98 protein-coding genes and 1 tRNA gene (2 of these 99 running past the window's edge) are annotated in these 115,343 nt (G+C 73.6%); 68 read left to right on the forward strand and 31 right to left on the reverse strand.

Features of this window, described 5'->3' with window-relative positions:
• Positions 1-1,725: the 5' portion of a transglycosylase domain-containing protein gene (locus tag CBOVI_RS01200; RefSeq protein WP_232625775.1), read on the reverse strand. The gene continues 483 nt to the left of window position 1, outside the view; only the first 1,725 of its 2,208 coding nucleotides appear in the window; its start codon is at positions 1,723-1,725; its stop codon lies off the left edge, out of view.
• Positions 1,726-2,171: 446 nt separating this feature from the next.
• On the opposite strand from CBOVI_RS01200, the gene CBOVI_RS01205 reads away from it, so the two are divergent.
• The 4 genes from CBOVI_RS01205 (at position 2,172) to CBOVI_RS01220 (ending at position 4,545) form a co-directional block, all read left to right on the forward strand.
• Complete coding sequence (locus CBOVI_RS01205) at positions 2,172-2,531, forward strand: WhiB family transcriptional regulator (RefSeq protein WP_125173745.1); 360 nt, start codon at positions 2,172-2,174, stop codon at positions 2,529-2,531.
• A gap of 141 nt (positions 2,532-2,672) precedes the next feature.
• The gene (gene sp36 / locus CBOVI_RS01210; protein WP_010268657.1) at positions 2,673-2,825 is read left to right on the forward strand and encodes a Sp36 family protein; all 153 of its coding nucleotides are present in this window, start codon (positions 2,673-2,675) and stop codon (positions 2,823-2,825) included.
• Between the two features lie 10 nt (positions 2,826-2,835).
• Positions 2,836-3,426: a RidA family protein gene (locus tag CBOVI_RS01215; protein WP_010268654.1), complete on the forward strand. Its 591-nt coding sequence runs from the start codon at positions 2,836-2,838 to the stop codon at positions 3,424-3,426.
• A 273-nt stretch (positions 3,427-3,699) separates the two neighbouring features.
• Positions 3,700-4,545 carry an MBL fold metallo-hydrolase gene (locus CBOVI_RS01220; protein ID WP_029158058.1) on the forward strand — a complete coding sequence of 282 codons (846 nt, stop codon included), beginning with the start codon at positions 3,700-3,702 and terminating at the stop codon, positions 4,543-4,545.
• A gap of 152 nt (positions 4,546-4,697) precedes the next feature.
• On the opposite strand, the gene glxR is transcribed toward CBOVI_RS01220, so the two are convergent.
• Positions 4,698-5,381, reverse strand: coding sequence for a CRP-like cAMP-activated global transcriptional regulator GlxR (gene glxR, locus CBOVI_RS01225; protein ID WP_010273880.1), 684 nt, complete (start codon positions 5,379-5,381; stop codon positions 4,698-4,700).
• A 257-nt stretch (positions 5,382-5,638) separates the two neighbouring features.
• Here glxR and nth point away from each other — a divergent pair, with 257 nt between their 5' ends.
• The 4 genes from nth (at position 5,639) to CBOVI_RS01245 (ending at position 9,359) form a co-directional block, all read left to right on the forward strand.
• Entirely contained in the window at positions 5,639-6,451 is an 813-nt protein-coding gene (nth, locus tag CBOVI_RS01230; protein ID WP_125186465.1) for an endonuclease III, read from the forward strand.
• The gene (locus CBOVI_RS01235) at positions 6,448-7,263 is read left to right on the forward strand and encodes a TlpA family protein disulfide reductase (protein WP_125187328.1); all 816 of its coding nucleotides are present in this window, start codon (positions 6,448-6,450) and stop codon (positions 7,261-7,263) included. Before nth ends, CBOVI_RS01235 begins: the two co-directional genes overlap by 4 nt.
• 80 nt (positions 7,264-7,343) lie before the next feature.
• Positions 7,344-8,162, forward strand: coding sequence for an NUDIX hydrolase (locus tag CBOVI_RS01240; protein ID WP_010266386.1), 819 nt, complete (start codon positions 7,344-7,346; stop codon positions 8,160-8,162).
• Between the two features lie 3 nt (positions 8,163-8,165).
• Complete coding sequence (locus CBOVI_RS01245) at positions 8,166-9,359, forward strand: MarP family serine protease (RefSeq protein ID WP_010266383.1); 1,194 nt, start codon at positions 8,166-8,168, stop codon at positions 9,357-9,359.
• 100 nt (positions 9,360-9,459) lie between these two features.
• On the opposite strand, the gene CBOVI_RS01250 is transcribed toward CBOVI_RS01245, so the two are convergent.
• Positions 9,460-10,443: an alpha/beta fold hydrolase gene (locus CBOVI_RS01250; protein WP_010266380.1), complete on the reverse strand. Its 984-nt coding sequence runs from the start codon at positions 10,441-10,443 to the stop codon at positions 9,460-9,462.
• Positions 10,444-10,470: 27 nt separating this feature from the next.
• Complete coding sequence (locus tag CBOVI_RS01255) at positions 10,471-10,980, reverse strand: phage holin family protein (RefSeq protein ID WP_010266377.1); 510 nt, start codon at positions 10,978-10,980, stop codon at positions 10,471-10,473.
• A 142-nt stretch (positions 10,981-11,122) separates the two neighbouring features.
• On the opposite strand from CBOVI_RS01255, the gene CBOVI_RS01260 reads away from it, so the two are divergent.
• Positions 11,123-12,055, forward strand: a complete 933-nt coding sequence (locus CBOVI_RS01260; RefSeq protein ID WP_232625777.1) for a Fic family protein — start codon at positions 11,123-11,125, stop codon at positions 12,053-12,055.
• A 73-nt stretch (positions 12,056-12,128) separates the two neighbouring features.
• Here CBOVI_RS01260 and CBOVI_RS01265 read toward each other — a convergent pair whose 3' ends face one another.
• Positions 12,129-13,064 carry an HAD family hydrolase gene (locus tag CBOVI_RS01265; RefSeq protein ID WP_010266371.1) on the reverse strand — a complete coding sequence of 312 codons (936 nt, stop codon included), beginning with the start codon at positions 13,062-13,064 and terminating at the stop codon, positions 12,129-12,131.
• A 249-nt stretch (positions 13,065-13,313) separates the two neighbouring features.
• Between CBOVI_RS01265 and CBOVI_RS01270 the strand changes: the two genes are divergently transcribed.
• The 7 genes from CBOVI_RS01270 to CBOVI_RS01300 all read left to right on the forward strand — a co-directional run bounded on the left by CBOVI_RS01270 (position 13,314) and on the right by CBOVI_RS01300 (position 20,025).
• Positions 13,314-14,567 (forward strand): CpaE-like family protein, encoded by a 1,254-nt coding sequence (locus CBOVI_RS01270; protein ID WP_125196879.1) that lies wholly within the window; start codon positions 13,314-13,316, stop codon positions 14,565-14,567.
• A complete protein-coding gene (locus CBOVI_RS01275) occupies positions 14,564-15,916 on the forward strand; it encodes a TadA family conjugal transfer-associated ATPase (RefSeq protein ID WP_232625779.1) in 1,353 nt (450 codons plus the stop codon). Before CBOVI_RS01270 ends, CBOVI_RS01275 begins: the two co-directional genes overlap by 4 nt.
• A complete protein-coding gene (locus CBOVI_RS01280; protein ID WP_232625788.1) occupies positions 15,913-17,133 on the forward strand; it encodes a type II secretion system F family protein in 1,221 nt (406 codons plus the stop codon). The genes CBOVI_RS01275 and CBOVI_RS01280 overlap by 4 nt, the downstream gene beginning before the upstream one ends.
• Before the next feature lie 252 nt (positions 17,134-17,385).
• Entirely contained in the window at positions 17,386-17,808 is a 423-nt protein-coding gene (locus CBOVI_RS01285) for a DUF4244 domain-containing protein (RefSeq protein ID WP_010272882.1), read from the forward strand.
• Positions 17,783-18,220 carry a hypothetical protein gene (locus tag CBOVI_RS01290; protein ID WP_125186191.1) on the forward strand — a complete coding sequence of 146 codons (438 nt, stop codon included), beginning with the start codon at positions 17,783-17,785 and terminating at the stop codon, positions 18,218-18,220. The genes CBOVI_RS01285 and CBOVI_RS01290 overlap by 26 nt, the downstream gene beginning before the upstream one ends.
• Complete coding sequence (locus CBOVI_RS01295) at positions 18,217-18,717, forward strand: Rv3654c family TadE-like protein (RefSeq protein ID WP_125186192.1); 501 nt, start codon at positions 18,217-18,219, stop codon at positions 18,715-18,717. The genes CBOVI_RS01290 and CBOVI_RS01295 overlap by 4 nt, the downstream gene beginning before the upstream one ends.
• A 171-nt stretch (positions 18,718-18,888) precedes the next feature.
• Positions 18,889-20,025: an MFS transporter gene (locus CBOVI_RS01300; RefSeq protein ID WP_010264656.1), complete on the forward strand. Its 1,137-nt coding sequence runs from the start codon at positions 18,889-18,891 to the stop codon at positions 20,023-20,025.
• Positions 20,026-20,156: 131 nt separating this feature from the next.
• Here the strand turns inward: CBOVI_RS01300 and CBOVI_RS01305 are convergent, their stop codons facing one another.
• Positions 20,157-22,622, reverse strand: a complete 2,466-nt coding sequence (locus CBOVI_RS01305) for a DEAD/DEAH box helicase (protein WP_125186193.1) — start codon at positions 22,620-22,622, stop codon at positions 20,157-20,159.
• A 339-nt stretch (positions 22,623-22,961) separates the two neighbouring features.
• Between CBOVI_RS01305 and cspE the strand changes: the two genes are divergently transcribed.
• The 3 genes from cspE (at position 22,962) to CBOVI_RS01320 (ending at position 27,725) form a co-directional block, all read left to right on the forward strand.
• Positions 22,962-23,165: a transcription antiterminator/RNA stability regulator CspE gene (cspE, locus tag CBOVI_RS01310; protein ID WP_010266781.1), complete on the forward strand. Its 204-nt coding sequence runs from the start codon at positions 22,962-22,964 to the stop codon at positions 23,163-23,165.
• A gap of 345 nt (positions 23,166-23,510) precedes the next feature.
• Complete coding sequence (topA, locus tag CBOVI_RS01315; RefSeq protein ID WP_010266778.1) at positions 23,511-26,570, forward strand: type I DNA topoisomerase; 3,060 nt, start codon at positions 23,511-23,513, stop codon at positions 26,568-26,570.
• 132 nt (positions 26,571-26,702) lie between these two features.
• Positions 26,703-27,725, forward strand: coding sequence for an ornithine cyclodeaminase family protein (locus CBOVI_RS01320; RefSeq protein ID WP_010266774.1), 1,023 nt, complete (start codon positions 26,703-26,705; stop codon positions 27,723-27,725).
• A 116-nt stretch (positions 27,726-27,841) separates the two neighbouring features.
• Here the strand turns inward: CBOVI_RS01320 and CBOVI_RS01325 are convergent, their stop codons facing one another.
• Positions 27,842-29,548, reverse strand: coding sequence for an adenylate/guanylate cyclase domain-containing protein (locus tag CBOVI_RS01325; RefSeq protein WP_125186194.1), 1,707 nt, complete (start codon positions 29,546-29,548; stop codon positions 27,842-27,844).
• 184 nt (positions 29,549-29,732) lie between these two features.
• Between CBOVI_RS01325 and CBOVI_RS01330 the strand changes: the two genes are divergently transcribed.
• From CBOVI_RS01330 to CBOVI_RS01340, 3 genes are all read left to right on the forward strand, one after another.
• Positions 29,733-31,100, forward strand: coding sequence for a DNA polymerase III subunit delta' (locus CBOVI_RS01330; RefSeq protein WP_125187326.1), 1,368 nt, complete (start codon positions 29,733-29,735; stop codon positions 31,098-31,100).
• Between the two features lie 249 nt (positions 31,101-31,349).
• A tRNA-Thr gene (locus CBOVI_RS01335) sits at positions 31,350-31,425 on the forward strand.
• A gap of 475 nt (positions 31,426-31,900) precedes the next feature.
• Positions 31,901-32,146: a hypothetical protein gene (locus tag CBOVI_RS01340; RefSeq protein WP_010270031.1), complete on the forward strand. Its 246-nt coding sequence runs from the start codon at positions 31,901-31,903 to the stop codon at positions 32,144-32,146.
• 218 nt (positions 32,147-32,364) lie between these two features.
• Here the strand turns inward: CBOVI_RS01340 and CBOVI_RS01345 are convergent, their stop codons facing one another.
• Entirely contained in the window at positions 32,365-32,565 is a 201-nt protein-coding gene (locus CBOVI_RS01345) for a PspC domain-containing protein (RefSeq protein ID WP_010270027.1), read from the reverse strand.
• A 170-nt stretch (positions 32,566-32,735) separates the two neighbouring features.
• Positions 32,736-34,868: an acyl-CoA dehydrogenase family protein gene (locus tag CBOVI_RS01350; RefSeq protein WP_010266442.1), complete on the reverse strand. Its 2,133-nt coding sequence runs from the start codon at positions 34,866-34,868 to the stop codon at positions 32,736-32,738.
• 109 nt (positions 34,869-34,977) lie between these two features.
• Between CBOVI_RS01350 and CBOVI_RS01355 the strand changes: the two genes are divergently transcribed.
• Complete coding sequence (locus CBOVI_RS01355) at positions 34,978-36,366, forward strand: MFS transporter (protein WP_010266443.1); 1,389 nt, start codon at positions 34,978-34,980, stop codon at positions 36,364-36,366.
• A gap of 147 nt (positions 36,367-36,513) precedes the next feature.
• On the opposite strand, the gene CBOVI_RS01360 is transcribed toward CBOVI_RS01355, so the two are convergent.
• The 7 genes from CBOVI_RS01360 to CBOVI_RS01390 form a co-directional block, all read right to left on the reverse strand.
• Positions 36,514-37,431, reverse strand: a complete 918-nt coding sequence (locus CBOVI_RS01360; protein ID WP_010266447.1) for an NAD-dependent epimerase/dehydratase family protein — start codon at positions 37,429-37,431, stop codon at positions 36,514-36,516.
• A 77-nt stretch (positions 37,432-37,508) separates the two neighbouring features.
• Positions 37,509-37,898 (reverse strand): DUF2304 domain-containing protein, encoded by a 390-nt coding sequence (locus CBOVI_RS01365; protein WP_125186147.1) that lies wholly within the window; start codon positions 37,896-37,898, stop codon positions 37,509-37,511.
• Positions 37,895-38,626, reverse strand: coding sequence for a polyprenyl-phospho-N-acetylgalactosaminyl synthase PpgS (gene ppgS, locus CBOVI_RS01370; protein ID WP_010272305.1), 732 nt, complete (start codon positions 38,624-38,626; stop codon positions 37,895-37,897). The genes CBOVI_RS01365 and ppgS overlap by 4 nt, the downstream gene beginning before the upstream one ends.
• A gap of 65 nt (positions 38,627-38,691) precedes the next feature.
• Complete coding sequence (locus tag CBOVI_RS01375; RefSeq protein WP_010272302.1) at positions 38,692-39,684, reverse strand: glycosyltransferase; 993 nt, start codon at positions 39,682-39,684, stop codon at positions 38,692-38,694.
• A 43-nt stretch (positions 39,685-39,727) separates the two neighbouring features.
• Positions 39,728-41,362: a polysaccharide biosynthesis protein gene (locus CBOVI_RS01380; protein ID WP_290214911.1), complete on the reverse strand. Its 1,635-nt coding sequence runs from the start codon at positions 41,360-41,362 to the stop codon at positions 39,728-39,730.
• 10 nt (positions 41,363-41,372) lie between these two features.
• Positions 41,373-42,929: a M1 family metallopeptidase gene (locus tag CBOVI_RS01385; protein WP_125186425.1), complete on the reverse strand. Its 1,557-nt coding sequence runs from the start codon at positions 42,927-42,929 to the stop codon at positions 41,373-41,375.
• Between the two features lie 208 nt (positions 42,930-43,137).
• Positions 43,138-44,247, reverse strand: coding sequence for an alpha/beta hydrolase (locus CBOVI_RS01390; RefSeq protein ID WP_010275071.1), 1,110 nt, complete (start codon positions 44,245-44,247; stop codon positions 43,138-43,140).
• A 691-nt stretch (positions 44,248-44,938) separates the two neighbouring features.
• On the opposite strand from CBOVI_RS01390, the gene lpdA reads away from it, so the two are divergent.
• Positions 44,939-46,363: a dihydrolipoyl dehydrogenase gene (gene lpdA / locus CBOVI_RS01395; RefSeq protein WP_010275064.1), complete on the forward strand. Its 1,425-nt coding sequence runs from the start codon at positions 44,939-44,941 to the stop codon at positions 46,361-46,363.
• Positions 46,364-46,600: 237 nt separating this feature from the next.
• Here the strand turns inward: lpdA and aceA are convergent, their stop codons facing one another.
• On the reverse strand, positions 46,601-47,896 hold the full coding sequence (gene aceA / locus CBOVI_RS01400; RefSeq protein WP_010275060.1) for an isocitrate lyase: 1,296 nt from the start codon (positions 47,894-47,896) through the stop codon (positions 46,601-46,603).
• A 690-nt stretch (positions 47,897-48,586) separates the two neighbouring features.
• Between aceA and CBOVI_RS01405 the strand changes: the two genes are divergently transcribed.
• The 10 genes from CBOVI_RS01405 (at position 48,587) to deoC (ending at position 61,883) form a co-directional block, all read left to right on the forward strand.
• Entirely contained in the window at positions 48,587-50,791 is a 2,205-nt protein-coding gene (locus tag CBOVI_RS01405; RefSeq protein WP_010275057.1) for a malate synthase G, read from the forward strand.
• Positions 50,792-51,029: 238 nt separating this feature from the next.
• A complete protein-coding gene (locus tag CBOVI_RS01410) occupies positions 51,030-51,824 on the forward strand; it encodes an HAD family hydrolase (protein ID WP_010275053.1) in 795 nt (264 codons plus the stop codon).
• A gap of 107 nt (positions 51,825-51,931) precedes the next feature.
• Positions 51,932-54,628 (forward strand): glycoside hydrolase family 65 protein, encoded by a 2,697-nt coding sequence (locus tag CBOVI_RS01415; protein ID WP_010275051.1) that lies wholly within the window; start codon positions 51,932-51,934, stop codon positions 54,626-54,628.
• Between the two features lie 448 nt (positions 54,629-55,076).
• Positions 55,077-55,820, forward strand: a complete 744-nt coding sequence (locus tag CBOVI_RS01420) for a succinate dehydrogenase cytochrome b subunit (RefSeq protein WP_029157804.1) — start codon at positions 55,077-55,079, stop codon at positions 55,818-55,820.
• Between the two features lie 29 nt (positions 55,821-55,849).
• Positions 55,850-57,886, forward strand: coding sequence for a fumarate reductase/succinate dehydrogenase flavoprotein subunit (locus CBOVI_RS01425; protein ID WP_010267270.1), 2,037 nt, complete (start codon positions 55,850-55,852; stop codon positions 57,884-57,886).
• Complete coding sequence (locus CBOVI_RS01430; protein WP_010267267.1) at positions 57,886-58,635, forward strand: succinate dehydrogenase/fumarate reductase iron-sulfur subunit; 750 nt, start codon at positions 57,886-57,888, stop codon at positions 58,633-58,635. Before CBOVI_RS01425 ends, CBOVI_RS01430 begins: the two co-directional genes overlap by 1 nt.
• 215 nt (positions 58,636-58,850) lie before the next feature.
• On the forward strand, positions 58,851-59,201 hold the full coding sequence (locus CBOVI_RS01435; protein ID WP_010267264.1) for a hypothetical protein: 351 nt from the start codon (positions 58,851-58,853) through the stop codon (positions 59,199-59,201).
• 96 nt (positions 59,202-59,297) lie between these two features.
• Positions 59,298-60,617: a DUF445 domain-containing protein gene (locus CBOVI_RS01440; RefSeq protein ID WP_010267262.1), complete on the forward strand. Its 1,320-nt coding sequence runs from the start codon at positions 59,298-59,300 to the stop codon at positions 60,615-60,617.
• A gap of 112 nt (positions 60,618-60,729) precedes the next feature.
• The gene (locus CBOVI_RS01445; protein ID WP_125173053.1) at positions 60,730-61,023 is read left to right on the forward strand and encodes a DUF2516 family protein; all 294 of its coding nucleotides are present in this window, start codon (positions 60,730-60,732) and stop codon (positions 61,021-61,023) included.
• A 110-nt stretch (positions 61,024-61,133) separates the two neighbouring features.
• The gene (gene deoC / locus CBOVI_RS01450; RefSeq protein WP_010267254.1) at positions 61,134-61,883 is read left to right on the forward strand and encodes a deoxyribose-phosphate aldolase; all 750 of its coding nucleotides are present in this window, start codon (positions 61,134-61,136) and stop codon (positions 61,881-61,883) included.
• 119 nt (positions 61,884-62,002) lie between these two features.
• Here deoC and CBOVI_RS01455 read toward each other — a convergent pair whose 3' ends face one another.
• Together CBOVI_RS01455 and CBOVI_RS01460 are read right to left on the reverse strand one after the other, a co-directional pair.
• Positions 62,003-62,830: an LmeA family phospholipid-binding protein gene (locus tag CBOVI_RS01455; protein ID WP_125185833.1), complete on the reverse strand. Its 828-nt coding sequence runs from the start codon at positions 62,828-62,830 to the stop codon at positions 62,003-62,005.
• Between the two features lie 58 nt (positions 62,831-62,888).
• Positions 62,889-63,389 (reverse strand): DUF2505 domain-containing protein, encoded by a 501-nt coding sequence (locus CBOVI_RS01460; RefSeq protein WP_010267248.1) that lies wholly within the window; start codon positions 63,387-63,389, stop codon positions 62,889-62,891.
• Positions 63,390-63,463: 74 nt separating this feature from the next.
• Here CBOVI_RS01460 and CBOVI_RS01465 point away from each other — a divergent pair, with 74 nt between their 5' ends.
• Positions 63,464-64,762: a UDP-N-acetylmuramate dehydrogenase gene (locus CBOVI_RS01465; RefSeq protein ID WP_183273737.1), complete on the forward strand. Its 1,299-nt coding sequence runs from the start codon at positions 63,464-63,466 to the stop codon at positions 64,760-64,762.
• A gap of 89 nt (positions 64,763-64,851) precedes the next feature.
• On the opposite strand, the gene CBOVI_RS01470 is transcribed toward CBOVI_RS01465, so the two are convergent.
• Entirely contained in the window at positions 64,852-66,588 is a 1,737-nt protein-coding gene (locus CBOVI_RS01470; protein WP_010267242.1) for a long-chain-fatty-acid--CoA ligase, read from the reverse strand.
• A gap of 158 nt (positions 66,589-66,746) precedes the next feature.
• Between CBOVI_RS01470 and mshA the strand changes: the two genes are divergently transcribed.
• The 5 genes from mshA to CBOVI_RS01495 all read left to right on the forward strand — a co-directional run bounded on the left by mshA (position 66,747) and on the right by CBOVI_RS01495 (position 71,895).
• Positions 66,747-68,075: a D-inositol-3-phosphate glycosyltransferase gene (gene mshA, locus CBOVI_RS01475; RefSeq protein WP_125187323.1), complete on the forward strand. Its 1,329-nt coding sequence runs from the start codon at positions 66,747-66,749 to the stop codon at positions 68,073-68,075.
• A 106-nt stretch (positions 68,076-68,181) separates the two neighbouring features.
• Complete coding sequence (locus tag CBOVI_RS10850; RefSeq protein WP_221190593.1) at positions 68,182-68,922, forward strand: type III secretion system chaperone family protein; 741 nt, start codon at positions 68,182-68,184, stop codon at positions 68,920-68,922.
• Positions 68,852-69,625: a phosphoglyceromutase gene (locus CBOVI_RS01485; protein WP_010268109.1), complete on the forward strand. Its 774-nt coding sequence runs from the start codon at positions 68,852-68,854 to the stop codon at positions 69,623-69,625. The genes CBOVI_RS10850 and CBOVI_RS01485 overlap by 71 nt, the downstream gene beginning before the upstream one ends.
• Before the next feature lie 13 nt (positions 69,626-69,638).
• On the forward strand, positions 69,639-70,868 hold the full coding sequence (locus tag CBOVI_RS01490) for a sensor histidine kinase (RefSeq protein WP_010268106.1): 1,230 nt from the start codon (positions 69,639-69,641) through the stop codon (positions 70,866-70,868).
• Positions 70,869-71,202: 334 nt separating this feature from the next.
• On the forward strand, positions 71,203-71,895 hold the full coding sequence (locus tag CBOVI_RS01495; protein ID WP_010268104.1) for a response regulator: 693 nt from the start codon (positions 71,203-71,205) through the stop codon (positions 71,893-71,895).
• A 102-nt stretch (positions 71,896-71,997) separates the two neighbouring features.
• Here the strand turns inward: CBOVI_RS01495 and CBOVI_RS01500 are convergent, their stop codons facing one another.
• Complete coding sequence (locus CBOVI_RS01500) at positions 71,998-73,062, reverse strand: DUF3109 family protein (RefSeq protein ID WP_010268100.1); 1,065 nt, start codon at positions 73,060-73,062, stop codon at positions 71,998-72,000.
• Positions 73,063-73,224: 162 nt separating this feature from the next.
• Between CBOVI_RS01500 and CBOVI_RS01505 the strand changes: the two genes are divergently transcribed.
• From CBOVI_RS01505 to CBOVI_RS01525, 5 genes are all read left to right on the forward strand, one after another.
• Positions 73,225-74,199 carry a Ppx/GppA family phosphatase gene (locus CBOVI_RS01505; RefSeq protein ID WP_050798227.1) on the forward strand — a complete coding sequence of 325 codons (975 nt, stop codon included), beginning with the start codon at positions 73,225-73,227 and terminating at the stop codon, positions 74,197-74,199.
• A gap of 207 nt (positions 74,200-74,406) precedes the next feature.
• Complete coding sequence (locus tag CBOVI_RS01510) at positions 74,407-75,549, forward strand: Rv0497 family membrane protein (RefSeq protein WP_183273725.1); 1,143 nt, start codon at positions 74,407-74,409, stop codon at positions 75,547-75,549.
• A gap of 174 nt (positions 75,550-75,723) precedes the next feature.
• Positions 75,724-76,566, forward strand: a complete 843-nt coding sequence (proC, locus tag CBOVI_RS01515; protein WP_029157947.1) for a pyrroline-5-carboxylate reductase — start codon at positions 75,724-75,726, stop codon at positions 76,564-76,566.
• 339 nt (positions 76,567-76,905) lie between these two features.
• Positions 76,906-77,106 carry a helix-turn-helix domain-containing protein gene (locus CBOVI_RS01520; protein ID WP_010271248.1) on the forward strand — a complete coding sequence of 67 codons (201 nt, stop codon included), beginning with the start codon at positions 76,906-76,908 and terminating at the stop codon, positions 77,104-77,106.
• 241 nt (positions 77,107-77,347) lie between these two features.
• Positions 77,348-77,449 (forward strand): 30S ribosomal protein bS22, encoded by a 102-nt coding sequence (locus CBOVI_RS01525; protein WP_003855542.1) that lies wholly within the window; start codon positions 77,348-77,350, stop codon positions 77,447-77,449.
• 251 nt (positions 77,450-77,700) lie between these two features.
• Here CBOVI_RS01525 and CBOVI_RS01530 read toward each other — a convergent pair whose 3' ends face one another.
• A complete protein-coding gene (locus CBOVI_RS01530) occupies positions 77,701-79,095 on the reverse strand; it encodes an HAD family hydrolase (RefSeq protein ID WP_010271246.1) in 1,395 nt (464 codons plus the stop codon).
• A 144-nt stretch (positions 79,096-79,239) separates the two neighbouring features.
• Between CBOVI_RS01530 and CBOVI_RS01535 the strand changes: the two genes are divergently transcribed.
• From CBOVI_RS01535 to rfbB, 19 genes are all read left to right on the forward strand, one after another.
• The gene (locus CBOVI_RS01535; protein WP_010271244.1) at positions 79,240-79,500 is read left to right on the forward strand and encodes a glutaredoxin family protein; all 261 of its coding nucleotides are present in this window, start codon (positions 79,240-79,242) and stop codon (positions 79,498-79,500) included.
• 265 nt (positions 79,501-79,765) lie between these two features.
• Positions 79,766-81,310: a glutamyl-tRNA reductase gene (locus CBOVI_RS01540; protein ID WP_050798248.1), complete on the forward strand. Its 1,545-nt coding sequence runs from the start codon at positions 79,766-79,768 to the stop codon at positions 81,308-81,310.
• Complete coding sequence (hemC, locus tag CBOVI_RS01545; RefSeq protein ID WP_010271238.1) at positions 81,307-82,371, forward strand: hydroxymethylbilane synthase; 1,065 nt, start codon at positions 81,307-81,309, stop codon at positions 82,369-82,371. Before CBOVI_RS01540 ends, hemC begins: the two co-directional genes overlap by 4 nt.
• 335 nt (positions 82,372-82,706) lie before the next feature.
• Positions 82,707-84,644 (forward strand): uroporphyrinogen-III synthase, encoded by a 1,938-nt coding sequence (locus tag CBOVI_RS01550; RefSeq protein ID WP_125206623.1) that lies wholly within the window; start codon positions 82,707-82,709, stop codon positions 84,642-84,644.
• Between the two features lie 102 nt (positions 84,645-84,746).
• Positions 84,747-85,775 (forward strand): porphobilinogen synthase, encoded by a 1,029-nt coding sequence (gene hemB / locus CBOVI_RS01555; RefSeq protein WP_010265287.1) that lies wholly within the window; start codon positions 84,747-84,749, stop codon positions 85,773-85,775.
• Positions 85,776-85,833: 58 nt separating this feature from the next.
• Positions 85,834-86,478 carry a hypothetical protein gene (locus tag CBOVI_RS01560; RefSeq protein ID WP_010265284.1) on the forward strand — a complete coding sequence of 215 codons (645 nt, stop codon included), beginning with the start codon at positions 85,834-85,836 and terminating at the stop codon, positions 86,476-86,478.
• Positions 86,479-86,551: 73 nt separating this feature from the next.
• Positions 86,552-87,691, forward strand: a complete 1,140-nt coding sequence (locus CBOVI_RS01565; protein ID WP_183273726.1) for a DUF308 domain-containing protein — start codon at positions 86,552-86,554, stop codon at positions 87,689-87,691.
• Positions 87,692-87,693: 2 nt separating this feature from the next.
• Entirely contained in the window at positions 87,694-88,263 is a 570-nt protein-coding gene (locus tag CBOVI_RS01570) for a hypothetical protein (RefSeq protein ID WP_050798195.1), read from the forward strand.
• A gap of 13 nt (positions 88,264-88,276) precedes the next feature.
• Positions 88,277-90,967: a heavy metal translocating P-type ATPase gene (locus CBOVI_RS01575; protein ID WP_083825991.1), complete on the forward strand. Its 2,691-nt coding sequence runs from the start codon at positions 88,277-88,279 to the stop codon at positions 90,965-90,967.
• A 110-nt stretch (positions 90,968-91,077) separates the two neighbouring features.
• Positions 91,078-92,403 (forward strand): glutamate-1-semialdehyde 2,1-aminomutase, encoded by a 1,326-nt coding sequence (gene hemL / locus CBOVI_RS01580; RefSeq protein WP_260431527.1) that lies wholly within the window; start codon positions 91,078-91,080, stop codon positions 92,401-92,403.
• A 212-nt stretch (positions 92,404-92,615) separates the two neighbouring features.
• Complete coding sequence (locus tag CBOVI_RS01585; RefSeq protein WP_010272867.1) at positions 92,616-93,221, forward strand: histidine phosphatase family protein; 606 nt, start codon at positions 92,616-92,618, stop codon at positions 93,219-93,221.
• 344 nt (positions 93,222-93,565) lie between these two features.
• The gene (locus tag CBOVI_RS01590; RefSeq protein WP_029158024.1) at positions 93,566-94,168 is read left to right on the forward strand and encodes a TlpA disulfide reductase family protein; all 603 of its coding nucleotides are present in this window, start codon (positions 93,566-93,568) and stop codon (positions 94,166-94,168) included.
• Between the two features lie 13 nt (positions 94,169-94,181).
• Positions 94,182-94,970, forward strand: a complete 789-nt coding sequence (locus CBOVI_RS01595) for a cytochrome c biogenesis CcdA family protein (RefSeq protein ID WP_010272863.1) — start codon at positions 94,182-94,184, stop codon at positions 94,968-94,970.
• 136 nt (positions 94,971-95,106) lie between these two features.
• The gene (locus CBOVI_RS01600; protein WP_010272861.1) at positions 95,107-96,840 is read left to right on the forward strand and encodes a cytochrome c biogenesis protein ResB; all 1,734 of its coding nucleotides are present in this window, start codon (positions 95,107-95,109) and stop codon (positions 96,838-96,840) included.
• Between the two features lie 160 nt (positions 96,841-97,000).
• Complete coding sequence (gene ccsB / locus CBOVI_RS01605; protein WP_029158023.1) at positions 97,001-98,179, forward strand: c-type cytochrome biogenesis protein CcsB; 1,179 nt, start codon at positions 97,001-97,003, stop codon at positions 98,177-98,179.
• A gap of 270 nt (positions 98,180-98,449) precedes the next feature.
• The gene (locus CBOVI_RS01610; RefSeq protein WP_010266423.1) at positions 98,450-99,370 is read left to right on the forward strand and encodes an ATP-binding cassette domain-containing protein; all 921 of its coding nucleotides are present in this window, start codon (positions 98,450-98,452) and stop codon (positions 99,368-99,370) included.
• Positions 99,370-101,499 carry a YhgE/Pip domain-containing protein gene (locus CBOVI_RS01615; RefSeq protein WP_010266420.1) on the forward strand — a complete coding sequence of 710 codons (2,130 nt, stop codon included), beginning with the start codon at positions 99,370-99,372 and terminating at the stop codon, positions 101,497-101,499. Before CBOVI_RS01610 ends, CBOVI_RS01615 begins: the two co-directional genes overlap by 1 nt.
• A gap of 6 nt (positions 101,500-101,505) precedes the next feature.
• Positions 101,506-102,255 (forward strand): TetR/AcrR family transcriptional regulator, encoded by a 750-nt coding sequence (locus tag CBOVI_RS01620; protein WP_010266416.1) that lies wholly within the window; start codon positions 101,506-101,508, stop codon positions 102,253-102,255.
• A 9-nt stretch (positions 102,256-102,264) separates the two neighbouring features.
• Positions 102,265-103,341, forward strand: coding sequence for a dTDP-glucose 4,6-dehydratase (gene rfbB, locus CBOVI_RS01625; protein WP_010266413.1), 1,077 nt, complete (start codon positions 102,265-102,267; stop codon positions 103,339-103,341).
• 143 nt (positions 103,342-103,484) lie between these two features.
• Here rfbB and CBOVI_RS01630 read toward each other — a convergent pair whose 3' ends face one another.
• Positions 103,485-104,870, reverse strand: a complete 1,386-nt coding sequence (locus CBOVI_RS01630; protein WP_010266410.1) for an MFS transporter — start codon at positions 104,868-104,870, stop codon at positions 103,485-103,487.
• A gap of 122 nt (positions 104,871-104,992) precedes the next feature.
• Here CBOVI_RS01630 and CBOVI_RS01635 point away from each other — a divergent pair, with 122 nt between their 5' ends.
• Together CBOVI_RS01635 and rfbA are read left to right on the forward strand one after the other, a co-directional pair.
• A complete protein-coding gene (locus tag CBOVI_RS01635) occupies positions 104,993-105,727 on the forward strand; it encodes a dTDP-4-dehydrorhamnose 3,5-epimerase family protein (protein WP_010266406.1) in 735 nt (244 codons plus the stop codon).
• Positions 105,728-106,603, forward strand: coding sequence for a glucose-1-phosphate thymidylyltransferase RfbA (rfbA, locus tag CBOVI_RS01640; protein WP_010266402.1), 876 nt, complete (start codon positions 105,728-105,730; stop codon positions 106,601-106,603). It begins immediately after the preceding gene.
• Here rfbA and CBOVI_RS01645 read toward each other — a convergent pair.
• Positions 106,600-107,205 carry a hypothetical protein gene (locus tag CBOVI_RS01645; RefSeq protein WP_183273738.1) on the reverse strand — a complete coding sequence of 202 codons (606 nt, stop codon included), beginning with the start codon at positions 107,203-107,205 and terminating at the stop codon, positions 106,600-106,602. The genes rfbA and CBOVI_RS01645 overlap by 4 nt on opposite strands.
• A gap of 135 nt (positions 107,206-107,340) precedes the next feature.
• Here CBOVI_RS01645 and CBOVI_RS01650 point away from each other — a divergent pair, with 135 nt between their 5' ends.
• Entirely contained in the window at positions 107,341-107,784 is a 444-nt protein-coding gene (locus CBOVI_RS01650) for a DUF4229 domain-containing protein (RefSeq protein WP_244925679.1), read from the forward strand.
• 180 nt (positions 107,785-107,964) lie between these two features.
• Here the strand turns inward: CBOVI_RS01650 and CBOVI_RS01655 are convergent, their stop codons facing one another.
• The 7 genes from CBOVI_RS01655 to CBOVI_RS01685 all read right to left on the reverse strand — a co-directional run bounded on the left by CBOVI_RS01655 (position 107,965) and on the right by CBOVI_RS01685 (position 114,708).
• Positions 107,965-108,843, reverse strand: a complete 879-nt coding sequence (locus CBOVI_RS01655; protein ID WP_010271904.1) for a 1,4-dihydroxy-2-naphthoate polyprenyltransferase — start codon at positions 108,841-108,843, stop codon at positions 107,965-107,967.
• A 232-nt stretch (positions 108,844-109,075) separates the two neighbouring features.
• Entirely contained in the window at positions 109,076-110,431 is a 1,356-nt protein-coding gene (locus CBOVI_RS01660) for an AMP-binding protein (RefSeq protein WP_125187317.1), read from the reverse strand.
• A 145-nt stretch (positions 110,432-110,576) separates the two neighbouring features.
• Complete coding sequence (locus CBOVI_RS01665) at positions 110,577-110,996, reverse strand: hypothetical protein (protein WP_010273265.1); 420 nt, start codon at positions 110,994-110,996, stop codon at positions 110,577-110,579.
• 200 nt (positions 110,997-111,196) lie between these two features.
• Entirely contained in the window at positions 111,197-111,466 is a 270-nt protein-coding gene (locus CBOVI_RS01670) for a hypothetical protein (RefSeq protein WP_010273266.1), read from the reverse strand.
• Between the two features lie 2 nt (positions 111,467-111,468).
• Positions 111,469-112,794, reverse strand: coding sequence for an inorganic phosphate transporter (locus CBOVI_RS01675; RefSeq protein WP_010273268.1), 1,326 nt, complete (start codon positions 112,792-112,794; stop codon positions 111,469-111,471).
• Positions 112,795-112,963: 169 nt separating this feature from the next.
• Positions 112,964-113,596, reverse strand: coding sequence for a DoxX family protein (locus CBOVI_RS01680; RefSeq protein ID WP_125187315.1), 633 nt, complete (start codon positions 113,594-113,596; stop codon positions 112,964-112,966).
• 173 nt (positions 113,597-113,769) lie between these two features.
• Positions 113,770-114,708 (reverse strand): 1,4-dihydroxy-2-naphthoyl-CoA synthase, encoded by a 939-nt coding sequence (locus tag CBOVI_RS01685; protein WP_010270827.1) that lies wholly within the window; start codon positions 114,706-114,708, stop codon positions 113,770-113,772.
• 103 nt (positions 114,709-114,811) lie between these two features.
• Between CBOVI_RS01685 and CBOVI_RS01690 the strand changes: the two genes are divergently transcribed.
• On the forward strand, positions 114,812-115,343 hold the beginning of the coding sequence (locus CBOVI_RS01690; protein WP_125186339.1) for an o-succinylbenzoate synthase. It continues 629 nt past the right edge of the window; only the first 532 of its 1,161 coding nucleotides appear in the window; its start codon is at positions 114,812-114,814; the stop codon falls past the right edge of the window.

The raw sequence follows: 115,343 nt of genomic DNA on the forward strand, positions 1-115,343 counted from the left end.
CACGCTGATGACCGGCGTGGGCTCGCACCACCGGCCGTCGTCGGAGAGCGTCGCGGCGACGTTGGACAGTTCGAGCGGGTTCACCGGCGTCGGCCCGAGGACGAAGGACCCGGAGTTCTCCGCGGTCACCCGGTCCGCGATCGACCCGCCGGCCGGGTCCGACCCCGGCTCCGCGTAGGACCGCAGCCCGAGCTTCACGGCGAGGTCGACCGCGCGCGGCACGCCGATCTTCTGGAGCATCGTGATGAACGGCGTGTTCGAACTCTGCGCGAGGGCCTCCCGCAGCGGCATCCGCGCCGGGTAGGCCGTCGACGCGTTCTCCACGCAGTACGTCGCCGGCGGGCAGCCCTCCGCGCCGCCGCTGCCGAGGCCGGTGACCTCCACGCGGCGGGGCACGTCGACCATCGTGTCGAGCCCCATGCCGTCCTCCAGCGCGGCGGCGGCGACGAACACCTTGAACACGGACCCCGCGCCGTGGCCCTGGAGCGAGTGCGTGACGGGGAGCACCGTCTGGTGCCGGTCGGTGTCCAGGCCGTACTCCCGGGAGGAGGCCATGGCGACGACGTCGTGCGTCGTCTCCCCGGGGTGGATGAACGTCGTGGCCTCGGCGACGCCCGTGGCCTGCGGGTCGGCGTTGCGGCGGGTCGCCCGGACGGCCGCCTCCTGGGCGGCGGGGTCGAGCGTCGTCCGCACGGTGTACCCGCCGCGCCGGAGGGTGTCGGGGGACAGGCCGTGGTCGTTGAGCCAGGACAGGGTGTAGTCGCAGAAGAAGCCGGCGTCGTCGGCCCCGATGCAGCCCGAGGGGGCGCCGCCGGGGGTCTCCCGGACGCCGAGCGGGGCCTGTTTCGCCGCGGCGACGTCGGCCGGGGCGGCGACGCCGGTGTCCGCCATCGCGTCGAGGACGACGTTGCGCCGGGCGAGGCTCGCCTCGGGGTACGTGAACGGGTCGAGCGCGCTCGTCGACTGGACCATGCCCGCGAGCGTCGCGGCCTGCGGCAGCGAGAGGTCCGCCGCGGAGACCCCGAAGTACGTCCGCGCGGCGTCCTCGACGCCGAAGGAGCCGTGGCCGAAGGAGACGAGGTTGAGGTAGCGGGTGAGGATCTCGTCCTTCGACAGCTGCCGGTCGAGGTCGGCGGCCATCTTCATCTCCCGCAGCTTGCGGGCGGCGGACTGTTCGGTCGCCGCGGCCCGTTCGGAGTCCGTGTCGGCGTCGATGAGGAGGAGGTAGTTCTTCACGTACTGCTGGTCGAGCGTCGAGGCCCCCTGTTCGACGCCGCCGCTGGAGAGGTTCGCCGCGACGGCCCGGAGCGTGCCGCGGACGTCGACCCCGGCGTGGTCGTAGAACCGCCGGTCCTCCACGGCGACGATGGCGTCCTTCATCGCCCGGGAGATGCGGTCGCCGGGGACCGGTTCGCGGCGCTGGTCGTAGAGCCGGGCGATGGGTTTCCCGTCGCGGTCGGTGACGGTCGTGGTCTGCGGGACGGACGCGGCCGAGGCCATGTCCCGCACGTTGGAGTTCATCATCTCCGAGCCGGAGTTCACGGCCCAGCCCACGGCGGCCGCGGCGGGGAGGACGGCGACGGCGGCGAGGATCCCGGCCCCGACGACGGCGGTGAGCAACGTCATCCAGGCCGGGAGGTGCCGCCGCGGTGCCGCCGTCGCCCCGGAGGTGCCGGGTGCGGTCGACGGCCCGGTCGCGCCGTCGGCGGGTGTCGCGGTGTTCACCGGCTCAGGGTAACCCACGCGGTGGACGGTGCGGGGGTGACGACGGGGCCCGCCCGGGGGAGGGGAGGGAAGGGGGTGACGACGCCGTGCGCGCGTGCCCCCGACGGCGGGCCGCTCCGCCCCGCCCGCGCGGGCCCGCACCACCCCGACCGTGAATGACCAGCGTTGTTGCGTCGTGAAAACTACTCTCCGTATAACCGAATGCTGTGACGGGTCCGCGGCGCGCGGGACCACCCCCTCCCCGGGAGGGGAAACGCCCAGCGTGCGGGCGGTGCCGTGGGTGGTACCCCCGCAGTGTGACGTGTTCGACACCCCGGAAAACGTGTGAATAGACTTACATCCGGTTACCGGTTCACTGTTCCAGCGGTGGACCACCGCGACGACCCGGCGTCGACCCCACGGAGGACGGCGTCGACCGTGACGGACCGAGAGGACACGAGGGCACCATGACCGCATCACTTGCACGCACCGACGGATCCGGCGTCATCCGGCGCAAGGTCGACCAGGTGACGGACCGGGGGTCCTTCGCGAACCGGGGGGAATGGGTCACCCAGGCCCACTGCCGGACCGTCGACCCGGACGAGCTCTTCGTCCGGGGGGCGGCGCAGCGCAAGGCCGTCGCCATCTGCCGGCACTGCCCGGTCGTCCTCCAGTGCCGGGCCGACGCGCTCGACAACCGCGTGGAGTTCGGCGTGTGGGGCGGGATGACCGAGCGCCAGCGGCGCGCCCTCCTCCGCCGCCACCCCGAGATCACGAGCTGGGCGGACTTCTTCGCCGGGCAGCTCGAGGCGCACCGCGGGGAGTGACCCCCGGCGGCGGCGCCGCGCGTGACCGGCGGCCGGGCCACCGCCGCCCGTGACCGGCGCCGGGGGCGACGCCGCGCCGCCCGCGCGGGGCCGATGTGACGGGGACGACACCGCGGCCCGCCGCACCCCTATACTGTGCCCATGACTTCCTGGGAATACGTCACCGTTCCGCTGCTCACCCACGCGACGAAGCAGATCCTCGACACCTGGGGGGAGGACGGCTGGGAGCTCGTCTCCGTCCTGCCCGGCCCGACCGGTGAACAGCACGTCGCCTACCTCAAGCGCGAGAAGTAGGGACCCCGCCGTGTCCACCGGTTCCCCGGCCCCGCAGCCGTCGCAGTCCCCGTCCCCGCAGCTCCCGAGCGCCCGCCTCGCCGAGCTGGGCCTCACCCTCCCGCCCGTCGCGGCGCCCGTCGCGGCCTACGTCCCCGCCGTCCGCGTGGGGGACCTCGTCCACACCTCCGGCCAGCTGCCGTTCGTCGACGGGGCCCTGCCCGCCGTCGGGCACGTCGGTGACACCGCCGGTGACGGTGCCGGATCCGCCGGTGACGGTGCCGCCGCCGGTGCGGCCGACGTCACCGCCCGCACCGCCACCGTGTCCCCGGAGCAGGCCCGTGACCTCGCCCGGACCGCCGCGCTCAACGCCCTCGCGGCCGTCGACGCGCTCGTCGGTCTCGACGCCGTCGTGCAGGTCGTGAAGATCGTCGGCTTCGTCGCGTCCGCGCCCGGCTTCGGCGGGCAGCCCGGCGTCGTCGACGGTGCGTCGACGCTCATCGGCGAGGTCTTCGGCGACGCCGGCCGGCACGCCCGCAGCGCCGTCGGGGTGGCGGAACTGCCGCTGAACAGCCCCGTCGAGATCGAGGTCACCGTCCGGGTCGCCGACGCCCCCGCCTGACCCGGTCCGCGCCACCGCACCACGGCAGCACCGCACCCGCGGCACCGCACCGCCGCGCCCGCGCGCGCACGGTGCAGGCCCGACGGCCGCACGCCAGCACGCCCGCAGGCCCGACGGCCGCACGCCCGCAGGCCCGACGCCCCGACCTCCCGGCCGGGGGCTGTCGCCGGGGGGTGGGGCGGCCGGCGGGGGGTCACGGGTGGGGGCCACCGGCGGGGCGGGGACGTGCCGGTCGGCTCCCGTCACGGGGGCGCACGTCGTAGAGTAGGCGGCATGGAGCATCCCGCCTACAGCCAATTGCGTCCTGTCACCCCGTCAGTCGGGGTGGTGCTGTGCCCCAACCCGAGCTACGCGGCTCTCGAGGGCACGAACTCCTGGATCATCCGTGCACCGGGGGACACGGCCTCCGTCGTCGTCGACCCCGGCCCCGAGGACGAGGGGCACCTCAACGTCCTCCGGGCGGCGGCGACCGAGGGCGGGGCGCACATCGCCCTCATCCTCCTCACCCACCGCCACACCGACCACGCCGACGGGGCGGAGCGCTTCCGCCAGCTCTCCGGCGCGCCCGTCCGGGCCGTCGACCTGCGCAACTGCCTCGGCGGCGAGGTGCTCGAGGACGGTGAGCGGATCACCGTCGAGGGGCTGACCCCCACCATCGAGGTCGTCCGCACCCCGGGGCACACCGGGGACAGCACCAGCTTCTTCATCCACACCCGGGGCGGGGAGGACGACGCCGACGTCGAGGGGATCATGACCGGTGACACGATCGCCGGCCGGCACACGACGATGATCTCCGAGACCGACGGCGACCTCGGGGAGTACCTCCGCTCCCTCGCGACGCTGCGCGACCGCGGCCGGGGCGTGCCGCTGCTGCCCGGCCACGGGCCGGACCAGCCGGACACCTCCGAGCTCGCCCAGAAGTACATCGACCGGCGTGAGCTGCGCCTCTCCCAGGTGCGGGACGCCGTCGCCGAGCTCGGCCCGGAGGCGTCCGTCGGCGAGATCGTCGACCGGATCTACACCGACGTCGACCCCGTCCTCCGGGACGCGGCGAAGCAGTCCACCCGCGTGACCCTCCGGTACCTGGAGAACACGGGGAACGCGGCGACGACCGCGTAGGGCCGCGCCCCGTCCCCGGGTGCCGGGGCGTGGGTGGCGCGGTGGCGGCGTCGTCCCCCCCTGGAACCCCCGGCCGCGGCCGTGCCGGCCTTCACCTCCCCCGCGGTGGCGGCGTCGTCCCCCTCCCCCGGGGCGGCGCAGGTCGGCCCGGGTCAGCGGGCGCGCTTGGCGAGGCGCTCGGTGTCCGAGATGAGCACCGACTTGCCCTCGAGGCGGATCCACCCGCGGTGGGCGAACTCCGCGAGCGCCTTGTTCACCGTCTCCCGCGACGCGCCGACGAGCTGCGCGATCTCCTCCTGGGTGAGGTCGTGGTGCACGCGCAGCGCCCCGCCCTCCTGCGTGCCGAAACGGTTGGCCAGCTGCAGCAGGGCCTTCGCCACGCGGCCCGGGACGTCGGTGAAGATGAGGTCCGCGAGCGAGTTGTTCGTCCGGCGGAGGCGCCGGGCGAGCACGCGGAGCAGTTGCTCGGAGATCTCCGGGTGGTCCGTGATCCAGTTGTGGAGCGTCGTCGAGTCCATCGTCGCCGCCGTGACGTCCGTGACACACACGGCGGAGCTCGTCCGCGGACCCGGGTCGAAGATGGACAGCTCGCCGAACATGTCGGACGGGCCCATGACCGTGAGCAGGTTCTCCCGGCCGTCGATCGCGTGCCGGGCGAGCTTCACCTTGCCGGTGATGATGATGTACAGGCGGTCGCCCGGTTCACCCTCGTCGAAGATGGTCGTCCCACGGGGGAACTCCACGGTGTCGAGCTGACCGATCAGCGCCTGGACCGCGGCGGGGTCCACGCCCTGAAGGATGCCGGCTCGAGACAGGATCTCGGGTACTTCTTCCATGTTCCTTCGCTCTTCCGGTCGTCGACGGCGCGCCGGTCATGGGGGCGGTTGCCGCAGCTGGCGGCCCCGCGGGTGGCGTGACTGTCGGTGTACGTCTGCCGGTGGGCAGGTCGATTACGTGGTCAAGGTTACATCCCCGGTCGCCGGGGGCTGGACGGTCGGGGGCACTCGCCGGGTCCGGGTTCGTCACGACGCCCGCCGCCGTGCCCGGACCGGGGGCAGGGGAGGGGGCCGGTGCGGGGACTATGGTGGTCCCCATGTCCACGACGACGAGCACCGTTTCCCGCCGTCCCGGAGCCGGCTCCGGCCCGCCCGGCGGACGGTCGCAGTCCCGGCTCGCGCGGGTGCGCCGGGCCCGGGCGATCAACCGCGACCTCGCGCGCGCCTACCCGGACGCGACGTGCGAACTGACGTTCAGCACGCCCCTCGAACTGCTCGTCGCGACCGTCCTGTCCGCCCAGTGCACCGACGCCCGGGTCAACGCCGTCACGCCGGCGCTCTTCGCCCGGTACCCGGACGCGGCGGCGTACGCCGGGGCCGACCGGGCGGAGCTCGAGGACCTCATCCGGCCGACCGGCTTCTTCCGCGCGAAGGCGGACCACCTCATCGGCATCGGGGCGGCGGTGCTCGACCGGTTCGGCGGGGAGGTGCCGTCGACACTGGACGAGCTCGTCTCCCTCCCCGGGGTCGGCCGCAAGACCGCGAACGTCGTGCTCGGTGACGCCTTCGGCGTGCCCGGCATCACCGTCGACACCCACCTCGGCCGGCTCGCCCGGCGGTGGGGGCTCACCGGGGAGACGGACCCCGTCGCCGTCGAGCGCGACCTGTGCGACCTCATCGAACAGCCGGAGTGGACGCACTTCAGCCACCGGGCGATCCTCCACGGCCGCAGGGTGTGCCACTCCCGGCGGGCGGCGTGCGGGGTGTGCCTCCTCGCGTCGCGCTGCCCGTCCGCCGGGGAGGCCGGCCCGGCCGACCCGCGGGAGGCGGAGCGGCTGCTGCGCGGCGACGACGAGGAACGCGGGCGGCTGCTCGCCCTCGCCGGGGTCGGGGTCGGGGGTGCGGAATGAGCGGTCGTGACGGCGGGCGCGGGCCGGCCGACGACGGGGTGACCGACGCCGACGGCGCGTCCCCGGTCACCGACGCCGGGGCGTCGCGCGCGGACCGGCTCCGCCTGCCGCTCCTCGTTGCGGTCGTCGTCGTGGGGCTGCTCATCGCCGCGGTGCCCGTCGTCGTCTCCCTCACCGCCGACCCCTCCGCGCCCCCGGCCCCCGCCCTCACGACGACCCCCGGCGACCCCGCGGCCGCCGGTGTCGCCGGGCCCGGCGCCGGGGGGCCCGACGGTGCCCCCGCGGACCCGGAGGGGACGACGTACCGCGTCCCCGCCGCACGCCGCGCTGCGTGCCCCGTCCCCGCCGGCGGGACGTCCGGGACCGGCACGGGCGGCGGGGCGGCCCCGGACGCCGTCCTCGCCGGCGTGCGGCTGCCGTGCCTCACGACCGGCGGCGGGGAGGACGTCGACCTCGCCGACGCGCTCGCGGGCAAGCCGACCGTGCTCAACGTGTGGGCGTGGTGGTGCGCCCCCTGCCGGGAGGAACTGCCCGTCATCCGGGAGGCGGCGCAGCGGCACCCGGAGTGGAACGTCGTCGGCGTCCACCTCGACGGCCGCGGGCAGGCGGGCCTCGACATGCTCGACGACCTCGGCGTGACGGTGCCGTCGTACCAGGACTCCCGCAGCGCCGTCGCCGCCGCGGCGGAACTGCCCGCCGTCGTGCCCGTGACGCTCGTGCTCCGGCCGGACGGGACGCGGGCGGCCCTGCACGCCGGGCCGTTCGCGGACCTCGCCGACCTCGAGGCCGCGGTCACGGGGGCGCTCGGCTGAACCCCCGCCCGGTCGGCGGGGGCGCAGCCGGCCGGGACCGCCGCACGGGAGGGCCCGCCGGTGCAATAATCGGAGGGATCATGACCTACACCTTCGACGACTGGTACCGGGCGCGGTCGCGGCAGCCCGACCCCGTGCCCGACGTGCCCCCGTGGCTCGCGGGTGTCACGGGGCGGGCGCGCAGCTCCACCCTCGACCGGCTGCTCCCCGGCCCCGGCCGCGCCGTCCCGGAGACCGACGACGACGGCGTCCCCCCGCGCTACTCGGCCGTCCTCGTCCTCCTCGGCGGGGACCCCGACGCGACGGAGACGCCCGGGGACGCGAGCCTGCTGCTCACCCACCGCACGCCGACGATGCGCACGCACTCCGGCCAGGTCGCCTTCCCCGGCGGCCGGCGCGAACCGGGCGACGCCGGGCCCGTCGCGACGGCCCTGCGCGAGGCCGTCGAGGAGACGGGGCTCGACCCGGCGGGCGTCGACCCCCTCGCCGTGTGCCGGGAGATCTACATCCCCGGCAGCAACTCCGCGGTCGTCCCCGTGCTCGCCTACTGGCGGCGCCCCGTCCCCGTCCGGCCCGCGACGACCGAGACCGACTGGGTGGCCCCCGTCCCGCTCGCCACCCTGGCCGACCCCGCGCGGCGGTCGCGCGTCGGGCTCGCCGGGTGGTCGGGGCCGGCGTTCGACCTCGGTCCCTACCTGCTCTGGGGGTTCACCGGCGGGGTCGTCTCCGCGGTGCTCGACCTCGGCGGGTGGGCCCGGCCGTGGGACGACGGCACGGTCCGCGACCTCGTCACCGCGCTCGGCGAGTCCGGCAACGGGGAACCTCTTGGTACCCTCGACCGGCGACGTCACGGCGCTGACGCCGCCCCCGCACCCGACACAGAGACCCCTGAGGACTGATCCATGACCGGTTCCACGATGGTGGATGTCGCCCTGGCCGTCGTCGCCCTGCTCGCGATGGTCTCCGGGTGGCGGCAGGGCGGGTTCTCCGCCGTGCTGTCCTTCCTCGGCGTCCTCGGCGGCGGGTACCTCGGGGTGCGCCTCGTGCCCACGGTCATGGACCGCCTGTCGTCGGAGCAGGGGCAGTTCATCGGGGCGGTCGTGACGGTCACGCTCGGCGTCATCCTCGGGTACGCCCTCGGCACCGTCATCGGCGGGATGCTCCGCGACCGGATCCGCACGCGGACGGCGCTGCGCACGGACTCCGCCGTGGGGGCGGTCGTCCAGGTCCTCACGACCGTCATCGTCATCTGGCTCATCGCCGTGCCGCTCGTCGGGCGGGGCAATGGCCCGGTCATCCGGGCGGTCCAGGGGTCCCGGATCCTCGGGACGGTGACGAAGGTCGCGCCGGACTCCCTCGCGCAGCTGCCGTCGCGCTTCACCACCCTCTTCAGCGACAGCGGGTTCCCCGCGGTCACCAACCCGTTCGACCAGGTGCCGGTCCGCACCGTCGACGCCCCCGACGCCGCGCTCGCCGGGGCCCCGTCGGTCGCGCGGGACCGGGACTCGGTCGTCCGGGTCGTCGGGCAGGCCCAGCAGTGCCGCCGGCTGCTACAGGGCAGCGGGTTCGTCGTCGACCGGAACACCGTCATGACGAACGCGCACGTCGTCGCCGGGACGGACACCGTGAAGATCAACACCGTCGACGGCCCCGTGGACACGACCGTCGTCTACTACAACCCGGTCGACGACATCGCCCTGCTCCGGGCCTCCGACCTGCACCTCGAGCCCCTGTCCTGGGCCTCCGACGGCGCCGACAGCGGCGACGACGCGATCGTCATGGGCTACCCGATGGGCGGGCCGTTCACCGCCACCCCGGCGCGCGTGCGGGACCGGTACACGATCAGCGGCCCGGACATCTACGCGTCGACGCGGGTCGAACGGGAGGCCTACACGGTGCGCGGGCACGTGGTCCAGGGCAACTCCGGCGGGCCGCTCGTCGACGCGCAGGGCCGGGTGCTGGGGCTCGTCTTCGGCGCGGGGGTCAACGACCCGGACACCGGGTACGCGCTGACGAAGGACGAGATCATGTCGACCGTCGGGGACGTCTCCCGGTACCGGGACCCCGTGGACACCCAGGGGTGCGTGCTGAACTGAGCCGGGGCCGGGCGCGGCCGGGGCCGGGGCCGCAGGCAGGGGGAGGGGGACGACGACGCGCGCCGGGAGCGGGCCGGCACCGGTGGTGCGGCCGGGCCGGTCAGTCCGCGAGCGTGTCCGGGGCGTCGACGCCCAACCACTCGCGGAGCACGGCGGCGACCGTCGGGGCGTCCTCGATGTGGGGGAAGTGGCCGACCCCGTAGAGCAGCTTCACGCGCGACCCGGGGCCGCCGCGGGCCGCCCCGGCCTCCGCGATGCGCGCGTCGTACGCCGGGTCCATGCTGCCGTCGAGGCAGAGGACCGGGGCGAGCGTCCGGGCGGGGAAGGTGCGGTCGAAGACGGACCCCTCGCGGCGCAGGTGGCTGCGCACCGTCCACCGGCGGTACTCGCACGACAGGTGCGCGACCTTGTCCACGAGCATCGCGGTGCGGCGGAGATCCTCGTGGACGCGGCAGAGCGGCGTCGTCCTGAACCCCGGGGCGACCTGGCGGCGGAAGGAGACCGCGACCGCCTTGGCGTCGTCCGCGGTGAGGGTCCGCTCCGGCAGCCGCGGGAGCTGGGCGTAGAGGGAGTCCCGCAACCGCGACCACTGGGAGAACGGGCGGGTGAGCATCGTCCGGGCGAGGACGAGCGGGTGCGCCGACGCGACCGTGACCAGGGAGGACACCCGGCGCGGTTCGTGGGCGGCCATCGTCCAGCCGACGAGTCCGCCCTCGCCGTGGCCGACGACGGTCGCCTCCGCGTGCCCGAGCGCGCGGATCGTGCCGCACATGTCCGACGCGGCCGTCGTGAGGTCGTAGCCCCGCGGCGTCTTGTCCGACCGGCCGTAGCCGCGCATGTCCACGGCGGCGAGGCGGAACGGGGCGTCACCGAGGGCCGGGATGAGCTCCCGCCAGTCGAAGCACCCGCCGCCGAAGCCGTGGATGAACAGGACGAGCGGGGCGTTCCGCGGCCCGCGCACGGCGACGTGCAACCGGATGCCGCGGGTGTGGACGAAGACGCTCTCCGCCCCCGGGACGGGCACGTCCGGGAGGTGCGGCTCCGACGCCGGGGGCGTGACGGAGGGGAGGTCGGGGGTGTCCACGGGCGGCTCCGGTCGCGGCGACCGTGACTAGGTGTACAGGCCCGAGGTGGGGTGCGCGGAGGCGGAGCCGTCCTTCGACGGGACGACCTCCGGCAGACGCGACAGCGAGTCGATCGTCTTCTCCGGCTTCTTCACGCCCTTGAGCTGCGAGATGCCGATCACCGCGAGGACCGCGACGAGCACGATCATGACGAGGAAGACGATGAGGAACGCCAGCCAGCGGGGCATCCACGTGTCGAGGACCTCGGCGATGGTGAAGAAGAGGAAGAAGGAGCTGTAGGCGAGGATCACACCCGCCGCCCCGAACAGGCCGACGGCGATGCCGGCCTTCTTCGCCGCGCCCGCGACCTCGGTCTTCGCGAGCTCGATCTCCGAGCGGATGAGGGTGGACACCTGAGCGGAGGCGTCCTTGACCAGCCGGCCGATGCTGCCCTGGCCCTTGCCGTGGGTGTCGACATCCGACAGCGGGATGGCGTTCACCTGGGGGTTGAAGCTGTCACGGTCGGTGAAGAGACCGTCGTGGTCCTTGTCGCTCACTGCGTTTCTCCTGGATCAGGTTGTCCGTGGTCATGGTCAGTCGGTCATGATCGGTCACGGTCGGACGCGTTCTGCATGCACTATAACCATAGTGCCAGACCCGCACGCCCGGTGCGGTGCCGGTCGGCCTATCCTGGCCGTCATGGTTGAGAACTCCCCCGGTCCCGTGTCCGGCCCCGACCCCGCCTCCGGTGCGGCCCCGGGTCCCGCCTCCGGTGCGGCGGGCGGGGCGTCGCCCTCCCCCGGGACGACGCCGTCCTCCGCCGGAGCCCCCGCGACGCCGGACCCCCTGGCGCCCCTCGCCGGGCTGCCGGGCGTGCAGGAGGCCGTCGACGAGGCCCAGGACTTCCTCTCCCGGGTGCACCGCCACCCGGCGAACCTCCGCGGGCACGACGTCACCGGGTCCGAGGGGGTGCTCCGCGGCGCGCGGGCGTCCGCGCAGCTCGACGGCGGGACCGTCGTCATCCCCGAGTCCGGGCAGGTGGACGACCCCGTGCTCGCCGGGTCGCTGCGCGCGGCCGAGCTGCTCGCCCCGGACGGGATCACCGAGACGGAGACGACGTGGCGACGGGCCCCGCTGCAGGTCATGGCCCGGATCAACGCCGTGGCGAGCCCGACGATGTCCGACAGCCGGTTCCGCCGGATCGCGGCGGAGAGCGGCCGGACGGTCACCCGGTCCGGGCCCGACGAGTTCCCCGTCCCCGGCCGCCCGCGGCAGTCGACGGACCAGCGGCTCCAGCTCCTCGCCGGCCTGGTGACCGGGGGGACGCGGGTGAGTTCGGTGATCCTCTCCGCGGTCGTGCACGGGGAGCTGCTCACGCTCGCCCCGTTCCCCGACGCGAACGGGGTCACCGCGCGGGCGTGCTCGCGGCTGGCGACGATCTCCGGGGGGCTGGACCCGCGCGGGCTCGGCGTGCCGGAGGTGTGGTGGAACCGGCACCGGGACGAGTACGCGGAGAAGGCGGAGGGGTTCGCCTCCGGGACGGTCGAGGGGGTCGGGGAGTGGATCATCTTCCACGCCCGGGGGCTCAGCGAGGGCACCCTCGAGGCGAAGTCCATCGCCGACGCGAAGTGAGGGGGCACGGGGGCCGGCCGGAGTGAGGCGCGGCGCGGGGGGCGGCCGGCGCGAAGTGAGGCGCGGCGCGGGGTCAGTGCCCCGCGGTGTCCGACCCCGGGTCCTGTTCACGGCCCCGGAACCACAGGGCCAGCCCGGTCGCGACGACACCGAGCACGGCCAGTGACGCGGACGCCCCGGCGATGACACTCTGCCGGTCGGTCAGGGAGAACAGCGGCTCCGGGCGGCTGAACTCCTCGACGGGCCAGCCGCGCGCCGTCGCCTCCTTCCGCAGCGGCCGGTCGGGGTTGACCGCGTGGGGGTGGCCGACGGCCTCGAGGAGGGGGAGGTCCGTCGCCGAGTCCGTGTACGCCCACGACGCGTCGAGGTCGTACCCGTGCCGGTCGGCGAGGGCGCGGAGGCCGTCGACCTTCGCCCGACCCCGGCAGAAGAACAGGACCTCGCCCGTGAAGAGGCCGTCGTCGTCGACCTCGAGTTCGGTCGCGAGGAGGTGGTCGACCCCGAGCTCGTCGGCGACGGGGACGACGAGGTCACGGGCGGACGCGGTGATGATCGCGACCGCGTGGCCCTGTTCCCGGTGCCACCGGATGAGGTCGCGGGCCTCGGAGTAGATGTACGGGACGATGACGTCGTGCATGGCCTCGCGGGCGACCTCGCGGAGCGTCGCGGCGTCGCGGCCGCGGATCATCGCCGTGAGGGTGTCCCGGGTGGCGTCCATGTCCCCGTCCGAGTGGGTCGTGAGCATGTAGTTGCCGAGCATGACCATCATGCGGACGACCTCGCCGGTGGTGATGAGACCGCGGTCGGCCAGGGGGCGGCGGTAGGCCATCGACGCCGAGGTGTCGATGACGGTCTTGTCCAGGTCGAACACCGCGAGCACGCGGGGGGCGGGATCGGCCGTGGTGGCGGGTTCGGGCGCGGGATCGGCCGTGGTGGCGGGCTCGGCCCGGTCGGCGGGGCCGGCCGTGGGGGAGGGCGGGACAGGGCCCGCCGGGGTGGTCTCGGTCACCGGTCCACCATAGGACGCCGCCCGGACACCTGGCCAGGGGAGCTGTGGACGGGACTCCCCGTCATCCACAGGCCGCCGGCGGGGTGCCTCGCGGTGTCCACAGGCCGCCGGCGGCGGGGTGTGACGGGTGCCGGGAGGTGGCAGGGTGGGTCGTGACACGCGGGCCGCCCCGGGGGAGGGACGGCCCGGACCGTGGGACGACGGACGGCCCACGGCGACGACGGACACAGGGGAAGGTGCAGCGTGACGATGCCGGGGAGGGGCACGGGGCCGGTGGCGGCCGGGGGCCGGCGCGGACCGGACGGGGGCCGCGACGCCGCCCGCGACGCGGGGCGCGGGGGCGGGCACACCGGCCGGTGGCGACGGTTCCGGAGGGGTACGCCCGGGGACGACGGGGACGTGCCCGTGATCTGCGCCGTCGGCTCACCGGACCTCGCCGAGGAGGTCGCGCTCGTCGCCGCGGCCGCCGGTCGCCGGTGCATCACCGTCGACACGACCGCCCCGCCCGGGGAGCCGGACCGGTGGGACGCGGACGTGCCCCGGCACGTGGTCCTCGTCGCCGACGCCACCGGCGGGCCGGTGCTCGCCGGGCTGCGGCGCGCCGGGCGGACCGCGCGGGTCCTCCGGGTGGGGTCCCGGCGCCCCGGGGAGGGGGCCGTGTTCGAACTGCCCGGGGACGCGGCGGAGCTCGCCGCCGCGGTGGGGCGGCGGGAGCCGGTGCGCGTGGGGGTCACCGGGGCGGTCGGCGGGGCGGGGACCTCCGTGTTCGCCGCCGCGCTCGCCACCGTCCTCGCGGAGGGGACGGAGGACCCGCCGGTGCTCGTCGACGGGGATCCCCGGCCGCCGGGCCTGGACGTCGTGCTGGGGGTCGAGGACGCGCCCGGGTGGCGGCTCCCCGAGCTCGTCGGGGCCGGTGACGGGGTGGGGCCGGTCGTCCTCGACGGGGAGACGGTGGAGCAGTTGCCGCTGTTCGGTGGGGTGCGGGTGCTCGCGGACCCGGGCGGGGCCGGCGCCCCGGGGCGGGGTCCGGTCGTCGACGCCGCGACGCTGCGGGGTGCCGTCGTCACCGACCACGGCGGTGGTTGCGGCGGCAGCGGTGGGTGCGGTTGCGGCGGCGGGAGTGCGTGCGGCCGCGGCCGCGACGGCGGGGACGACGGGGACGCCTCCGGCGCAGGCCGCGGTTGTACGTGCGGCGGCGACCGCGACGGCGGGGACCGCACGACCGTGCTCGTCGTCCCCGCCACGGTCGCCGCCGTGTACGCGGCCCGGCACCGGCTCGGGGCGATGCCGGCGGACACGCTCGTCGTCCTCCGGGAGGTGCCGGGTGCGACGCTGTCGTCACCGGACGCGGCCCTCCTGCTCGGCAGGCACCCCGAGGTGTGGTGGGGGTTCGACGCCCTCCTCCCCGCGGTGCTCGACGACGGCGTGTGGGAGCCGGCCGCCTCCTCGGCCGGACAGGCGGCCCGGGAGCTCGTGGACCACGTCGCGGGGTGGGGCCGGTGAGCGCCGGGGGCGTGGCCGTGGACGCGGCCGGGGGCGCGGTCGGGGGCGCGGCGGACGGGGCCGTGGTCGTGGATGCGGCGGGCGGCGCGGCCGGCCCGGACCGGGAGACCGTCCGGCGGGTCCGGCATGAACTCGCGCGGCACGGCGTCGTCACCCCCACCACCGCCGACATCGCGCGGGCGGTGGAGTCCCTCGACGACCGTGGGGGTGAGCCGGCGGGCGCGGCGACACTCGACCTCGTGCGCGGACTGCGCCGGGAGTTCTCCGGCCTCGGTGACCTCGCCGTGCTGCTGGAGGACCCGGCGGTGACCGACGTCGCCGTCAACGGCGCCGGACCCGTGTGGGTCGACCGCGGGCACGGGATGGTCCGCACCACCCTCACCGTGCCCGGCCCGGAGCAGGCCCGGGAGCTCGCGGTGCGGCTCACCGCCGCGTGCGGGGTACGGCTCGACGACGCGCTGCCCTGGGCCGACGGCGTGCTCCGCACCCTGCCACCCGGGGTCCACGCCGCCGCGGTGCGGGTCCACGCCGTGCTCTCGCCGCCGGCGGACGGCGGGGCGTGCGTGAGCCTGCGGGTGCTCGCACCGGCCGGCCGCACACTCGCCGACCTCGGCGCGGCGGGCATGTTCCCGCCCGAGGTCGGGGACGCGCTCGACGCCGCGGTGACGGCCGGGCGGTCCATCCTCGTCAGCGGCGGCACCGGGGCGGGTAAGACGACGCTGCTCACGGCGCTGCTCGCCCGGGTGCCCGGCCACGAACGCCTCATCCAGGTCGAGGACACCCGCGAACTCCACCCGGACCACCCGCACGTCGTCAGCCTCACGACGCGCACGGGGACCGCCGACGGGGCCGGCGAGGTCACCGTCCGCGATCTCGTGCGGCAGTGCCTGCGGATGCGGCCGGACCGGATCATCGTCGGCGAGATCCGCGGGGCGGAGATCGCCGACCTGCTGCTCGCCCTCAACACCGGCCACCGGGGAAGCGGGGCGACGGTCCACGCCAACAGCGTCGCGGCGGTGCCCGCGCGGCTCGGGGCCCTCGGGGCGCTGGCCGGCATGCCCCCGGCGGCCCTGGCGGCGCACGGCATCGACCTCGTCGTCCACGTCGAGCGGGGTCGGCACGGGCGGCGGGTCACGCACCTGGGGACCGTGCACGACCGGGACGGGCTCGTCGTCGACGCCGTGTGGGACGGGCGGCCCGGGCCCGGGTGGGGGCCGTGGCTCGAGCGGGTGCGCGACGACGCGGCCGGGCGCGGCGGCGGGGGCGGCGACGGCACTAACGGCGGGAGCAGCGACGGGACCAGCGGCGACGGGGGGAGCCGGGGCGACGCGGGGCGGTGGCGGCCGTGACGGGGGTCGTGGGGGGAGCCATGCTGGTGTGCGTCGTCGCCCTCGTCGGGCTCACCGTCCACCGGGTGGTCGCCACCGGCCGGAGGATCGCGCACACCGCCCGGGACATCGCCGCGCTCGCGGAGTTCACCGGGGCCGTCGGGCGGGAACTCGCCGCCGGGGCGCGGGCGGTCGACGCCGCCGACCTGGCGCTCGGCACCGGTCGGGCCCGGCGACGGCGTGAGGTCCTCGACCGGCTGCAGGTGCTCGTCCGCGAGGTCGCCCTCGGCGCCCGGCCGGCGGACCTCGCCGGGGGTGGGGAGGGGTGCGACGACGTCCGGACCGTCATGCGGCTGTGGGCGGTCTCCGAGCGGCACGGCGTCGCCCTCGGACGGCTCATGGACCGCTTCGGCGACGACCTCGCGTCCCGCCTCGTCCGGGCAGGTCACATGCGCTCGGCCCTGGCGGGCGCGCGGATGACGGAGGTCATCCTCCTGGCGCTGCCGTGCGGGGCCGTCGGCCTCGGGCAGGCCACCGGGGCCGGGTCCGCGGTGTTCCTCGTCGGTGGGGTCGGCGGGAACGCCGTGCTCCTCGCCGGGACGGTGCTCGCCTGCGTGGGCGTGCTCTGGGCGGACGCACTGACCGTCGGCGCACTCGGCGGGGTCGGCCGGCGCGCCGGGCCGGGGGATGCGCGGGCCGCCGTCGTCCTGGACGTCGTCGCGGAGGGGACCGCCGCCGGGTTGACGACCGCCGCCGCATGGGCCGCGGGGGCGTCGATCTACGGCGACGGCGGGAGCGACGGCGGCGACGGCCGGAGCGGCGGCGACGGCCGGGCCCGCGGTCGGGGGCTCGCCCTGCGTCCCGGCCGGGTTTTCGGACGAGGTCTCGGTCGGGAGCATGGTCGGCGCGGTCAGCGGGTCGGCGACGGTGAGACGCTGCGGCTGGTCGCCGGGCTGCTCGCCCTCGGTGCCCCGGGGGACGCGTGGGACCTGCTCGACGGGCACCCGGCGTTCGGCCCGGGGGCGAGGCAGATGGTGCGGCAGTCGACATCCGGTGCACGTGTCGTCGAGGTCCTGCGGGCCGAGGCGGCGCGGATCCGCCGGGAGACGGAGGACGCCTCGCGGGCGGCCGGGGAGCGGGTGCTCGTCGCCGTCGCCGCCCCGCTGACACTGTGCTTCCTCCCGGCGTTCGTGCTGGTCGGGCTCGTTCCGCTGGTCGCCGGCCTCGCCGGGAGGTGACGTCGTGCGGTCGGGCGGTGAGCCGGAGGAGGGGCCGGGGAAGCCGGGGTGGACAGGTCAGGGAGGGGGCAGGACAGGGAGGGGGCAGGACAGGGAGGGCGACGGAACAGGAAGGGGGACAGGACACAAGACCGACGGGACGAGGACAGACACAGACGACCGACAGGCCGGACGCCGACAGGCGGTGACACGCGACGGCGGGTACCGGCCAGCCACCGACAGAAGGACCGACAGAAGGAAGGTGCGTCAACCATGACGACGACGATGACGACCCGGACACCGGGAACCCCCCACCCCGAGCGGGCGGGGACACACGACGGGACCACCGCGCCGGACACCCCGGCGGAGACCGGGGCGGAGACCACGGCCGTGACCGCAGTCGAGACCGACGCCGACCGGCCCGAGGCCGGGGCACACGACGACGCCCCGGGCGGGGAGGAGCGTCCCACCGACCCCGACGCTCCCGACAGCGCAGCGACCCCGGTGGGGCGCCTGCGCCGCGCGGTGACGACCGTGGCCCGCGACGACGGGGGGATGTCGACCATCGAGTACGCCCTCGGCATGGTCGCGGCGGCGGCCCTGGGGACGCTGCTGTACACGGTCGTGACCTCGGACGCCGTGGAGACGGCGCTGACGGAGATCATCCAGAATGCGCTGGACACGAGGCCGAAGTGACGCCGGCTACGTCACGGTCGAGGCGGCGCTGGTCCTCTCGGCGGTGACGGGTGTCGCCGCGTTGCTCATCGCCGGGATCGTCACGGGCGTGGCCTGGATCGGCGCGGCGGGGACCGCCCGTGACGCCGCCCGGGCCGCGGCCCTCGCCGGGGACCCCGGTGGGGCGGAACGGGCCGCCACCGCGATCGCCGGCCAGCGCAGCCCCGGGGCGACCGTCACCGTCACGACGGAACCAGCCGGGGTGGCCGGCGTCCCCGGGGAGGGCGCGACCGGTGGCCCCGGCGGCGGGTCCGGGACGGGAGGCCTGCAGGTGCTCCGCGTCACGGTCCAGCGCCGGGTCGCGCTGTGGTCGGTCACCGGGGAGGCGGCGGTCGTCGTCGAACCCGGTGACGGGGACGGGCAGGGACCGTGACCGGGCGTGCCGCCGGGACCCGGCGGGGCCGGCCCGGGGCGGGCGACGACGGGACGGCGACGGTGTACGGGGCGATGGTCATGCTCGGCCTGGTCGCCCTGACCGCGGTCGCGCTCGTGGTCGTGCGCCCGGTCCGGGACGGGGTGACGGCGCAGGCCGCCGCGGACCTTGCGGCGGTGAGCGCGGCGACGGTGCTCGCCGACGGCACCGGGGCGGACCCGTGCGGGGTCGCGCGGGTCGTCGCCGGGGCTGACGGGGCGGCGGTCGTCGAGTGCGGGACTGTCGACGGTGGCGGGTACGCGTACGCCGGCACCGGGGTCCGGGTGCGGGTCAGGGCCGGTGACCGGACCGCGGAGGCCGTCGCCGGGGAGGTCGGGGAGTCTGAGGCGGTGGTCGGGGACGACGCGGCGGTGGCCGGAGAGCCGGATGCGGTGGTCGGGGACGATGCGGGGATGGTCGGGGAGTCCGACGCGGTGGCCGGTGGTCCGGCGCCGTGACCTGTGGTCCCGCCGCCCCGGTGGCGGAGGTTCCGGTGTTAGACTCTTAAGCCTGATATTGGTACGGCGGCGGTCCATCGGAGCGGCGCGTCGGACCTGCACGGACCGACACGGACCGGCACACATTCCGGGAATGCCCGACGGGTCACCGTCACCAGCGAAGGACGAGGAATGATTTTTCGACTCTGGCCGTTCATCATCGGGAGCGTCGCGTTAGGGCTCGACGCCTACATCATCGCCGGGCTGCTTCCGCTGATGGCACCGGACCTCTCCGCGAGTGAGGGGATGGTCGGGCTGGGCGTCACCGCGTTCACCGGCGCCTACGCGGTCACCGGCCCCGTCCTCGCCGGCGCGGCCGGCCGGAACCCCGGGAGGAGCCTGTCCATTGCGCTTGCGGTGTTCACCCTGGGGAATCTCGCCACGGCGTTCACGTCGAGTCTGGCGGTGTTCATCATCGCCCGCATCGTCGCGGGAGGTGCCGCCGGCGTGTACTCCCCCCTGTCGTCCGCGGTCGCGGCGGCGTCGGTCCCGGAGAAGAACCGGGGCCGGGCCCTCGGCCTCGTTCTCGCGGGCCTGGCGATGGGAACGGTCTTCGGCGTGCCGCTCGGCCTCATCCTGACGAAGGCCACGTCGTGGAGGATCGGCATCCTCCTCGTCACCGTCGTGGGGGTCGTCGCCCTGGCCGGCGTCTTCTTCTCGAACAGCAGGGACCTCCCGGGCGTCGAGGCCCCCTCGCTCGGCGACCGCCTGCGCTCGGTGGGGACCCTCCCGAACCTCACCACGGTCTCGGTCACGCTGCTCACCGGCATCGCGTCCCTCGGTCTCTACACCTACATCACGTCGGTGCTCGGTGACACGGGGCTCCGTGACAGTTCCACGCTGGGGATCTGGATCTGGGGGCTCGGCGGCGCCGTCGGCGTGCTCCTCATCGGGCGACTGATCGACCGCGTGGGGAACTCGTTGCGCATCACCGCGGTGATTCTCGTGCTCCTGACGGTCTCCCTGCTTGTCGTGGGCACGGGCCCCGCCGTCTGGGTGCTGGGCGTGGCGCTGTTCGTCTGGGGTGCCGCGGGGTGGGCGTCCCTCGCACCCCAGCAGGACACGCTCCTCACGGCCAACCCGCACGACGGCGCCACGGCGGTCGCGGCGAATGCGTCGGCGAACTACCTCGGGTCCGCGATCGGGTCCGCGCTCGGGGCGGCGGTGGTGGCGGCCGGGGTGTCCGGGACGAACCTGGCGTACCTCGCGGCAGTGCCTGTCGTCGTGGCCCTCGGCCTCCACCTCCTGCGGATGCGTCTGGCCCGCTGACCCGCCGCCCGCGGCGACCGCAGGGAGTGTCACGGCCCCGCCGACTCTCGCCCCCGCCGCCCCCCGTCGACCGCCACTCACCGCCGAGTGTCACGTCATGCGGTTCCCCACCGGTACGGAACGCCCCGCGCTCACCCGCGACCCCCGTCCTGCGCCGCGAGCGTCCGCAGCACGGCCACGGCCCCGGCCTTGAACAGCGGGTCGTTGCCGTTGCCGCACTTCGGGGACTGGATGCACGAGGGGCACCCGGACTCGCACGGGCACGCCTCCACGGCGTCGGCCGTCGCCCGCATCCACTCGCCGAACCGCCGGAACCCGCACTCGGCGAACCCGGCCCCGCCGGCGTAGCCGTCGTAGACGAAGACCGTCGGCAGCCCGGTGTCCGGGTGCAGGACGGTGGACAACCCGCCGATGTCCCACCGGTCGCACGTCGCGAGCAGCGGCAACAGCCCGATGGCCGCGTGCTCGGCGGCGTGGAGCGCCCCCGGCCACAGCGGCTCCTCCACGCCCGCCGCGAACAGGGCCTCCGGCTCGACGGTGTACGCCACCGCCCGCGTCCGCAGGTCCGTCGGCGGCAGGTCCAGCGGCACGGTCTCCAGGACCTCCCCGCCGGGCAGCCGCCGCTGGTACCCGGTGACGCGGTGCGTGACCTGGACGTCCACGTCCGCCAGCCACACCCCGGGCCCCCACGGCACGGTCCGCCGGGCGCGGAGCACGGCGACGGACGTGTCCCGCTGTGTCGTCGTGTACCACTCCGGCTGGTCCGGGTGTGTCACGGCGATGAGCTCGTCGAGGTCGAGGGTGTCGACGACGTAACTCTCCCCCTGGTGGACGTACACCGCGCCCGTGTGCACGTCGGCGACGGCACGGGCGGTGTCGACCGTCCCCAGCACCGCCCCCGTCGTCCCGTCGACGACCACCACCGCGTCCCCGGTCCCGCCCCGGAGGTTCACCCGCCCGTGGGACCGGTCGGCGATCTCGACCGTCGCGCAGAACACCCCGCGCGGCCGCCGCCGCAGCACACCCCGCCGGATGAGGGTGTCGACGACCCCCTCCGCGCCCCACGCGGCGATCTCGCCGTCGGCCAGCGGGCGTTCGGCGGCGGCGCACACCACGTGGTCGGCCAGCACGTACGGGTTCGACGGGTCGAAGACACTCGCCTCGACGGGCCGGTCGAGCAGCGCCTCGGGGTGGTGGACGAGGTAGGTGTCCATCGGGTCGTCGGACCCGACCATGACGACCAGCGCCCCCTGGCCGCGCCGCCCGGCCCGACCCGCCTGCTGGCGGAAACTGGCGACGGTGCCGGGGAAGCCGGCGCAGACGACGGCGTCGAGCCCCCCGACGTCGATGCCCAGCTCGAGGGCGTTCGTCGTCGCGACCCCGAGCAGGTCCCCGTCGTCGAGGCGGCGTTCGAGGTCCCGCCGGTCCTCCGGGGTGTAGCCGGCCCGGTAGGCGGCGACGCGCCGGGCGTCACCGGGCCGGCCGAGCGTGCCGAGGGTCTCCGCGCAGGCGAGGGCGACGAGCTCCGCACCCCGGCGGGACCGGACGAACGTCAGCGTCCGGGCTCCCTGGGCGATGAGGCGGGCCATGATGTCGGCGGACTCCGTCGTCGCGGCGCGCCGCACCGGGGCCCCGTGCTCGCCGACGACGTCGGGCAGGAAGCCCGGTTCCCACAGGGCGACGGTGCGTTCGCCCTGCGGTGACCCGTCGGTCGTGACGGCGGTGACGTCCCGCCCCGTGAGCCGGGCGGCGTGGCCGGCGGGGTCGGCGGTGGTGGCGCTGGCGAGGATGAGCGTCGGGTCGGCGCCGGTGAGCCGGAGCAGCCGCCGGAGGACGAGGGAGACGTGCGCGCCGAACACGCCCCGGTAGACGTGGCACTCGTCGACGACGACGTACCGCAGCGTGCGCAGCAGCCGGGTCCACCGCGCCGGGTTGCCGAGGACCGAGGCGTGCAGCATGTCGGGGTTCGTCACGATGAGCCGGGACTCCTCCCGGATCGTGCGGCGGGCCTCGGGCGGGGTGTCGCCGTCGTAGGTGGCGACCATGACGTCGGTGAGCCCGGCGTCCCGGCACAGGTCCACGAGCGACCGCCGCTGGTCCTGGGCGAGGGCCTTCGTGGGGGCGATGTACAGGGCCGACGCGGTCGGCTCCTCCGTGAGGGCGGTGAGGACCGGCAGCTGGTACGCGAGCGACTTGCCGGAGGCGGTGCCGGTGGAGACGACGACGTCGTGCCCGGCCCGCGCGAGCTCCGCGGTCTCCGCCTGGTGCGAGTACAGGCGGTCGACGCCGCGCGCGTCGAGGGCGGCGCGCAGCCCGGGGGTGGTCCAGGCGGGGAGGTCGACGGGGGCGGCGGGCCGCGCGGGGACGGTGCGCACGTGGGTGAGCGTGGACTCCGGCAGGGCCGGGGTGACCCCCGCGAGCAGCTCGCCGCCGAACGTCGTCGGGGCGCCCCCGCCCCCGGTGCCGCCCCCGCCGGCCGTGTCCGCGCCCCCGGTGCCGCTCCCGGCGCCGCTCCCGCCGCCGGAGCCGCTCCCGTCGGCGGTGCCCCCGGACCCGCCGTGCTCAGTACGGATGTGACAGTCATCGGGCCCGGGCATGGGACCGAGCATAGCGCCCCCGTCGGGGCCGTCGGACGGCGGTGGGTGCCCCTTCATGTGCCCTCCTGACGCGGTGTGACCTGGCATTTTCAAGAAATCTCGGGTCTGAGGTAGTGCATCCGGCCCAAACGTGACAGACTGTGACGTGGTCGCAGTTTCTTCGCGCTGTTTTGCTTTCTCGACTCGGACTGTGTTTCTGACACATCCGTGGTGGAAGTGAAGCGCTCGCGGGAGTTGTTTAATGCGAGCGGACTCTTCACCGAAGAGCGTTCCATCGGCCCGACCCGCTGCGAGAATGGTGCAGCAGTCGATCACCGAACTGCAAGAGAAGGTAAGAACATGGCACAGGGAACCGTCAAGTGGTTTAACGCTGAGAAGGGCTTTGGATTCATCGCCCCCGATGACGGCTCGGACGACGTCTTCGTCCACTACTCCGAGATCCAGGGCAGCGGCTTCCGCACCCTCGAGGAGAACCAGAAGGTCGAGTTCGAGGTCGGCGAGGGCGCCAAGGGCCCGCAGGCCCAGAACGTCACCGCTCTCTGAGGATGAGACCTCCCCCCACGGCCTGAGGGCCGGGGGACACCGCACCGCGGACGGGTTCACCCCTCCCGGTGCGGTTTTTTCATACCCGCACCACCCCGTCCGGACGCCCCCGGCCGCGCCCGCCCCCCGCGGGCGGGCCCCGACGGGTCGGTCGCCCTGCCGTTGTCCGGCCCTAGAGTAGGGTGAGCGTCATCCTCCCCGGTCGTGTCCCGGCAGGGTGTCCCGGCGAGGGGCGCGCCGACCGGACGGCGCCGTCCGGGCCGTCGGATCCGGCCCGTCCCGGCCCCGGCCGGCACGGTCAGGGAACAATGAACGTTGAACGCAGAAAAAGGTGACAGACCCGACATGGCAAGCAACGGCAGCTCCGGTGTGAAGCGCCTGGTGATCGTCGAGTCCGCGACGAAGGCCCGCAAGATCGCCCCGTACCTGGGACCCGACTACATCGTCGAGGCCTCGGTCGGGCACATCAGGGACCTGCCCCGGGGGGCCGCGGACGTGCCTGCCAAGCACAAGAAGGAACCGTGGGCGCGCCTCGGCGTCAACGTCGACGACGACTTCGAGCCGCTCTACGTCGTGAGCCCCGACAAGAAGAAGAAGGTCGCGGACCTCAAGGCGAAGCTCAAGCAGGTCGACGAGCTCTACCTCGCGACGGACCCCGACCGTGAGGGGGAGGCCATCGCCTGGCACCTCCTGCAGGTCCTCAAGCCGACGGTCCCCGTGCGCCGCATGGTCTTCCACGAGATCACGAAGCCCGCGATCCTCGCCGCCGCGGAGAACACCCGCGAGCTCGACCACGATCTCGTCGACGCCCAGGAGACCCGCCGTGTCCTCGACCGCCTGTACGGCTACGAGGTCTCGCCGGTGCTGTGGAAGAAGGTCATGCCCCGGCTGTCGGCCGGCCGTGTCCAGTCCGTCGCGACGCGCGTGATCGTCGAGCGCGAACGTGAGCGCATGGCCTTCATCGCCGCCGACTACTGGGACCTCACCGCCCACCTCCGGCTGCTCGACGGCGCCGGGGTGTCCGGCGAGGGCCCCCGGGAGGTCGACGCGAAGCTCGCGAGGATCGACGGCACCCGCGTCGCCCAGGGCCGGGACTTCACGGACCGCGGCGAGGTGCGCACGAAGGACGTGCGGGTCCTCGACAAGACCGCCGCGACGGCCCTCGCGGACGGGCTGCGCGGCCGCGAGATGCGGGTCAGCGCGGTGGAGGAGAAGCCGTACACCCGGCGCCCCTACCCGCCGTTCATGACCTCCACGCTCCAGCAGGAGGCCGGGCGGAAGCTGCACTTCACGTCGGAGCGGACGATGCGCATCGCGCAGCGGCTCTACGAGAACGGCCACATCACGTACATGCGTACGGACTCCACGACACTGTCCACGTCCGGCATCAACGCAGCGCGGGCGCAGGCCGCCGAACTGTACGGTGAGCGTTTCGTCGCGGACGCCCCGCGCCAGTACACCCGCAAGGTGAAGAACTCCCAGGAGGCCCACGAGGCGATCCGCCCGGCGGGCGAGACGTTCGCCACCCCGGGCCAGCTGTCGGGCCGGCTCGACGCCGAGGAGTTCAAGCTCTACGAGCTCATCTGGCAGCGCACGGTCGCCTCCCAGATGGCCGACGCGCGCGGCACGTCGGTCAAGGTCACCGTCACCGGCCAGGCCGGCAGCGGCGAGACCTGCGACTTCACGGCCTCCGGGCGCACGATCACGTTCCCCGGCTTCCTCAAGGCGTACGTCGAGACGACGCGACAGGCCGACGGCCGGGACGTCGCGGACAACGCGGAGCGTCACCTGCCGGTCCTCGCCGAGGGCGACGGCCTGTCCGCCGAGGAGATCAGCGCCGACGGGCACACGACGACCCCTCCGGCCCGCTACACCGAGGCCAGCCTCGTCAAGAAGATGGAGGAGCTCGGCATCGGCCGCCCGTCGACGTACGCGTCGATCATCAAGACGATCCAGGACCGGGGGTACGTCCTCCCGCGCGGGAACGCGCTGGTCCCGTCGTGGGTCGCGTTCGCCGTCGTCGGCCTCCTGGAGGACAACTTCGGGTCGCTCGTCGACTACGACTTCACGTCGTCGATGGAGGATGAGCTCGACGACATCGCCGCCGGCCGGGAGAACCGGTCGGACTGGCTCCGGGGCTTCTACTTCGGGGACGCGGGTGCCTCCGACGCGACCGCGGAGACGGTGGCCCGGCTGGGTGGCCTCAAGGCTCTCGTCGGGAACAACCTGGAGCAGATCGACGCGCGGCGGGTGAACTCCCTGCACCTCTTCGACGACGCCGACGGGACCCCGATCTACGTGCGCGTCGGCCGGTACGGGGCGTACCTCGAACGGACGAAGCCGGTTCCGGCGGGCGCGCCCGAGGGCACGGAGCCGGAGGTCCAGCGGGCGAACCTGCCCGAGTCGATGACCCCGGACGAGCTCGACCTCGAGACGGCGGAGAAGCTCTTCGCCACCCCGCAGGGTGGGCGTGAGCTGGGCCGGAACCCGGCGAACGGCCGCATGATCGTCGTCAAGGAGGGCCGGTTCGGGCCGTACGTCACCGAGCGGGTCACCGAGGACGAGGAGGCCGGCGCGACCGCGGAGGCGGAGCGCACCGTCGACGCCGAGTGGGACGCCGACGACGCGGAGCGGGCGAAGGAGGGGAAGAAGCCCTTCAACCGGACCACGAAGACCGCGGCGGCGAAGCGGGAGAAGCGTGTCCGCCAGCTCGTCGACGAGACGCTCAAGCCGGCGACCGCCTCCCTGTTCTCGAGCATGGACACGGGCACGGTGGGTCTCGACGACGCGCTGAAGCTGCTGAGCCTCCCCCGGGAGGTGGGCGTCGACCCGTCGGACGGGGAGGTCATCACCGCCCAGAACGGCCGCTACGGTCCGTACCTCAAGAAGGGCAACGACTCCCGCTCCCTGGCGAAGGAGGAGGACATCTTCACCGTCACCCTCGACGAGGCGCGGCGGATCTACGCCGAGCCGAAGCGCCGGGGGCGGCAGGCGGCGCAGCCGCCGTTGAAGCAGCTCGGGGACAACGACGTCTCCGGGAAGCCGATGACGGTCAAGGACGGGCGGTTCGGCCCGTACGTCACCGACGGGCAGACGAACGCCTCCCTGCGCCGGGGCGACAACCCGGAGACGATCACCGACGCGCGTGCGAACGAGCTGCTCTCCGAGCGGCGCGCGAAGGAGGCCGAGCAGGGTGGCGGCCGGGGCGCCGGGAGGGCGACGTCGGCCCGGAAGGCGACGAAGAAGTCCACCGCGAAGAAGACCACGGCGAAGAAGTCGACGGCGAAGAAGTCGACGAAGAAGACCACCAAGAAGACCACGGCGAAGAAGACCGCCACGAAGTCCGCGGCGAAGAAGTCCGCCGCGAAGGCGACGTCCGCGGCCACGCGGTCCACGACGACGTAGCCGGGCTCCGCGCCCGGGGCCCCGGCACGCCGGCGGGCCCGTACGCCGCACGAACAGCACGAACAGCACGAACAGCACGAACAGCACGACGCGCACGACACCCACGAGAGACGACGGAAGGACGGACGAGAGATGAGTGAGGCGGACCGGGCCACGGAGGTCACCCCGGAATTCACCTGGACCGACGGGGAGGAGCTGCGCCGGCGGTTGTCGATGCGCACGCTCGTCGACGTCACCCGCGCGGCGTTCATCGACCACCAGCACGGCCGGTTCGAGATCCCGGTGCGCGAGACCCTCGACGACGGCGCCCTGCTCGTCATGCCGGTCCGGCACCGTGACATCCCGGGGCTCGCCGTGAAGACGATGAGCCTCAACAGCGACCGGAACCCGACGATCGCCGGGACGGTGCTGTGGGAGGACCCGGAGCGGGTCCGCCACGTCCTCGTCGACGGGGCGACGGCGACGACGATGCGCACCGGCGCGGTGAGCGGCGTCGCGACCGACCTCCTCGCCCGGGAGGGCGCGCGGCACCTCGTGGTCGTCGGCGCGGGCGGTCAGGCCCCGGACCAGGTCCGGGCCGTTGCGGCCGTGCGTGACCTCACGACGGTGACGATCGTCAGCCGGCGGCTCGAGAGCGCCCGCCGGTGCGTGGAGCGGCTCGCGGACGACCCGGCGCTCGAGGGCGTCGAGATCACGGCCGCGGAGGACGTCCGGGCGGCCGTCGGGCGCGCGGACATCGTCTGCTGCGTCACCCCGGCGGAGGAGCCGCTGTTCCGGCTCGACGACCTCGCCCCGGGCACGCACGTCAACCTCATCGGGTCGTTCCGTCCGTCGATGCGGGAGATGTCGGGCCACGACGTCGCCTCGGTCGACCGGCTCGTCGTGGACGACATCGAGGCCGTGACGACCGAGTCGGGCGAGATCATCGACGCGCTCGAGGCCGGCGAGCTCACGGTCGACGGCCTGGAGACCCTCGGTGCGGCGCTCATCGCCGAGGACGAGGCGCAGGCCCGCGAGGGCGAGCCGCCCGTCGTCGGCGGCCGGTACGGTGCTGAGGAGCCGGTCGACGGCATCCCCGACGGGCTGACCGTGTTCAAGTCCGTCGGCGTGGCGATCCAGGACTGGGCGCTCATGCGGGCGGTCAGCGGGGAGTGACGGTCAGCGGGGGGTGACGGTCAGCGGGGGGTGAGGGTCCCGCCCGGGGCGGACCGGGTCAGCGGGGGGGGGGTGACGCTCCCGCCCGGGGCGGACCGGGTCAGGGGCGGCGCTGGTCAGCGGGCGCTGAGGTCCGCGCCCGGGCCCTCGCCGGGGGTGTCCGCCGGGCCCCGGCCCGCGGCCCCGTCCGCGGCGTGCGCCGCATCCACTGTGTCCACGGTGTCCACTGTGTCCGCGGCGTCCACTGTGTCCGCGGCGTCCACGGTGTCCGCTGCGTCCCCCGGGTCGACGGCGTCGGCCCCCCGGTCCGCGAGCGTCGGCCGGACGGGGCGGGCCAGCTGCGTCATCTCGCGGCGGCCCCGCAGCTCCACGGACTTCATCATCGTCCACCGGGCCTGCTCGGCCTCGTTCGCCTGGCGCACCGTCGCCGCGCTCGTGAGCACGTGGCCGGGGGTCTTCTTCGCGAGGTCGGTGAGGCGGGCGGCCTGGTTGACGGCGTCGCCGATGACGGTGAACTCGAAGCGGTCCTTCGCCCCGATGTGCCCGGCGACGACGTTGCCCGCCGCGACGCCGATGCCGGCCTCGAGCTCCAGCCCGCCGAGGTCCCGGTGCAGTTCACGGGCGGCGGCGAGGGCGTGGCCCGCGATGTCGTCGAGCGGCACCGGTGCGCCGAACACGGCGAGCGCGGCGTCGCCCTCGAACTTGTTGATCATGCCCCGGTTGCGGTGGACGACGTCGACGACCCGGTCGAAGAACTCGTTGAGCGCGTGGACGACGTGGGCCGGCTCCCGGGAGACCGCGAAGCCGGTGGACCCGATGACGTCGACGAAGAGCACGGCGACGGCCCGGTTCTCGCCGCCGAGCTCCGGCTTCTCCTCGAGCGCCCGCCGGGCGACCTCGTCGCCGACGTACCGGCCGAAGAGTTCACGCACCTGCTCCCGGTCGCGCAGCCCCCGCATCATCTCGTTGAACCCGGCCTGGAGCACGCCGATCTCCGAGCTGTCGTAGATCCGCACCGTCGTGTCCGTGCCGCCCCGGCGGACGCGGTTCATCGCCGTCTGGAGTTCGCGGATGGGGTCGACGACGTTCATCGTCACCAGCCGCGTCCCGGAGAACCCCGTGAGGATCGCGGTGAGGCTGAGCGCGACGACCCCGGGCAGGATCTCGCGCGCGTCCGTCGTGAACATCCCCGAGACCTGCGCGGCGACGAGCAGGAGGATCCCGAGCACCGGCACCGCGGAGGTGAGGATCCAGCTGCCCATGAGCTGCAGGGACAGCGGTGAGATCTTCGAGTGGTCCGGTACCCCGCGGGTCAGGGCCTTCGCGGCGACGGGCCGGACGAGCCGCTCGGCGACGAGGTACGTCAGGAGGCACACCATCGCCCCGGTGAGCGTCGCGGCGACGCCGACGGCGATCCCCCAGCGGGTCGAGTGGTGGGCGGCGACGGCGGTGAAGAGGATCACCCCGACGCCCCACAGCACCGCGCCGAGGATCGTCTGGAGGGCGGGGATGCGCAGGACGAGCGCCCGCACCATGTTCGGGTCGTACGTCCCGGGGGAGCGCTGCCACCGCAGCACCGGGGCGAAGAAGTGCAGGGTCACCGTGACCCCGGCGACGACGGCGATGAAGAAGTAGGCCCCGTAGAGCGCGGCCGTCGTCGTGTCCAGCCGGGTGATCTCCCGGGCCCCGGCGAGGGGCACGAGGAAGCGCAGGAACGACGCGACGGCGACGGACCCCAGCACGTTGATGAACAGCACGGTCGCCGCGTACAGGGGCCAGGAGGTCCCCCACACCCACGCGAGGTACCGAACGAACTGTTTCATGGCTCACACCATATCGGAGGGGTGGACGCCCGGGGGACTCTCCCCGGGGTCATCCGGGCACGTCGCCGCAGGTGCCTGTGGACAACGGAGGTTCTGTGGACGGCCCGCCCCGCGGGTGCCCCGGGCCCTGCCGACGGCGGGCGGACGGGAGGGGGCGTGACGGGCCGGCGGTTAGACTGTCCCCATGACAGAGCGGCAGGACATCTTCGGTGCGTGGTCGGTCAACGCGGCCGTCGCGGAGCCGTTGGCGGCCGCGGCCCGGACGGCGCGGGAGATGGTCGCCGCCGGGGACGCCGCGGGGGGCCGGCCCGGGGCCACCGACGCCGCGGTGCGCGGGGCCGGGGCCGGGGACGGGACCGGTCCGGGGGCGGGGACCGGGACGGCCGACGCCGCGGGCTCCGGTGTGATGACGCACTCCTGGCTCCTGACGGGGCCGCCCGGGTCCGGGCGGTCGGTCGCGGCGAAGGCCTTCGCCACCGCGCTGGTCTGCGACGACCCGGACGTCGTCGGGTGCGGGCGGTGCGACCAGTGCCGGAGTGTGCGCGCGGGCACCCACCCGGACGTGGAGTGGGTCTCGACGGAGGGGATGACCATCACGGTCGACGACGTCCGCGCGGTCATCCGGTCGGCCGCGAAGATGCCGACGGTCGCGCGGTGGCGGGTCGTCGTCGTGGAGGACGCGGACCGGCTCGGCGACGGGGCGGCGAACGCGCTGCTGAAGTCCGTCGAGGAACCTCCGGCGCGGACCGTGTTCGTCCTCTGTGCGCCGAGCACGGACCCGCACGACATCGCTGTGACCCTCCGTTCCCGGTGCCGGCACCTGTACGTTCCCACGCCCTCGCCGGCGGAGGTGGAGCAGGCGCTGCTCGCGGACACGGCCCTCGGCCTCACCGCCGAGCAGGCGGCGTGGGCCGCGGGGGTCTCGGGCGGGCACATCGGGCGGGCCCGCCACCTCGCGCGGGACGCCGTCGCCCGGGAGAAGCGGGCGACCGCGTTGACCCTGCCGAAGCTCGTCTACGAACCGGCCCGGCTGTTCATGTTCACCCGGTCGCTCGTCGCGAAGGCGGGGGAGGAGGCCGCGGCGTCGGTGGAGGAGACGGAGCGTCGGGAGCGGGAGGCGCTCGAGTCCTCCCTCGGCGTCGGGTCGAAGGGCAAGGGGGCGGCGAAGGCCCAGCGTGGGGCGTCGGGCCAGCTGAAGGAGCTGGAGAAGGAGCAGAAGAACCGGCGGACCCGGTTGCTGCGGGACTCCCTCGACCTCGCGCTCATCGACGTCGCGGGCCTGTACCGGGACGCGATGCTCATCGCGGCCGGTGCGGTGGAGGCCGCCCCGGGGGACGACGGCGACGGGCACGGGGTCCCCGTCGGTGGGCTCATGCACCCGGACATGGCGGCGACGTCCCGGGAGCTCGCGCGGCGCAACTCCCCGGAGGCGCTCGTGCGGTGCATCGACGCGGTGGCGGCGTGCCGGGAGGCGCTCGGGTTCAACGTGAAGCCGGAGGTCGCGCTCGACGCGATGGCCGGCCGCCTCCGCGAGTGCTGCCGCCTGGTCTGACTCGCCGCCCCGCCCGGTGCCGGGCCGTGCACCCGACGGTGTGTCCCATGGTCGGGGCCGCCGGGGTCGCCGGGGTCGGGAGCGTCGACGGTGGCCGGGGCCGGGTGAGGGGTTCGGTCGTGGGTCGCCGCTGGTCACCGGCCGTTTTGGTTGTCCGGTGGAGCGTCGGCTAGGATATCCCGACGTACGCAGTCGCGTGTGGTCGCGGAGATGTCCGTGGTCCAGCACGCAGTGACTGCGTGTCGGTACGCCGCCTTAGCTCAGTCGGCAGAGCGTCTCACTCGTAATGAGAAGGTCGCGAGTTCGATTCTCGCAGGCGGCTCCAGTGAACAGCAGGAAGGCCACCTCCTCCGGGAGGTGGCCTTCGCTGTGTCCGGTGACGGGCCGGGCGACGCGCCCGCGCGACAGGTGACGGCGCCCGACCGCGCGCCGCCGCGCACGACCGCGCGTGACCTGATGCGACCGCACGCCGCCGCGCCCCGACCGCACGTGACCGGATGCGACCGCATATGACCGCCCGGGGACGGGATTCGCCGGGCTTTTCCGGTGTCCGGTCACGTCCGGTCATTCATGCCCGTCCGGGTGCCGCCCCGGCGGTTTTCCTGTGATTGTCCGCGACCGCTGTGTGTGGCATCGTGCCTGGTCATGGGCGTAACCGTTGCCCTGACTCATGGTCTCTGAGAGGGCAACTTTTGTCTCTCTTATTGATCCTGAAGTCGGGACGAAGGACTATTCACACCCCGTGGGGCCGCGCATACTCTGAGTCATGTCAGTTTCCACCTGAGTGAAAGGCCACACACATGGGTTCCATCGACGAGGTCATGAGCCTCATCAAGCCGATCATCGCCGTCGCCAAGGATGCCGCGGCCCTCGCGACCTCCATCGCCACGACCAACCCGGTCGGCATCGGCTCCTCCGCCATCCACCTCGGCTCCAGCACGCTCGAGCTGACGCAGGCCGGCTCCTCCGCCATCGAGAGCTCCTCGAACGGTGCGGACGCCGCTGACGCCGCCACGGACGTCGCCGAGACCGCCGCCGCGAAGTAAGGACCGTCCGCTCAGCGGACCCCTCCCCGGTCACCGACCGGGCGACGGACACAGGCCCCGCCACCTCAGGGTGGCGGGGCCTGTCTGCGTCCGCGGCGTCGGTGTGCCCCCGGGACCTGCGCCCGGGGGGGGAGGAGACACGGGAGGCAGGGCGCTGCCGGTGCGCCCCCCCGGGACGTGCGCCCCCGGGACACCCGGGCCGGGCCGGTCCCGGCCCGTCAGCCCCGGGGCATGAGGATCCAGGCGGCGATGTAGAAGATGACCTGGGGGCCCGGCAGCAGGACGGAGAGGATCACGAGGGCGCGCAGCACCTTCGCGCTGACGCCGAGGTACTCGGCGATGCCGCCGCAGACGCCGGCGATGACCCGGTTGGTGGAGCTGCGGCGGAGCCGGGGGCGGGGGGAGCGTTCGGTGTTCATGGACGCCACGCTACGGGGAAAGGGACGTCGGGACCATCGGGGTTCTCCCTGATCCCGACCCTGATGTCCCGGGCCCCGGCCCGCCACCGGCCCCGTCCCGGGCCCCGGCCCGCCCCCGGCCCCGTCCCCGCCCCGGGGGACCCGGCCTGAGCCGGGCCCCGCCCCGGCGACTACCCCTCGGACGGGTGCGCCGGGTGCGTGTCCGCGTACCACTCCATGTCCGCGTAGTCCGTCAGCAACGGCACGGACGTGAGGGTGGAGGGGACGGCGAAGGCGTCGACGAGCACGGTGCTCCACGGCGCGAGGGAGTCCACGAGGTCGTTGAGCGCCGCGCGGGCCGCCTTCGTCCGCGTGCCGGTGAGCAGGTTCTGCTCCTGGTACCAGCCGGCGTGCTCGGTGATGAGGGAGAGGAAGTACGTGTCCCGGACCTGCTCGAGGACCTGGCGGGCGGTCTCGGACTCCAGCTCGGACTCCGCCTCGAGGAAGGCCTCGAGGATGATGCGGTCGACGTGCGCCCACCCGCAGGCGATGAGGTGGTCCTGGGCCCGGTCGACGACCTGCGCGGCCTCCTCCGTCTCCATCTTCTGCGCGGGCCGCAGCCGGCGGACGAGGGACCGCAGCAGGCTGTCCTCGCGGTTGGACAGCAGCTCGATCTGGTACGCGGGGTCGAACAGGGAGGTCTCCTCCTGGTTCGTCACCGAGTCGACGAGGTTCTGGATGAGGGTCTCGGCCGCGGTGCGCCGCTTGAGCAGCGTGCCGAAGCTGTCGAGGCCGAAGCGCACCATCTCCAGCGGGTTCAGGCCGCCGACCTCGCGGGCGAACCCGGTGAGCAGCTCCTTCGCCGCGAGCTGGATCATGACGGCGTTGTCGCCCTCGAAGGTCGTGAAGACGTCGGAGTCCGCCTTGAGGGTGGTGAGGAAGTTCTCCGTCATGTAGCCGGCACCGCCGCAGGCCTCACGGCACTCCTGGATCGTGTCCGTCGCGTGGGCGGTGTTCGCGGCCTTGAGGGCGGCGGCGTGGGCCTCGAGCTCGCGCTGGTCCCACTGGTCCTCCTCGGACATGGCGGTCCGGTCGGTGATGCGGTGCTCGAGCTCGTGGACGCGGGCGATGAGCTTGTTCGTCGCCAGCTGGAGCCCGTACGCGCGCGCGACGCGGGGCAGGAGGCGCAGCCGGTGGTTCCGGTGGTCGATGAGCCGCTTCTCCGGCAGGCCGTCGCCGGCGGAGAACTGCCGGCGCAGGTCGGCGTACCGCACGGCGATGTCGAGGGCGGTGCGGGCCGAGGCGCCGGCGGCCGCGCCGACGGTGATGCGGCCGCGGATGAGCGCGCCGAGCATGGTGAAGAACCGGCGGTTCGGGTTCTCGATGGGGGAGGAGTAGGTGCCGTCCTCGGAGACGTCGGCGAACTTGTTGAGCAGGTTCTCGCGGGGCACGCGGACGTGGTCGAAGGCGAGGGTGCCGTTGTCCACGCCCTTGAGGCCGCCCTTGTAGCCGTGGTCGCCGATGCGCACGCCCGGCAGGGGGGCGCCGTTCTCGTCGCGGATGGGCACGACGAGGCAGTGCACGCCGTGCGACTCCTCCTCACCCGGCGTGTGGAGCTGGCAGAACACGGCGGCCATCCGCGCGTCGCGGGCGGCGTTGCCGATGAACCACTTCTCGGAGGACGGGGTGGGGGAGTTCACGATGAACTCCTGCGTCTCCGGGTCGTACGTCGCGGTGGTCTCGAGGGACTGCACGTCGGAGCCGTGGCCGCGTTCGGTCATGCCGAAGCAGCCGAGGACGCGCAGGTCGATGATGTCCTTGATGAGGGGGACGTGCCGTTCGGTACCGAGGTTCTCGACGGCACCTCCCCACAGCCCCCACTGCACGCCGGCCTTGACCATGAGGGAGAGGTCGGCGTGGCCGAGGAGTTCGATGGACGTGAGGGTCGCACCGGTGTCGCCGCTGCCGCCGTGCTCGACGGAGAACGCGCCGCGCGGCATGCCGCTCTCGGCGAGGGCGCGGACCTGGTCGAGGGTGCGCTGGCGGGAGGCCTCGAGGTCGAGGGTCGGGTCGGCGCGGACGTCCCCCTCGGAGAGGGACGCGCGGACCGCCTGCTTGGCGTCGGCCCAGTGGCCGTCGAGGACCGCCTGGAGTTCCGGGGTGACCGAGGGGTCGGCGACCTCGGAGAGCTTGGCGGGGGCGTCCTGACTGCGGCGGATGCTGCGACCGCCGGTCGTGGACGGGGTGGCGTGGGCGGCGTCGCCGGTCGTGGTGCCGGGTGTGACGGTGCCGTCGTCGGTGGGGTGCGGTGTGTTCTGGCTCATGGTCACGAGGGTACGGAAAAGAGGACGACGGCACCGCGTGTGCGGCCCACGCGGAGGGGTGACACCGCTGACGCCGCTGCCGCCCGGCGTTCCCGACGGGGCTTCTAGAATGGTCGTCATGACTACCGGCGAACACTCCGACGCATCCGACGAGCCTGGTGACCGGGGGGTCGCACGCCCCCACGCCGCACCGGGTTCCCCCGGCACCCCCGGCGGGTCCGACGCCGTCAGACAGCTCCACCCGACCCGGTCCCCCGGGCGGGGCGGCGGGGCCCCCGGGTCCCCGGGCCGGCCCTCCCGCGACCGCCGGGCGTGGCTGTTCATCGCCTTCGCCGTGTTCTCCGTCGCGTGGGGCGGCAACGAGTTCACCCCGCTGCTCGTCTTCTACCGTGGTGAGGACGTGTTCAGCCCGCTGTTCGTCGACTCGCTCATGGCCGCGTACGCCTGCGGCATCGGCGCCGGGCTCATGCTCGCCGGGCCGCTGTCGGACCGCTACGGCCGGCGTGTCGTCATGCTCCCCGCCCCCGTCGTCGCGGTCCTCGGCAGTTCGCTCATCGCGGCGGGGGAGACCAGCGAGATCCCCATGTTCCTCGGCCGGGTGTGCGCCGGCCTCGCCGTCGGGGCCGCGATGTCGGCGGGCGGGTCGTGGATCAAGGAGCTGTCCACCCCCGCGTTCGACCCGTCGGCCGGCCCGGGGGCGGGCGCGAAGCGGGCGACGATGTCCCTCACCGCCGGCTTCGGCCTCGGCGCGGGGGTCGCGGGGGTGCTGGCCCAGTGGGGGCCGATCCCGGGCCAGCTGCCGTACTTCCTGCACATCGCCGTGTCGGTCGTCGCCCTCCTCGGCCTGCTCACCGTCCCGGAGACGAGGCAGTCCGCCCACCTGCGGGTGGCGGGGAGCTTCTGGACGGACCTCCGCGTGCCGAGCGCGCGGCACCCGCGGTTCCTCACGGTCGTCCTGCCGGTCGCGCCGTGGGTGTTCGGGGCGGCCGGGGTGTCCTACGCGATCATGCCGACGCTGGCCAGCGGGGTCGTCGGGGCGCCCGTGGCGTTCTCCGCCCTGCTGGCCGTCGTCGCCCTCGCCAGCGGCTACTCGATCCAGCAGGTCGGGCCCCAGCTGAACTCGGCGACGTCGGCGCGCGGCCCGCTGCTCGGGCTCGGGCTCGTCATCGTGGGGATGGTCGTCGCGTCACTCAGCGCCCGGCACATCACCGTGTGGAACACGGTCGTCGTCGCGGTGATCCTCGGCGCGGCCTACGGGCTGTGCCTCATCTCGGGGCTGACGGAGGTCCAGCGGATCGCCGGCCCGGACGACCTCGGCGGGCTCACGGCGGTCTACTACGTCGTGACGTACATCGGGTTCTTCTTCCCGATGATCCTCACGAAGCTGGGGGACTGGTTCACCTACCCGGTGATGCTCGGGTTCGGCGTGGTCATGGCGGTGCTGGCGTTCATCGTCGTCGCGGTCAATTCCCGACGGCACCTCCCCGCGGCCGACTGACCCCCGCCGGCCGGCCCCGGCGACGGGCGGCGTCGGGACCCTCCCCGGGACCGACCCCGCGACCGGCCCCGACCCCGGCCACCGCGACCAGCTCCCCGCGACCGGTCCTCCCCGGGCCCGGCCCCCGCGACCGGCCCCCGCCCCGGCTCACCGCCCGCGGAAGTACTCCACGGTCCGGGCGATGCCCGCGGCGAGATCCGTCTCCGGCTCCCAGCCCAGCACCTCCCGCGCCCGGGTGTTGTCGAGCGCGGACCGCGGCACGTCACCGAGACGCGCGGGCGCGAACGCCGGGTCGTCCGGGGCCCCGGCGGCCTCGGCGACGAGGCTGTGCAGCCGCCGGTCCGTCGTCTCCACCCCGGTGCCGATGTTGAACCGCAGCCCGTTCCCGGCCGTGCCGGCGGCGAGGATGAACGCCCGCACCACGTCACCGACGTACACGTAGTCCCGGGTGTTCCCGCCGTCGCCGAAGACGCGGGTCGGCTCCCCGGCCAGCAGGTTCCGGCAGAAGATCGCGACGACACCGGCCTCCCCGTGCGGGTCCTGCCGGGGCCCGTAGACGTTCGCCGGGGCGATGAACGCGCACTCCAGGCCGTACAGGTGGCGGTAGGTGCCCAGGTAGATCTCGCCGGCGTACTTCGACGCCGCGTACGGCGACTCCGGGTCCGGGACCGTCGACTCGGTGACGGGCAGCTCCGGTCGCCCGTAGATCGCGCCCCCCGAGCTGGTGTGGACGATCCGACGGACACCGTGGCGGCGGGCCGCCTCCGCGAGCCGGATCGTCGCGAGGATGTTCAGCGTCGCGTCCCCGACCGGGTCCTCGACGGACGACCGGACGTCGATCTGCGCGGCGAGGTGGAAGATCACCTCCGGGGCGGCCTCGGCGACGATCGCGTCGAGGTCCGCGGTGCGGATGTCCGCCTCGACGAGGGGCACGTCGTCGGGCAGGTTGGTCCGACGACCGTGGCTGAGGTCGTCGACGACGGTGACGGTGTGCCCCTCGGCGAGGAGGGCGTCGACGAGGTGGGATCCGATGAAACCGGCGCCGCCGGTGACGAGGGTGCGCATGGGCAGGGTTCTCCGTTGTGCGTTGAGGGGGGCGGTCGGTCCGCGGCGGGGCGCGGCCGGGGCGGGGGCGGGGCCGGTCACCCGGCGGGCGTGCCGTGCGGCGCGTCCTCCGCCGGTGCGTCGTCCGCCGGGGGCACCGCGTTCGTCAGGGCGACCGCCCGGGCCAGGCGGGCGTACCGCAGCTCCTGCTCGCGGAACCGGATGTACGTGGACAGCGTCGTGAACAGGAACGCGATGACCAGCACGTACAGCAACAGGTCGGTGCCCCGGGTGACCCCGAGCCACTGCGCGATGACCGTGAGGTCGTCCGGGCGCAGCACGGCCCACAGGCTGGCGACGACGAAGACCACGAAACCGATCTTCACCCCGGCCTTCGCCCGGGCCTTCCGCCGGTTCGACAGGAAGAACAGCCCCAGCGCGGCCATGGCCAGCAGGAGCAGGACCTGGATGACGTGTGTGCCCGTCACGGCAGCCTCCTCGCGATGAATCCGTCGGCGATGATGTTCACACCGTTGAGCAGCGACTGTCCCTTGGACATCGAGTACTCCGTGTACAGGATCTCCACCGGCTGCTCGGCGACCCGCCACCGGTGGGTGACCATGAGCCGGACGAACTCGCTCGCGTGGCTCATCCCGTTCATCCGGAGGTTGAGCTGGTCGGCGACGGTGGAGGTGAAGGCCCGCAGGCCGTTGTGCGCGTCGGTGAGGCCCAGCCGCCGTGTCGTCGGGGACAGCAGCACCACCGTGCGGAGGACGAGCCGCTTGATCCACGGCACCTGGGAGACCTCGTCCTCCGGCCGCTGCCGGCCGAAACGGGTGCCCACGATGATGTCCAGCGGTTCGGTGCGCAGCCGCCCGACCATGGCGAGCACGTCCTTGACCTGGTGCTGGCCGTCGGCGTCGAAGGTGACGAAGTACCGCGCGCCGGGCTGCACCCGGGCGTACTCCACGCCGGTCTGGATCGCCGCACCCTGGCCGAGGTTCACCGGGTGGCGCACGAGGTGCGCGCCCGCGGCGTGGATCTGGGCCGCGGAGTCGTCCGCCGAGCCGTCGTCGACCGCGACGATGTTGGGGAACGTCCGGCGTGCGTGGCGGATGACGTCACCGATGACCGTGCCTTCGTTGAAACACGGGATCACCAGCCAGACGTCCGACTGGGTCCCGGTCTGCGCCGGGGGCTGGGGCTCACTGTCCATGCTCGTGCGGGGTACCTTCACGTCCGTCGGGGGTGGATCGGGGATGGGGGCGGGGGTGCGCCGGGTCACCGGAAGAGCACCCGGTTCGCCAGGCGGAGCAGCGGACCGGGCAGCGCCCGGTAGAGGCTCCGGATACCGAGGTTAAATATAGCCCGTCGTCGTCCGACCACACCGTAACGCACCAGCCTTGTCTGCATCTCCTTCTCGGCGGCGACCATTCCGGGGGCCGTCCTGCGGCGCAGCGTCGACCGGGACATGCGGAACCACGTGAGTGGTTCCGGGAGGTTGGCGAAGCGCGCGCCCCGGGACAGCAGGTGCGCCCACAGGTCGTAGTCCTCCATGTACCGGACCTCGCCGTACCCCCCGGCGGCGACGACGGCGTCCCGGCGCATGACGACCGAGGGGTTGTTGACGGGGGAGGACGTGCGCATCGTCCGCGCGACCCCCGCGTGGTCGGCGGGCATCGGCCGGACGCCGAGGGACACGCGGCGCAGGGCGTCCTCGTCGAGGGCGAGGGCGGGGCCGCCGGTCGCGGGGTCGCGCGGGGGCGCGGGGACGGCGTCGCCGTCGAACTCGTGGAGGGCGGTGCCGAGGACGGTGACGTCCGGGTGGGCGTCGAGGTACGCCGCCTGGACGGCGAAGCGCTCCGGGGTGGCGGCGTCGTCGGCGTCGAGCCGGGCGATCCACGGCCGGTCGCAGCGGGCGATCCCCGCGTTCGCGGCCCCGGCGGCGCCGAGGTTGCGGGGCAGGCGGACGACGTCGCACGAGAGCCCGCGGTCGACGGCCGCCGCGTGGAACCGCTCGACGACCCCGTCGAGGGCGGGGGTGAGCGGGCCGTCGGCGACGATGACGGTCTGCCCGGCGGGCCGCGTCTGCCCGAGGAGGCTGCCGAGGCACACGGCGAGGTCGTCCGCCGCGACGCCCGCGTAGACCGTCACGACGACGGCGATGTCCGGCAGCGGGTCACCGGGGGTCGCCGCCGGCGCGGGGGCGGCGGCGGGTCCCGGTGCCGGGGTGGGGTCGGCCGGGTGGCCCGGTGCCGGGGTCTGGTCGCTCACGGTGCCTCCGGTGTCCTCTCGTCGCGGTCGCGTCGCCCGGGGATCAGGGATCCGTCGGGTGCTGCGGAGATGGTACGACGTCCCCCTCCGCCGTGGGGCGACCCCGCCCCGGCGTGCCGGGTGGGACGGCGTGGCGGGACGGGCCGCCGGCGGGGCCACCGCCGTCCGGGTCGGCGGCGGCGTGCCGGCCCGAGGAGGGCTCCGCCGCGTGGCGGCCGGTCGACGGGGACGCCGCGTGGCGGGGTGGCGTGGCGGCCGCGGGGAGGGTGGCGTCGTCCCCCGACCCGGACCCCGCACCCGGCCCCGGCACCGTCCCCGGGACCGGCTCCACCCCCGGACCCGGCACCGTCGCGGCGGCCCCGGACCCCGCGGCCGGGTCGCCCGTCACGCGCAGCAGGACGAGGTGGAGCACGACCCCGGCCAACGGCCCGAGCCCGAGGCCGAGCACCGCCCGCAGCTCCGGCGAGAGGTCCAGCCGGAACAGCAGCACCGCGACGACCGTCGCCAGCACCCATCCGCCGAGGTACAGGCCGTGCCGCTCCGCGGCGAGGGCCGCCGACCCGGTGACCATGAGCAGCGCCGTCGACGCCGCCGCGAGGGTGAGCCACGCGAGGACCCAGCCCGGGGACCACACCTCGGGGGTGAAGAACAGCCGCAGGATCCACGGCCCCAGGAGGAACGCCGCGACCGCCCCCACGACCGCGACCCCGACGATCGCCGCCATCGGGGCGGCCGCCGCCCGGAGCACCCGGCCCCGGGCCGTCGCGAACCGGACGATGAGCACCGGCTGGAACCGCTGGAGGGGCACGAGGATCGGCGCGCGGGTGAGCGTCACCGCGAAGATCACGGCGGCGAGGGTGCCGTCGGGCAGGGACGTCGTCGCCTTGATGAGCACCGGGAAACCCGTGATGATGACCGAGTTCGCGCCGGAGGCCAGCATCGCCGTGCCCGCGCGGCGGAGGAAGTCGCGGGTCGGCACGTCCGCCACGCCGTGCAGCGCGGACCGGGCGGACGGGCTCACCGCGGCGACGGCCAGCCACGTCGCGGCGCCGGCGACGGTCACGACGAGGAACGCCACGAGGTGCCACCCCGCCGCCCACGCGAGCAGCGCGAGGACGAGGCGCACGCCGCTGTCGACCGTGATGAGCACCGCGAACGGACTCCACCGGCCGGCCGCGGAGAGCAGGCCGCACACCGTGGTCTGGAAGGTGTAGCTGGCGACGCCGAGGGTCAGCAGGGCGACGCCGAGCGCGTGGTGGTCCGGCAGGAGGGTGCCGACCCACAGCGGCGACGTCACGGCGACCAGCGCGCCGAGGGCCGCGGCGACGCCGGCGGCGACGAGGAGCGGGCGGGCCGCGCCGGTCAGGGTCGGGGTGTGGGCCGCGTGGGCGCCGGCCGCCGGGGTGTGGACCGCGTGCGCGCCGTGCCCCCCGTCGGCGACGGGTGCCGCGCCGGCCGCGCTCCCTGTTCCGGCCCCGTGACCTGCACCGACGGTCTCCCGGTGAGCGGCGACGGCCCGCGTCGTCTCCTGCATGAGCCCGTCGATGAGCCCCGCGAGGGCGAAGAAGAGCCCCCAGTAGACCATGAACGCCTCTTTGCCGTCGGCACCGAGGGCCTTGTCCGACACCCAGATGACGAGGTACCCGGCGACGGCGACGAACACCGTCGCCAGCGACATCGCCCGCATCTCAGTGACCGCCCCCGGGGCACCGGCCGTCCCCGCCCCGCTGCCGGACGCCGCCCCCGGCGTCGACGGACGGCGCCCCGGTGCCGGCCGGCAGCGACGCCGCGACGTCGTCCGTGACCACCGGGACGGCCCCGCCGGCGGGGACGGGGAAGGCGGGGAGGGCCGTCGAGAACACCCAGCCGTCGAGGACCGCGCGGACGTCCGCCTCCGTCACCGCGGGGTCCGGGTGCGCGGCCGCGGCGGCGACGGCCGCGGCGACGAGGTCCGGCGTCTCCACGAGACTGTGCCGGTGCGCGGTCGTCCACCGGCGCAGCATGTCGAAGAACGCCCCGTCCCCGAGCACGGTCCGCAGCGCGTGGACGGCGAGCGCCCCGCGCTTGTACACGCGGTCGTCGAACATGTCCGCCGGGCCGGGGTCGGCGATGACGAGGTCCTGGGGGAGGGCCAGCAGGTCGCGGTGGTGGACCCAGGCGTGTGTCGCCGCGGGGATGCCCCGCGACGCCTCGAACCACAGCCACTCCGAGTAGCAGGCGAAGCCCTCGTTGAGCCAGATGTCCCGCCACTCGACGAGCCCGACCGAGTTGCCGAACCACTGGTGGGACAGCTCGTGGGCGATGAGCCGCTCCCAGGTCCCGCGCCCGTCGGCGTGGTTCCGGCCGAACGTGCTCATGGCCTGCGCCTCGACGGGGATCTCCAGCCGCTCCGGGGACACGACGACGGTGTAGTCGGGGAACGGGTAGGGGCCGAAGAGGCGGCTGAACGTCTCGACCATCGCGGTCTGGTCGGCGAAGTCGTGGTCGACGTCGCGGGCGGTGGGGCCGTCGACGCCGCCGTGGCCGTCGGACGGCAGCCAGGCGGTGACGGGCACGGACGCCCCGCCGTCGGTCACGGCCGGGCGCAGGTCGCGCCGGGTGAACGGGCCGCAGTGGACGGCGGCGAGGTACGTGGCGGTGGGGTAGTCCGCCTCGAAGACGCGGGTCGTGCGGGTGCCGCGGGTGGACTCGGAGACGAGGGTGCCCGTCGCGACGGCGGGGGTGTCCCGGTCGGCGGTGACGGTGATGCGGAACGTCGCCTTCTCGTCGGGGGTGTCGTCGCAGGGGAACCAGCTCGGCGCGCCGTTGGGCTGGCTGGCGACGATCGACCCCTCCTCGGTCTCCTCCCAGCCGAGGTCGCCCCAGACGCTGCGGACCGGGCGGGGCACGCCGGTGTAGCGGACCGTGAGCGTGAACTCGCAGTCCGGGGGGAGCTCGTCGGCGAAGGTGACGGTGAGTTTCCCCGCGTTCTGGCGGAACCGGCGCACCCGGGTGCTGAGGCCCCCGTGGCCGGTCACGCGGACCGAGCGGACGCGCAGGGAGGTCGTGAGGTCGAGGGTGAGGGTGCGCAGCGCCCGGTAGTTCTCGACGAGAAGGTCGGCCACCCCGCTCAGCTGGTTCGGCCCGACGGCGTAGTCGAGGTCCAGTTCGTAGCGGAGGACGTGGAAGCCCAGGTTGTAGTCGACCCCCGTGTACGGGTCACGGGGGCCGACGATCGGGCTGGTTCTGGAGGGGCGCTGTGACATCAGGTGTCACCCTACCGGGTGCGGGGGACGACGCCACGTCTCACCCGCGCTGACGTGCGCGGTCGGGCGGCCGCGCCGGGCCCGTCGGGCGCCGGCGGCGGTGCGGGTGGCCGGGCAGCCCGGGCCGGTTGGGGCGCCGGCGGCGGTGCGGGTGGCCCGGCCGCGCGTCCGGGTGCCGGCGCCTCAGCCGGCGTCCCGCGGCGGCGCGTCAGCCGAAGAGGCCGGCGGAGAGCACCGGCCAGGAGTCCCGCATGTCCTGCCGCCAGTAGCCCCACTGGTGGGTGCCGGCCGGGCGGAAGTTGAACTGGATGTTGTTCGTCTGCGGGGTGATGCCGAGCAGGCGGGTCTTCGCCTCGAGGTCGTGGGTGCAGGCGTTCGTGCTGGCCTCGATGAAGCCGCCCTCGACGATCGGGGAGATCGAGCCGAGCGGGCTCTTGCCCCGGAGCATCGGGCCGGACGGCAGGTCCATCTCGCCGGCGAGGCCGGTCGAGTTGGAGACGTAGATGTTGTGCTGGCCGCGCAGCTTCTCGGCGTTGAGCAGGGCGTCGTTGTTCCGGGCGACGTCACCGCCGCGCGGGCCCCACATCTGCTCGTACGTCGCGCCACCGCGGTTGAGCACCTGGTCGATGTACGCCTCGTACAGCGGGCCGGTCGTCGCCGCGCAGCCGGAGAAGGACCCGACCGCGTTGTAGAACCCGGGGTTGTGCTCGGCGAAGTTCAGCGTGGACGTCGCGGACATCGACAGGCCCGCGATCGCGCGGCGGCCGTTGCCGTTGATGGCCTTCTCCAGCGGCTCCGGGAGCTCCTTGGTGAGGAACGTCTCCCAGTTCTGGCGGTCGCCGCCGCCGTCGAGCGTCGCGTTCGGCTGCTGCCAGTCGGTGTAGTAGGAGTACGCGCCGGCCATGACGACGACGACGTTGACGCCCTTGTCGCCGTAGTAGTCGATGAGGTCGGTCTGGGCGAACCAGTTCGCCGAGCCCTCGCCGCCGTCGGCGCCGTTGAGCAGGTAGAGCGTCGGCAGGCTCTCCGCGCGCTTCGCCGGGTCCTTCGGCTGGATGAGGACGAGCGGGATGTCCCGCTTCATCGACGGGGAGTACGACGCGATCTCCTTGACGTTGTCGTACCGGTAGTTGCCGTCCTTGTCCCTGATGTAGTCCCGCCAGCCCGTGGTGTTCGGCTTCTGGTTCGGGGTGGTCTGGGCGAGGGCCACCGGCGCCTCGGGCTCCGCGGCCTGGGCGGCGGGGAGGGCGACGGTGAGGGAGAGGGGCAGGGCAAGTGTGACGGCAGCGGCCGCGACACGGGCGATGGATCGCTTCATCAGTGGGTTCCTTCGCGTGGTCGGAGGTACGACGGCTGGTCCGTCCGACCGGCCGAAACAGTGTGCACTCTACCCGGGATCCCGGGGATTCTCGACACCACGCGGACTCCCCCGTGGCAGGGGGCGGCGGACGGGGGCGGCGGGGCGGGCGCCCGCGGGGGCGGGTACCCCCGTGGGGGACCTCGGGTGCGTCGACGGCCGACTCCGTGTGTAGTAGGGGCGTCGGGCTGGATCCGGCCGGTGCCACCACCGGCGGACAGGGCCCGGGAATCCCAGCCCACGGTCCCCGTCGCACCCTGTCGCGCGGGACGCGGGGACGCCCCACACGTGAAAGGTCACACCCATGAACGGATCCGATTCCTTCGTCGTCGCCGTCGACACCATGCTCGGCACCGCCCTGAACTCCATCGCGACCGCGGTGTCGACGTTCCGGGCGTTCTTCCACCTCATCTGAGCCCCGCCCCCGCGGCCGCGGTGACCCCCCTCCCCGCGCCGCGGGCCGCCCGGGTGCGGCGGAAGCCCCGCTGAGCTGAAGAACCCCTCCCCGCGCCGCGGGCCGTCCCGCCGACCACCGGGACGGGACGCGCACCGTACATCGCGGCCGCGGTGACCGTCGTTCCCCCGGACCGGTGACCGTCGGTGTCACGCCCCCGGGGGACAAGACGGCTGCGGAGACGTATCCTTGGGCACTGTGGCTGAACATTTTGATGTAGTAGTACTCGGAGCTGGCCCCGGTGGCTATGTCTCCGCCATCCGCGCGGCGCAGCTGGGCCTGAAGACCGCCGTGATCGAGAAGCAGTACTGGGGAGGTGTCTGTCTCAACGTCGGCTGCATTCCGTCGAAGGCCCTGATCCGGAATGCGGAGCTCGCGCACACGATCACCCGGGAGGCCAAGACCTACGGGATCACGGGCGACAACATCTCGATGGACTTCGGCGTCGCGCACCAGCGCTCGCGCAAGGTGTCCGCCGGGATCGTCAAGGGCGTCCACTACCTGATGAAGAAGAACGGCATCACCGAGATCAACGGTCTCGGCACCTTCACCGACGACCACACCATCGAGGTCTCCGAGGGTGACGACGCCGGCACGACGGTGACGTTCGACAACTGCATCATCGCGACGGGCTCGGTCGTCAAGTCCCTGCCCGGCGTGACGATCGGCGGCAACATCGTCTCCTTCGAGGAGCAGATCCTCGACGCCGAGAAGCCGGACTCGATGGTCATCATCGGGGCCGGGGCGATCGGCATGGAGTTCGCCTACGTGCTGTCGAACTTCGGCGTGGACGTCACCGTCGTCGAGTTCATGGACCGGGTCCTCCCGAACGAGGACGCCGAGGTCTCCAAGGAGATCGCCAAGCAGTACAAGAAGCTCGGCGTCACGCTGAAGACCGGGCACAAGACCACCGCGGTCCGCGACAAGGGCGAGGGCAAGGGCGTCGAGGTCGACATCGAGTCGGCCGACGGCTCCGCCTCCGAGACGCTCACCGCCGACCGGGTCATGGTCTCCATCGGGTTCGCGCCCCGCGTCGAGGGCTTCGGCCTCGACACGACCGGCGTGGCGCTCACCGAGCGCGGCGCGATCGAGATCGACGAGCGGATGCGCACCTCCGTGCCGCACATCTACGCCATCGGTGACGTCACGGCGAAGCTTCAGCTGGCCCACGTCGCCGAGGCGCAGGGCGTCGTCGCCGCCGAGACCATCGCGGACGTCGAGACCCAGGAGCTCGGCGACTACCAGATGATGCCGCGGGCGACGTTCTGCTCGCCGCAGGTCGCGTCCTTCGGCTACACCGAGGAGGCCGCGCGGAAGCGGGCCGAGGAGCAGGGCCGCGAGATCAAGGTCGCGTCCTTCCCGTTCAGCGCGAACGGCAAGGCCCAGGGCCTCGGTCACGGCACCGGCTTCGTGAAGCTCATCGTCGACGCCGAGTACGGCGAGCTCGTCGGCGGGCACATGGTCGGCCCGGACGTCTCGGAGCTCCTCCCCGAGCTCACGCTGGCGCAGCGCTTCGACCTCACGGCCGAGGAGATTGGACGCAACGTCCACACCCACCCGACCCTGTCGGAGGCCATGAAGGAGGCCGCCGAGGGGACGATGGGGCACATGATCAACCTCTGACCCCGCCCCACCGGGCGCCCGGGGGCCGGCACCCCGCCGACCCCCACCGGGGCCCGCGGACCGTGAACCCCCACCCGGCCCGCGGACCCGGCGACCTCACGGTCGCCCCCCCACGCACGAAGGACCCCCGCCCCGACACCGGTCATCCGGTGCCGTGGACGGGGGTCCTCCGCGTGGTCGTCCCGCAGGACCCGTCCCCGGGCGGGACCCCGCGAGGGGCGCCCGGGTGAGGGGGTCCTAGTGGAACTGACCCTCCTCCGTGGAGCCCTTGAGGGCGGTGGTGGAGGAGTTCGGGTCGACCGTCGTGGCGATGGCGTCGAAGTAGCCGGCGCCGACCTCACGCTGGTGCTTGACGGCGGTGAAGCCACGCTCCTCGGCGGCCTTGAACTCGCGGTTCTGGAGGTCGACGAAGGCCGTCATCTGCTCGCGGGCGTAGCCGTACGCCAGGTCGAACATCGAGTAGTTGAGGGAGTGGAAGCCGGCGAGGGTGATGAACTGGAACTTGAAGCCCATCGCGCCGAGCTCGTTCTGGAACTTGGCGATCTCGTCCTGCTCGAGGTGCGCCGACCAGTTGAAGGACGGGGAGCAGTTGTAGGCCAGGAGCTGGTCCGGGTGCTCGGAGCGCACGGCCTCGGCGAACTTCTTCGCGAGCTCGAGGTCCGGGGTGCCGGTCTCCATCCAGATGAGGTCGGCGTACGGGGCGTAGGACTTCGCGCGGGCGATGCAGGGCTCGACGCCGTTCTTGACGTAGAAGTAGCCCTCGGCGGAGCGCTCACCCGTGAGGAACTCGGCGTCGCGCTCGTCGACGTCGGAGGTCATGAGGGTCGCGGCCTCGGCGTCGGTACGGGCGATGACGAGCGTCGACGTCCCGGCGACGTCCGCGGCGAGACGCGCGGAGTTCAGGGTGCGGATGTGCTGCTGGGTGGGGATGAGCACCTTGCCGCCGAGGTGGCCGCACTTCTTCTCCGAGGCGAGCTGATCCTCCCAGTGGGTACCGGCGGCACCCGCGGCGATCATGGCCTTCTGGAGCTCGTAGACGTTGAGCGCGCCACCGAAGCCGGCCTCGCCGTCCGCGACGATCGGGACGAGCCAGTTGTCGACGGAGGTGTCACCCTCGACGCGGGCGACCTCGTCGGCGCGGAGGAGCGCGTTGTTGATGCGGCGCACGACCTGCGGGACGGAGTTCGCCGGGTAGAGCGACTGGTCGGGGTAGGTGTGGCCGGAGAGGTTCGCGTCACCGGCGACCTGCCACCCGGAGAGGTAGACGGCCTTGAGGCCCGCACGGACCTGCTGGACGGCCTGGTTACCGGTGAGAGCACCCAGGGCGTTGATGTAGCCGTCGCCCTCCTCGTGGATGGCGTCGAAGAGGATCTCCGCACCACGGCGCGCGAGGGTGTGATCCTCGACGACGGTGCCCTGGAGCTGCTCGACCTGCTCGGCGGTGTAGTCGCGGGTGATGCCCTTCCAGCGGGGATTCTCGTCCCAGTCCTTCTGGATCTCCGCCGCGGTGCGCGGCTTACCGACGTTCGACATGTGATGCTCACTTCCTTGTTCGAATGAGAAGGTGCTCTCGTGGTGCGATGGCCGACCCTGGCCCGGCCTCCGCGACGCCCCTGAGGGGGCCGGCCGCCGGGGAACGTCGGCGGTACCGCCCGATCGGGGGGAACGGGGGCACCGTCGCCGTCGCGGTGGCCGCGGCGGTGACCGGGGCCGTCAGGTGGACGACGGCCGGCGGCCGGCGCGACAGGCCGGACGCGGGAGGGTCGGATCGTCGACCTCAAATCTACAGGGGGAAAACGGCACGTCAAAGGGTCGGGGAGAAGTTCATGCCGTCGGGGGTAGGATTCATTAATGTTTGTCGTAGAAATGACACCGGTCGACCCTGAAAGGGAATCACCGTGTGATCTGCCTCTCACGCTGGAATGATACGGCGTCCCCGGGGCAGAACATCTGCTGTCGTACCGGTCGGCCACGGGCCGTGTGCTTTCCGGTTCAGGTGGAGGAGTGGGGGTGATGCGGTGTCGGGTGGGGGCGGATGTCGTGGCGCCGGTGACTCAGGTCACCTACGCTGAACGGTGAATCCGGCTCGTCGGGTCGGGTGCGTCCGCCGCGCCACCCGTGGTGCGCACGCCCCCCGCCCGCACCCGCCGCCAGGGAACGTCAGCGGTCCCTGACGGGATCCCCGCCGGCCGGGCGACGACCGCACAGCGAAGGAGTTTTTCCATGACACAGCAGACGGACCGCGTGACAGCAGGTGGACTGCAGGTCGCCACCACCCTCCACGAGTGGGTCAACGGCACCCTCCTGCCGCGCATCGGCCTCGACGCCGAGGCGTTCTGGAACGGCTTCGGCGAGATCGTCGCCCGCCACACCCCGCGCAACCGGGAGCTGCTCGCCCGCCGTGACGAGCTCCAGCAGACCCTCGACACCTGGTACGCCGACCACCGGGGCGCCCAGGACCCGGAGGAGTACACGGCCTTCCTCAAGGAGATCGGCTACCTCGTCGACCGCCCGGAGGACTTCGAGATCCGCACGGCGAACGTCGACCGGGAGATCTCCGAGACCGCCGGCCCGCAGCTCGTCGTCCCGGTGCTCAACGCCCGGTTCGCGATCAACGCCGCCAACGCGCGGTGGGGCTCCCTCTACGACGCCCTCTACGGCACCGACGCCATCTCCGAGGAGAACGGCCAGGAGAAGGGCACCGGGTACAACAAGGTCCGCGGCGACAAGGTCATCGAGTGGGGCCGTGACTTCCTCGACAAGGCGCTGCCGCTGGAGTCCGGGTCCCACCGGGACGTCACCCGCTACTCCGTGGAGTCCGGCCAGTTCACCGCGACGGTCGACGGCACCGAGGTGCCGCTGCGCGAGCCGCAGGTCTACGCCGGCTACCGCGGGGACGTGGCGGACCCGGAGGGCATCCTCCTCCGCCACAACGGGCTCTACCTGGAGATCCAGATCGACCCGGAGCACCCCGTCGGGAAGGACGACAAGGCCCACGTCAAGGACATCCTCATGGAGTCCGCGGTCTCGACGATCATGGACTTCGAGGACTCGGTCGCGGCCGTCGACGCGACGGACAAGACCCTCGGCTACTCCAACTGGTTCGGCCTCAACACCGGTGAGCTCACCGAGGAGATCAGCAAGGGCGGGAAGTCCTTCACCCGCCGGCTCAACGACGACCGGGTGTACACCGACCGCGAGGGCGGGGAGCTGCGCCTCCACGGCCGCTCGCTGCTGTTCGTCCGCAACGTCGGCCACCTCATGCAGAACCCGGCGATCCTCGACGCCGACGGCGAGGAGATCTTCGAGGGCATCATGGACGGCGTCATCACGGCCGCCGCGGCGATCCCGGGTCTCGACGAGGCCAACGAGCGGCGCAACTCCCGCACCGGCTCGATCTACATCGTGAAGCCCAAGCAGCACGGCCCCGACGAGGTGGCCTTCACCGACGCGCTGTTCAGTGACATCGAGGACCTGCTCAAGCTGCCGCGCCACACCCTCAAGGTCGGCCTCATGGACGAGGAGCGCCGCACGTCGGCGAACCTCGACGCCTGCATCGCCGCGACCCCGGACCGCCTGGCCTTCATCAACACCGGCTTCCTCGACCGGACCGGTGACGAGATCCACACCTCGATGGTCGCCGGCCCGATGATCCGCAAGGGCGAGATGAAGACCGCCCCGTGGATGCTGGCCTACGAGGACAAGAACGTCGACGCCGGCATCGAGCACGGCCTGCCGGGCAAGGCGCAGATCGGCAAGGGCATGTGGGCGAAGACCGAGCTCATGGCCGACATGCTCACCGAGAAGATCGGTCAGCCGAAGCAGGGTGCCTCCACCGCGTGGGTGCCCTCGCCGACGGGTGCGACGCTCCACGCGACGCACTACCACCTCGTCGACGTCTTCGCCGTCCAGGAGAAGCTCCGGGCCGACGGCCGCCGCGACACGGACCCGGCCCTGCTCACGGTCCCGGTCGCCGGTCCGGCGGCCGGCGAGGGCGACGCCACGTGGTCGCCGGAGGAGATCAAGGAGGAGGTCGACAACAACTGCCAGTCGATCCTCGGGTACGTCGTCCGCTGGGTCGAGCAGGGCGTCGGCTGCTCCAAGATCCCGGACATCCACGACATCGACCTCATGGAGGACCGCGCGACCTGCCGGATCAACTCCCAGCACCTCGCGAACTGGCTCCGCCACGGCGTCGTCACCGAGGAGCAGGTCATGGAGTCCCTCCAGCGCATGGCCGCGGTCGTCGACGGCCAGAACGCCGGGGACGACGCCTACCGGAACATGGCCCCGGACTTCGACGCCTCGGTCGCGTTCCAGGCGGCGAAGGACCTCATCCTCAAGGGCACCGAGCAGCCCTCCGGCTACACCGAGCCGATCCTCCACGCCCGCCGGCGTGAGTTCAAGGAGAAGAACGGCATCGCCTGACCGGCCACGCGGCTGACGCGGCTGACCCGGCTGACCCGGCCGCCGGCCACCGCCTGACACGGCCACCCGGCCCCGGCGCCCACCACCGTCCGCGGTGGGGGCGACCGGGGCCGACGTGCGTCGGGGGCCACCCGCCCCGCCCGGGCGGCGGACGGCGGCGCGGAACCCTACGATGGGGACCGCGGCGACGGCACCTGCCGTGGCCGGACCGAACCGTCCCCACCACCCGGAGGCCCCCATGCCGGACACCGGCCGACTCCCGTCCCGGACCACCCCCCGCTCCGCGGAGGAGGTGACGCTCAGCGACTACCGCGCGGTGCTCTTCGACCTCGACGGCGTCATCACCCCGACCGCCGACCTCCACCGCGACGCCTGGCGCGCGATGTTCACCGACGTGCTCGCCGACCGGGGCGTGGACCCGTACTCGGAGCAGGACTACTTCGACCACCTCGACGGGCGCAGCCGGACGGAGGGGGTCGCCTCCCTCCTCGCCTCCCGGGGGATCACCCTGCCCCACGACCGCGCGGACGCGGGGGAGGAGGGGGAGGACTCCCCGGAGGACGACACGGTCGTCGGCCTCGGGCTGCGGAAGAACCGCGAGTTCCTCCGGCTGCTCGACGCCGGCATCACGCCCTACCCGGGCTCCGTCCGGCTGCTCGACGCGCTCGAGGACGGCGCGGACACCCGGGCCGTGCGCGTCGCGGTCGTGAGCTCGTCGCGCAACGCGCGGCGGGTGCTGCGCGCCGCGGGGCTGCTCGACCGGTTCGAGCTCGTCGTCGACGGGGAGGTCGCGGCCCGGGAGGGCCTCGCCGGCAAGCCCGCGCCGGACACGTACCTCCACGCCGCCCGGGAGCTCGGGGTCGAGCCGGGGGCGGCCGTCGTCGTCGAGGACGCGACGTCGGGGGTGGCCGCCGGTCGGGCGGGGGACGTCGGGCTCGTCGTCGGCGTGGACCGGGGGGCCGGGGCGGAGGCGCTGCGCGCCGCGGGGGCGGACGTCGTCGTCCCCGACCTCGCCCGGCTCGTCGAACCGTGACGGCCCCTGACCTCGGTGAGGTGCCGGGGCCCGTCACCCGGTAACCTCAGCTGCGGTCAGTCGCCGAGGGGCGCAGTGAGACGTCAACCAGGAAGGACCCCGACTCCATGAGTGTGAAGGACGACCCCGAGGACTTCCTCGTCGCCCGCCGGACCGAGCCCATCGACTGCGAGGACGGCACCCTCGTCCCGGAGGGCTTCCGCGCGGACTCCCACCACCACGACATCGACCCGCGTCGCCTCATCGACCGGGAGAACAACCCCGTCACCGAGTGGGGGTGGTGGGAGACGAAACCGCAGCGCACGCCGCTCGGGGTGTCGGAGACCATCTTCGCGCTCGGCAACGGCTACCTCGGGATGCGCGCGAACCCGCCCGAGGGCCGGGACACGGACAACCACGGCACGTTCATCAACGGCCTCCACGAGACGTGGGCCATCGAGCACGCCGAGGACGCCTACGGGCTCGCCCGCGAGGGGCAGTCCATCATCCAGGCCCCGGACGCCAAGGCCATGCGGCTCTACATCGACGACGAACCCCTCCGACTGGGCAACGCCGAGGTGGAGGACTACAGCCGCGGGATCGACTTCCGGGAGGGCGTGCTCCGGCGGAGCTTCATCTGGCTCACGCCGGCCGGCAAGCGCGTCCGGGTCTCCACGGAGCGCATGGTGTCCTTCCAGGAGCGGCACCTGGCCCTCATGTCGCTCGAGGTGGAGCTGCTGGACAGCGATGCGGCGATCGTCGTCTCCTCCCAGATCCTCAACCGGCAGGACGGGGTCAGCGAGTTCCCCGACGTCCCCGCCGGGGCGGACGTCGACCCCGCGGCCGGGGCCCCGGGTGACGGCGACGACGCCGACGACGACCCGCGGAAGGGCGCCCGGCTGCGCGGCCGGGTCTACACCCCCTCCTACCAGTCCCAGCCGACACCGGACCGGGCGACGCTCGGCTACCGGGTGCGGCGGTCCGGGATGACCGTGGCCTGCACGATGGACCACGTCCTCGACGTGCGGACCCCGGACGGCGGCGACGCGGCGGACGTCGGGGTGGAGGTGAGCACCCACGTCTCCGAGGACGTCGCGGACGTGGTCTACCACCTCAAGGGCACGAAGGGGCTCACGCTGCGGCTGGAGAAGTTCGTCGCGTACCACTCGTCGCGGCACGTCTCCGCCGAGGAGCTGGCCTTCCGGTGCGCGCGGACGGTGAACCGGGCGAAGGACGTGGGGTTCAGCACCCTCGTCGACGACCAGGCGGAGTGGCTCGCCGAGTTCTGGGAGCGCTCCGACGTGCAGGTCACGGGGCAGCCGGCCATCCAGCAGGCCGTGCGGTGGAACATCTTCCAGCTCGCCCAGGCCTCCGCCCGGGCCGAGACGCAGGGCGTGCCGGCGAAGGGGGTGACCGGGTCCGGGTACGGCGGCCACTACTTCTGGGACACCGAGGTGTACGTCATGCCGTTCCTCAGCTACACCAACCCCCAGTACGCCCGGAACGCCCTGCGGTTCCGCTACCAGATGCTCGAGGCCGCGCGGGACCGGGCGCGGGAACTGTCGCACGACGGCGTGCTGTTCCCGTGGCGGACGATCAACGGGCGGGAGTCCAGCGCGTACTACGCGGCCGGGACGGCGCAGTACCACATCGACGCGGACATCGCGTACGCGCTCATGAAGTACGTCTACGCCACCGGGGACGTCGACTTCCTCCTCGACGAGGGCATCCACATCCTCGTCGGCACCGCCCGGTTCTGGATGTCCCTCGGCTTCTTCACCGGGGAGGACGGGCGCTTCGAGATCCACTCCGTGACCGGCCCGGACGAGTACACGACCGTGGTGAACAACAACCTGTACACGAACGTCATGGCGCAGTACAACCTCCGCGTCGCCGAGGCGGTCGTCCAGCAGATGCGCCGTGACCGGCCGGAGGACTACCACGACCTGTGCCGGCGGGCCGGTCTCTCCGACGCGGAGCTGCGCCGGTGGGCGGCGGCCGCGGACCGCATGTACGTGCCCTACAACGGGGAGCGGCGGATCCACCCGCAGGACGACCAGTTCATGCGCCGCCAGGTGTGGAACCTCGACGACCCGGACGGCACGCCGAAGCGCCCGCTGCTGCTGCACTACCACCCGTTGACGATCTACCGGTACCAGGTGCTCAAGCAGGCCGACGTCGTCCTCGCGCTGTTCCTCCAGGGGCAGGAGTTCACGACGGACGTCAAGCGCCGCGACTACGACTACTACGACCGGTTGACGACGGGGGACTCGACGCTGTCCGCCGTCGTCCAGTCCATCATGGCCGCGGAGCTGGGCTACCAGCAGAAGGCGATGGACTTCTTCACCCGGGGGCTGTTCGTGGACCTGGCGAACCTCCACGGCAACACGGCCGACGGCGTGCACATCGCGTCGTGCGGCGGGGTGTGGAGCGCGCTCGTCTCCGGGTTCGGCGGGTTCCGGGACCACTACGGGCAGTTCAGCATCGACCCCCGGCTGCCGGAGGAGTGGGAGGAGATCAGCTTCGTCGTCACCCTCCACGGGTGCCGCATCCGGGTGACGGTCCGCGAGGGCGAGGTGGAGCTCGTCGTCGTGGCGGGCGGGCACCGGGTCGGCCCGTTGTGGGTCTGCGGTCAGGAGGTCATCGTCGGGGCGGAGCCGGTCACGGTCCGGGGGGAGACCCGCCTGGACTGTGACGGTGCGGACTGTTCGGGGACCGACGCCGTCCGGCGCGGTCGCGGGGACGTGCCGACGGGCTGCGGTGACCCGGTGGAACCGCGGGGGACGCGGGGCTACGACTCCGTGACGGTGCACCGCGGGGAGTGAGCCCGGCCGGGGGGGGCACGGCCCGGCGGGTCGCCGTGTGCGGCGGGTGCGGCGGGTGCGGCGGGTGCGGCGGGTGCGGTCCGGCGCTGCCCGGCTGCGCCAGCCGCCGCCCGGCGGGGCACCGGGTGTGACACAGGTCACTGTCCTGGGGGTGGCTCCCGGTGAGGGGGTGTCACCTCTGGACGGGGGTGGCTGCGGCGGGGGCAACTGACGCTGGTTACGTTAGCCTTACCACGCCTGCCGTCCGCGCGTGGAGGGCAGGTCGGGAGGGGTGTCTGTGCAGGTCACCGCGTTGTGCGGCGGAGTGGCGCGGGTGGACGGCGGGGGTGACGGCCGCGGGGTCGTCCATGAGCCCGATTCACCCCCTGTGACATTTTTCACGTCCCCGGGGTCCGAGTAGTAGGTCACAGCCGGGTGGTCGTACAGTGTCTATGACACTGGAGGTGCCATGACTGTTACTTACGACGACCGTGACGCAATAGAGCACGGAAAGATCAACACCAGCCCGCTGCGGACACAGCCGGGCTTCCCCACGTGGGCGATGAAGATCACGATGGCCGTGACGGGCGTGATCTTCGCGCTGTTCGTCCTCGTCCACATGATCGGCAACCTGAAGGTCTACACGGGGGCCGAACACTTCAACGCCTACGCGGACTTCCTCCGGGAGGTCGGCGCGCCGCTGGTCCCGCGTGAGGGGCTGCTGTGGATCGCGCGCGCGGTCCTGCTGATCGCGCTCATCCTCCACATCTGGTGCGCCTTCGCGCTCACCGGCCGGTCGCACCGCTCGCGCGGCCGGTTCCGCCGCAGCAACATGCAGAAGACGTGGAACACGTTCACGGGCCGGACGATGCTCGTGACCGGGTTCGTCCTCCTGCTGTTCATCATCTTCCACATCCTCGACCTCACGATCGGCGCGAAGCCGGCGGCGTCGGACGTCTTCGAGCACGGGCAGGCCTACGCCAACCTCGTCGCCTCGTTCGACCGCCCCGTGGTGGCGATCTTCTACATCCTGTGCATGCTCATCCTGTTCATGCACCTGACGCACGGCATCTGGACCGCGACCTCGGACCTCGGCATCACCGGGCACCGGACGCGCCAGGTCATGCTGTGGGTGGCCTACCTGCTCCCGGCCGTCGTCATGATCGGCAACATCTCGATCCCGCTGTCCGTCATGACCGGGCTCGTCGGCTAGAGCACGCGCGCCACTGAGGAGAAGAGAACATGAGCGAAGTTACCCAGCATCCGCACAACCAGACGGCGGACTTCAACTACGACGAGGCCGTCGCGGCGTTCACCGCGCCGGAGTCCTCGGTCGACGGCGTGACCGTCGGCAAGGTCCTCAAGGACAACGCCCCGCACGACGTGAGCCAGGAGCACCAGTGGCAGTGGGCCAAGGAGCACTTCGGCATGGTGTCGCCGCTGAACCGGAGGAAGTTCCGGGTCCTCATCATCGGCACCGGCCTCGCCGGTGGTGCCGCGGCCGCCGCGCTCGGTGAGCTCGGCTACGACGTCAAGGTCTTCACGTACCACGACAGCCCCCGGCGTGCGCACTCCATCGCCGCGCAGGGCGGCGTGAACTCGTCGCGCGGCAAGAAGCTCGACAACGACAGCACGTACCTCCACACCAAGGACACGGTGAAGGGCGGCGACTACCGCTGCCGGGAGAACGACTGCTGGCGGCTCGCCATGGAGTCGCCGAAGGTCATCGACCACATGAACGCCATCGGCGCCCCGTTCTCCCGCGAGTACGGCGGCACGCTCGCCACTCGGTCCTTCGGTGGCGTGCAGGTGTCCCGCACGTACTACACCCGGGGCCAGACGGGCCAGCAGCTCCAGCTGGCGACGACGTCGGCCCTGTACCGCCAGATCGGCGCGGGCAACGTCGAGATCTTCACCCACAACGAGCTCGTCGACCTCGTCGTCAACGACGACGGCGTGTGCGAGGGTGCCGTCATGCGCAACCTCATCACCGGTGAGCTGAAGGTCCACACGGGCCACGCGACGGTCCTCGCCACCGGCGGGTACGGGAACGTGTACCACATGTCGACCCTGGCGAAGAACTCCAACGCCTCGGCGATCATGCGCGCCTACGACCGCGGGGCCTACCTCGCCAGCCCGTCCTTCGTGCAGTTCCACCCGACGGGCCTGCCGGTGAACTCCGACTGGCAGTCGAAGACGATCCTCATGTCGGAGTCCCTCCGCAACGACGGCCGGATCTGGACGCCGAAGAAGAAGGGCGACGACCGGGACCCGAAGGACATCCCCGAGGACGAGCGGGACTACTTCCTCGAGCGCCGCTACCCGGCGTTCGGCAACCTCGTGCCCCGCGACATCGCGTCCCGCGCGAACGCCCAGCAGATCAACGCGGGCTACGGCGTCGGTCCGAAGAAGAACTCCGTGTACCTGGACCTCGGCGACGCGATCAACCGCCTCGGCAAGGACACGATCCGCGAGCGCTACGGCAACCTCATCCAGATGTACGAGGAGGCCATCGGCGAGAACGCCTACGAGACGCCGATGCGGATCGCCCCGACGTGCCACTACACGATGGGTGGCCTGTGGACGGACTTCAACGAGATGACGTCCGTGCCCGGCCTGTTCTGCTCCGGCGAGTCCTCGTGGATGTACCACGGCGCGAACCGCCTCGGCGCGAACTCGCTGCTCTCGTCGTCCGTCGAGGGCTGGTTCACGCTCCCGTTCACGGTCCCGAACTACCTGGCCCCGCTGCTCGGCACCCCGGTCCCGGACCCGGAGTCCCCGCAGGCGAAGGCCGCGCTCGACCGGGCGCAGGCCCGGATCGACCGGCTCATGAACATCCGCGGCGACAACCCGCACGGCCCGGAGTACTACCACCGCCAGCTCGGTGAGATCCTGTACTTCTCCTGCGGCGTCGCCCGCAACGTCGAGGACATGCGGGACGGCATCGAGAAGATCCGGGCGCTCCGCAAGGACTTCTGGGAGAACCTCCGCATCCCCGGCGGCACCGACGAGATGAACCAGACGCTCGAGTACGCCAACCGGGTCGCGGACTACCTCGACCTCGGCGAGCTCATGTGCGTCGACGCCCTCGACCGTGACGAGTCGTGCGGCGCCCACTACCGCGACGACCACCTCTCCGAGGACGGCGAGGCCCAGCGTGACGACGACAACTGGTGCTTCGTCTCCGCGTGGCAGTCGGACGGCGAGAACCGCTTCATCCGCCACTCCGAGCCGCTGTACTTCGACCGCATCCCGCTGATGACAAGGAATTACAAGTAATGAAACTGCATCTTGAGATCTGGCGTCAGGCGGGCCCGAACACCGAGGGTCACTTCGAGTCCGTCGACGTTCCCGACGCCGCGGAGCAGATGTCCATCCTGGAGCTCTTCGACCACGTCAACAACCGGTACGTCGAGGAGGGCCGGGAGCCCTTCGCCTTCGCCTCCGACTGCCGCGAGGGCATCTGCGGCACCTGCGGCCTGACCATCAACGGCCGCCCGCACGGCCCGGACAAGAACAAGCCCGCCTGCCAGCAGCGCCTGCTGAGCTTCAGCGACGGGGACACGATCAAGATCGAGCCGCTGCGCTCGGCCGCGTACCCCGTCGTCAAGGACATGGTCGTCGACCGGTCCGCGCTCGACCGCGTCATGGAGCAGGGCGGCTTCGTCTCCGTCATGGCCGGGACGGCCCCGGACGCCGACAGCCTCCTCGTCAACCACAGCGACGCCGAGCTCGCGCTCGACCACGCCGCGTGCATCGGCTGCGGCGCGTGCGTCGCCGCCTGCCCGAACGGTGCGGCGCACCTGTTCACCGGTGCGAAGCTCGTCCACCTCACCCTGTCCCCGATGGGCCGGGAGGAGCGCGGGCGCCGCGCCCGCAAGATGGTCGACGAGGTCGAGGGCACCTTCGGCCACTGCTCCCTCTTCGGGGAGTGCGCCGACGTCTGCCCGGCCGGCATCCCGCTCACCGCCGTCGCCGCGATCACGAAGGAGCGCGCCCGCGCCGCCTTCCGCGGCAAGGACGACTAGTCACGACGGCCCCCGCCACCCCGTCCCACGCCCCCGCCGCCCCTTGACGGGGGCGTGCGGACGGCCCGTCCCGGCTGTCGAGTTCCTGCCCGTCACCACGGCGGCTAAGCTGGAGACAACCGGGTGACTGCCCGGGCGGCCCCGTCGGCACCCGAGCCCCGCACCCCGGGAGACCCCACCCCGGGAGAGACCCACCTCAGGAGAAAGAGGAGAAGATGTCCGCGCACGCAGCAGTCGCTGAACCCGTCGACCGGGAGGCACAGTTCGCCGGTGAACCGGCCTACCTGGACGGCTACGTCCCCTCCAGCTTCGACTCCCCGCACACCTCGCTCACGCGGGTGCTGACCTGGCTCGGTGCGGCGTCCATCCTCGCGTCGCTCGCGTTCTGGGGCACGATCGTCTTCGGCCTCGCGACGAAGGTCTACGACCAGAACGACGCCGCGGACACGTTCCTCGTCGTCGGCGTCGTCGGTGCCCTCGTCTTCCTCTTCGGCGGGTTCTTCCTCGTCCACCTGGGCCGCCGGGACTACAAGAAGTACGTCAAGCGGACCGGCCGCATCCACTAGGATCCGCCGACCGCCACCGGACGTCAGCGCCACGGCCCCCGCGATGCGGGGTCCGTGGCGTCCGTCGTTCCCGGGCCCGTGGGATACTGGCCGGTGATGAGCACCGCAGAGCACACCACGCCACCCCAGCCCGCCGTCCCGTTACCCGGGGCGGACCCGGAGACCGAGCGCAGCCGCCGCCGGGACCTCCGCCGCCACAAGGCCGTCGCGACCGGGCTCCTCGTCCTCGCGACCGTCATCTACCTCGTGTGCCGCTACCTCGAGGCGCGCGGCCAGGACGGCGCGTGGACCGGGTACGTCCGCGCCGCGTCGGAGGCCGGCATGGTCGGCGCGCTCGCCGACTGGTTCGCGGTCACCGCGCTGTTCCGCCACCCGCTCGGCATCCCCATCCCGCACACGGCGATCATCCGCCGGAAGAAGGACCAGGTCGGCCACGCGCTCAGCGAGTTCGTGGGGGAGAACTTCCTCAACGCGACCCTCATCTCGGAGAAGCTGCGGCAGGCCCGGATCCCGGAACGGGCGGCGGACTGGGTGCTCGACGGCGGGGGAGCGGAGCGGGTATCCGCGGAGGCCGGCAAGCTCATCGACGTCGTCGTCACCGGCCTCGACCCGGCGGACGTCGAGCAGGTCATCCGGGCGTTCGTCGTCGACTCCGTCACGGAACCGGAGTGGGCCCCGCCCCTCGGCCGGGGGCTCGGGCAGCTCATCGAGGAGGGGCGGACGGAGCCGGTCGTCGACGCCGTCGTCGTGTGGCTCGACGAGCGCGCCCGGGCGAGCGAGGACCTCGTCGTCCGCCTCCTCGACGAGCGCACCCCCGCGTGGGCCCCGCGGTTCGTCCGCGAGCTCGTCGGCGCCCGGGTGTACCGGGAGCTCGTGGAGTTCACCGCGGACGTGCGTCGCAACCCGGACCACGAGGCCCGGCGGGCGCTCCGGCGGTTCCTCCGGCAGCTCGCGGACGACCTCCAGCACGACCCCGCGATGATCGGGCGCGTCGAGCGGCTGAAGAACGAGGTCATGGAGTCCGCCCCGGTCCGGGCGCTGCCCGGGCGGCTGTGGGAGCGGGCGCGCGTCGTCCTCACGGACATGGCCCGCGACCCCGAGTCGCTGCTCCGCCGGCGGATCGTGCGGTGGACCACGGACGTCGCGGGCCGGGTGCGCACCGACGCCGACCTGCGGGCGTCGCTGGAGTCCCGCATCGTCGGCGGGGCGGCGTACCTCGCGGAGAACTACGCCGGCGAGGTCACCGGCATCATCGGCGAGACCGTCGAGCGGTGGGACGCGGACGAGGCGTCGGACCGGATCGAGCTCATGGTCGGCAAGGACCTGCAGTTCATCCGCGTCAACGGCACGGTCGTCGGGGCGCTCGCCGGCCTGGTGATCTACACGGTCTCCCAGGCCGTGTTCTCGCTGGTGTGACCGCCACCGCGCCGGCCCCCCGCGCCCGTCGCGCACCGGCACCGCGCCGATCCCGCGCCCGTCCCGGGCCGCCGCGTGACCGGCACCGCGCGGACCGGATAGCATGTCCGGCATGAACCCCTACATGATCACCCTCGTCGTGACGTGGTTCACGCAGGTACTGCAGCTGTTCTTCCTCGTCCTCGCCGTCGGGGGCGCGGTGCAGTGCGCCGTCACGCGGGACGACGCCTTCACGGTCATCGACCGCTCGAAGCAGACGTGGGTCATGCTGCTCGCCGGGTCCGCCGTCGCGCTGCTGCTCAACATCTTCATCCTCGGCATCCCGTTCATCTGGATCGTCGTGCCGGTCATCCTCGGCGTCTACTGGCAGGACGTCCGCCCCGCGGTCCGCGACCTGCTCTCCTGACCGGCCGCCGGGTGGTTCCGTCGTCGACCCCCTCCCGCCCGGCCCCGCACGAGCCGCGCACGAGCCCGGCCCCGCGCGGCCCGTCGTCGCCGGTGGGGCGGGCCGTTACGATGGGCGGCATGATCTCACCCCTCACCCGCGACCGTGTCGCGAGCCTCATGGACGCGACCCTCCTCACCCCCCAGGCCACGCGCGACGACGTCCGCTCCCTCCAACGCACCGCCGTCGACCTCGGCTGCGGTGCGGTGTGCGTGTCGCCGTCGATGCTCCCGCTGCGGTGGGCGGGTCCCGGTCAGGGGGACGACGCCGCCTCCCCGACGGCCGGGACGTCCCCGGACCCCGCCGGCGCGACGGCCGTGCCGCCGGTGCGCGTGGCGACCGTCGTCGGCTTCCCCTCCGGCGCGCACCAGAGCCTCGTCAAGGCGACGGAGGCCCGGTTCGCGGTCGAGCAGGGCGCGGACGAGATCGACATGGTCATCATCCTCGCCAACGCCGTGGCCGGGGACATGAACGCGATGGTCAGCGAGATCGTGACGGTGCGCGAGGCGGTGCCGTTCCCCGTCGTGCTCAAGGTCATCGTCGAGTCGGCGCTGCTCACCGAGGAGCAGCTGCGGACCGCGTGCCGGGCCGCCCGGACGGCGGGCGCGGACTTCGTCAAGACGTCGACGGGGTTCCACCCGGCCGGCGGCGCGACGGTGGAGGCCGTGCGGATCATGGCCGAGGAGGTCGGCGGGGTGCTCGGGGTGAAGGCGTCCGGGGGGATCCGGGACTGGGCCACGGCGGTCGCGATGGTGGAGGCCGGGGCGACGCGCCTCGGCGTCTCCGCCCCGCGGCCGATCCTCGCCGGCGCGCCGGACTGAGCCGGACTGAGCCGGACTGAGCAGGCAGCGGGCGGCCCCGGGGGCGGGGAGGGCCGGACTGAGCGGGGCCCCGGGCGCTCCCCGGGTGCCGGTGACGGGCCGCCCCACCCCGGCGGGGGTCAGCGCCGGGCGTCCCCGTCGGTGCCGGTGATCGAGGCGGCCTCGCTGATGTCGCTGAGGTTGACGTCGGTGCCGTGCATGTCGACGTCGAGGCCGGCGTCGGTGACCGTCGCCGAGCGGAACTCGAAGCCCTGGTTCTCCGCGATGGTCTGGTCGAGGGCCCCGGACAGGGACTCGACGACGCTCGGCGGCAGGTCCACCCCCAGGATCTTCGCGCCGGCGACGTCGAAGGTCAGCGAGCGGTCGTCGATCTCCGGGGACATGGAGACGGTGGCGAGGCCCCCGGACAGTTCGATGTCGAGGGCGTTGCCCGCCGGGTCGGGGCGGACGTCGGTGACGCTGATGAGGCCGGCGGCCCCGCCGCCCCCGGTCGCGTCGCCGACGGCCTTCTGGATCTGGGAGAGGAGCATGGTCGTCGGGATCGTCGAGGTGAGGTCGAGCGACCCGGCGACGGTGTCGTCACCCCGGGTCGTGACGTCGCGGAGGTCGATGTGCGCCGGGGGCGTGCCCTCGACGACGGGCCGCGACCGGTCGTTGTCCGTGTAGCTGGTGCTCAGCGCGTCGGGCAGGTCGAGGGTCATCCGCGACACCCGGCCGCCGAGGAGGCCGACGATGACGGGTGAGGTGCCGAAGGACACGTTCGGGTCCTCCCGCACCGTGACGCCACGTTCCCGGGCGGCCTCGGTGAAACGGTCGGTGACCTCGTGCCGCAGGTACATGCGCACGCCGACCTCGGCGAGGGCGACGACGATCATGAGGACGAGGATGAGACCCACCACGACCTTGACGGCGGTGGATCCCCTGGACGTTCGGTGTCTGGTACTCACCCCGTCCAGTGTCCCGGAAACCCCGGGACGACGCCAGACGGCGCAGGCGGAGGGGTGGTCAGCGCTCGCCGGCGATGTACCGGGCGATGAGCGCCGCCTGGCCCTCGACGACCTCGCCGAGGGCGCCGGCGATCTTGCCCTCGATCTTCGACCCCATGAGCGGGATCTTCACGGTGACCTCGGACCGCGCGGTGAGGGTCGTCGAGTCCCCCTCCCCCCGGAGCGTCGTGTCGGCCGAGAAGGCCACCGGCGCGCCGGTGATCTCCGTCGCGGTGGTGCCCTCGGCGGTGCCGTCGGTGAGGGGGCCGACGGTGACGGTGCGCACCGTCTTCAGCCCCTGCGGGACCATCGAGCGCACGGCGTTCGGCAGCGACGCCGCGGGCAGCAGCTCGTTGAGCACGACCGTGACAGTCTCGCCGTCCGTGAACGAGGCGACCTCGCCCGGCTCCTCGGTGAGGTGGGCGGTCTCGAACTCCCAGTAGCCGCGGTCGCGCAGCGTCGCGTGGACGGTCTCGACCGGGTGGGTCACGGTGGCGGTGTTCTCGGTGTGAGTTGTCATGCGGACAGACTACCGTGGTCGGCGTGACACACTCATCGCATGACGCCGGTTCACCCACGCCTGGTCCGCCGTGGCTGCACGCCGGACACGGCCTGCCGCAGGGAGCGCACATCGTCGCCACCGATTTCGCCCACCTGACGACGTTGCGCACCGGGGGTACCCCGGCCGCGACCGTCGCGTGCACGACGCCGGAGGCGGTCGCCGCGGTCGTCCGTGATCTCGACGCCGCGGGCCGGGACGTGCTCGTCGTCGGCGGGGGGTCGAACCTCGTCGTCGGGGAGGACGTCGGCGGGCTCGTCGTCGTGCTCGTGACGACGGGGGACGACGCACGCCTCCCCGGCGCGGACGCCCCCGCGCCCGGTGACCCGGCCGGCGGGGCCGCCGGCGGGGACGTGACCGTCGACCGCCGGACCGGGACCGTCCGCGCGTTCGCCGGCGTGACGTGGGACGACCTCGTGGCCCGGACGGTCGCGGAGGGCCTCGGCGGGCTGGAGTGCCTGTCCGGCATCCCGGGGTCGGTCGGGGCGACGCCGGTGCAGAACGTCGGCGCGTACGGGGCGGAGGTCTCCCAGACGCTGTCCCGCGTGCACCTCCACGACCGGACGACGGGCCGGTCGGGGTGGGTCGGACCGGAGAACCTCGACCTCGGCTACCGCCACTCCAACCTGAAGTTCACGGGCCGCGCGGTCGTCACCGAGGTGGAGTTCACCCTCCGCACCGACGGGCTGAGCCTGCCACTGCGCTTCGGGGAGCTCGCCCGGCGGCTCGGGGTGGACGCCGACGCCGCCGCCGACGCGGGCGACGGGGCCCGCCGGCCGGTCGCCGAGGTCCGCGAGGCCGTGCTCGACCTCCGCCGGGGCAAGGGCATGGTCCTCGACCCCGACGACCACGACACGTGGTCGGCCGGGTCGTTCTTCACGAACCCCGTCGTCGTCGGGGACGCGGCCCGGGACGCGGTCATCGCCCGGGTGCGCGAGCGGTGCGGTGACGCGGAGGCCGCGGCCGTCCCGTGCTACGCCGCCGGGGTCTCGGCGGCGACGGACCGCCCGGTCGCGGCGGCGGGTGGTCCCGGCGCGTCAGGAACGGTCCCGACGGACGCCCCCGCCGCGGGCACCCCCCGCTACAAGTTCTCCGCTGCGTGGCTCATCGACCGCGCGGGCTTCCCCCGGGGCTGGCACGTCCCCGGCAACGACCGCGCCGGGCTGTCGACCCGCCACACGCTCGCCCTGACGAACCGGGGCGGGGCGACGTCGGCCGACATCGTCGAGCTCGCCCGGGCGGTCCGCGACGGGGTGCGCGCGGCGTTCGGGGTCACCCTGGAGCCGGAGCCGGTGTGGGTCGGGGTCACGCTCGACGACCCCGCCGCGCGGTGATCCCTGCCGCGGGCGGGTGACGCCTGCCGCCCGGTGATCCCCGCCGCCGCGTGACCACCGCCGCGCGGTGACCGCCCCGCGCGGCCCGCTCAGTCGTCCGCCGTGCCCGTGACGAGGTCCCGCACCTCCCGGCGGCGCACCTTGCCGATGAGGTCCGAGGGGAGGTCGTCGACGACGACGAACCGGCGCGGCACCTTGTAGGGGGTGAGCCGTTCCTTGAGCCACGCGCGCAGGGCGGCGTCGTCAACCGACCCCCGCCCGACCCCCTCGGCGAGGACGACGGCGGCGGTGACCTCCTCCGACCCGTCCTCCCGCGGCACCCCCACGACCGCCGCCCGGGCGATGTCCGGGTGCGCGACCAGCTCCTTCTCCACCTCCGCCGGGTAGACGTTGAACCCGCCGGTGATGATCATCTCCTTGAGCCGCGAGACGATCCGGATGAACCCGTCCGGCTCCATGACGGCGATGTCGCCCGTGCGGAACCAGCCGTCGTGGAACGGCTGCTCCTCCTCCGCCAGGTCGAGGTACCCGGCGAAGACCTGTGGACCCCGGGCGAGGAGCTCGCCCGGCTCACCGTCCGGCAGGGTCCGCGAGAGGTCCTCCGGGTCGCCGATGCGCAGCTCCGTGTCCGGGAACGGCACGCCGACGTACCCCGCCCGCCGGTCGTCCGTGAACGGGTTCGCCGCGAGCACCGGGCCGGTCTCCGTCAGGCCGTAGCCCTCGACGATGCGCCCGCCGGTGTGCTCCTCCCAGCGGCGGGTCACGGGGACGGGCAGGGCGGCGGCCCCCGACAGGGCGAACTCGATGCCGCTGAGGTCGACGCCCTCCGCGTCGGCGGCGTCGAGGACCCGCGAGTACAGCGTCGGGACGCCCGGCATGTACGTGGGGGTCCGCTTCCGCAGCAGCCCGGTCATGAGCGCCGGGTCCGGGCTCGGCAGCATGATGAGCGTGCCGCCCGCCGCGACCCCGAGCCCCGCGGTGAGCGTGAACCCGTACACGTGGAACAGCGGCAGGACCGCGAGGATCGACAACTCCCGGGAGCCGTCCATCCCCGGCATCCACGCCTGACCCTGGATGATGTTCGTCACGATGTTGCGGTGCGACAGCGGCGCGCCCTTCGGCACCCCGGTCGTGCCGGACGTGAAGAGGATGAGCGCCTCCGAGTCCGGGGTCGGGCCGGGGCCCGGCCGCTGCCCGCCCGCGGCGGCGAGGGACCGCCGGCCCGCCGCGAGGAGCTGCCGGAACGTCAGCGTGCCGCGCTCGCGGGCGTGGAGCTGCCGGCGCTTCTCCCGGAGGGCGGGCACCGGCAGGTGGAGGGCGAGCCGGGTGAGGGGCGGCATGTCGTCGATGACGTTGACCGTGACGATCGTGCGCAGCGGCGTGTCCCGGGTGAGGGCGCGGCACAGCTCCGTGCCGCGGTCCCACGTCACGGCGACCGTCGCGCCGTGGACGGTGAAGGGGTGCCGCAGCTCCGCGGCGGTGTAGAGGGGGTTGTGCTCGGCGACGGTCGCGCCGAGGGAGAGCACCGCGTAGATGACGACGAGGTGCTGCGGGCAGTTCGGCAGGATCACCGCGACCCGGTCGCCGGGGCCGACGCCGAGCTGGCGGAGGCCCTCGGCGGCCTCGTCGACGAGCCGGCCGAGCCGCCGGTAGGTGAGGGATGCGCCGAAGAACTCGGTCGCGGTGCGGTCGCCGTGGTCGCGGACCGTGGCGGTGAACAGGTCCGTCAACGTCCTGTCCGGGTAGTCCAGGGTGGGCGGGGTCCACGGCGCGTAGGCGGACAGCCACGCACGGTCGCGGGCGGCGGATGCGGTCGGTTCGGTCACGGGGGCTCTCCCGGGGATCGGGCCCGGAACGGGGAGGGCCGGCGGACCGGCCGCGACCCGGGCGGCGTGTGGTGAGCAGATGATAGGCCGGGTCCGCCCCTCCCGGGGCGGGAATGGCCGCGAGCGGTGGGGGCCGGCTGTGCCTAGAATCGGGCGGCATGCGCGTCGCGATGATCTCCATGCACACCTCGCCCCTGGAACAACCGGGGGTCGGTGACGCCGGGGGGATGAACGTCTACGTGCGCAGCACCGCCGAACAGCTCGTCCGCGACGGCGTGGAGGTCGACGTCTTCACCCGGGCGACGCGGGGCTCGCAGGGGGAGGTCGTGGAGGTCATGCCGGGGTTCCGGGTCGTCAACTGCGTGGCCGGTCCGTTCGACGGTCTGCCGAAGGAGGCCCTGCCGACGCAGCTCGCCGCGTTCACCGGGTCGGTCCTCGCGTTCGTCCGCCGGTCGGGGGAGGCCGACGCCCGGGGCAGCGCGGTCCTCGGCGGGGCGTGCGACGGGCACGGCTACGACCTCATCCACTCGCACTACTGGTTGTCCGGCCAGGTCGGCTGGCTGCTGCGGGACTTGTGGCAGATCCCGCTCGTCCACACCGGGCACACGTGGGCGGCGATGAAGAACCTCTCGCTCGCGGACGGGGACACCCCGGAGCCGGAGTCCCGGCGCATCTGCGAGCAGCAGATCGTCGACAACGCGGACATGCTCGTCGTCAACACCGACGACGAGGTGCGGTCGCTCGTCGCCGGGTACGACGCCGACGCCTCCCGCATCCGGGTCGTCCCCCCGGGGGCGGACGTCGAGCGGTTCACCCCCGGCACCGACCGGGCGACGGAACGCTGCCGCCGCGAACTCGGCATCCCCATGCGGGCGAAGGTCATCGGGTTCATCGGGCGGCTGCAACGGCTCAAGGGCCCGCACGTGCTGCTCCGCGCGGCCGCCGAGGTGATCCGTCGGCACCCGGAGGAGAACATCCGGGTCATCGTGTGCGGCGGGCCGTCGGGGTCCGGGCTGGCCCGGCCCGACGAGCTGCACGACCTCGCCCGGTCGCTCGGGATCGCCGGGGCCGTGCGGTTCCTGCCGCCCCGGCCGCCGGAGGAGCTCGTGGCGATCTACCGGGCGACGGACATCGTCGCGGTGCCGAGTTTCACGGAGACGTTCGGGCTCGTCGCGCTGGAGGCGCAGGCGTCGGGCACGCCGGTCGTCGCCGCGCGCGTCGGGGGGTTGCCGATGGCGGTCGACGACGGGGTCAGCGGGGTGCTCGTCGACGGCCACGACCCGGCGGAGTGGGCCGACGCCCTGGAGGCGCTCGTCGTCGACGATGAACGGCGCATCGAGATGGGGGAGCGGGCCCCGGCGCACGCCGCGCGGTTCAGCTGGACGACGACGGCCCGGCGGCTCGAGCACCTGTACGCGGAGGCCGTCACGGCGGGGAGCCACGGGCACCCGGACGACCGGCGGCCGTCGGGCACGCCCGTGGACTGACGCGGCCGCCGGGCGTGCGCGTCCCCCGCGCCGGGTGCGCGTCCCCCGTGCCGGCGGGAGCGGCGGCCGCTGCGCCCCACCGACGCCGGTGGGTAGGCTCGACGGCATGGATCTCGCACAGCTCACCTCGCTGCTGGACAGCGCCGACGTCGAGTACACGGAGGCGGGCGGCAACGCCGTCGTCGTCCTCCCCGGCGAGAAGCGGCTGAAGACGAACGTCCTCCTCATCCCCCAGACCGGTATGTTCCGCGTCGAGGCCTTCGTCTGCCGCGCGGTCGAGGAGGCCCACGCCGACGTCTACCGGCTGCTGCTCCAGCACAACCGCAAGGCGTTCGGCGTCCACTACACGCTGGACAACAACAACGACATCTACCTCGTCGGCCAGTTCAGCGACACCACCGGCCCGGACGACATCCAGCGCATCCTCGGCCAGATCCTCGAGCTCGCCGACGGGGACTTCAACAGCATCCTCGAGCGGGGGTTCGAGACGTCGATCCGCCGGGAGTGGGAGTGGCGCCTCGACCGGGGGGAGTCCACCCGGAACCTCGCGGCCTTCGGCAGGCTCGCGCCGGACGGTCACGGGGGGCCGGCGTCGGAGGGGACGACGACCACACCTCCGCAGCCCCCGGGTCCGCCGCGCCCCGGACGCCGGGTGCCGGGGCGCCGACGCCCCCCACCGCCTGACCCGGGGACACCCGGGGCCGCCCGGGGTCGCCCGGGGGAGGCGGCCGCCGCCGCGGCTGAGCGCCCGGTGCCGGACATGGCAGGATGGAGCCATGAACGACACGACCGGACAGACCAGCGGCACCGCCGGAACCCTCATCCTCCTCCGCCACGGCCAGAGTGAGTGGAACGCGTCGAACCAGTTCACGGGCTGGGTCGACGTCGCGCTCACCGAGCAGGGCCGCGAGGAGGCCCGTCGCGGCGGCGCCCTCATCCGCGAGGCCGGGCTGACCCCCGGCGTCCTCTACACCTCGCTCCTGCGCCGGGCGATCACGACCGCGCACCTCGCCCTCGACGAGGCCGACCGGCTGTGGATCCCCGTCGTCCGCGACTGGCGGCTCAACGAGCGTCACTACGGTGCGCTCCAGGGGCTGAACAAGGCCGAGACGAAGGAGAAGTACGGCGAGGAGCAGTTCATGGCGTGGCGTCGCAGCTACGACACCCCGCCGCCCGCGCTCGAGGTCGGGGCCGAGTACTCGCAGGCGGACGACCCGCGCTACGCGGACCTCGACGAGGTCCCGGCGACGGAGTGCCTGAAGGACGTCGTCGAGCGGCTCGTGCCCTACTACGAGGCGGAGATCGCGCCGCGCCTCGCCGCCGGTGAGACGGTGCTCGTCGCCGCCCACGGCAACTCCCTGCGCGCCCTCGTCAAGCACCTCGACGGCATCTCCGACGAGGACATCGCGGGGCTCAACATCCCGACGGGCATCCCGCTCGTCTACCGGGTCGACGCCGACGGGTCCGTGCTCACCCCGGGTGGCGAGTACCTGGACCCGGAGGCCGCCGCCGCCGGTGCCGCGGCCGTGGCCGCCCAGGGCGGGAAGTAGGTCCGGCGACCCCGTGCTCCTTCTTACCGTCGGCCTCGTCGTGGGGGTCGTGCTCGGCGCGGCGGCGTCGGCCGGGGTCCGCCGGTGGCTCCGGCGGCGCCGGAACGACCGCACGCGCGACGAGCTCCAGGGCAACCGGGTGTCGACGGTCGCGCAGGTCCTCCACTTCGCGATCCAGTCCTCGCCGGCGGCCGTCGTCGTCGTGGACAAGCGCGAGGAGGTCGTGCTGTCCAACCCGCGCGCCCATGAACTCGGCCTCGTCCACGAGCGGTCGCTGAACCCGGCGGCGTGGGGTGTGGTCCGGAAGGTCTTCGCCGACCACGAGCCGCGCATGGTGACCTTCCCGCCGCCGAAGCGGCGGGGTGAGCGGCCGGTCATCTCCGTCGCGGGGCAGGTGCAGCTGCTGACGCTCCTGGACCACCGCTTCGCGGTCGTCTACGCCGTCGACGACTCGGAGACGGTGCGCATGGAGTCGGCGCGCCGGGACTTCGTCGCGAACGTCTCCCACGAGCTCAAGACCCCGGTCGGGGCGATGTCGCTGCTCGTCGAGACCCTCCTCGAGGTCCGTGACGACCCGGAGGCCGTGACCTACTTCGGCAACAAGCTCATGGGGGAGTCCCGGCGCATGGGCACGATGATCACGGAACTCATCTCCCTGTCGAAGCTCCAGGGGGCGGAACCGTTGCCGGACCCGGAGATCATCTCCGTCGACACGGTCATCACCGACGCGCTCTCCCGGTGCCGCACCGTCGCCGAGGCGGCGGGCATCGAGCTGACGACGGACGGGCCCGTCGGCGCGACGGTCGAGGGTGACCGGAGCCTGCTCGTCACCGCCGTCGCGAACCTCATCACGAACGCGGTGAACTACTCGCCGGAGGCGACGCCCGTGTCCATCTCCCGGGAGGCCACCGACGACGCCGTCATCCTCCGCATCACCGACCGGGGCATCGGCATCGCCCCGGAGGACCAGAAGCGCGTGTTCGAGCGGTTCTTCCGCGTCGACAAGGCGCGGTCGCGGGCGACCGGCGGCACGGGGCTGGGGCTCGCGATCGTCAAGCACGTCGTCGCGAACCACGGTGGGCGGGTGTCGCTGTGGTCCCGGCCCGGGACGGGGTCGACCTTCACCATCGAGCTGCCGCGGCACCACGAGGACCGGGGGCGGCGACGGGAGCAGGTCGTGTTCCCCGACCAGCGCGTCCTCGCGGAGGGTGCGGGGGACGACGACGATCCCGACGACGACTGACCCGGGTCCGTCCGGCGGGGCGGGGGCGGGACGCCGCGCCGGGCGGGTGCGCGGTGGGCTGGACGGCGGGACGCCGCGCCGGGCGGGGTGCGCGGTGGGCTGGACGGCGGGATGCCGCGCCGGGCGGGGGTGGCGGGCGGCCGGGGAGGGCCGTGTGAGCGGTTGCGCCGTTCCCCGGCGGGCCTGACACTATGATGAACGACGACGGCCGCCGTCCGGCGACACCGACGGCGGCGTCCGCCCGCAGACAGCGCCCACCCCGCCGGAGACCGCGGTCGGCTCCCCGGAGCGACCACGCGACGCCCACGGGGTGACAACGGAAGGACACGACCACGTGACGAGTGTGCTCATCGTCGAGGACGAGGAATCGCTGGCCGAGCCGCTGGCCTTCCTCCTGAAGAAGGAAGGGTTCACCGTGCACACGGCCGTGGACGGCCCGACCGCGCTCGACACCTTCGACGCGGAGCACGTCGACATCGTCCTGCTCGACCTCATGCTCCCCGGGATGTCGGGGACCGAGGTGTGCCGGCAGCTCCGGGCGCGGTCGAGTGTCCCGGTCATCATGGTCACCGCCCGCGACAGCGAGATCGACAAGGTCGTGGGGCTGGAGCTCGGGGCGGACGACTACGTGACGAAGCCGTACTTCGCCCGGGAGCTCATCGCCCGGATCCGGGCCGTGCTCCGCCGCGGCGGGGACAACGAACCGCAGGAGGACCCGGGCAGCGGCGTCGTCCTCCGCGAGGACCGCGTCGTCATGGACGTCGAACGGCACATCGTCACCGTCGACGGCGAGCAGGTCCCGATGCCGCTCAAGGAGTTCGACCTCCTCGAGTACCTCATGCGCAACGCCGGCCGCGTGCTCACCCGGGGTCAGCTCATCGACCGGGTGTGGGGCTCCGACTACGTCGGGGACACGAAGACCCTCGACGTCCACGTCAAGCGCCTCCGGTCGAAGATCGAGCGCAACCCCTCCCGCCCCGAGGTGCTCGTCACCGTGCGCGGCCTCGGCTACAAGTTCGAGGCCTGACCCCCGGGTCACAGTCCGCGCGGGGCGGGGGGTGGTGACGACGCCCGGTCCACGGCGCGCCCACCCGGCCCGGTCACCGTCCGCGCGGACCCCACGCCCCGGTCACAGTCCGCGCCGGCGGGCCTCGGCGGTCGCCGGGTGCACGGCGAGCAGCGGCAGGCCGCTCGGGGCGACGCCGCCCGGCACCTGCGCCAGCTGCGCCGCGAGATCCTCCCGGCGCCGGCCGTGCTCCGCCACGACCCCGTAGCCCGGGTCGCCGAGAAGGGCGCGCAGCTCCTCCTCGTGCGTGCGCCACAGCGCCTCCCCGCCGGAGTGGCACGCCGGGTCCCCGGTGCAGTACCAGTCGAAGTCCTCCCCGCCGCCGCCCCAGCCGCGGCGGGTGTACTCGGTGACCGTCGTGCGGACGATCTCCTCCCCGTCCGGCCGGGTCTCGACGTCCTCGAGCCGCCGCAGCGGGAGCTGCCAGCAGACCTCGGGCTTCGCGACGGTGAGCTCGACGTCGTTGCGCACGGCCCAGGAGTGCAGCGCGCACCCCGTCCCGCCCGGGAAGCCGCGGCGGTTGGCGAACACGCACGCGCCGTCGACGACGCGGGTCTTCAGCGCCGGCTCCGGGCCGTCGTCGCCGTCGAGCTCGTCCTCGACGAGCCACGGTTCGAGGGTGTCGGGCCGGGTCACCGGGCCGTCCCCGTCGCCGGTCCCGTCGCTCCCGGCCGCGCCGCCGGTCGGGGGGTGGCCGGCCGGGGCACCCCCGCCACCGTCCGCGTCCCCGGTCCCTGACCCCGCCCCGTCGGCCACGGCGTCACGCTCCCGGAACCACGCCTGCACGGCGTCGTGAACCCCCTCCCTCCCGAGGTACTGCCAGTCGTCGGGGGTGAGCTGCGCGGTGACGGCGGTGAGGGCGTCGCGGTCGTCGTCGTCGACGAGGAACGCGCCGTGGACGCAGCAGCCGACGTCGTCGTTGGCGGCGTCGATGCCCGGGCAGAGGTCGGTGCCGAACCGGCAGCGGTACGTGGACAGCAGCCACGTGAGGTCGACCTGGATGACGTGGCCGGGGTCCGCCGGGTCGGTGAACTCGAGCCATTCGCGGGGGTGGTCGTCCGGCATCTCGCGGCCGGCGCGGACCGAGAGGTCGGCGGGGGTGCCGTCGGGGTAGCCCGACGCGATCACCGTCGGCGGGGCCTCCGGTGGGGTGTGCGGGTCACCGGGGCCGGGGGCGGCCGACGACGCCGCGGTGGCCGGGGCGTCCGGTGGGGTGTGCGGGTCACCGGGGCCGGGGGGTCGAGACAGGTCATCCACCCGGACCACGCTAGACCCACTAGGGTGGTCCGGGTGCGCTTAGGTGTCTTGGATGTGGGAAGCAACACGGTTCACCTGGTGGTGGTCGATGTCGCGCAGGGCGGTCCGCCGACCCCGATGAGTAACTGGAAAACCCCGATGCGGCTGGTGGAGCACCTTGACGACGAGGGCGCTCTCACGGACCGGGGTGTCCGGAAACTCGTCAAGGGAGTGGCACAGGCACGTCAGATGGCGGAGCAGTTCCGGTGCCGGGAGATGCTCCCCTTCGCGACGTCCGCGCTGCGCTCGGCGACGAACTCCGCGGAGGTGCTCGCGACCGTCGAGGCGCGGACCGGCGTCCGGCTCCGGATCCTCGACGGTCCCGACGAGGCCCGCCTCACGTTCCTCGCGGTCCGCCGGTGGTACGGCTGGTCCGCCGGGCGGATCTGCGACCTCGACATCGGCGGCGGCTCCCTCGAGATGTCCGTCGGGGTCAACGAGCTGCCCGACGTCGCGCTCAGCGTGAACCTCGGTGCGGCACGCCTCACCCACGACCGGCTCGACAGCGACCCGCCGTCGCGCCGGGCCGTCGCCGACCTCCGCGGGTACATCGACGACGTGCTCGCCGGCCCCGCCGAGGAGCTGCTCGCCACCGGGCGGCCCGACCTCGCGGTGGGGACGTCGAAGACCTTCCGGATGCTCGCCCGCCTCACCGGTGCCGCCCCGTCGTCGGCGGGGCCGCGGGTCCGCCGCACCGTCACGCAGGCGGGGCTGCGCCAGCTCATCGCGTTCATCTCCCGGATGACCGCCGCCGACCGGGCGGAGCTGGAGGGGGTCAGCCCCGAACGGTCGCAGCAGGTCGTCGCGGGTGCGCTCGTCGCCGAGGCGACGATGCGCCACCTCGACCTCGAGACCGTCCACATCTGCCCGTGGGCCCTGCGTGAAGGGGTGATCCTCCGCCGGGCGGACACCGCGCGGGGCCTCGGGCTCGACCCCGGCGACGAGCTCGGGCTCGGGTCCGGGAGCTGACGGGCACGACGCCCGTGGGGTGGGGCGTGCGGTCCGGCACGCCCGTGTTGCCCCCGACCGTGCGCGGGCGGTTACACTGTGACATCGGACTTTCACTGTAAAGTCAACGTCGAGGAGTCTTTCTTTCGGGCGCCCCGCGGATTCCCGTGAATTCCCCGGGGGCCGACCTGTCCGGACTGTGACGTTGAATGACGATGGGACCTGTTGATGAGTAGCGAGAAGCTGACGGTTGCGGAGCTCCTTGCCCGCAATGCCCGAACCGCGCGGGGGGACGATTCCGGGGAGACCGCCCGCCCGCGTCGCCGTCGCAGCCTGGAGGACGGCGGTGTCTCCGTCGCCGAACTGACGGGGGACATCCCCGTCGTCCGGGACGGTGCGACGCGCGACTCCGCGACGGGCCCCTCCACGGGCACCGCCGGTGCCGCCGGGTCGGCCCGCCCGACCGGCACGACCGGCGCCGCCGGGTCGACCGGCACCCCGGGGGGCGACGCCCGCACGCAGGGGCGGCCCGCCGCCCGTCCGGCGTCCCGCGGGGAGGCGACGCCGTCGTCCGCGACGACGAACATCACCGCGACCGTGCCGGACTCCGCCCTGCTCGGCGGCGGCTCGGGCGCGACGCACCGGGGCTCGCAGAGCCGGGGCGTCGTCAGCGACGCCGCCGCGACCGGCGGGACCACCGCGTCCCCGGCGACCGGGACCGGGCAGCGCAGGGACCGCGACGCCCGTGACGGCGGCGCCCGTGACACCCGGACCACCACGGAGTCCGACGACCGCGGTGCCGCGGCCGGCGGCTCCGGGGCGTGGTCCCGCTGGCGCGACTCCCGGGACACCGGGCGTCCGGCGACCACGGCGTCGGCGGCGTCCACCGTCGCCACGGCCGGTGCCGGCGCGACGGCCGCGACCGCCACGACGGCGGCGTCGACCCCCGACACCGACCGGACCACCGCCGACCGGGCCGCGGACACCGACCGCGACCGGCGCGGCGACCGCGACGCCCGGGCGACGACGACCGTGCACCCGGTCCACGACCCGGCCCCCGGCGACCCGACCGAGGAGGACCTCGCCGAGGACGAGATCATCGAGTACGAGGACGACTCGATCTCGTGGCCGATGATGATCCTCCAGGCGATCATCGCCATCGCCGTCGGCGTCGGCGTGTTCTTCGGGTTCACGCTGCTGTGGAACTCGCTGTCGTCCGTCATCGTGCTCGTGCTCGCGCTCGCCGTGACGCTCGTGCTCGTCGGGCTCGTCCACGCGCTGCTGCGGCACCGGGACACGCTCCTCATGATCCTCGCGTTCATCGTGGGCCTCGTGCTCACGGTGGGTCCGCGGCTCCTGCTGAGCGTCTGACGGACCCGGCCCGCCCCGGGGGAACCGGTGGGGGAGTCGGCCGGGGGGCCGGACCGCACGGGGCGGGGAACCGGTGGGGGAGCCGGCCGCAGAGCCCGGCCGCGGGGCCGGACCGCACGGGGCGGGGAAACGGGCACATGGCGTCCCCGGGGGAAAACTGGCACGCTGGGGGCCATGACTCGAATCGCAATCATTGGTGGCGGAAACATCGGAGAGGCCCTGCTGTCCGGTCTCATCAACGCGGACAACGGCATGTCGGCGAAGGACATCACGGTCGTCGACCCGTCGCAGGGGCGCATCGACACGCTCCGTGAGCGGTACGGGGTGACCGTGAGCACCGAGGGCTCGGAGGCGGCCGACGACGCCGACTACATCGTCGTCGCCGTCAAGCCCCACATCACCCTCCCCGTCCTCGAGGGCATCGCCGACACGGTCGAGGGCAACGACAACGACACCGTCGTCGTGTCCGTCGCGGCGGGCGTGACCATCGCGGCGATGGAGGGCGTCCTCCCGGTCGGCACGCCCGTCGTCCGCGTCATGCCGAACACGCCGATGCTCGTGGGCAAGGGGGTGTGCGCCGTCGCCGGCGGGCGCTTCTCTGACGACGAGCAGGTCGAGGCGGTCCGCAGTCTCCTCGAGGCCGTCGGCACCGCCGTGACGGTCGCGGAGAAGGACATCGACGCGGTCACCGCCGTCTCCGGCTCCGGCCCGGCGTACCTGTTCCTCGTCGCCGAGGCCATGGTCGACGCCGGGGTCAACCTGGGGCTGCCCCGGGACCTCGCGACGACGCTGGCCGCCGGCACGATCGAGGGTGCCGCCGCGATGATCACCGCGGGGGAGGACGATCCGTCGACCCTCCGCGCGAAGGTCACCAGCCCCGGGGGTACGACGTCCGCGGGCGTGCGGGCCCTCGAGGAGAACGGTCTGCGGTCGGCGTTCTTCCGCGCCCTCCAGGCCGCCCACGACCGGTCGGTCGAGCTCGGCCGCCCGGCCGACCGCGACGGCGACGACTCCTGACACAGCCTGCGGACGCCGGTGCGCCGGCGGTGCGCGGGCTCGGCCTGCGACGGCGGGGGCTGACGGGGTGGATCGGTGTCACACCCGTTCCACCCGTCCCCGTCGTCCCACCACACTCAGGGGTGGTCAGGGGTGGACATCAGTCGCCCCCGTGACCAGCAGTGCACAGCGGTGAACTCCAGTCGACAGCTGCCCGTGAAGTGATGTTCCGTCAGGATCCGCCACTCCATGTCGCAATTGTCACTCAATTAACGCTAGGATGAATCGAGCGCTTGCGTGTCAAGCATCTGCAGGAGGGGAAGCCTGCAGCGCGTACGTGCGTCGTTAGGAATGGGACATATGGCAAACACTGACAGCGGAACTTTTCTCACCGTCGCGGAGGTCGCGGACCTCATGCGCGTGTCGAAGATGACCGTCTACCGCCTCGTGCACTCGGGTGAACTCCCGGCGGTGCGCGTGGGCCGATCCTTCCGGGTGCACGAGCACGCCGTGGAGGAGTACCTCGGTTCCTCCGTGTACAACGCGGGAAAGGCCGGCTGATCCGGGTCCACCGGCACGACCCCTCCGGAGCGGTCCGGGACGCAGTTCCCGGGACGGTCCGGAGGGGCTTTTTTGTGGTCACGGGGTCTCGACCGCTAAAATAGGACCATTCGTGTCGGGACCGGTCAACGCCGCTACCGTCCGCCGGTGGAGCCTCCGGTGGGGGACCGACAGACTGGGCGCCCGTCCGGGGCGTCCCAACTGAGACCACGATTCCGAGAGAGCAAAGCGAGGACGCCCGATGGGTTCTGTCATCAAGAAGCGCCGCAAGCGCATGTCGAAGAAGAAGCACCGCAAGATGCTCCGCCGTACCCGCGTTCAGCGCCGGAAGCTCGGTAAGTAGGCGGACCCGTCGCGTCGCGCCCCGGGGTTGCCCGGGGCGTCGGATCCGCCCCGCGCCGGCTGTCACGCCGTCGCGGCGACCCGGTGTCCTCCGGCTGACACAGCGGACAAACCGGGACCAGCGCAGACCACCGTCACCGACGGGGTCTGCGCTTTTCTCGTGTCCGGGCGCGGAGCCGGGGATGCCACCCGGGCGCGGCCCGGTCGTGCGCGCCGGTGCTCCGGCGCAGGGCGGCGTCGTCCCCGGTGCCGTCACCGGCGACGGCGCAGGCGACCCCTCCGGCGCAGGGACAGCGTCGTCACCGCCCCGACCAGCCCGAGCCCCCCGACGGCGAGCGCCCCCGCCGCCGCGACCGGCCCGAACCGGCGCACGATCCCGCGCACCCCCCGGTAGTCCCGCACCTCCCAGCCGTTCGCCAGGGCCGTCTCCCGCAGCCGGGAGTCCGGGTTCACGGCGACGGCCGTGCCGACCATCGACAGCATCGGGATGTCGTTGATCGAGTCCGAGTACGCCGTGCACCGGCTGAGGTCCAGCTTCTCGTACGCCGCGAGCGCCGCGACCGCGTGACGCTTCCCCGCGCCGTGGAGGATGTCGCCGACGAGCCGGCCCGTGAACACGCCGTCGCGCACCTCGGCGACCGTCCCGAGCGCGCCCGTGAACCCCAGCTCCCGGGCGATGATCTGCGCGAGCTGCACCGGGGTCGCGGTGACGAGCCAGACGTCGTGCCCCGCCTGCAGGTGCATCTCCGCGAGGGCGCGCGTCTCCGGGAAGATCCGGCCCGCCATCCGCGACTGCCAGATGTCCTCCGCGAGCTCCGTGACCTCCGCCACCGACCGGCCCGCGACGATCGACAGCGCGTGCTCACGGCCCTCCGCGACGTCGTCGAGGTCCTCCTGGCCCGACACGCGGAACTTCAGCTGCATCCAGATGAAGTCGAGGACCTGCGACACGGAGAAGAAGCGGTGGCGCACGAGACCCCGGGCGAAGAGGAGGATCGACGCGCCCTGGATGAGGGTGTTGTCGACGTCGAAGAACGCCGCCGCGCCCGCGTCCTGGGGGATGAGGGGGTCCGGGGTGTTGAGGCGGTTCGTGCCGCCGGCGGCGTCCCGGGCGCCGCCGACCGTGCGCAGGCCGGTGCGGAGCTCGTGGCCCTCGACGCCGTACGTCCGGGCGAGGCGGCCGAAGGAGGCGTCGTCGGTGGAGTAGCCCTCGCGGGCGAGGAGGGCGGCGGCGTCCTCGCCGGAGACGTCCTCGACGTCGCCGGGGGCGTCGGCCGCCGGGGTGCTCCGGTCGGCCGCCGACGCGTCGCCGGCGTGGTCGTTCCCGTCGTCCCCGTCCGCCGCCGAGGCGTCCCCGTCGTCCCCGGTGACCGTGAGGTCCACGACGGCGAGATCGGAGGAGCCCGCGACGACCGGACCCGTCGTGACGTCGGCGTACAGCGCGTCGAGCCCGGCACCGAGACTGCCGAGGGCGAGCTCAGCGGACGCCTGCCCGGCCATCCGCTGCGCCGTCTCGCCCCGGGAGCGGAAGACCGTCGTGCGCAGCACCCGGCGCAGGCCCCCGCGCGAGACGGGCAGCCACCATCCGCGGGCGCGGCTGGTCAGGGGACCGGTCAGGGCGGTCAGGGCGGAACGGGGATCGCTCACGGGGGCCTTTCGCGGGAGGTTGGTGACGCGGGAGCGGTGCGGTGGTCGGGGTCGGGGTCTGTCGGCCGCGCCGGCACCCGTCCAAAATACCCTCCGGTCCGGGCTCGGCGGTGGTGGCGTGGCCCGGTGTTAGGATCCGGGGTCATGACAGGTGACGGTGGTGCGGCGGTGCCCGGGGTGACGTTGCTGGTCCGGCGGACCTGCGGGTCCTGCGAACGGGTCCGGGCGCAGATCACCCCGGTGTGCGCGGCGGCGGGGGCGGGGCTGCGCGTCGTCGACGTCGACGGTGACCCCGCGCTCGCGGTGGAGTTCGGCGACCGGGTGCCGGTCGTGCTCGTCGACGACGAGGAGTTCGCCTGCTGGGAGGTCGACGACGACGAGCTGGCCGCCGCGCTCCGCGGCTGACCGCGCCTCCGCAGCGCCGCGCGGTTGACCGCGCCTCCGCCGGGCCCGCCTCGTCTGCGCAGGCAGGGAGCGGCGCCCGGGCGGCCGTCCGCCATAACAGACGGCCTTCCGCTTTTGTCATCGGGGGTCGCAGGGGATACCGTAGACACTCGTACCAACCGTGAACCGCATCGACGAACGGCTGTGCCGTGCCCCGGTGGAGCACCACCGGCACCCGGCCGTGCGGTCACGCGGAACTGACGGATTCGCAGGGAGGCATCATCCGATGACAGGGCTAGCCGTGTCCGGCACCACCGCCGTTCTGCTCGTCGGTCTGTCCTTCCGCTCGGCACCGGTGCCGGTGCTGGAGAAGGCGTCCGTCCCCGAGTCCGACATGCCGGACCTGCAGGCCGCGCTCCGGGACACGGACGCGATCACCGAGACGATGGTCCTGTCGACGTGCAACCGGATGGAGTTCTACGCCGCGACGACGGCCTTCCACCCGGCCCTCGACCACATCGTCGAGACGGTGGCCCGGTTCGCCGGACTCACCGTCGAGGAGCTCGAACCGCACCTCTACGTCCGGTACGCGGACGCGGCGGCGGAGCACATGCTCAACGTCGCCTCCGGCCTGGACTCCATGGTCGTCGGCGAGCAGCAGATCATCGGCCAGCTGCGGGCCGCCTACCAGGCCGCGGACGAGCACGGGCTCGTCGGCAACACCCTCCACGCCCTGTCCCAGCGGGCGCTCCACACGGGCAAGCGGGTCCACACGGAGACGGCCGTCGACGAGACGGGCGCGTCGATGGTGTCCTTCGCCGTCGGGCGCGCGATGGCGTCCCTCGGGGTCACGGATCTCGCGGGTCGCCGGGCCGTCATCGTCGGGGCGGGGGCGATGGCGTCGCTCGCGTCGAGCCACCTCGGGCGGCTCGGGATCGAGCACGTCACCGTCGCGAACCGGACGGTCTCCCGGGCGGAGAACCTCGCAGCCCACGCGCGGGAGGCCGGGGTGCCGGCCGATGCGGTGTCCCTCGCGGACATGCCGGCGCGGCTCGCGGACGCGGACATCGTCGTGTCCGCCACCGGTGCGGTGGGGACGGTCATCGGGGACGACGCGATCCTCTCCGCGATGGACGGACGGGGACCGGGGGACGCGGCGACGGCCCGGCCGATGGTGCTCTGCGACCTGTCCATGCCCCGGGACATCGACGACCGCGCGGGGGACGTCCCGGGCGTGACCCTGCTGAACATCGAGGAGCTCACGACCCTCGCGGGGGACGAGGCCCCGGACGCCCACGCGGCGCGGGACATCGTCCGCGAGGAGCTGACGTCGTACCTCGAGCAGCAGCGCGTGCAGTCCGTCGTCCCGACGGTCAAGGCGCTGCGCACCCGGGCCGCCGAGGTGGCCCGGGAGGAGCTCGCCGCGCTCGCCGGCCGCACCCCGGACATGTCCGACGCCGACCGGCACGAGGTCGAGCGCACGGTGCGGCGCGTCGTCGACAAACTTCTCCACGCGCCGACCGTGCAGGTCAAGAAGCTCTCCACCCGGGCGGACAGTGCCCGGGGCGGGGCCGTGAACTACGCCGACGCCCTCGCGGAGCTGTTCAACCTTCAGGTCGGCACGTCCGCCGCGGTGTCCCAGGTCATCGAGCCCGGGGACGCGGGCAAGGCGCGCATCGCCAACGTCCTCACCCAGGGCGGCGATGCTGCAGGGGCCGGGACGACCGGCGCCACCGCGACCGGGACCACCGGCGCCACCGGCACCGCCGGCACGACCGCGACCGGGACCGGCACCACCGGCACCACGACCGGCGAGGCTGAGGCGTCGTGACGGCGGACGGGCGGCGGACGGACGACGGCACCCGGGTGCTGCGCATCGGGACGCGCGGCAGCACCCTCGCGACGACGCAGACGGGGACGGTCCGCGACGCGCTGGAGCGGGCCGGCCACCGCGCCGAACTGCACATCGTCCACACCCCGGGCGACGCCTCCCAGGCCGCGCAGACACCCGTGACGCGGATCGGCGTCGGCGTCTTCACCGAGACGCTGCGCACCGCCCTCGCCGCCGGCGAGTGCGACGTCGCCGTGCACTCCTTCAAGGACCTCCCCACCGCCCCCGACGACCGGTTCGTGCAGGTCGTGCCCGCCCGCGCCGATGTCCGCGACGTGCTCGTCGCGGCGGGCGGCCGGGGTCTCCGCGACCTGCCCGCGGGGGCGCGCGTCGGCACCGGTGCCCCCCGCCGGGTCTCGCAGCTCCGGGCGGCGCGACCCGACCTCGGGATCATCCCCATCCGGGGCAACATCGACACCCGCATGGGCCGCGTCGGTGACGGCCCGGACGACCTCGCCGGCGTCATCCTCGCCCGCGCGGGACTCGAGCGCGTCGGCCGCCTCGACCGCGTGACCGAGACGCTCGACCCCACCGTCCTCATGCCCGCCCCGGCGCAGGGTGCGCTGTGCGTCGAGGTCCGGGCCGACGACGCCGCCGCGGTCGCCGCCGTCGCCGCGCTCGACGACCCGGTGTCCCACGCCGGTGCCGTCGCCGAGCGGGAGATCCTCGCGACCCTCGAGGCCGGGTGCACCGCCCCCGTCGCCGCGTGGTCCGAGATCCGCGCGACCGGTACCGGCCCGGAGGGCGGAGCCGCACGGGACACCCCGGACGGTCGCCGCGACCTCCCGCCCGGACGCGACCTGCCACCGGCCCTGACGCTCACCGTGCACGGTGGCGTGTTCGCCCTGGACGGCAGCCACGGGATCACCCGGACGGTCACGGCGGACATCGACCTCAGGCCCGGCGCGGACTGGCGCGGCACAGCGCGCGAGACCGGGCGGGCCGTGGGGCGCAGACTCCTCGACGCCGGGGCGGCCACCATCGTCGCCGGGTCCGAGTAGCCGGGGTCCGGGACGGTCCGCCGCCCCGGGTGGCCGCCGTCCCGGGCCGTGGCCCACGGACCCCGGCCGGTGACCACACCACCGGCCACCGCCGCACCCGGGACCACCGCCCCGGCCGGACGGCACCACGGCGTCCCGGGATCCCCGGGGACCACGGCACCACCGTCGCCCACCGCCGGCGCACCCCGACGGGGCCTCCCGGCGGTGCGCGGCCCGGGCCCCGGTGGACCGGGCCCGCCGCCCCGGCCACCACGGACCGCCACCGACCACCGACCACCGCCGCCCCCGACCACCGACCCCCGCCCACCGACAACGACCGACCAGAAAGCCAACAGATGACAACAGCCGGTATCACCCCGCCGGGACAGGGACGTGTCCTGTTCGTCGGCGCCGGGCCGGGAAATCCGGAGCTCCTCACCGTGCGTGCGCGCGACGTGCTGGAGAACACCGCCCACGCCTGGGTCGACCCCGCGGTGTCCACGGCGGTCCGGTCGCTCATCGCGTCCGCGCTCCCCGTGCCGCAGGAGAAGCTCGACGCCGCGCAGCAGGCCTGGGAGGCCGAGGTCGAGGCCGCCCGGGAGAGCGGCGCCCGCCGCCGGCCACCCCGGCCCACGCCGCCGACCGCCGCCGAGACGGTGCTCGTGCCCCCGGCCGGGACCTGCGGTGACGCGGCGTGCCCCGGGGCCGACGCCGCCGGTGCCGCCGGTACGGCCGGCACGGGACGGGGGTCCGACGCCGCCACCGGCACGGACACCGCCACCGGCACCGGCACCGCCACGGACGCCGCGGCCTCCCCGGAGTCCGGCCCGGCCGACGCCCACGTGCACTGCGAGGCCGGCGAACGCGTCGAGCACCTCTCCGCCGCCGAGCTCGTCCGCGCGATGGTCGCCGTCACGCGCGAGGGCGGGGACGTCGTCCGGCTCGTCGCCGGCAACCCCGTGAGCAACCCGGCCGTCATGGCGGAACTCCAGGAGGTCGCCGCCCTCGGCGTCGAGTTCCAGGTCGTCCCCGGCATGACCGGGGGCGGGGCCGTCCCGGCCTTCACCGGCATCGGCACCGCCGGGGGCTTCACGGAGGCCGACGTCCGCTCCGGGCGGGCCACCGGCTCCGAGAACGGCGGCGACGTCGACTGGGACCAGCTCGCCGCCGCGCCGATGCCGCTCATCCTCACCGCCGGCCCGGACGACCTGCCGGTCATCGCCGGGGAGCTGACGAGCCGCGGACTCGCGGCGTCGACCCCCGCCACCGTCACCGTGCACGGCACCACCCGACGGCAGCGGACCTACGACACGACCCTCGAGAACCTCACCTCGCTCCCCGCCGTCACCGGCCAGACCCTCCGCGACGAGGACCTCCCCGACGAACTCGTGGTCACCCTCGGCGCGCAGGTCGGCAGCCGCAGCAAGTACTCCTGGTGGGAGAACCGGGCGCTGTACGGCTGGACCGTCCTCGTGCCCCGGGCGAAGAACCAGGCCGGGCCGATGAGCGCCCGCCTCGCCGCGCACGGGGCGATCCCGATGGAGGTGCCGACGATCTCCGTCGAGCCGCCGCGCAGCTCCGCCCAGATGGAACGGGCGGTCAAGGGGCTCGTCGACGGCCGCTACCACTGGATCGTCTTCACCTCGGTCAACGCGGTGAAGGCCGTGTGGGACAAGTTCACCGAGTTCGGGCTCGACGCCCGCGCCCTCGCCGGGGTGCGCGTCGCCGCCGTCGGGACGAAGACCGCGCAGGCGGTGCGGGACCTCGGCATCACCCCGGAGCTGCTGCCGAAGGACAACGCGCGGAACGCGTCGGGACTCGTCGACGTCTTCCCCCCGTACGACCCGGACCTCGACCTCGTCGACCGGGTGCTCCTGCCCCGGGCGGACATCGCCACCGACGTCCTCGTCGACGGGCTGCTCGCCCTCGGCTGGGAGGTCGAGGACGTCGTCGCCTACCGGACCGTGCGCGCGGCCCCGCCGAGCCCCGAGATCCGGGACATGATCAAGACCGGCGGGTTCGACGCCGTGTGCTTCACGTCCTCGTCGACGGTGAAGAACCTCGTGGGCATCGCCGGGAAACCGCACGCCCGGACGATCATCGCGTGCATCGGGCCGATGGCCGCCCAGACCGCGCGCGAACACGGGCTGCGCGTGGACGTCATGCCGGAGCAGGCGGGCGTCCCCGAGCTCGTCGACGCGCTCGCCGACCACGTCGCGCACCTGCGGGCCGAGGGGCAGCTGCCCGCGCCCCGGAAGCGGCGGCGGAAGCGGCGGCCGACGACCGGCGCGTAGCCGGGACTGGGCCGGGTCGGGGTCGGGAGGGGGCCGGCGCGTAGCCCGGACTGACCCGGGACGGGGCCGGGGGCCGGGAGCCCCGGGGGTAGCATCGGGGACATGGCTGACACCGAGGCACACCCCGACCACGACCCGATCCTCCCCGTCCGCCGGCCCCGCCGGCTGCGCTCGTCGGCGACGATGCGCAACCTCGTCGCCGAGGTGGAGCCGGCCCCGCGCCAGCTGATCCTCCCGATGTTCGTCGCCGAGGGGATCGACGCGCCCCGGCCCATCTCCTCCCTCCCGGGCGTCGTCCAGCACACCGTGGACTCCCTGCTCCGGGCCGTCGAGGAGGCCGCGGACGCCGGCGTCGGCGCGGTCGACCTGTTCGGCGTGCCCCGCCCGGAGGACAAGGACGCCACCGGGTCCGTCGCCCTCGACCCCGACGGCATCCTCAACCGCGGGGTGCGCGCCGTCCGCGAACGGTTCGGCGACGACATCCTCGTGTGCGCGGACACGTGCCTCGACGAGTTCACCGACCACGGGCACTGCGGGGTGCTCGCGACCGACCGGCACGGCGCGACCGTCGTCGACAACGACGCCACCCTCCCGCTGTACGCCGACATGGCCGTCGCCCAGGCCGAGGCCGGGGCCCACCTCGTCAGCCCGTCGGGGATGATGGACGGCCAAGTGCGGGTCATCCGCGACGCGCTCGACCGGCGGGGCTTCACCGACGTCGCCGTCATGGCCTACTCCGCGAAGTACGCCGGGGCCTTCTACGGCCCGTTCCGCGAGGCCGTGGGCTCCAGCCTCCAGGGGGACCGACGGGCCTACCAGCAGGACCCGCGCAACAGCCGCGAGTCCCTCGTCGAGGTGCAGGCGGACATCGACGAGGGGGCGGACATCGTCATGGTCAAGCCGGCGATGCCGTTCCTCGACATCGTCTGGACGGTCGCGGACATGAGCCCCGTCCCCGTCGCCGCGTACCAGGTCTCCGGCGAGTACGCGATGATCAGCGCCGCGGCGGAGAAGGGGTGGATCGACCGCGAGGCCGCGGTGCTCGAGTCCCTCACGGGCATCCGGCGGGCCGGGGCGGACATCATCCTCACGTACTGGGCGACGGAGGCCGCGCGGCTGCTGCGGGGCTGACCCGCCGGGGGCGCGTCGCGTACCGTGCTAGGGGAACCCAGCGAAAGGAGACCTCACGATGGCGCACAACCAGACCCCGGGTCCGTACGGGGAGGACGGCCGCACCGGCGGGTACCCGGCCGGGTACCAGGCGGGTCAGGGCGGCTACGAGGCGCGCCCGGGGTACGACGCCGCCGGGTACGGCCACGGTTACGGTGACGGGGCCGGGGCCGGGTACGGCCAGGGGTACGGTCCCGGGTACGGCACCGGGTACGAGGGGGCGGGGTACGACGGCGCCGGCGCGGGGTCCGGGCTGCTGGCCGGGAGTTTCGACGTCCGCCGCGTCGTCGTCAACCTCATCGTCCTCGCGGTCCTCGCCGCGGTGGTGTCCTTCGTCGTCATCTTCCTCGTCGACCTCGTCATCTCGACCGTGACCGGGGTGCCGGCGCGGGGCGCGGGCGCGGCCGTGATCACCGGGGCGGGCACGGGCCTCGCCGGGGTCGTCGCCGGGCTGCTGTACATCCCCGTCGCGGGCACCGGCAACGAGAACCTCTTCACCGTGGCCGTCGTCGCCCTGGCCGTGGCCGCCGCGGTCGCGTGGGTGCTGCTCGGGGGACTTCTCGACGGCAACTGGCGGGTGCTCGTCACCCTCGCCGGGATCGTGTGCGTGGCCGCGACGGCCTACGCGGCACCGACCCGGATCGAGTCCGCGCGCGTGCGCTGACCGGCCCCGTCGGGCCGGCGCGTCGTCGGCCGCCCGGTGCCTGTCCGGTGCGCCTACTAGAGTGGGCAGGCATATGAACGAACAGCACAGACCCCAGCAGTCGCCGCAGGGCACCGCGCCCCGTGGCCAGTCCCCGCAGTCGACGGGGACGCCGCCGCCGGACCCGGACCGTCCGCCCCGCATCGGGCGGCCGGGCGGGCTCGCCCCGTCACCGTCCGGTGCGCCGGAGAACGTGCGCACCGGCGTCCGGTGCTGGTACGCCGTCACCGGGCTGCAGATCATCTATGCGCTGCTCCAGCTGGTCTCCGTGCTCCTCGACCCGTCCGAGCAGCGGCGTCAGGTCCGCGAGCAGCTGGACTCGATGACCATCCCGGACGGGATCTCGGAGAACACCCTCGTCGCCGCGTCGGCGATCGTGAGCACGCTCATCCTCCTCGTTATCGCGGTGGTGTGCGGCGTGCTCGTCCGGCGGGTGAGCCGGGGGGCGGTGTACTCGCGGACGTTCCTCAGCATCGGGTCGGTCTACCTCATCCTCAACGCCGTGCTCATGGTGTTCGCGACGCCGCCGGGGTCGACGAGCACGGTGCTCGTGCTCGCGATCGGGGTCGTCGTCATCCTCTCCGGGGTCGCGGCGGGCCTCGGCCTGTACTTCATCTCGCGGCCGGAGAACCGGGCGTGGTTCGGCATCCCGGAGGTCGGCGGGGCCGGCCAGGGTCGCCCGGGGTCCCGGCGGGACGACGGGGACCGCTCCGGCGGGTCCGGGCGGTCCGGTGGGGGAGCGGCCGGCGACGGACACGGCACCGGGCGGGGACGTCCGGACCACGTCGTCGGCGGGCGGGGGACGCCGGCCGGGCACGGCGGGCGCGACGGGCGCAACCCCGCCCCGGCGCCGGAGCCGACGCGGGTGTGGCCGCCCGCGTCGACCCCCGACCGGGATCCGCGCACCCCGCAGGGGCAGCCGCAGCCCACCCCGCAGGGGCATCAGCAGCCCGAGGCACAGTGGGGCACCGCCGGCGACCGGGACCGGGACCACACCCGCGACCGTGACCGGAACGACGGGCGCGACCGCGGGCCGCGTCCGGCGACCGGGCCGGTGCGCGTGCCCCCGACCGGACGGCACGCCCGCCCGGTCGACGAGCCGGACGGCTCCACCGGGTCCAGCCCGTACAGCGGCTCGACCGGCTCCACCCCGCGCGACGGACGGGAGGACTGACCGTGCCCGCGATGATGCCGACCCCGGGGCGGCCCGACCCGCGCGACCGCAACCGCGCGGTCCGGGTCTGGACCGAGGGCGACGGCGTGCCGACCGCCGTCACCGTGGCGACGGTCCTGCTCCTCCTCGTCAGCGTGCTCCTGCTCATCATGGGCGTCGTGCTGTGGTCCGTGGACCGGCCCGAGGGGGTCGACGCCGCCCACCGCGAGTACATCCGCAACCGGTCGGTGAACATGCGCGTCGTCGGCACGGTGCAGATCGTCGGCGCGCTCGCCCTCGCGTGGCTCGCCCCCTCCGTGCGACGCGGTGACGCCCGGCGCCGGCGGTGGACTCTCGCCGTCGCCGCGGTTACGCTGTTCTTCACTCTCGCGGCGTTCCTCTTCGCCCTCGGGGCGGCGGGCCAGGCCGTCATCGCCGTCGTCCTCGCCGCCGCGTGCCTGGCGATGTACCGTCCGTCCGTGACGCCGTACTTCCGCCGCCCCGCCCCCGGCGCGGAGCCGGACGGGGACGGCCACCTGCCCGGTGACGCCCGCCCCGGCAGGACACCAGACGCCCGCCCCGACGAAAGCTAGGTCTGACGCATCCATGGCATCCGCGCCACCACCCACGCCGCCCGGCGGGGGCCCGAACAGGGTCGACGACGTCATCCGTGAAGCGAAGGAGGCCGCCCGCGCGGCCGGGGTGGACAGCCACGCCGACGGGGACTTCAGCTACCACGACCGCCTCGCCCGCCGCGAGGGCGCGGCGCTCACGACGTTCGCCTTCCACCTCGACGGGCTGACCTCGGCGGTCCACGCCGGCCAGCTCGAACGGGCGCTGCGGTCCATGCCCGGCGTGGACGCGACCGTCGTCTACTCCTCCCGCATGGCCTGGGTGACCGCCCCGGACACCATGACCCCCGACGACGTCCGGGCGACGATCACCGACGCCGGCGTGGAGTCCTGGCTCACCGACACCTCCCTGCGCCGCCGCGCCGACCGCCTGACGATCTCCGACCGCCGCCGCCGGATGCGCCGCCACCGGGCGACGCACGAACGCGCCCGGATGCTCATGGAACGCCGGAAGCGGGAGCACGCCCCCCTCGGGCCGCAGCGCCGCGGCGGCGTCGCCGGCACCGACGTGCTCTACACCGCCCGGGAGCTCATCACGAAGGCCCGGCTCATCGTCGCCGTGCTCCTCGGCCTGCCCGTCATCGCCCTCCAGGTCGTCGAGGCGTGGCAGTTCCCCTACTGGCAGTGGGTGTCCCTCGCCCTCGCGACACCGGTCGTGACGTGGTGCGCGTGGCCGTTCCACCGGGCGACCATCGCGGGCCTCCGCCGGGGCATGTCCGCGCTCGACGCCGCCTCGTCCGTCGCGATCCTCGGCGGCTACGCCTACTCGGTGTGGGTGCTGCTCAACGACGGCTGGCACAACGGCACCGGCGCCCCGGGCTGGACGAGCCGCCCGGTGCTCATGGCGATGGACTACGCCGACGTCGTCGCCGGCTCGCTGTTCCTCGACGTCGCGTGCGGGGCCACGGTCCTGCTCCTCTTCGGCCGGCTGCTGTCCCGCCGCAGCCAGCTGCGGTCCCGGGGGCTGCTGTCCTCCCTCCGGGTGCCGAGCACCGTGCAGGTCACCGTGGTCCGCAACGACCGGGCCGGCAAGCCGGTGAAGTCGGAGATCGCGACGGCGGAGATCCGCGTCGGCGACGACATCATCGTCCACTCCGGCGGGCTCGTCCCGTCGGACGGCGTCGTCGTCGGCGGCAAGACGACCGTCGACATGGGTCCCGTCGGCGGCCTGACCCGCACGACCGAGGTCACCGTCGACGACCGGATCTACGCCGGGGCCCGCGTCCTCGGCGGGGCGGTGAAGATCCGCGTGTCCCGCACCGGGTCGCGGACGCGCCTCGCCGCGATGGGCCGGTGGATCGGCAACGCCGACCGGGAGGAGAACCGCCTCGCGCAGCTCGCCACGCGGACCGCGTCGATCCTCGTCCCGTGGGCGTTCGTCGTCGCGGGCGTGGACCTGCTCATGTGGATCCTCGTCACGGGCAACATCCAGGCCGCGTTCGCGTCGAGCCTGTCCGTCCTCGCGTGCGTCGCCCCCGTCGCCCTCGCCCTGTCCACCACCCTGGGCCTGCGGCTCGGCCTCGCCCGGGCGGCGGCGAACGGCACCCTGCTCCGGGACACGTCGACGATCCACAAGCTCGCCGTCGTCGACTCCATCATCTTCAACCGCGTCGGCACCCTGACCTCGGGGCCGATGCGCGTCGTCAACCTCACCGCCGCCGCGGGGGAGAACCCGGAGCTCGTCCTCCGCGTCGCCGGGGCGCTGAGCCTCGAGTCCGACCACGCGGTGTCCCGGGCGATCGTCCGCGCCGACCGGGAGGCCCGGGACGCCGGCACCGGCGGGGACTCCGTCCCCCACTGGCTCGACGTCGACACGGTCACGGTCACCGACCGTGGGTCGTTCACGGGTGTCGTCGACATCCCCGTCACCGACCCCCGCACCGGCGAGGTCGAGACCCGCCACACCGAGGCGAGCCTCTGGCGGCCCCGGGACGTCTCCGAACTCCGTGACTTCCGCATGGTCAGCGCGGCCGTGTCCGGTGGCACGCCCCTCGTCGTGTCCTGGAAGGGGCGGGTCCGGGGCGTCATCAACGTCGCCGACTTCCCCAAGCCCGACGCCGCCGACGCCGTCGACCGGCTCGAGGACATGGACATCGAGACGTTCATGCTCACCCGCGACACGTACCCGGTCGCCCGGAAGGTCGCGGACAGCCTCGGGATCTCGACGGTCCTCGCCGGCATCGCGCCGAACCGGAAGCAGGCGACCGTCCGCGGCGTCCACGCGCAGGGCGCGAACGTCGCGATGGTCGGGGACAAGGACGTGCTCGACTGCCTCACCGTCGCCGACGTCGGCATCCTCATGGGCTCCGCCGACCGGATCGACAACGCGGAGGCGGACGTCGTCCTCATCCGCGAGGACATCACCGCCATCCCCGAGGCCGTGAACCTCACCCGGCACGTCCGCGCGACGGTCGACTGGAACATCTGGCTCGCCTGGCCGTACAACCTCGGCGCGATCGTCCTCGCGGTGTCCGGGGTGCTCCACCCGCTCCTCGCGACGGTGCTCATGCTCGGCTCGTCCTCGCTCATCGAGTGGCGGTCGTCGCGGATCCTCTCGCGGGACTACTCGCGCTCGCAGATGGGGGAGGCCGCCGGCCTGCGGAGGATCGGCATCCGGGTCCGGGAGTGGGCCGGGCGGAACCTCACCGTCGGCGAGGAGGCCTGACCGGGGGGGGGACGACGCCGACCGGTGCGGGGGCCCGGGTCGCGGGGGCGCGCGCCGTCGGCCGTTATCCTTGACGGGGCCCGCCCGCACACCCCGACCAGGAGGATCCCGTGAGCATCGACCTGACCACCAGCGCCGCCGACATGGCCCGCGCCCGCGCCGTCATCCCCGGCGGCGTGAACTCCCCGGTCCGTGCCTTCGGCGCGGTCGGGGGCACGCCGCCGTTCATCACCTCGGCGGCGGGGTCGCACCTCCACGACGTCGACGGCAACACGTTCGTCGACCTCGTGTGCTCGTGGGGTCCGATGATCCACGGCCACGCCCACCCGCGGATCGTCGAGGCCGTCCGGGACGCCGCCGGCCGCGGCCTGTCCTTCGGCTCCCCGACGACGGAGGAGGTCCGGCTCGCCGAGACCATCGCCGGGCGGACGAGCGTCGACAAGGTGCGGCTCGTGAACTCGGGCACGGAGGCGACGATGTCCGCCGTCCGCCTCGCCCGCGGCTACACCGGGCGGGACCGCATCATCAAGTTCGAGGGCTGCTACCACGGCCACGTGGACTCCCTCCTCGTCTCGGCGGGCTCGGGTGTCGCGACGTTCGGGCTGCCGGACTCGCCCGGGATCACGGAGGCGGCGGCCGCGGACACGGTCGTCGTCCCCTACAACGACATCGACGCCGTGCGGGCCGCCTTCGCGGAGAACGAGGGGCGGGTCGCCGCCGTCATCGTCGAGGCCGCGGCGGGCAACATGGGCACCGTCGCCCCGCAGCCGACCGCCGACGGGACCCCGTTCAACCGGGCGCTGCTCGACCTCGCCCACGACAACGGGGCGCTGCTCATCCTCGACGAGGTCATGACGGGTTTCCGCACCTCCCGGCAGGGCTGGTTCGGGGTCGACGGCGTCGCCGCGGACCTCACGACGTTCGGCAAGGTCGTCTCCGGCGGGCTGCCCGCCGCGGCCTTCGGCGGCCGGGCGGAGATCATGGACCACCTCGCCCCGGAGGGGCCGGTGTACCAGGCCGGCACCCTGTCCGGGAACCCCGTCGCCGTCGCCTCCGGGCTGGCGTCCCTCGAGCTCGCGACGGAGGAGACGTACCGCACCCTCGCGGCGAACGCCGACCGGCTGGCCGGGCTCGTCGGGGAGGCCCTCGACCGGGAGGGCGTGGCGCACCACGTCCAGCGGGCGGCGACGTTCCTGTCCGTCCGCTTCGCCGAGGGGGAGGGGACGTCCTTCGCCGACATGCAGGCGGCGGAGACCTTCCGGTTCGCCCCGTTCTTCCACACGCTGCTCGACCACGGGGTGTTCGCCCCGCCGAGCGTCTTCGAGACGTGGTTCGTCTCCACGGCCCTCACCGACGACGACTTCGCCGTCATCGAGAAGGCCCTCGCCCCGGCCGCCGCGGCCGCCGCGGCGGCGACGCCCCCGACCGGGCGGTGACGGTCCGGCGCCGGTGGCGGGGGCCCGGCGCCGGCGGGGTCAGTGAACTCCCAGGGAACCGGCACAACCGCCAGCTTTCCCCAATGTGCCCCGCAGCCCCGGTGGCGGGGCCGTGACCAGCACCTTCCCGCCGGGGTGCGGGCCGGCCGCCGCCGGGTGGCCGGACGCCGGCCGCTTAGGCGCGGGACGCCCCGGGCGGTAAGGTACCCGGTATGGCAACGATCGTTCACCTGGTCCGTCACGGTGAGGTCCACAACCCGGACCGGATCCTCTACGGGCGACTCCCGGGGTGGCACCTGTCCGTCCGCGGACGGCAGATGGCCGCCGCCGTCGCCGCGGACCTGGGGGACCACGACATCACGCACATCGCCGCCTCCCCGCTCGAGCGGGCGCAGGAGACCGCCGCGCCGCTGGCCGAGGCCACCGGGTGCCCGGTCACCGTGGACACCGACCTCCTCGAGGCCGGCAACGACCTCCAGGGACTCCACATCAAGGGGATCCGCTCCGCGCTGTGGAACCCGCGCCGGTGGCCGATGCTCGTCCGCCCGGACATCCCCGGCTGGGGTGAGCCGTACCCGCGGATCGTCGAGCGGATGTGGCGGGCCGTGGCCCGCGCCCGCAACGCGGCCGAGGGGCACGAGGCGGTGTGCGTGACCCACCAGCTCCCCGTCGTCTGCGTGCAGCGGGACGTGCTGGGCCGGCCGCTGGCCCACAACCCGGCGGACCGGCAGTGCGCCCTCGCGTCGGTGACGTCGTTGATCTTCGACGGGTCCGAGCTGGTGGAGATGGTCTACTCCGAACCCGCCGCCGCGATCTGACGGGCGGCGGTCGGCCCCGCCGGGGCCGCGCGGCCGGGGGAGGGCGGCGTCGTCCCCCTCCACCGACCACCGCCCACCAGAACAGCACAAACCAGCCACAGACCAGCACCACCCACCACCGACCACCCCGACCGACCACCCACCACACCAGAGCCAGAGCCGCCGCCGGAGCCCCCGGCCCCGACGGCCCCCGGGCCGAGGCACAGCACGGAAGGACCGACCCCACAGTGGACACTCACGGCGAGCATGACGCGGAGACCGCCGCACGCGGCGGCGACACCGGACGCCGGGGACACCGCACCGCGTCCCTCCGCCCCACCCACCCGGGGCGCGCACCGGGCCCGATGATCCGCCGGTCCGTCGCCGCGGCCGCCGCGGTGGCGCTCGCGGGGGCGGCGCTCGTCGGCTGCGGGTACAACGCCACGGCCGGCAAGGACGCCGTCGCCGTCGGCGGCAGCTTCGAGTTCGTGTCCCCCGGCGGGCAGACCGAGATCACCTACGACCAGGACGACCGCCGCCCCGTCGGGAACATCACCGGCGACTCCCTCATGCAGCCGGGCACGACGATCCGGCTCAGCGACTACGACGGCAAGGTCGTCGTCCTCAACTCCTGGGGGCAGTGGTGCGGCCCGTGCCGCAGCGAGTCCGACGACCTCCAGCGCGTCCAGGAGAAGCTGGACAAGGACGGCCGCGGCACGCTCCTCGGCATCAACGTCCGCGACAACGCGCGGGACAAGGCCCGGGACTTCGTCACGGACAACGGGATCACCTACCCGTCGATCTACGACCCGCCGTTCAAGTCCGCCCTCGCCCTCGGCGGCCTGCCGGCCTCCGTGATCCCCACGACGATCGTGCTGGACAAGCAGCACCGCCCCGCGAAGATCTTCCTCCGCGAGGTCACCGACACCGACCTGTGGGCGGCCGTCGAGCCGCTCCTCGGCGAGTGACGGGGAGCCGGACATGAGCGGCATCGGGCAGACCTTCGCGGACACGGCGGCCGACGGGCCGATCATCCTCGCGCTCCTCGCGGCGGCCGTCGCGGGCGTGGTGTCCTTCGCCTCGCCGTGCGTCATCCCGCTCGTCCCCGGGTACATCTCGTACCTCGCCGGGGTCGTCGGCGCGCAGACGGAGTACACGAAGGCCGGCACGCTCGTCACGGCCCGGCGGTCGCGGGCGGCGGGGGCGGCGCTGCTGTTCGTCGCCGGCTTCACGGTCGTGTTCGTCCTCGCGACGGCGACGGTCTTCGGGGCGATCCGCGCGCTCCAGCTCAACCAGGAGCTGCTCATGCGCGTCGGCGGCGTCGTGACGATCCTCATGGGCGTCGTGTTCATGGGCTTCATCCGGCCGCTGCAGACGGACACGCGGGCGGTGCCCCGGGCGTGGTCGACGGTCGCCGGTGCCCCGCTGCTGGGAGGGGTGTTCGCCCTCGGCTGGACCCCCTGCCTGGGGCCGACGCTCGCCTCCATCATCTCCGTCTCCACGGGCACGGCCGGCATGACGGCGGTGCGGGGCGTCACCCTCATCGTCGCGTACTGCCTGGGCCTCGGCCTGCCGTTCGTCCTCGTCGCGCTCGGGTCGTCCCGGGCGTTGCGCGGGGTCGGGTGGCTGCGCCGGAACTCGCGGACGATCCAGCTCGTCGGCGGGGCGTTGCTCGTGCTCGTCGGCGTGCTGCTCGTGACCGGGCAGTGGGCCGTGTTCGTGGACTGGATCCGGCAGTGGTTCATCTCGGACACGACGTTGCCCGTGTGACCGGCCGCGGGTCCGCGGACCACCACCACCGACGACGACCGACCGCAGCAGAGACACCACCGACGACCGACCGCAGACGACACACCGAACCACCACCACGGCCCCGCGGGGCGCACACCGGAAGAGAAGGGACCCCATGCTGAGACGCATCCTGGCCTGGCCGAAGAAGGGCTGGCAGTGGCTGACGAAGATGAAGACGGCGCTGGTCCTGCTGTTCCTGCTGGCGCTCGCGGCCGTCCCCGGGGCGCTGCTGCCGCAGCGGTCGCTCAACCGGGGCAACGTCGTCGAGTACATCCAGGCCAACGGCACGACGGCGAAGATCTTCGACAAGCTCGGCCTGTTCGACGTGTTCAGCTCCGGCTGGTTCGCGGCGATCTACATGCTGCTCATGATCTCGCTCGTGGGCTGCATCATCCCCCGCACGTGGGACCACTACAAGGCGCTGCGGCGGAACCCGCCGGCCGCCCCGCGGCGGCTCGGGCGGCTGCCGAACCACGTCGTCCGCACCGTCGACATCTCCGCGGAGCAGGCGAAGGACGAGATCCGCGCGGAGTTCCGCCGGTGGCGCGGCGGGGAGACCCCGGCGGACGGGGACCGGGCGGGTCAGTGGTCCTACGCGGCGGAGAAGGGCTACCTCCGGGAGTTCTCCAACCTCGTGTTCCACCTGTCGCTCGTGTGCCTGCTCGTCACCGTGGCCGTCGGCCGGATGGTCTACTACGAGGGCCAGGTCATCGTCATCGCGGGCACGGAGAACTCGCAGTTCTGCAACTCCGCCGTGTCCAACTTCGACTCGATGCGCAGCGGCCCGCTGTTCGACGGCACGACGCTCACGCCGTACTGCGTGAACGTCAAGGACTTCACCGCGGACTACCTGCCGAACGGGCAGGCCACGATGTTCACCTCGAACGTCGACTGGGCCGAGGGCGAGGACGCGCTGAAGCCGACGTCGGAGTGGAACAAGAAGCAGCTCCGGGTCAACCACCCGCTCGAGATCGACGGCGACGGCATCTACCTGCAGGGCCACGGCTACGCGCCGACGTTCACCGTGACGTGGCCGAACGGGGAGAAGCGGACGGAGACCATCCAGTTCCGCCCGGACGACCTCACGAACTTCCTCTCCTCCGGCGCCCTGAAGATGGACCCGCCCGCCGGCATGTACCCGGACCTGCAGGAACGCCGGAAGCACCAGCTGGCGATCCAGGGGCTGTTCGCCCCGACGGCCGAGTTCTCCGGGGAGCGGAACTCCCTGCTCAGCTCGTCGTACCCGGGGCTGCGCGACCCGGCGGTCGCGGTGGACGTCTACCGCGGCGACACGGGGCTCGACTCGGGTGTCTCGCAGGACATCTTCTCCCTCGACACGTCCCAGGTGCACAGCGGAGCGCTGGAGAAGATCGACCGGGTCAACCTCCGCGAGGGGGAGTCGACGACCCTCGACGACGGCACGAAGGTCTCCTTCGACGGGGCCAAGGAGTTCGTCAACCTCCAGGTCCGCCGGGACCCGACGGTCCAGTGGGTGCTCGTCTCGGCCGTGGTCATGATCGTGAGCCTCGTCGGCTCGCTCATCACGAAGCGCCGCCGGTTCTGGGTGCGCGTCGTGCCGGTCGACGACTCGACGACGCGCCTGGAGATCGCCGGCCTCGCCCGGACGGACAGCGCCGGCTGGGGCACGGAGTTCAACCGCATCGCCGAGCGCCTGCTCCACCTCGAGGAGGAGGAGCTCGACGAGGAGTTCGATCAGGTCGACGCCGGGTGGAACGACTGGGACGACGACCCCTCCGGGGACGCCGAGATGACGGAGCTCCCCCGACGGTCCCGGACGCGGTCCGACCAGCCCGGGAGCGACGGCACGGCCGACGCGGACGGGAGCTGAGGATGTGCGGCTGAACCGGTTGCCTTCTGCCGCGTCGCAGAAGTACCGTGAGACGGAACGCGCGGCCTGCCGCGGGTACCGTGAGACAGAACGCGCGGTCCGCCGCGCGCCGGACTCCTGCCGGTCCCGGCGGGCGTAACAACAGGAAGAGCACATCACGATGTTTGTCGATCAAGGGTTGGCAGATTTCTCCGACCTCGCGTACAAGACGGCGGTGGTCGTCTACCTCGTCGCCCTCGCGGTCTCCCTGTTCTTCTACGGGCAGATGAAGATGGCGACCGATGCCCGCCGCCAGCGGTCCGAGTTCATCAGCAAGGCCCGGAGGGACGCCGCCGGGGCCTCCGGCGCCGCCGGGGGCGGGGGGTCGACGGCCGGGAACGACGCCGCCGGGTCCGGGGAGGGGTCCGGGTCGTCGGTCGCGACGGCGGTGACGACGGCGACCGCCACGGCGCCGGCCCGCCCCGGCACCGGTGACGCGGGGACGGGCGAACCGCCCGTCGACTCCGGTGAGGCCGGGGACATCGTCGAGGAGGACCTGCCCCCGCACCTGCACATCGACATGATCCGGCGGCGCTTCCGCCGGGCCGACAGCACCGGCGGGATGGCCCAGGCCCTCGTCTGGCTGGCCGTCGCCCTCCACATCGCCTTCGTCGTCCTCCGTGGCCTCGCCGCCCAGCGGTTCCCGTGGGGCAACCTCTTCGAGTACATCGCCGTCGTGTCGATGGTCGCGATGATCATCGCCTGCGCGGTCATCCGCCGCCGGTCGATGCGCGTCATGTGGCCGTGGATCCTCACCCCGATCGTGCTGCTGCTGTTCTACTCCGGGACGGAGCTCTACGCGGACGTCGCGCCGGTCGTGCCCTCGCTGAAGTCCAACTGGTACTGGATCCACGTCAGCACCGTGTCCGTCGGCGGCGGCATCGGCCTCGTCTCCGGCATGGCCTCCCTCATGTACCTGCTCCGCCGCTCCCAGCCGAAGGGCAAGGAGAAGGGCGTGCTCGGGGCGATCGCCACGCCGCTGCCGGACGCCGCGAAGCTCGACGCCCTGGCGTACCGCGCGGGTATCTGGACCCTGCCGGTCTTCGGCCTCGGCATCGTCTTCGGCGCGATCTGGGCGCACTTCGCCTGGGACCGGTTCTGGGGCTGGGACCCGAAGGAGACGGTCTCCTTCATCACGTGGATCCTCTACGCCGCGTACCTCCACGCCCGTGCGACGCCGGGGATGCGGGGCCGCTTCGCCGCGGTCATCAACGTCCTCGCGTTCGCGACGATGGTGTTCAACCTGTTCTTCATCAACATGGTCGTCTCCGGCCTGCACTCCTACGCCGGCCTGAACTGACCGTCGGGCGCCGGGGGGCCGGCCTGAACTGACCGCCGGGCGCCGGGTGGGGGTGCCGGCCTGACCTGACCGCCGGGCGCCGGGTGGGGGCGCCGGCCCGAACGGACCGCCGGGCGCCGGGGGGGGACGCCGGCCTGACCTGACCGCCGGGCGCCGGGTGGGGGAGGGCCCGGCCCGGGCGGGGGCGCAGGCACGGCGTCGTCCCCGCGGGGTGCGTGCAGCACACCGCATGATTGCTGACTGACCGGTCAGTCAGATACAGTCCCGGGCATGACACGTGACCAGACGAGCACCACCGGGCCGTCACACGCACTCCCGACGACCCCGGCCGTCCACGCCCGGGGTCTCGTCATCCGGACGCGGCGCGAACCGGTGTGCGGACCAGTCGACCTCGACGTCGAACGCGGGGGGTTCGTCGTCGTCACCGGCCCCCGGGGATCGGGGCGCAGCAGCCTCCTGCTCACCCTCACCGGGCGCATGCGGGCGAGCGAGGGGGAGCTCACCGTGCTCGGCGTGCCCGTCACCCGCAACCTCCGCCGCCTCCAGCGGCGCACGGCCGTCGCGAACATGCGCGACATCGACGAACTCGACGACGCCATGCGGCTGAGCGAACTGCTCTACGAACGGCTCGCCCTCGTCACCCCGTTCTGGCGGCGCCCGCCGGCGTGGACGTCCGACGCCGTCACGCGGTGGCGGGAGCTGTGCTTCGGCGGGTGCGACGTCCGCCCCGACGCGCGCGTCCGCGACCTCACCGCCCTGGAGACGCTCCAGTACCGGGTCTTCCTCGCCGTCGTCGACGAGCCGGAACTCCTCGCCGTCGACGACATCGACCACCTCGGCGCGCCGGACGACCAGCGCGCCGCGTTCGCCTGCCTCCGGGCCGTGGCGAACGAGGGCGTGACCGTCCTCTGCGCGACGACGAACACGGAGACCGTGCCCGACGACTGCGCGACCGTCGCCCTCGCGGCGACGACCGCGGCGAGCGACCTCGACGAGATCCGCGACAACCTCGCCGACCTCGAGCAGGGGTCCGACGACCGCGCCGACGGCGGGACCACCGGGGACACCGGCGCCGACGGCACCACCACCCACGCCGCCGACGACGCCGCCGGCACCGACGCCACGCGCGTCAGCACCACCGGCATCACCACCGGCACCACCACCACCGACGACGCCCAGCAGGAGGACTGATGGACAAGGTCAAGGGGCTCACACCGCACCGCGGGATCCTGGGCTACAACTCGGAGATCCGGCGCTTCCGGGCGTACCCGGCGATGCTCGTCGTCGTCGTGCTCATCCCGCTGTTCTACGGGGGGATGTTCCTCTGGTCGTTCTGGAACCCGACGGAGAACATCGACCACATGAAGGTCGCGCTCGTCAACGAGGACCGCCCCGCGGCCGCGCAGGACGGCACGCCGATCGACGCCGGGACGCAGTTCGTCGACAAGCTCGTCAACACCCCGTCCGTCGACTGGGAGCGGGTGAGCGCGCAGGAGGCCGCGAAGGGCGTCGAGGACGGCACGTACTTCGCGTCGCTCACCGTCCCGGCGGACTTCTCCCGTTCGGTGGCCACGGTCGCGACGGACCACCCGGTCAAGGCCCCGCTCGACGTCCAGTACAACGACGCCAACGGCGGCACGGCCGGGACGATCCTCGAGTCGGTCATGCAGCGCGTCCACGCGACGCTGAGCCAGACGATCGGCGCCCAGTCCGCGGACAAGCTCTTCGTCAGCCTCGGCACGATCCACGACCGGATGGGCGAGGCCGCGGACGGCTCGAACCAGCTCGTCGACGGCGCCCACCAGCTCGACGACGGCATCACGCAGCAGCTCGCCCCCGGCGTCGACGAACTGCAGTCGAAGGTCGGCACCGAGCTCGCCCCGGGCGCCCGGCAGCTCGCCGACGGAGTCAACGACCAGCTCGCCCCGGGCGCGCAGGAGCTCCGGGACCAGGTCGGCGGCACCCTCGCCCCCGGCGTGACGGAGCTCCACGACAAGGTGCACGGCCAGCTCGCCCCCGGCGTCACGGAACTGAACTCGAAGGTGACCGGCGAGCTCGCCCCGGGCGTCCGGGAGCTCCACGACAAGGTGCACGGTCAGCTCGCCCCCGGCGCGCAGCAGCTCGCCGACGGCAACCGTGAACTCCAGCAGAAGCTCGGCCCGGTGCTGGACAACCCGCTGGCCATGCAGATCCCGGCGGTGCGGGACCTCGTCGACGGGATCAACCAGCTGGCGGACGGCTCCGCCCAGCTCAACGCGGGCATCCAGAACGACCTCGCCGACGGCGTGGACCGCCTCGACCAGGGTGTCAACGGGGACCTCGTCGCCGGCGTCCGGCAGCTCGACCAGGGCGTCAACGGCGACCTCGTCGACGGCGTGGACCGGCTGGACCAGGGCGTCAACGGTCAGCTCGTCCCGGGTGTGGACCGGCTGGCGGACGGCATCACCGGGGAGCTCCAGCCGGGGGCGAACCGGCTCGCCGACGGGATCGAGGGGCAGCTCGTGCCCGGCATCGCGAAGCTCCGCGACGGCACCACGCAGCTCCGCGACGGCAGCGGCCGGCTGCTCGCGGGCACGACGACGCTCCGCGACGGCATCACCGAGGGCCGCGACCAGGTCCCCGCGTTCACGGAGCAGACGGCGCAGGCCAACGGGGACGTCGTCGGGTCCCCGGTGGACCTCCGGGAGAACTGGCTCCACAAGCAGATGAGCTACGGCGAGGGCGTCGCCCCGTACTTCCTCCCGCTCGCGTTGTTCATCGGCGGCATCTTCATCTGGCAGGCCCTCCGGCCGATCAACCGGCGGCATTTCGCCGCCCCGGTCAGCGCGACGAAGGCGGTGCTGCACAGTTTCCGGCCGGCGATGCTGCTCTGCGTCGTCCAGGTCGCGGTGCTCGTCGGCGTGCTCCTCGCGGTGTCCGGCCTGTCGGTGTCCGCGCTCCTGCCGTGGCTCGGCGTGACGCTCCTCGCGGCGTTCTCCTTCGCGGCGTTCCAGCAGGCGGCGGCGGTGGTCGCGGGGGACGCCCCGGGCCGGTTCGTGTCCATCGTCTACCTCATCCTCAACCTGGCGACGGCCGGGGGGACGTACCCGTCGGCGACGTTGCCGTCGCCGCTGAAGGAGCTGGGCCCGTTGCTGCCCTTCTACCACGTCGGTGCGGCGATGCGGGAGACGTTGACGGGCGGCGTCGGGCAGGGCTACTGGATCGCCGTCGGGTACCTGCTGCTGCTCACGCTCGGCAGTCTCGCCGTGAGTGTCGTCGCGGCGGCGTGGCGGCGGGTCTACACCGTCGGGTCGTTGCACCCGGCGATCAGGATCGGGTGACCGGCCGTGGGTACACCGTCACCGATCCTCGACCTGTTCCTCCGGGTCTCGACGGACCACGGGATCGGCACCGACCCGGCGACGCGGGCGGAGGAGCTGCTCGCCGCGTGCGACTTCAGCACCCGTGACCGCATCATCGTCGGCGCGATCTCGGCGTTCCTCGACGGCGGGGTCGCGGACACGCCGGTGGAGGAGATCGCCCGGCGGGCGGGCGTGGGCAAGGGTTCGGTGTTCTACACCTTCGGGTCGCGGGACCGGCTCGTCGAGGTGGTGCTCATGACGCTCGTCGACGTCGTGTCCGCCCGGGTCGCCGAGGTCCGCGCCGCGGCGCGCGGCTGGGAGGCCCTGGAGGCCGTGGTCCGGTCGTCGGTCGAGCTCGTCGTCCACAACCCGCGGATCGCCCACACGGTGTTCGCGGAGCTCACCCGCCCGGACCGGAAGTGGCGGGCGGCGCTCGACCACGCCCGGGGGCAGCTGTTCCGGCCGGTGGAGGAGATTCTCGACGAGGTCGCCGCCGGGGGTGCGGCCGCCGGTGACGGTGGCGGTGCCGGGGGGTCGACGGGACGGGGTGCGCGGTCGGCCGTCGCCGCGGCGGTCATCGGGGGTGTGGTCGTCGTCGGGATGGACCTCGCCCTCGGGGCGGGCGACGTTACCGACACGGCCGGGGACACCGCCGACACAGCCGCCGCCGCGGACCGGACCGTCGACCGCGTGTGCGCGGACATCATGATGGTGTTCGCCGGGATCCGGCCGTAGGATTCCCCCATGCGTTCCGTGACCCATGTCCTCGTCACCGGTGGGGCCGGCTTCATCGGCTCGAACTTCGTCCACCGCACCCTCGCCACGCGGCCGGACGTGCACGTCACGGTCCTGGACGCGATGACGTACGCGGCGAACCCGGCGAACCTCCGCACGGACGACGGCACCGCGCTCGTCGACGCCCACCCGGGGCGGGTCGCGGTCGTCGTCGGGTCGGTGACGGACCCGGTGGTCGTCGGCCGGACGGTCGGGGACGTCGCCGACGCCGCGCGGCAGGCGGGCGGAGGGGCGGCCGTCGTCCACTTCGCCGCGGAGTCCCACAACGACAACTCCCTCTCCGACCCGCTCGCCTTCGTGCGGACGAACGTCGAGGGCACGGTCGTCGTCGCGGGGGAGTGCGTGCGCCACGGCGTGCACCTGCACCACGTGTCGACGGACGAGGTCTTCGGCGACCTGCCCCTCGACCCCGCCGAGGGTGACGGGCCCTTCACGACCGCCACCCCGTACGCGCCGTCGTCGAGCTACTCGGCCTCGAAGGCGGCGAGCGACCACTTCGTCCGCGCGTTCGTCCGCAGCCACGGGCTCGCGGCGACGCTGTCGAACTGCTCGAACAACTACGGGCCGCGCCAGCACCCGGAGAAGTTCATCCCGCGGCAGGTCACGGGCCTCATCGAGGGGGAGCTGCCCCGGGTGTACGGCACGGGCGGCAACGTCCGGGACTGGATCCACGTCGACGACCACAACGACGCCGTGTGGACGATCCTCGGGGAGGGCGAGGTGGGGCGCACGTACCTCGTCGGCGCGCGCGGGGAGCGGAGCAACGTCGACGTCGTCGGGGACGTCCTCGAGCTGTTCGGGAGGGGTCGCGACGACTTCGTCCGCGTGACCGACCGGCCGGGCCACGACCGGCGGTACGCGATCGACCCGACGTCGACGGAGGAGCTGGGGTGGCGTCCGCGCCACACCTTCGCCGGGGGGCTGCGGGACACGGTGGAGTGGTACCGCGCGCACCCGGGGTGGTGGCGGGAGGCCCGGCGGGCCGCCGAGGAGCGCTACCGGCGGACGGAACGCCCGCTGGGCTGAGGGCTGTGGCCGGCCTGTGGCCGGCCTGAGGGGGGCGGGGGCGGTGGCCGGCGGTCTGTGGGGGACCGGGGCGTCACCCCGCGCCCGGCCTGGGGCCCGCCTGTGGGGGACCGGCGCCCGGCGGGCGTCACGCCTCCCGGGGCTCAGAGCTCCCGGTCGGCGAGGGTGCGCGGCGTGAGCGCCAGCGCGGTCATCGAGATGACGCACATGACCATGATGTAGATGCCGACGGACCAGCTCACGCCGGTGCGGCTGAGCAGGAGCTCGGCGATCATCGGGGCGAACGCGCCACCGAGGATCGAGCCCAGCGCGTACGCGAGGGAGACCCCGGAGTAGCGGACGCTCCGGTCGAACATCTCGGCGTACAGCGCGGACTGCGGGCCGTAGCTGAGGGACAGGCCCGGGATGAACAGCAGGACCGCCAGGCCGAACATCCAGATCGACCGCGTGTCGATGAGCAGCCACACCGGCACGGCGAGGACGAGCAGGATCGCGTAGCCGACGAGGAAGGTCTGCACCCGGCCGTGGCGGTCGCTCACGGCGCCGCTCCACAGCGTCGTCATCCCCCAGGCGACGGAGCCGACGATGATGCAGAGGAAGATCGACTCCTGGGACATGCCGAGCGACTTCGTCGCGTACGTGCCCATGAAGGAGATGATCATGTAGCCGGCGGCGTTGTTCGCGGCGAAGATGAGCGCCGCCTTGAGGACGGTGCGGAGGTGCTTCGTGAGCAGCAGGGACATCGGGGCGCTCGACTCGCGCGAGCGCTCCCGGATCTCCTCGAACACGGGGGACTCGCTCACCCGGCGGCGGATGAAGATGCCGACGATGATGAGCGCGAAGCTGAGGATGAAGGGCACGCGCCACGCCCACTGCTGGTAGCCGTCCCGGCCGAACAGGAGGTTGAGGATGAGCAGCACGCCGGTGGCGACGCCGAGGCCGATGGGCACCCCGAGCTGCGGGAAGGACCCGAAGTAGCCGCGCCGCGACCGGGGGGCGTGCTCGACGGAGAGCAGTGCGGCCCCGCCCCACTCGCCGCCGGCGGAGAAGCCCTGGACGATGCGCAGGACGATGAGGAGCACGGGGGCCGCCGCGCCGATGGTCGAGTACGTCGGCAGGACACCGATGAGGGCCGTCGCCGTGCCCATGAGGATGAGCGTCATCGCGAGGACGACCTTGCGGCCGTAGCGGTCACCGAGGTGGCCGGCGATCGCGGCGCCGAGCGGGCGGAAGAGGAAGCTGATGCCGAGGGAGGCCCAGGAGACGATCTGGGCGAGGGAGGCGTTGTCCTCGCCGAGGGGCCGGAAGAACTGCGTGGCGAAGACGAGCCCGGCAGCCTGGGCGTAAATGAAGAAGTCGTACCACTCGATGGTGGTGCCGACGAGCGTCGCGCCGAGGATCCGGCGACGCTCCTGAGGGTCGGTGACACCGCTGCGAACGGCGGTGTCCTGCGCCGGAGACGCCGGCGGGGCAGTCGCCCCGACCGGGGTGGGGCGTTCTGTGTGATCGTCAGAGGGGGTCGTGTGCATGGGAAAAAAGCTAGCACGGGAGTATCAGGAACCTCAGCGCGGAGTGACAGCGGGGTGTGCCGCGGTGTGAAGCACCGTGGGATGCCCGGGCCCGGTTCCGCCCGGTCGCTAGAGTGGTCCCCATGACTGCACTGGACCTCCCCCCGCTGGACCCCTCCGCCGCCGCGGCCCCCCAGGACGTCCGCAGGACGGCGGGCGGTGAGGCCGTCGTCGACCTCCCCCTCCACGGCGCGTGGGTGGTGACCCCGGCGGTCCACCCCGACGACCGCGGCACCTTCCACGAGTGGTTCCGGTCCGACGCCACGACCGACGTCCTCGGCCACCCGTTCCAGGTCGCCCAGGCGAACGTGTCGACGTCCCGCCGGGGCGTCATCCGGGGGATCCACGTCGCCGACGTCCCCCCGGGCCAGGGCAAGTACGTCAGCTGCCTCGCCGGCACCGTCCACGACGTCCTCGTCGACCTCCGCGAGGGCTCGCCGACGTTCGGCGACCACGTCGTCGTCCCCCTCGACGCCGTCTCCCACCGCGCGGTCCACGTCCCGGTCGGCGTCGGCCACGCCTTCCTCGCGGTGACCGACGCGACGGTCGCCTACCTGCTCACCGAGACGTACTCGCCGGGCACGGAGCACGGCGTGAACCCGCTCGACCCGGAGATCGGCGTCGCCTGGGACCTCGCGGCCGCCGGGGTGGACGCGCCCGTGCTCTCGGCGAAGGACCGCGACGCCCCGCTCCTCGCCGACGTCCGCGGGGACGGAGGGACGGCGTCGGCACCCTTCACCCTCCCCTCCTACCGCGAGTGCCGCGGCTGGGAGCAGGAGCTGCGCCGCGAGTGGGCCGAGATCATGGAGGACGAGTAGATGCGCGGCATCATCCTCGCCGGGGGCACGGGCTCCCGGCTGTGGCCCATCACCGTCGGGGTGTCGAAGCAGCTCGTGCCGGTGTACGACAAGCCGATGATCTACTACCCGCTGACGACGCTCATGCTCGCCGGGGTGCGGGAGATCCTCGTCATCACGACGCCGGGGGACAACGCCCAGTTCCGCCGGCTGCTCGGCGACGGGTCGCAGTTCGGGCTCGACCTCACGTACGCGGTGCAGGAGTCCCCGGACGGGCTGGCGCAGGCGTTCATCCTCGGGGCGGACTTCATCGGCGGGGAGCCGGTGGCGCTGGTCCTCGGGGACAACATCTTCTACGGCGCGGGGCTCGGCACGCGGCTGCGGCGGTTCGCCGAGCCGGACGGCGGGGCGATCTTCGCGTACTGGGTCGCGGACCCGGCGGCGTACGGGGTCGTCGAGGTCGGGCCGGGGGGCCGGGCGGTGGGCCTGGAGGAGAAGCCGGAGCACCCGCGGTCGAACCTCGCGGTGCCGGGGCTGTACTTCTACGAGTCGGGGGTCGTGGACGTCGCCCGGGGGCTCACGCCGTCGGCGCGCGGGGAGCTGGAGATCACCGACGTCAACCGGCACTACCTCGACGAGGGGCGGCTGCACGTGGAGACGCTGCCGCGGGGGACGGCGTGGCTCGACACGGGCACGGTCGACAACCTCATGGCGGCGGGGGATTTCGTCCGCACGATCGAGGAGCGGCAGGGGTTGAAGATCGGCTGTCCCGAGGAGGTCGCCTGGAGGCTCGGGTACATTGACGACGCCGCGCTGGAGCGGGCCGCCGCCTCCCTGGGTTCGTCGGCCTACGGGCGGTACCTCGACATGCTGCTGCGGCGGGGGAAGGACATCTAGGCGCGGGGGTTGTCGTCCGTCCCGGGCGGGGTGTCGGTCGGGGTGTCGGCGGTGCCGGCGGACGTGCTGCCGGACGCGCCGTCGGACGTGGGGCGGGGCGGGGTGTCCGCGTCGCCGGGCGGGGTGTCCGCGTCCCGCGGGGGCCGGGCCTGCGGTGTCGCGGCGTCCCGGGCCTGCCCCGGGCCGGCCTCCCCGGCCTGCGGTGACCCGGCCTCCCCGGCCTGCCCCGGGCCCGCCTCCCCGCCGGCCCGGCGGGCGGCGCGGCGTTCCCGCTCGCGGCGCTCCTGCTCGGCGCGTTCGGCTTCGCGCCGGGCCTTGAAGCGGTCGCGTTCGATCCGCCACAGGAAGTCCGGGTCGTCGTCCGGTCCGCTCGCGCCGGACGGGTGGGCGGTGCCGCGCCCGCCGGTCGCGCCGCGCCCGAGGGAGCGGGCGATGCCCCGGCCGAGCGGGCCGTCCGGTCCCGTCCACCCGGTCAGCCCGGTCCGCCCGGTGTCCCCGGTGCGGTCGCGCCCGCCGCCCCGGGTCCACGTGGAGGGGCCGAAGGCCTTCCACACGACGATGACGGTGACGATGACGAGAGCGAGCAGGATGAGTCGGCCCATGAGTCCCCTCCTGGTGTCGGGCTGGTCCGGTCCAGTGTAGGCGGTGGGCGGCGGTGCAGGTCCCGCGCCCGGTCGGCGGGTGCGGGTGTGACTGCGGGTGTGACTGCAGGGGGCTTCCGACGTACGCTGAGAACCGTGACTGCACGTGACACGCCGAGCCCCGCCCCGTCCACCTCCGCCGGCCCCGACGCCGCGGGTACCGCCGGGACCCCCGGCGACGCCGCCGCGTCGGAGCACCCGGTGTCCCCGGTCGGCCGGCCGGCCCGGACGCCGGGCGAGCGCCCCCGGCTCGGGGGCGGGGCGGTGCGTGACGTCGTGGTGTACGTGATCCTCCGGCTGCTCATGGTCGTCGTGCTCACCGTGATCATCCAGTCGGTGGCGGTGCTCATGGGCATGGCCGGCTACTTCCCCCTGCTCATCAGCCTCATGCTCGCGCTCATCGTCGCGTTGCCGCTGTCGGTCATCATGCTGCGCGGGCTCCGGTTCCGCGTGACGGCCCAGCTGGCCGAGTGGGACCGGGGCCGCCGCGAGCACAAGCGGGAGATGTCCCGTCAGCTGCAGGAGCGGCTGAACTCCTGAGCGGGGGCGTGGGGGCGGCGTCGTCCCCCTGGCGGTTCCCGTGACCCCCTGAAACCCGGGACCGCCTGAGTTCCGGGCCTCTGAAACCCGCGACCCCCGGCCGCGCCCCCCAGAGCCGCGGCTGTGTCCCCGCGCCCCCCTGAGCCCCGGCCGTGACCCCCTGACCCCCGCGACCGCCGGTCAGGCGATGAGCATGGCGACGAGCATCGCCACCGACCACACGAGCATCGCCCGGCCCGTGAGCCCCAGCACCGGGATGAGCCCCGGGCCCTGCGTCCCCCGCACGACCGGCAGCGCCGCGACGAAGACGAGCGGCAGCGCGACGAGCGCGATGAGCGCGGCGACGGTGACGGTCGCGAGGCTCAGCGTCGCGACGACGGCGACGACCTGGAGCACGACCCACAGGATCCGGGTCCGCCGGTCGCCGAGGAGCACCGCGAGCGTCGTCTTCCCCGCCGCGGAGTCCCCCGGGATGTCGCGGAGGTTGTTCGCGAGGTTCACCGACGCGGACATGACACCGACGCCCACCGCGAGCGCGAACCCGGCCCACGAGATGCGCCCGGCCTGCGTGAACTCCGTGCCGAGCACGGCGACGAGGCCGAAGAACACGAACACCGCGGCCTCGCCGAGACCGTGGTACCCGTACGGGTGGCGGCCGCCGGTGTAGAACCACGCGCCGAGGATGCACAGCGCGCCGATGATGATGAGCCACCAGGCGCTCATGAGGGACAGCACGAGGCCGACGACCGCGGCGACCCCGAAGCACGCGAAGGCCGCGGCCTTGACGCGCGCCGGCGGGACGAGCCCGGAGCCGGTGAGTCGCTGCGGGCCGGTGCGGTCGTCGTCCGTGCCCCGGACCCCGTCCGAGTAGTCGTTGGCGAAGTTCACGCCGATGATGAGGGACATCGAGACCAGGACCGCGAGGACGGCCCGGGGGAACGACGCCCCCTCGTCGGCGACGGCGGCCGCGGTGCCGGCGAGCACCGGGGCCACGGCGTTCGCCCACGTGTGGGGTCGGGCACCCTGCAGCCAGTCGCGGGGGGTGGCGGACACGGACATGGGTGGTCTCCTTCGGCGGGGGTGGGGTCGGGGACGGTGACGGCCGGGGTCGGTCGTCCCCGCTCACTCTAGTCCGGGCGGCGGACGGTGCCGCGCCGGGCAGGGGTGCCGACGGGAGCAGCCCCACGCCCCGGCCGCCGCGGGCCCCGGGCCGGGCCGGCCATGCCGCGGCGGGGCCGTGAGCTGCACAGGAGCGGATCCGGGCGGGTGGGGTGCGGGTGCGGCGCGGCGGTCAGCCCCGGTCGAGGAGGGCCGTGACGGTCCGCCGGACCGTGACGCGGTCGACCTTGCCGGGGCCCGTGAGCGGCAGGGCGGGCACGCGCCACACGCGGCGGGGGATGAGGTGGGCGGGGGTGGCGGCGCCGTGGAGGAGCGCGCGGAGGCGGGGGGTGACGTCGACGGGGGTGGCGGGGTCGGCGGGGTCGGTGGTGCCGGCGGGGTCGGCGGCTGCCCCGGGCGCGGCGGCCGTGGCCGCGGTGGCGTCGTCGTCGACCCCGGGCACCCCGACCCCGGCCCCGGGCGCGGTGGCGACGACGGCGACGACCGCCTCCCCCCACTCCGGGTCCGGCACCCCGAGCGCGCACGCCGTCGCCCCGGGCACGGCGGCGGCGAGGGCGGCCTCGACCTCCTCCGGCAGGACCTTGAGTCCCCCGGTGTTCACCGCACCGTCCGCGCGGCCGAGGACCGTGAGGACGCCGTCGTCGATCCGGCCCAGGTCGGAGGTGCGGAACGTCCCCGGGCGCGGGAAGGCGTCGTCCGGGCCGGCCGTGCCGTCGGTGCCGTCGGCGCCGGCCGGGACGTTGCGGTACCCCTCGGCGACCGTGGGGCCGTGGAGGAGGACGCGGCCGACACCGGCGGCGTCGGGGTCCTCGAGGGTGACCGACGTGCCGGGCAGCGGGCGGCCGTCGTAGACCATCCCGCCGGAGGTCTCGGACGAGCCGTAGGTGAGCAGGATGTGGACGCCGGCGTCCCGGCAGCGGGCGAGGACGTCCGGGGGCGTCGCGGCGCCGCCGACGAGGACCGAGGCGTACTCGCGCAGCGCCGCTGTCGCGGCGGGGTCGCGGAGGATCCGGACGAGCTGCGTGGGCACGAGGGAGGTGTGGAGGTCCTCGCCCGGGTGCGCGGCCCGCAGCGCGCGGGTGGCGGCGGTGAACCCGTCGAGGTCGGGGTCGGTGACGTGCGGGGTGAACCCGGCGTGGAGGCTGCGGAGGACCACCTGGAGGCCGGCGATGTGGTGCGGCGGCAGGGCCAGCAGCCACGGGCCGGGGGAGACGCCCCAGCGGTCGGCGACGAGCTCCGCGGTCGCGCGGGCGGAGGCGTCGAGGGCCGGGGTGCGCAGGACCGCGCCCTTCGGGGTGCCCGTCGACCCGGAGGTGCACGCGATGAGGGTGCCGGGGGCGGCGGGCTCGTCGGGGCGCATGAGCGCGGTGAGCGTCGCACGGGTGCGGGCGGCGGCCCCGGGCCCGTCGGGCAGGGGGAGGACCGCCGCGTCACCGGCGAGGAACGACGACAGCACCGGCACCGCGTCGGGCACGGTACCGGTGCTGAGGGGGAGCGGGAGGAGGCGGGTCGTCGGTGCAGTCGTCACAGGTGACGACGTTACCGCTCCGGCCGGCCCGCGTGCCCGTGGTCCCGGGCCGCCGGGTGGGGCGGCCGGCGGGGCGGCGGCGTCATGGCGCCGGGCCGACGTCGGGGCGCCGCCGGGACGGCGCCGGAGTGGCGCCGGGGTCGGGTCAGGCGAGCATCCCGAAGGCGTTGATGCGCCCGAGCAGGGCGGAGAGCTCCGCCGGGCCGGGGAGCCGGTCGTGGACCGCGACGAACGCCGCCTGCACGTCCGTGGGCGTCGCCGGCGTCGTGCCGGTGTCCACGAGGTAGGCGAGGACGTCGAGGTAGCTGGGGCTCCGGTGGTCGAGCGCGTTGAGGGAGGGGGCGGACAGGCCCGGGGTGTACTCCGGGGCGGGGCGTCCGGCGGCGACGGCGTGGCCGACGCTCACCGGGGTCCGGCCGCGGAGGGCGCGGGCACCGTGCCCGCCGTGGGCGTGGGTCGACCGGGCGTCGTTGAGGACGCCGAGGACGGAGGAGGTCCTCGTGGTGGCCAGTCCGTCCGGACCGGCGAGGAACCAGTTCGTGAATCGGGTCAACGGGTTGAACATGTGGTGTCACTCCCTTCATTCGCACCGGGTGGTGTCATGGTGTCTGGAAATTGAGTGTAGGAACAAATGATGGGAGCTGTCAAGCAATTGCCCGAAAAATGTCATCTGGCCTGCGGTGTCGGCACACGAAAACGCGCCGTCGTCCGGGGACGACGGCGCGTCTGCGCTGGTGGCCGGGGTGGTGCCGGCCGGGCCGGGGGTCAGGAGGACGCGGCGGTCCCGAAGACGTCCCAGCCGAACGTGGAGTAGATCCGGCCCTGGGTGATCCACAGCAGGCCGGCGATGATGGCGAGGATGACGACGCCGAAGAAGACCCACGCGAGGCCCCGGCGCCAGCCCGGGAGGGAGCCCGTCGCCGACGCGCCCTCCGGGACGCCGAGCTTCACGCCGAGGGCGAAGAGGACCGGCAGGCCCGCGCCGAGGATGATGCCGACGACGGTGACCTGGATGAGTGACTGGAGGATGCCCACGGTCAGATGTCCTTCCGGATCGGGGTGGTGGGGGCGGCGGGGTGGGCCGGGGCGTCGGCGGCCCCGGGGAGGCCGTCGATGCCGGCGGAGGTGTCGACGAAGGTCGCCGGGTCACCGTGTCCGGCGCCGGCCAGCGCGGGCGCCTTCCGCGTAGGGGGGACCGGAGAGTGGGTCTCCTCGTCCCAGTCCTCGTTGACGTTCCCGGCGTGGACGGGGTTCGCCCGGGCGCGGAGGATGACCGCGCCGACGATGACGAGGAGGATGATCAGCGCGACGACCGAGCCGATGAGCATCGACGTCGCGTCGGCCGCGGCATTCGACACGATGTACACGAGCCACGACAGTGCCGCGGCGACGGGCAGCGTCGTCACCCAGGCGACGGCCATGCGACCCGCGACCCCCCAGCGGACCTCCGCACCCGGGCGGCCGAGGCCCGTGCCGAGGATCGAGCCCGTGGCGACGTGCGTGGTCGACAGGGCCATGCCGAGGTGGGAGGAGGTGAGGATGATCGCCGCGGACGACGTCTCGGCGGCCATGCCCTGCGGGGAGGTGATCTCCACGAGGCCCTTGCCGAGCGTGCGGATGACCCGCCAGCCGCCCGTGTACGTCCCGGCGGCGATGGCGAGGGCACACGCCGCGGTGACCCAGAAGGGCATGTCCGCGGCGGAGTCGAGGTGCCCGGAGGCGACGAGGGCGAGGAAGATCACGCCCATCGTCTTCTGGGCGTCCGAGGTGCCGTGGGCGAGCGCCACGAGGGAGGCGGAGCCGATCTGGCCCCACCGGAAGTACCGGTCGCGGGAGTTCGCCTCGACCCGCTTGGTGAAGGCGTAGACGCCGGCCGTGCCGAGCGCGGCGACGATGCCGGCGACGACGGGGGCGGCGACCGCGGGCACGACGATCTTCTGCATCACCCCGGACCACATGACGCCGCTGAACCCGAGCGCGCCGATGGCGGCGCCGATGAGGCCGCCGAACAGGGCGTGGGAGGAGCTCGACGGGATGCCGAACAGCCAGGTCAGGAGGTTCCAGGAGATGCCGCCGACGAGCCCGGCGAACACGACGAGCAGGAGGTTGTCCGCCTGGGCCGTGACCGAGAGGTCGAAGCTGTCGAGGTTGACGATGCCTTTGGCGACGGTCTTGGCGACCTCCACGGAGAGGAAGGCACCGATGAGGTTGAGGACGCCCGCCAGGGCGACGGCGACCTTCGGTCGGAGGGCACCGGTGGCGATGGACGTGGCCATTGCGTTCGCGGTGTCATGGAACCCGTTCGTGAAGTCGAAGGCGAGCGCGGTCCCGATGACGAGAAGCAGAATGATCAGTTCAGTCACACGGGTGAGTATCCGCCCCGCACCCGCTGAGGGCTATTCGTGATCCCCGTCGCGAAACCTCATGTGGGGGTGAAACGAGGGGTAAACGCGAATAATTCACGGCGCGTCACCACGCAGTTCACTGTGCGTTCATCTGGCGGTCGGGTGGATGTCGCCCGGGGGGCGGGTGTCAGGGGCGCTGCTCCCCGTCCGTGGGGGTCGACGGCACCGTCCCCGCGGTCGGGGCCGCCGGGGTGGTCGCCTGGGTGCCGGCCTGGGTGCCGGCCTGGGTGCCGGCCGGGGAGGTGGTGGTAGGGGTGGGGGTCGACGCCGTCGTCCCCGCGGTCGGGGCCGCCGGGGTGGTGGCGGGCGTGGTGGTGGCCGGGGCGGCTGCCGGGGCGGGGGCGGTCGCGGCGGCGGCGCGGCGGCGGGTGACGAGGGCGTCGACGCTCACCCGGCCGGCGCCCGTCGCGGCGAGGAGGAGGAAGCCGGCGGCGATGGCGACGGGCAGCTCCCAGCCGCCGTCGGTGACGAAGATCCCCGCGTGCCGGTGCGCGAACCACACGGCCCCGGCGAGGAGGAGGACGACGAGCACGCCGGCGAGCCGGGTGAGGACGCCGAGGATGACCGCCACGCCGCCGAGGATCTCCGCGGTCGCGACGACCGGGGCGCTGATGTCCGGGGCGGGCACGCCGAGGCCGGCGAACTGGTCGGCGACGGCCCCGACCCCGATGTCGGTCCACTTCTGGATGCCGTGGGCGGCGAGAATGACGCCGAGAAGGATGCGGGAAATGAGCAGGACAATGTCACGAAGTACGGTCATGTGGCGTGAACGTATCAGAACTGGTACCTACGTGACGCGACAACTACCCTCATGTCAGGGTAGGTGCCGACGCTGTGCAGGCGGTTGTGTGTGCCCAGGTGCAGTGCGTGCACCACGGTCCCGGGGCCGGGCGGCGGCGCCCGGTCGCGGGCCGCGGGTCGGGGTCCCGGAACTCAGTAGTAGTACGGGAAGTTGTCCCAGTTCGGGGGGCGCTTCTCGAGGAAGGAGTTCCGGCCCTCGACCGCCTCGTCCGTCATGTACGCCAGCCGCGTCGCCTCGCCCGCGAAGACCTGCTGGCCCATGAGCCCGTCCTCCGGCAGGTTGAACGCGAACTTCAGCATCCGCTGGGCCGTCGGCGACTTCGAGTTGATCGCCCGCCCCCACTCGACCGCCGTGTCCTCCAGGTCCGCGTGGTCCACGACCTCGTTGACCGCCCCCATCCGGTGCATCGTCTCGGCGTCGTACGTCCGGCCGAGGAAGAAGATCTCCCGGGCGAACTTCTGACCGACCTGCGACGCGAGGTACGCGCTGCCGTAGCCCGCGTCGAAACTCCCGACGTCGGCGTCGGTCTGCTTGAACCGCGCGTGCTCCCGGGAGGCGAGGGTGAGGTCGCACACGACGTGGAGGCTGTGTCCGCCGCCGGCCGCCCAGCCGTTGACGACGGCGATGACGACCTTCGGCATCGTCCGGATGAGCCGCTGGACCTCGAGGATGTGGAGCCGCCCGCCCTCGGCCTTCGTCCGGGCCTCGTCGACCGTGTCCTCCGTGTCGCCGTCGGCGTAGCGGTACCCGGAGCGGCCGCGGATGCGCTGGTCGCCGCCGGAGCAGAACGCCCAGCCGCCGTCCTTCGGGCTCGGCCCGTTGCCGGTGAGGAGGACCGTGCCGACGTCCGGCGAGCGCCGCGCGTGGTCGAGGGCCGTGTACAGCTCGTCGACGGTGTGCGGGCGGAAGGCGTTGCGGACCTCCGGCCGGTCGAAGGCGATGCGGACGATCCCGTCCGCGCGGGCCGTGCCCACGTGCCGGTGGTACGTGATGTCGGTGAAGTCGAAGCCCGGGACCTCCCGCCACTGGGACGGGTCGGTGGGGCCGGTCGAGGGGGTCGTGTCGGTCATGCCCTGGAGTGTAGGTCCCCGGGGGGACACGGGTCCCGACGGCCGCGGCCCCGCGCGGGGGTGAAGTTCAGTCACCCGCACTTGAAGTGGCACAGTGGTGAACATGCCGAAACCACATGCAGAGTCGCTGTGTGAACGGGCCCACGTGGTCCGCCTGCCCCTCCGGGTCAGGTTCCGGGGGGTGGAGACGCGCGAGGTCGTGCTCATCGACGCGCCGCGCGGATGGGTCGAGTGGTCCCCCTTCCCCGAGTACGACGACGCCGAGGCCGCCCGCTGGCTCCGGTGCGCCGTCGGGATGGGCTGGGGTGGGCCGGCCGTGGGGGCGGGGTCGACCGGTGGCGGGGCGCAGTACCTCCGCGACGCCGGCACGCCCGACCCGGTCACCGCCCCGGTGAGCCCGCTGTCCGTCCTCGGGGCCGCGCCGGGCCGGCGGTGGGTGGAGGTCAACGCGACCGTCCCCGCCGTCGACGTCGCCGCCGACCCGGAGGCCGTGCCCCGCCTGCTCGAGCGGTACCCGGGGTGCCGCACGGTCAAGGTCAAGGTCGCCGAGCGGGGCCAGACTCTCGACGACGACGTCGCCCGGGTCAACGCGGTCCGCTCCGTCATGGAGGAGGCCGTGCGGCGCGGGGTCATCG

Origin of the sequence: Corynebacterium bovis DSM 20582 = CIP 54.80 (genome assembly GCF_030408615.1) — a bacterium.
GTDB classification, from domain to species: domain Bacteria; phylum Actinomycetota; class Actinomycetes; order Mycobacteriales; family Mycobacteriaceae; genus Corynebacterium; species Corynebacterium bovis.

Coding starts and splice junctions, on each gene's coding strand:
- deoC (WP_010267254.1), top strand. CDS start 61,134: ATGGGCGGCATGATCTCACCCCTCACCCGCGACCGTGTCGCGAGCCTC.
- CBOVI_RS01360 (WP_010266447.1), bottom strand. CDS start 37,431: ATGCGCACCCTCGTCACCGGCGGCGCCGGTTTCATCGGATCCCACCTC.
- CBOVI_RS01240 (WP_010266386.1), top strand. CDS start 7,344: ATGACCTACACCTTCGACGACTGGTACCGGGCGCGGTCGCGGCAGCCC.
- topA (WP_010266778.1), top strand. CDS start 23,511: ATGGCAAGCAACGGCAGCTCCGGTGTGAAGCGCCTGGTGATCGTCGAG.
- CBOVI_RS01635 (WP_010266406.1), top strand. CDS start 104,993: ATGACTGCACTGGACCTCCCCCCGCTGGACCCCTCCGCCGCCGCGGCC.
- CBOVI_RS01560 (WP_010265284.1), top strand. CDS start 85,834: ATGGCGCACAACCAGACCCCGGGTCCGTACGGGGAGGACGGCCGCACC.
- CBOVI_RS01405 (WP_010275057.1), top strand. CDS start 48,587: ATGACACAGCAGACGGACCGCGTGACAGCAGGTGGACTGCAGGTCGCC.
- CBOVI_RS01300 (WP_010264656.1), top strand. CDS start 18,889: ATGATTTTTCGACTCTGGCCGTTCATCATCGGGAGCGTCGCGTTAGGG.
- nth (WP_125186465.1), top strand. CDS start 5,639: ATGTCCACGACGACGAGCACCGTTTCCCGCCGTCCCGGAGCCGGCTCC.
- CBOVI_RS01585 (WP_010272867.1), top strand. CDS start 92,616: ATGGCAACGATCGTTCACCTGGTCCGTCACGGTGAGGTCCACAACCCG.
- CBOVI_RS01285 (WP_010272882.1), top strand. CDS start 17,386: ATGACGACGACGATGACGACCCGGACACCGGGAACCCCCCACCCCGAG.
- CBOVI_RS01350 (WP_010266442.1), bottom strand. CDS start 34,868: ATGAGCCAGAACACACCGCACCCCACCGACGACGGCACCGTCACACCC.
- ccsB (WP_029158023.1), top strand. CDS start 97,001: ATGTTTGTCGATCAAGGGTTGGCAGATTTCTCCGACCTCGCGTACAAG.
- CBOVI_RS01535 (WP_010271244.1), top strand. CDS start 79,240: ATGACAGGTGACGGTGGTGCGGCGGTGCCCGGGGTGACGTTGCTGGTC.
- CBOVI_RS01445 (WP_125173053.1), top strand. CDS start 60,730: ATGAACCCCTACATGATCACCCTCGTCGTGACGTGGTTCACGCAGGTA.
- CBOVI_RS01420 (WP_029157804.1), top strand. CDS start 55,077: ATGACTGTTACTTACGACGACCGTGACGCAATAGAGCACGGAAAGATC.
- CBOVI_RS01460 (WP_010267248.1), bottom strand. CDS start 63,389: ATGACAACTCACACCGAGAACACCGCCACCGTGACCCACCCGGTCGAG.
- CBOVI_RS01575 (WP_083825991.1), top strand. CDS start 88,277: ATGGCATCCGCGCCACCACCCACGCCGCCCGGCGGGGGCCCGAACAGG.
- cspE (WP_010266781.1), top strand. CDS start 22,962: ATGGCACAGGGAACCGTCAAGTGGTTTAACGCTGAGAAGGGCTTTGGA.
- CBOVI_RS01685 (WP_010270827.1), bottom strand. CDS start 114,708: ATGACCGACACGACCCCCTCGACCGGCCCCACCGACCCGTCCCAGTGG.
- CBOVI_RS01435 (WP_010267264.1), top strand. CDS start 58,851: ATGTCCGCGCACGCAGCAGTCGCTGAACCCGTCGACCGGGAGGCACAG.
- CBOVI_RS01540 (WP_050798248.1), top strand. CDS start 79,766: ATGACAGGGCTAGCCGTGTCCGGCACCACCGCCGTTCTGCTCGTCGGT.
- hemB (WP_010265287.1), top strand. CDS start 84,747: ATGGCTGACACCGAGGCACACCCCGACCACGACCCGATCCTCCCCGTC.
- CBOVI_RS01630 (WP_010266410.1), bottom strand. CDS start 104,870: ATGCACACGACCCCCTCTGACGATCACACAGAACGCCCCACCCCGGTC.
- CBOVI_RS01440 (WP_010267262.1), top strand. CDS start 59,298: ATGAGCACCGCAGAGCACACCACGCCACCCCAGCCCGCCGTCCCGTTA.
- proC (WP_029157947.1), top strand. CDS start 75,724: ATGACTCGAATCGCAATCATTGGTGGCGGAAACATCGGAGAGGCCCTG.
- CBOVI_RS01340 (WP_010270031.1), top strand. CDS start 31,901: ATGGGTTCCATCGACGAGGTCATGAGCCTCATCAAGCCGATCATCGCC.
- CBOVI_RS01270 (WP_125196879.1), top strand. CDS start 13,314: ATGCCGGGGAGGGGCACGGGGCCGGTGGCGGCCGGGGGCCGGCGCGGA.
- CBOVI_RS01245 (WP_010266383.1), top strand. CDS start 8,166: ATGACCGGTTCCACGATGGTGGATGTCGCCCTGGCCGTCGTCGCCCTG.
- CBOVI_RS10850 (WP_221190593.1), top strand. CDS start 68,182: ATGGATCTCGCACAGCTCACCTCGCTGCTGGACAGCGCCGACGTCGAG.
- CBOVI_RS01235 (WP_125187328.1), top strand. CDS start 6,448: ATGAGCGGTCGTGACGGCGGGCGCGGGCCGGCCGACGACGGGGTGACC.
- CBOVI_RS01260 (WP_232625777.1), top strand. CDS start 11,123: ATGGTTGAGAACTCCCCCGGTCCCGTGTCCGGCCCCGACCCCGCCTCC.
- mshA (WP_125187323.1), top strand. CDS start 66,747: ATGCGCGTCGCGATGATCTCCATGCACACCTCGCCCCTGGAACAACCG.
- CBOVI_RS01610 (WP_010266423.1), top strand. CDS start 98,450: ATGACACGTGACCAGACGAGCACCACCGGGCCGTCACACGCACTCCCG.
- sp36 (WP_010268657.1), top strand. CDS start 2,673: ATGACTTCCTGGGAATACGTCACCGTTCCGCTGCTCACCCACGCGACG.
- CBOVI_RS01600 (WP_010272861.1), top strand. CDS start 95,107: ATGCTGAGACGCATCCTGGCCTGGCCGAAGAAGGGCTGGCAGTGGCTG.
- CBOVI_RS01325 (WP_125186194.1), bottom strand. CDS start 29,548: ATGAAACAGTTCGTTCGGTACCTCGCGTGGGTGTGGGGGACCTCCTGG.
- CBOVI_RS01665 (WP_010273265.1), bottom strand. CDS start 110,996: ATGTTCAACCCGTTGACCCGATTCACGAACTGGTTCCTCGCCGGTCCG.
- glxR (WP_010273880.1), bottom strand. CDS start 5,381: ATGGAAGAAGTACCCGAGATCCTGTCTCGAGCCGGCATCCTTCAGGGC.
- CBOVI_RS01430 (WP_010267267.1), top strand. CDS start 57,886: ATGAAACTGCATCTTGAGATCTGGCGTCAGGCGGGCCCGAACACCGAG.
- CBOVI_RS01205 (WP_125173745.1), top strand. CDS start 2,172: ATGACCGCATCACTTGCACGCACCGACGGATCCGGCGTCATCCGGCGC.
- CBOVI_RS01680 (WP_125187315.1), bottom strand. CDS start 113,596: ATGACCGTACTTCGTGACATTGTCCTGCTCATTTCCCGCATCCTTCTC.
- CBOVI_RS01390 (WP_010275071.1), bottom strand. CDS start 44,247: ATGAAGCGATCCATCGCCCGTGTCGCGGCCGCTGCCGTCACACTTGCC.
- CBOVI_RS01655 (WP_010271904.1), bottom strand. CDS start 108,843: ATGTCCGTGTCCGCCACCCCCCGCGACTGGCTGCAGGGTGCCCGACCC.
- rfbA (WP_010266402.1), top strand. CDS start 105,728: ATGCGCGGCATCATCCTCGCCGGGGGCACGGGCTCCCGGCTGTGGCCC.
- CBOVI_RS01410 (WP_010275053.1), top strand. CDS start 51,030: ATGCCGGACACCGGCCGACTCCCGTCCCGGACCACCCCCCGCTCCGCG.
- CBOVI_RS01415 (WP_010275051.1), top strand. CDS start 51,932: ATGAGTGTGAAGGACGACCCCGAGGACTTCCTCGTCGCCCGCCGGACC.
- aceA (WP_010275060.1), bottom strand. CDS start 47,896: ATGTCGAACGTCGGTAAGCCGCGCACCGCGGCGGAGATCCAGAAGGAC.
- ppgS (WP_010272305.1), bottom strand. CDS start 38,626: ATGGACAGTGAGCCCCAGCCCCCGGCGCAGACCGGGACCCAGTCGGAC.
- CBOVI_RS01305 (WP_125186193.1), bottom strand. CDS start 22,622: ATGCCCGGGCCCGATGACTGTCACATCCGTACTGAGCACGGCGGGTCC.
- CBOVI_RS01320 (WP_010266774.1), top strand. CDS start 26,703: ATGAGTGAGGCGGACCGGGCCACGGAGGTCACCCCGGAATTCACCTGG.
- CBOVI_RS01550 (WP_125206623.1), top strand. CDS start 82,707: ATGACAACAGCCGGTATCACCCCGCCGGGACAGGGACGTGTCCTGTTC.
- CBOVI_RS01565 (WP_183273726.1), top strand. CDS start 86,552: ATGAACGAACAGCACAGACCCCAGCAGTCGCCGCAGGGCACCGCGCCC.
- CBOVI_RS01485 (WP_010268109.1), top strand. CDS start 68,852: ATGAACGACACGACCGGACAGACCAGCGGCACCGCCGGAACCCTCATC.
- CBOVI_RS01425 (WP_010267270.1), top strand. CDS start 55,850: ATGAGCGAAGTTACCCAGCATCCGCACAACCAGACGGCGGACTTCAAC.
- CBOVI_RS01355 (WP_010266443.1), top strand. CDS start 34,978: ATGGTCGTCATGACTACCGGCGAACACTCCGACGCATCCGACGAGCCT.
- CBOVI_RS01595 (WP_010272863.1), top strand. CDS start 94,182: ATGAGCGGCATCGGGCAGACCTTCGCGGACACGGCGGCCGACGGGCCG.
- rfbB (WP_010266413.1), top strand. CDS start 102,265: ATGCGTTCCGTGACCCATGTCCTCGTCACCGGTGGGGCCGGCTTCATC.
- CBOVI_RS01380 (WP_290214911.1), bottom strand. CDS start 41,362: ATGTCGCTGGCGACGGTGTTCGTCGCCGTCGCCGGGTACCTCGTCATC.
- CBOVI_RS01510 (WP_183273725.1), top strand. CDS start 74,407: ATGAGTAGCGAGAAGCTGACGGTTGCGGAGCTCCTTGCCCGCAATGCC.
- CBOVI_RS01645 (WP_183273738.1), bottom strand. CDS start 107,205: ATGGGCCGACTCATCCTGCTCGCTCTCGTCATCGTCACCGTCATCGTC.
- CBOVI_RS01330 (WP_125187326.1), top strand. CDS start 29,733: ATGACAGAGCGGCAGGACATCTTCGGTGCGTGGTCGGTCAACGCGGCC.
- CBOVI_RS01590 (WP_029158024.1), top strand. CDS start 93,566: ATGATCCGCCGGTCCGTCGCCGCGGCCGCCGCGGTGGCGCTCGCGGGG.
- CBOVI_RS01615 (WP_010266420.1), top strand. CDS start 99,370: ATGGACAAGGTCAAGGGGCTCACACCGCACCGCGGGATCCTGGGCTAC.
- CBOVI_RS01385 (WP_125186425.1), bottom strand. CDS start 42,929: ATGTCACAGCGCCCCTCCAGAACCAGCCCGATCGTCGGCCCCCGTGAC.
- CBOVI_RS01345 (WP_010270027.1), bottom strand. CDS start 32,565: ATGAACACCGAACGCTCCCCCCGCCCCCGGCTCCGCCGCAGCTCCACC.
- CBOVI_RS01520 (WP_010271248.1), top strand. CDS start 76,906: ATGGCAAACACTGACAGCGGAACTTTTCTCACCGTCGCGGAGGTCGCG.
- CBOVI_RS01220 (WP_029158058.1), top strand. CDS start 3,700: ATGGAGCATCCCGCCTACAGCCAATTGCGTCCTGTCACCCCGTCAGTC.
- CBOVI_RS01290 (WP_125186191.1), top strand. CDS start 17,783: ATGCGCTGGACACGAGGCCGAAGTGACGCCGGCTACGTCACGGTCGAG.
- CBOVI_RS01525 (WP_003855542.1), top strand. CDS start 77,348: ATGGGTTCTGTCATCAAGAAGCGCCGCAAGCGCATGTCGAAGAAGAAG.